General features: G+C 63.7%; 101 protein-coding genes, 2 other RNA genes and 5 pseudogenes (1 of these 108 only partly in view). 69 read left to right on the top strand and 39 right to left on the bottom strand.

The annotated features are described in order from the left end of the window. Positions 1-241: the start of a TetR family transcriptional regulator C-terminal domain-containing protein gene (locus LB545_RS20800; protein WP_140557473.1), read on the bottom strand. Its footprint begins 395 nt before the window's first position; only the first 241 of its 636 coding nucleotides appear in the window; it begins with the start codon at positions 239-241; the stop codon falls past the left edge of the window. Positions 242-468: 227 nt separating this feature from the next. Between LB545_RS20800 and LB545_RS20795 the strand changes: the two genes are divergently transcribed. From LB545_RS20795 to hydA, 4 genes are all read left to right on the top strand, one after another. Further along, entirely contained in the window at positions 469-1,797 is a 1,329-nt protein-coding gene (locus tag LB545_RS20795; protein ID WP_140521238.1) for an aspartate aminotransferase family protein, read from the top strand. Positions 1,798-1,909: 112 nt separating this feature from the next. After that, complete coding sequence (locus LB545_RS20790) at positions 1,910-2,350, top strand: endonuclease domain-containing protein (protein WP_140495124.1); 441 nt, start codon at positions 1,910-1,912, stop codon at positions 2,348-2,350. Beyond that, the gene (locus tag LB545_RS20785) at positions 2,351-3,601 is read left to right on the top strand and encodes a Zn-dependent hydrolase (RefSeq protein WP_224705757.1); all 1,251 of its coding nucleotides are present in this window, start codon (positions 2,351-2,353) and stop codon (positions 3,599-3,601) included. A 64-nt stretch (positions 3,602-3,665) separates the two neighbouring features. Beyond that, on the top strand, positions 3,666-5,117 hold the full coding sequence (gene hydA / locus LB545_RS20780; RefSeq protein WP_140557476.1) for a dihydropyrimidinase: 1,452 nt from the start codon (positions 3,666-3,668) through the stop codon (positions 5,115-5,117). Positions 5,118-5,445: 328 nt separating this feature from the next. Here hydA and LB545_RS20775 read toward each other — a convergent pair whose 3' ends face one another. Further along, a complete protein-coding gene (locus LB545_RS20775) occupies positions 5,446-5,850 on the bottom strand; it encodes a cupin domain-containing protein (protein ID WP_140495129.1) in 405 nt (134 codons plus the stop codon). A 130-nt stretch (positions 5,851-5,980) separates the two neighbouring features. Here LB545_RS20775 and LB545_RS20770 point away from each other — a divergent pair, with 130 nt between their 5' ends. The 5 genes and pseudogenes from LB545_RS20770 to LB545_RS20750 all read left to right on the top strand — a co-directional run bounded on the left by LB545_RS20770 (position 5,981) and on the right by LB545_RS20750 (position 10,812). Next, a complete protein-coding gene (locus LB545_RS20770) occupies positions 5,981-6,772 on the top strand; it encodes an ABC transporter ATP-binding protein (protein WP_140516662.1) in 792 nt (263 codons plus the stop codon). Between the two features lie 367 nt (positions 6,773-7,139). Continuing rightward, entirely contained in the window at positions 7,140-8,018 is an 879-nt protein-coding gene (locus LB545_RS20765; protein WP_140557479.1) for an ABC transporter permease, read from the top strand. Continuing rightward, the gene (locus LB545_RS20760; protein WP_140580026.1) at positions 8,015-9,169 is read left to right on the top strand and encodes an ABC transporter permease; all 1,155 of its coding nucleotides are present in this window, start codon (positions 8,015-8,017) and stop codon (positions 9,167-9,169) included. Before LB545_RS20765 ends, LB545_RS20760 begins: the two co-directional genes overlap by 4 nt. A gap of 37 nt (positions 9,170-9,206) precedes the next feature. After that, complete coding sequence (locus LB545_RS20755; protein ID WP_140495139.1) at positions 9,207-10,178, top strand: ABC transporter substrate-binding protein; 972 nt, start codon at positions 9,207-9,209, stop codon at positions 10,176-10,178. 184 nt (positions 10,179-10,362) lie between these two features. Beyond that, positions 10,363-10,812, top strand: a pseudogene (locus tag LB545_RS20750) (CHRD domain-containing protein). Between the two features lie 87 nt (positions 10,813-10,899). On the opposite strand, the gene LB545_RS20745 reads toward LB545_RS20750, so the two are convergent. The 3 genes from LB545_RS20745 to LB545_RS20735 all read right to left on the bottom strand — a co-directional run bounded on the left by LB545_RS20745 (position 10,900) and on the right by LB545_RS20735 (position 14,731). Beyond that, entirely contained in the window at positions 10,900-12,549 is a 1,650-nt protein-coding gene (locus LB545_RS20745) for a thiamine pyrophosphate-binding protein (RefSeq protein ID WP_140557500.1), read from the bottom strand. Continuing rightward, positions 12,546-13,718, bottom strand: coding sequence for a CaiB/BaiF CoA transferase family protein (locus LB545_RS20740; protein ID WP_140557502.1), 1,173 nt, complete (start codon positions 13,716-13,718; stop codon positions 12,546-12,548). Before LB545_RS20740 ends, LB545_RS20745 begins: the two co-directional genes overlap by 4 nt. 80 nt (positions 13,719-13,798) lie before the next feature. After that, positions 13,799-14,731: an alpha/beta fold hydrolase gene (locus LB545_RS20735; protein ID WP_140559507.1), complete on the bottom strand. Its 933-nt coding sequence runs from the start codon at positions 14,729-14,731 to the stop codon at positions 13,799-13,801. Positions 14,732-14,918: 187 nt separating this feature from the next. Here LB545_RS20735 and LB545_RS20730 point away from each other — a divergent pair, with 187 nt between their 5' ends. From LB545_RS20730 to LB545_RS20715, 4 genes are all read left to right on the top strand, one after another. Next, entirely contained in the window at positions 14,919-15,926 is a 1,008-nt protein-coding gene (locus tag LB545_RS20730) for a ribonuclease T2 family protein (protein ID WP_140557505.1), read from the top strand. Positions 15,927-16,099: 173 nt separating this feature from the next. Further along, entirely contained in the window at positions 16,100-17,749 is a 1,650-nt protein-coding gene (gene ettA, locus LB545_RS20725) for an energy-dependent translational throttle protein EttA (RefSeq protein ID WP_224705755.1), read from the top strand. A gap of 82 nt (positions 17,750-17,831) precedes the next feature. Then, positions 17,832-18,647 (top strand): trans-aconitate 2-methyltransferase, encoded by an 816-nt coding sequence (tam, locus tag LB545_RS20720; protein WP_140559508.1) that lies wholly within the window; start codon positions 17,832-17,834, stop codon positions 18,645-18,647. A gap of 217 nt (positions 18,648-18,864) precedes the next feature. Continuing rightward, positions 18,865-19,986, top strand: a complete 1,122-nt coding sequence (locus LB545_RS20715; protein WP_140559509.1) for a beta-ketoacyl-ACP synthase III — start codon at positions 18,865-18,867, stop codon at positions 19,984-19,986. Positions 19,987-20,001: 15 nt separating this feature from the next. Here the strand turns inward: LB545_RS20715 and LB545_RS20710 are convergent, their stop codons facing one another. Beyond that, complete coding sequence (locus LB545_RS20710) at positions 20,002-20,568, bottom strand: methyltransferase family protein (protein WP_140557515.1); 567 nt, start codon at positions 20,566-20,568, stop codon at positions 20,002-20,004. 180 nt (positions 20,569-20,748) lie between these two features. On the opposite strand from LB545_RS20710, the gene LB545_RS20705 reads away from it, so the two are divergent. Then, positions 20,749-21,375, top strand: coding sequence for an MOSC domain-containing protein (locus LB545_RS20705; RefSeq protein WP_140557517.1), 627 nt, complete (start codon positions 20,749-20,751; stop codon positions 21,373-21,375). 48 nt (positions 21,376-21,423) lie between these two features. Here LB545_RS20705 and LB545_RS20700 read toward each other — a convergent pair whose 3' ends face one another. From LB545_RS20700 to tsaA, 4 genes and pseudogenes are all read right to left on the bottom strand, one after another. Beyond that, positions 21,424-22,263 carry an SDR family oxidoreductase gene (locus LB545_RS20700; RefSeq protein ID WP_140557518.1) on the bottom strand — a complete coding sequence of 280 codons (840 nt, stop codon included), beginning with the start codon at positions 22,261-22,263 and terminating at the stop codon, positions 21,424-21,426. Positions 22,264-22,398: 135 nt separating this feature from the next. Continuing rightward, positions 22,399-23,356, bottom strand: a pseudogene (locus tag LB545_RS20695) (aminotransferase class IV). Positions 23,357-23,487: 131 nt separating this feature from the next. Beyond that, positions 23,488-23,802 carry a DUF2293 domain-containing protein gene (locus LB545_RS20690; protein WP_140495859.1) on the bottom strand — a complete coding sequence of 105 codons (315 nt, stop codon included), beginning with the start codon at positions 23,800-23,802 and terminating at the stop codon, positions 23,488-23,490. Then, a complete protein-coding gene (gene tsaA, locus LB545_RS20685) occupies positions 23,802-24,305 on the bottom strand; it encodes a tRNA (N6-threonylcarbamoyladenosine(37)-N6)-methyltransferase TrmO (RefSeq protein ID WP_224705753.1) in 504 nt (167 codons plus the stop codon). The genes LB545_RS20690 and tsaA overlap by 1 nt, the downstream gene beginning before the upstream one ends. A gap of 197 nt (positions 24,306-24,502) precedes the next feature. Between tsaA and LB545_RS20680 the strand changes: the two genes are divergently transcribed. After that, positions 24,503-25,525 (top strand): ArsR/SmtB family transcription factor, encoded by a 1,023-nt coding sequence (locus LB545_RS20680; protein WP_140495166.1) that lies wholly within the window; start codon positions 24,503-24,505, stop codon positions 25,523-25,525. Next, positions 25,525-26,442 (top strand): methylenetetrahydrofolate reductase [NAD(P)H], encoded by a 918-nt coding sequence (gene metF, locus LB545_RS20675; protein WP_140521221.1) that lies wholly within the window; start codon positions 25,525-25,527, stop codon positions 26,440-26,442. The genes LB545_RS20680 and metF overlap by 1 nt, the downstream gene beginning before the upstream one ends. A gap of 372 nt (positions 26,443-26,814) precedes the next feature. Here the strand turns inward: metF and LB545_RS20670 are convergent, their stop codons facing one another. Continuing rightward, positions 26,815-27,744: a DMT family transporter gene (locus LB545_RS20670; protein ID WP_224705751.1), complete on the bottom strand. Its 930-nt coding sequence runs from the start codon at positions 27,742-27,744 to the stop codon at positions 26,815-26,817. A 207-nt stretch (positions 27,745-27,951) separates the two neighbouring features. On the opposite strand from LB545_RS20670, the gene LB545_RS20665 reads away from it, so the two are divergent. Then, on the top strand, positions 27,952-29,172 hold the full coding sequence (locus tag LB545_RS20665) for an alanine racemase (RefSeq protein WP_140516626.1): 1,221 nt from the start codon (positions 27,952-27,954) through the stop codon (positions 29,170-29,172). A gap of 64 nt (positions 29,173-29,236) precedes the next feature. Here LB545_RS20665 and LB545_RS20660 read toward each other — a convergent pair whose 3' ends face one another. Then, positions 29,237-30,415 carry a lytic murein transglycosylase gene (locus tag LB545_RS20660; protein ID WP_140761227.1) on the bottom strand — a complete coding sequence of 393 codons (1,179 nt, stop codon included), beginning with the start codon at positions 30,413-30,415 and terminating at the stop codon, positions 29,237-29,239. Between the two features lie 186 nt (positions 30,416-30,601). Then, positions 30,602-31,396 carry a GH25 family lysozyme gene (locus tag LB545_RS20655; protein ID WP_140516622.1) on the bottom strand — a complete coding sequence of 265 codons (795 nt, stop codon included), beginning with the start codon at positions 31,394-31,396 and terminating at the stop codon, positions 30,602-30,604. A gap of 316 nt (positions 31,397-31,712) precedes the next feature. On the opposite strand from LB545_RS20655, the gene LB545_RS20650 reads away from it, so the two are divergent. Then, positions 31,713-33,092: a serine hydrolase domain-containing protein gene (locus tag LB545_RS20650; RefSeq protein ID WP_224705749.1), complete on the top strand. Its 1,380-nt coding sequence runs from the start codon at positions 31,713-31,715 to the stop codon at positions 33,090-33,092. 4 nt (positions 33,093-33,096) lie between these two features. Here LB545_RS20650 and LB545_RS20645 read toward each other — a convergent pair whose 3' ends face one another. Together LB545_RS20645 and LB545_RS20640 are read right to left on the bottom strand one after the other, a co-directional pair. Beyond that, positions 33,097-33,762, bottom strand: a complete 666-nt coding sequence (locus LB545_RS20645; RefSeq protein WP_140630900.1) for a class I SAM-dependent methyltransferase — start codon at positions 33,760-33,762, stop codon at positions 33,097-33,099. Beyond that, positions 33,759-35,006, bottom strand: coding sequence for a DUF3419 family protein (locus LB545_RS20640; RefSeq protein WP_224705747.1), 1,248 nt, complete (start codon positions 35,004-35,006; stop codon positions 33,759-33,761). The genes LB545_RS20645 and LB545_RS20640 overlap by 4 nt, the downstream gene beginning before the upstream one ends. Before the next feature lie 235 nt (positions 35,007-35,241). Here LB545_RS20640 and LB545_RS20635 point away from each other — a divergent pair, with 235 nt between their 5' ends. The 5 genes from LB545_RS20635 (at position 35,242) to rnpB (ending at position 38,480) form a co-directional block, all read left to right on the top strand. Beyond that, the gene (locus LB545_RS20635; protein WP_140495184.1) at positions 35,242-35,451 is read left to right on the top strand and encodes a hypothetical protein; all 210 of its coding nucleotides are present in this window, start codon (positions 35,242-35,244) and stop codon (positions 35,449-35,451) included. 154 nt (positions 35,452-35,605) lie between these two features. Beyond that, entirely contained in the window at positions 35,606-36,325 is a 720-nt protein-coding gene (locus LB545_RS20630) for a J domain-containing protein (protein WP_140495186.1), read from the top strand. Next, positions 36,322-37,077: an N-acetylmuramoyl-L-alanine amidase gene (locus LB545_RS20625; protein ID WP_140580018.1), complete on the top strand. Its 756-nt coding sequence runs from the start codon at positions 36,322-36,324 to the stop codon at positions 37,075-37,077. Before LB545_RS20630 ends, LB545_RS20625 begins: the two co-directional genes overlap by 4 nt. 211 nt (positions 37,078-37,288) lie before the next feature. After that, entirely contained in the window at positions 37,289-38,005 is a 717-nt protein-coding gene (locus tag LB545_RS20620) for a lytic transglycosylase domain-containing protein (protein ID WP_140580017.1), read from the top strand. Positions 38,006-38,070: 65 nt separating this feature from the next. Continuing rightward, an RNA gene (gene rnpB, locus LB545_RS20615) (RNase P RNA component class A) lies at positions 38,071-38,480 on the top strand. Positions 38,481-38,647: 167 nt separating this feature from the next. Here rnpB and LB545_RS20610 read toward each other — a convergent pair. Next, positions 38,648-39,763: a cystathionine gamma-lyase gene (locus tag LB545_RS20610; protein WP_224705745.1), complete on the bottom strand. Its 1,116-nt coding sequence runs from the start codon at positions 39,761-39,763 to the stop codon at positions 38,648-38,650. A gap of 408 nt (positions 39,764-40,171) precedes the next feature. On the opposite strand from LB545_RS20610, the gene mraZ reads away from it, so the two are divergent. From mraZ to LB545_RS20495, 23 genes are all read left to right on the top strand, one after another. Beyond that, complete coding sequence (gene mraZ, locus LB545_RS20605) at positions 40,172-40,630, top strand: division/cell wall cluster transcriptional repressor MraZ (RefSeq protein WP_140495198.1); 459 nt, start codon at positions 40,172-40,174, stop codon at positions 40,628-40,630. Then, positions 40,627-41,658, top strand: a complete 1,032-nt coding sequence (gene rsmH, locus LB545_RS20600; protein ID WP_140495200.1) for a 16S rRNA (cytosine(1402)-N(4))-methyltransferase RsmH — start codon at positions 40,627-40,629, stop codon at positions 41,656-41,658. Before mraZ ends, rsmH begins: the two co-directional genes overlap by 4 nt. A 4-nt stretch (positions 41,659-41,662) precedes the next feature. Further along, positions 41,663-42,058 carry a hypothetical protein gene (locus LB545_RS20595; protein ID WP_140495202.1) on the top strand — a complete coding sequence of 132 codons (396 nt, stop codon included), beginning with the start codon at positions 41,663-41,665 and terminating at the stop codon, positions 42,056-42,058. After that, positions 42,055-43,764 carry a peptidoglycan D,D-transpeptidase FtsI family protein gene (locus tag LB545_RS20590; RefSeq protein ID WP_140495205.1) on the top strand — a complete coding sequence of 570 codons (1,710 nt, stop codon included), beginning with the start codon at positions 42,055-42,057 and terminating at the stop codon, positions 43,762-43,764. The genes LB545_RS20595 and LB545_RS20590 overlap by 4 nt, the downstream gene beginning before the upstream one ends. 54 nt (positions 43,765-43,818) lie before the next feature. Further along, positions 43,819-45,273, top strand: coding sequence for a UDP-N-acetylmuramoyl-L-alanyl-D-glutamate--2,6-diaminopimelate ligase (locus LB545_RS20585; RefSeq protein ID WP_140495207.1), 1,455 nt, complete (start codon positions 43,819-43,821; stop codon positions 45,271-45,273). Next, a complete protein-coding gene (locus LB545_RS20580) occupies positions 45,270-46,751 on the top strand; it encodes a UDP-N-acetylmuramoylalanyl-D-glutamyl-2,6-diaminopimelate--D-alanyl-D-alanine ligase (RefSeq protein ID WP_224705744.1) in 1,482 nt (493 codons plus the stop codon). The genes LB545_RS20585 and LB545_RS20580 overlap by 4 nt, the downstream gene beginning before the upstream one ends. Positions 46,752-46,775: 24 nt before the next feature. Further along, complete coding sequence (gene mraY / locus LB545_RS20575; RefSeq protein WP_140495211.1) at positions 46,776-47,858, top strand: phospho-N-acetylmuramoyl-pentapeptide-transferase; 1,083 nt, start codon at positions 46,776-46,778, stop codon at positions 47,856-47,858. A gap of 9 nt (positions 47,859-47,867) precedes the next feature. Further along, positions 47,868-49,268 carry a UDP-N-acetylmuramoyl-L-alanine--D-glutamate ligase gene (gene murD, locus LB545_RS20570; protein WP_140495213.1) on the top strand — a complete coding sequence of 467 codons (1,401 nt, stop codon included), beginning with the start codon at positions 47,868-47,870 and terminating at the stop codon, positions 49,266-49,268. Next, positions 49,268-50,419, top strand: a complete 1,152-nt coding sequence (gene ftsW / locus LB545_RS20565; RefSeq protein WP_140516599.1) for a putative lipid II flippase FtsW — start codon at positions 49,268-49,270, stop codon at positions 50,417-50,419. Before murD ends, ftsW begins: the two co-directional genes overlap by 1 nt. A 1-nt stretch (position 50,420) precedes the next feature. Next, positions 50,421-51,548, top strand: a complete 1,128-nt coding sequence (murG, locus tag LB545_RS20560) for an undecaprenyldiphospho-muramoylpentapeptide beta-N-acetylglucosaminyltransferase (RefSeq protein ID WP_140559522.1) — start codon at positions 50,421-50,423, stop codon at positions 51,546-51,548. Beyond that, complete coding sequence (gene murC / locus LB545_RS20555; protein ID WP_140495219.1) at positions 51,545-52,945, top strand: UDP-N-acetylmuramate--L-alanine ligase; 1,401 nt, start codon at positions 51,545-51,547, stop codon at positions 52,943-52,945. Before murG ends, murC begins: the two co-directional genes overlap by 4 nt. Beyond that, positions 52,942-53,907: a UDP-N-acetylmuramate dehydrogenase gene (gene murB, locus LB545_RS20550; protein ID WP_140557539.1), complete on the top strand. Its 966-nt coding sequence runs from the start codon at positions 52,942-52,944 to the stop codon at positions 53,905-53,907. The genes murC and murB overlap by 4 nt, the downstream gene beginning before the upstream one ends. Positions 53,908-54,207: 300 nt before the next feature. Then, the gene (locus tag LB545_RS20545; RefSeq protein ID WP_224705743.1) at positions 54,208-55,134 is read left to right on the top strand and encodes a D-alanine--D-alanine ligase; all 927 of its coding nucleotides are present in this window, start codon (positions 54,208-54,210) and stop codon (positions 55,132-55,134) included. Then, positions 55,122-56,063, top strand: a complete 942-nt coding sequence (locus LB545_RS20540) for a cell division protein FtsQ/DivIB (RefSeq protein WP_224705742.1) — start codon at positions 55,122-55,124, stop codon at positions 56,061-56,063. The genes LB545_RS20545 and LB545_RS20540 overlap by 13 nt, the downstream gene beginning before the upstream one ends. Next, complete coding sequence (gene ftsA / locus LB545_RS20535; RefSeq protein WP_140495227.1) at positions 56,060-57,367, top strand: cell division protein FtsA; 1,308 nt, start codon at positions 56,060-56,062, stop codon at positions 57,365-57,367. The genes LB545_RS20540 and ftsA overlap by 4 nt, the downstream gene beginning before the upstream one ends. 66 nt (positions 57,368-57,433) lie before the next feature. Continuing rightward, a complete protein-coding gene (ftsZ, locus tag LB545_RS20530) occupies positions 57,434-59,116 on the top strand; it encodes a cell division protein FtsZ (protein ID WP_224705741.1) in 1,683 nt (560 codons plus the stop codon). Positions 59,117-59,397: 281 nt separating this feature from the next. Next, positions 59,398-60,348 (top strand): UDP-3-O-acyl-N-acetylglucosamine deacetylase, encoded by a 951-nt coding sequence (gene lpxC / locus LB545_RS20525; RefSeq protein ID WP_140495231.1) that lies wholly within the window; start codon positions 59,398-59,400, stop codon positions 60,346-60,348. Positions 60,349-60,610: 262 nt separating this feature from the next. Next, a complete protein-coding gene (locus LB545_RS20520; RefSeq protein ID WP_140495233.1) occupies positions 60,611-61,480 on the top strand; it encodes an outer membrane protein assembly factor BamD in 870 nt (289 codons plus the stop codon). 13 nt (positions 61,481-61,493) lie between these two features. Further along, positions 61,494-63,167: a DNA repair protein RecN gene (gene recN / locus LB545_RS20515; protein WP_224705740.1), complete on the top strand. Its 1,674-nt coding sequence runs from the start codon at positions 61,494-61,496 to the stop codon at positions 63,165-63,167. A gap of 211 nt (positions 63,168-63,378) precedes the next feature. After that, positions 63,379-65,583: an NAD-dependent DNA ligase LigA gene (gene ligA, locus LB545_RS20510; RefSeq protein WP_140521206.1), complete on the top strand. Its 2,205-nt coding sequence runs from the start codon at positions 63,379-63,381 to the stop codon at positions 65,581-65,583. After that, entirely contained in the window at positions 65,583-66,275 is a 693-nt protein-coding gene (locus tag LB545_RS20505; RefSeq protein WP_140495860.1) for a DUF2461 domain-containing protein, read from the top strand. Before ligA ends, LB545_RS20505 begins: the two co-directional genes overlap by 1 nt. Before the next feature lie 104 nt (positions 66,276-66,379). Continuing rightward, a complete protein-coding gene (locus LB545_RS20500; protein ID WP_224705738.1) occupies positions 66,380-67,108 on the top strand; it encodes an AzlC family ABC transporter permease in 729 nt (242 codons plus the stop codon). Next, on the top strand, positions 67,105-67,401 hold the full coding sequence (locus LB545_RS20495) for an AzlD family protein (protein WP_140495242.1): 297 nt from the start codon (positions 67,105-67,107) through the stop codon (positions 67,399-67,401). Before LB545_RS20500 ends, LB545_RS20495 begins: the two co-directional genes overlap by 4 nt. 46 nt (positions 67,402-67,447) lie before the next feature. Here LB545_RS20495 and LB545_RS20490 read toward each other — a convergent pair whose 3' ends face one another. The 3 genes from LB545_RS20490 to LB545_RS20480 form a co-directional block, all read right to left on the bottom strand. Further along, positions 67,448-69,292 carry an aminopeptidase P family protein gene (locus tag LB545_RS20490; RefSeq protein WP_140559530.1) on the bottom strand — a complete coding sequence of 615 codons (1,845 nt, stop codon included), beginning with the start codon at positions 69,290-69,292 and terminating at the stop codon, positions 67,448-67,450. An 86-nt stretch (positions 69,293-69,378) separates the two neighbouring features. Next, positions 69,379-70,251, bottom strand: coding sequence for a 50S ribosomal protein L11 methyltransferase (locus tag LB545_RS20485; RefSeq protein WP_140557545.1), 873 nt, complete (start codon positions 70,249-70,251; stop codon positions 69,379-69,381). 9 nt (positions 70,252-70,260) lie between these two features. After that, a complete protein-coding gene (locus LB545_RS20480; RefSeq protein ID WP_140495247.1) occupies positions 70,261-70,839 on the bottom strand; it encodes an SCO family protein in 579 nt (192 codons plus the stop codon). Positions 70,840-71,059: 220 nt separating this feature from the next. On the opposite strand from LB545_RS20480, the gene LB545_RS20475 reads away from it, so the two are divergent. The 3 genes from LB545_RS20475 (at position 71,060) to LB545_RS20465 (ending at position 73,064) form a co-directional block, all read left to right on the top strand. Beyond that, positions 71,060-71,563, top strand: coding sequence for a CreA family protein (locus tag LB545_RS20475; protein ID WP_140630936.1), 504 nt, complete (start codon positions 71,060-71,062; stop codon positions 71,561-71,563). 85 nt (positions 71,564-71,648) lie between these two features. After that, positions 71,649-72,290, top strand: a complete 642-nt coding sequence (locus tag LB545_RS20470; protein ID WP_140670172.1) for a DapH/DapD/GlmU-related protein — start codon at positions 71,649-71,651, stop codon at positions 72,288-72,290. A 333-nt stretch (positions 72,291-72,623) separates the two neighbouring features. Continuing rightward, the gene (locus LB545_RS20465; RefSeq protein WP_181165307.1) at positions 72,624-73,064 is read left to right on the top strand and encodes a low affinity iron permease family protein; all 441 of its coding nucleotides are present in this window, start codon (positions 72,624-72,626) and stop codon (positions 73,062-73,064) included. A 79-nt stretch (positions 73,065-73,143) separates the two neighbouring features. On the opposite strand, the gene LB545_RS20460 is transcribed toward LB545_RS20465, so the two are convergent. After that, entirely contained in the window at positions 73,144-74,010 is an 867-nt protein-coding gene (locus LB545_RS20460; protein ID WP_140516569.1) for an SDR family NAD(P)-dependent oxidoreductase, read from the bottom strand. Between the two features lie 158 nt (positions 74,011-74,168). Here LB545_RS20460 and LB545_RS20455 point away from each other — a divergent pair, with 158 nt between their 5' ends. Beyond that, on the top strand, positions 74,169-74,450 hold the full coding sequence (locus LB545_RS20455; protein WP_140521198.1) for a hypothetical protein: 282 nt from the start codon (positions 74,169-74,171) through the stop codon (positions 74,448-74,450). A gap of 4 nt (positions 74,451-74,454) precedes the next feature. On the opposite strand, the gene LB545_RS20450 is transcribed toward LB545_RS20455, so the two are convergent. Continuing rightward, the gene (locus LB545_RS20450; protein ID WP_140675377.1) at positions 74,455-75,030 is read right to left on the bottom strand and encodes a TMEM175 family protein; all 576 of its coding nucleotides are present in this window, start codon (positions 75,028-75,030) and stop codon (positions 74,455-74,457) included. A 237-nt stretch (positions 75,031-75,267) separates the two neighbouring features. On the opposite strand from LB545_RS20450, the gene LB545_RS20445 reads away from it, so the two are divergent. Both LB545_RS20445 and LB545_RS20440 read left to right on the top strand, forming a co-directional pair. After that, positions 75,268-75,672 (top strand): SH3 domain-containing protein, encoded by a 405-nt coding sequence (locus tag LB545_RS20445; RefSeq protein ID WP_140495260.1) that lies wholly within the window; start codon positions 75,268-75,270, stop codon positions 75,670-75,672. A 197-nt stretch (positions 75,673-75,869) separates the two neighbouring features. Then, a complete protein-coding gene (locus LB545_RS20440) occupies positions 75,870-77,078 on the top strand; it encodes an MFS transporter (RefSeq protein WP_140675374.1) in 1,209 nt (402 codons plus the stop codon). 12 nt (positions 77,079-77,090) lie between these two features. Here the strand turns inward: LB545_RS20440 and LB545_RS20435 are convergent, their stop codons facing one another. Further along, on the bottom strand, positions 77,091-78,563 hold the full coding sequence (locus tag LB545_RS20435) for an MATE family efflux transporter (protein WP_224705737.1): 1,473 nt from the start codon (positions 78,561-78,563) through the stop codon (positions 77,091-77,093). A 166-nt stretch (positions 78,564-78,729) separates the two neighbouring features. Beyond that, entirely contained in the window at positions 78,730-80,220 is a 1,491-nt protein-coding gene (locus LB545_RS20430; RefSeq protein WP_140495266.1) for an esterase-like activity of phytase family protein, read from the bottom strand. A 312-nt stretch (positions 80,221-80,532) separates the two neighbouring features. Here LB545_RS20430 and LB545_RS20425 point away from each other — a divergent pair. The 3 genes and pseudogenes from LB545_RS20425 to LB545_RS20415 all read left to right on the top strand — a co-directional run. Further along, positions 80,533-80,964: pseudogene (locus LB545_RS20425) on the top strand (NAD(P)/FAD-dependent oxidoreductase); the annotation flags it as partial. After that, positions 80,964-81,956 (top strand): annotated as a pseudogene (locus LB545_RS20420) (trimethylamine methyltransferase family protein); the annotation flags it as partial. The pseudogenes LB545_RS20425 and LB545_RS20420, both read left to right, overlap by 1 nt. A 123-nt stretch (positions 81,957-82,079) precedes the next feature. Continuing rightward, positions 82,080-82,394, top strand: coding sequence for a hypothetical protein (locus LB545_RS20415; protein ID WP_140567336.1), 315 nt, complete (start codon positions 82,080-82,082; stop codon positions 82,392-82,394). A gap of 184 nt (positions 82,395-82,578) precedes the next feature. Here the strand turns inward: LB545_RS20415 and LB545_RS20410 are convergent, their stop codons facing one another. Further along, the gene (locus tag LB545_RS20410) at positions 82,579-85,263 is read right to left on the bottom strand and encodes an ATP-dependent helicase (protein WP_224705735.1); all 2,685 of its coding nucleotides are present in this window, start codon (positions 85,261-85,263) and stop codon (positions 82,579-82,581) included. A gap of 182 nt (positions 85,264-85,445) precedes the next feature. Between LB545_RS20410 and LB545_RS20405 the strand changes: the two genes are divergently transcribed. Continuing rightward, positions 85,446-87,761 (top strand): glucose/quinate/shikimate family membrane-bound PQQ-dependent dehydrogenase, encoded by a 2,316-nt coding sequence (locus LB545_RS20405; protein ID WP_224705734.1) that lies wholly within the window; start codon positions 85,446-85,448, stop codon positions 87,759-87,761. Positions 87,762-87,791: 30 nt separating this feature from the next. On the opposite strand, the gene LB545_RS20400 is transcribed toward LB545_RS20405, so the two are convergent. Beyond that, a complete protein-coding gene (locus LB545_RS20400; RefSeq protein WP_140495278.1) occupies positions 87,792-88,226 on the bottom strand; it encodes a hypothetical protein in 435 nt (144 codons plus the stop codon). 403 nt (positions 88,227-88,629) lie between these two features. Between LB545_RS20400 and LB545_RS20395 the strand changes: the two genes are divergently transcribed. Next, the gene (locus LB545_RS20395) at positions 88,630-89,526 is read left to right on the top strand and encodes a dienelactone hydrolase family protein (protein WP_224705733.1); all 897 of its coding nucleotides are present in this window, start codon (positions 88,630-88,632) and stop codon (positions 89,524-89,526) included. An 8-nt stretch (positions 89,527-89,534) separates the two neighbouring features. Here LB545_RS20395 and LB545_RS20390 read toward each other — a convergent pair whose 3' ends face one another. Next, positions 89,535-90,434, bottom strand: coding sequence for an EamA family transporter (locus LB545_RS20390; protein ID WP_224705732.1), 900 nt, complete (start codon positions 90,432-90,434; stop codon positions 89,535-89,537). Between the two features lie 89 nt (positions 90,435-90,523). On the opposite strand from LB545_RS20390, the gene LB545_RS20385 reads away from it, so the two are divergent. After that, positions 90,524-91,003 (top strand): Lrp/AsnC family transcriptional regulator, encoded by a 480-nt coding sequence (locus LB545_RS20385; protein ID WP_140495284.1) that lies wholly within the window; start codon positions 90,524-90,526, stop codon positions 91,001-91,003. Positions 91,004-91,054: 51 nt separating this feature from the next. On the opposite strand, the gene LB545_RS20380 is transcribed toward LB545_RS20385, so the two are convergent. Both LB545_RS20380 and LB545_RS20375 read right to left on the bottom strand, forming a co-directional pair. After that, positions 91,055-91,252, bottom strand: a complete 198-nt coding sequence (locus LB545_RS20380) for a hypothetical protein (RefSeq protein WP_140495286.1) — start codon at positions 91,250-91,252, stop codon at positions 91,055-91,057. Between the two features lie 147 nt (positions 91,253-91,399). Continuing rightward, the gene (locus LB545_RS20375; protein ID WP_140495288.1) at positions 91,400-91,885 is read right to left on the bottom strand and encodes a thioesterase family protein; all 486 of its coding nucleotides are present in this window, start codon (positions 91,883-91,885) and stop codon (positions 91,400-91,402) included. 215 nt (positions 91,886-92,100) lie between these two features. Here LB545_RS20375 and LB545_RS20370 point away from each other — a divergent pair, with 215 nt between their 5' ends. Together LB545_RS20370 and LB545_RS20365 are read left to right on the top strand one after the other, a co-directional pair. After that, a complete protein-coding gene (locus tag LB545_RS20370; RefSeq protein WP_140521185.1) occupies positions 92,101-93,516 on the top strand; it encodes an FAD-binding oxidoreductase in 1,416 nt (471 codons plus the stop codon). Positions 93,517-93,615: 99 nt separating this feature from the next. After that, on the top strand, positions 93,616-94,137 hold the full coding sequence (locus LB545_RS20365; protein ID WP_140495292.1) for a hypothetical protein: 522 nt from the start codon (positions 93,616-93,618) through the stop codon (positions 94,135-94,137). Positions 94,138-94,249: 112 nt separating this feature from the next. On the opposite strand, the pseudogene LB545_RS20360 reads toward LB545_RS20365, so the two are convergent. Further along, positions 94,250-95,232, bottom strand: a pseudogene (locus tag LB545_RS20360) (Dyp-type peroxidase). A 224-nt stretch (positions 95,233-95,456) separates the two neighbouring features. On the opposite strand from LB545_RS20360, the gene LB545_RS20355 reads away from it, so the two are divergent. Beyond that, entirely contained in the window at positions 95,457-99,326 is a 3,870-nt protein-coding gene (locus tag LB545_RS20355; RefSeq protein ID WP_224705731.1) for an AsmA family protein, read from the top strand. A gap of 86 nt (positions 99,327-99,412) precedes the next feature. On the opposite strand, the gene LB545_RS20350 is transcribed toward LB545_RS20355, so the two are convergent. The 4 genes from LB545_RS20350 to LB545_RS20335 form a co-directional block, all read right to left on the bottom strand. Further along, entirely contained in the window at positions 99,413-100,300 is an 888-nt protein-coding gene (locus LB545_RS20350; RefSeq protein WP_140495298.1) for a sigma-70 family RNA polymerase sigma factor, read from the bottom strand. Between the two features lie 33 nt (positions 100,301-100,333). Further along, on the bottom strand, positions 100,334-100,639 hold the full coding sequence (locus LB545_RS20345) for a hypothetical protein (protein WP_140495300.1): 306 nt from the start codon (positions 100,637-100,639) through the stop codon (positions 100,334-100,336). A gap of 267 nt (positions 100,640-100,906) precedes the next feature. Next, complete coding sequence (locus tag LB545_RS20340) at positions 100,907-101,152, bottom strand: DUF982 domain-containing protein (protein WP_140495302.1); 246 nt, start codon at positions 101,150-101,152, stop codon at positions 100,907-100,909. Between the two features lie 14 nt (positions 101,153-101,166). Continuing rightward, the gene (locus tag LB545_RS20335; protein ID WP_140516535.1) at positions 101,167-101,637 is read right to left on the bottom strand and encodes a MarR family winged helix-turn-helix transcriptional regulator; all 471 of its coding nucleotides are present in this window, start codon (positions 101,635-101,637) and stop codon (positions 101,167-101,169) included. 148 nt (positions 101,638-101,785) lie between these two features. Between LB545_RS20335 and LB545_RS20330 the strand changes: the two genes are divergently transcribed. Then, entirely contained in the window at positions 101,786-103,579 is a 1,794-nt protein-coding gene (locus LB545_RS20330) for a chloride channel protein (protein ID WP_224705730.1), read from the top strand. Between the two features lie 12 nt (positions 103,580-103,591). Here the strand turns inward: LB545_RS20330 and LB545_RS20325 are convergent, their stop codons facing one another. The 4 genes from LB545_RS20325 to LB545_RS20310 all read right to left on the bottom strand — a co-directional run bounded on the left by LB545_RS20325 (position 103,592) and on the right by LB545_RS20310 (position 105,405). Beyond that, the gene (locus tag LB545_RS20325; protein ID WP_224705729.1) at positions 103,592-103,813 is read right to left on the bottom strand and encodes a ribbon-helix-helix domain-containing protein; all 222 of its coding nucleotides are present in this window, start codon (positions 103,811-103,813) and stop codon (positions 103,592-103,594) included. A gap of 7 nt (positions 103,814-103,820) precedes the next feature. Further along, entirely contained in the window at positions 103,821-104,018 is a 198-nt protein-coding gene (locus LB545_RS20320; protein ID WP_140495310.1) for a DUF4169 family protein, read from the bottom strand. Between the two features lie 18 nt (positions 104,019-104,036). Next, positions 104,037-104,570, bottom strand: coding sequence for an SspB family protein (locus LB545_RS20315; RefSeq protein ID WP_140495312.1), 534 nt, complete (start codon positions 104,568-104,570; stop codon positions 104,037-104,039). A gap of 145 nt (positions 104,571-104,715) precedes the next feature. Continuing rightward, positions 104,716-105,405 carry a TetR/AcrR family transcriptional regulator gene (locus LB545_RS20310; RefSeq protein WP_140495314.1) on the bottom strand — a complete coding sequence of 230 codons (690 nt, stop codon included), beginning with the start codon at positions 105,403-105,405 and terminating at the stop codon, positions 104,716-104,718. A gap of 186 nt (positions 105,406-105,591) precedes the next feature. On the opposite strand from LB545_RS20310, the gene LB545_RS20305 reads away from it, so the two are divergent. Next, positions 105,592-106,797, top strand: a complete 1,206-nt coding sequence (locus tag LB545_RS20305) for a multidrug effflux MFS transporter (RefSeq protein WP_140664691.1) — start codon at positions 105,592-105,594, stop codon at positions 106,795-106,797. Between the two features lie 64 nt (positions 106,798-106,861). On the opposite strand, the gene LB545_RS20300 is transcribed toward LB545_RS20305, so the two are convergent. Together LB545_RS20300 and ssrA are read right to left on the bottom strand one after the other, a co-directional pair. Further along, a complete protein-coding gene (locus LB545_RS20300; protein ID WP_140664688.1) occupies positions 106,862-107,413 on the bottom strand; it encodes an AAA family ATPase in 552 nt (183 codons plus the stop codon). A 115-nt stretch (positions 107,414-107,528) separates the two neighbouring features. Next, positions 107,529-107,889: a transfer-messenger RNA gene (gene ssrA, locus LB545_RS20295) on the bottom strand. 168 nt (positions 107,890-108,057) lie between these two features. On the opposite strand from ssrA, the gene LB545_RS20290 reads away from it, so the two are divergent. The 6 genes from LB545_RS20290 to LB545_RS20265 all read left to right on the top strand — a co-directional run bounded on the left by LB545_RS20290 (position 108,058) and on the right by LB545_RS20265 (position 113,256). Beyond that, entirely contained in the window at positions 108,058-108,369 is a 312-nt protein-coding gene (locus LB545_RS20290) for a DUF2853 family protein (protein WP_140495320.1), read from the top strand. Between the two features lie 303 nt (positions 108,370-108,672). Beyond that, the gene (locus tag LB545_RS20285) at positions 108,673-109,467 is read left to right on the top strand and encodes a thymidylate synthase (protein ID WP_140521267.1); all 795 of its coding nucleotides are present in this window, start codon (positions 108,673-108,675) and stop codon (positions 109,465-109,467) included. Between the two features lie 731 nt (positions 109,468-110,198). Then, on the top strand, positions 110,199-110,993 hold the full coding sequence (gene modA / locus LB545_RS20280) for a molybdate ABC transporter substrate-binding protein (protein ID WP_140559667.1): 795 nt from the start codon (positions 110,199-110,201) through the stop codon (positions 110,991-110,993). A 15-nt stretch (positions 110,994-111,008) separates the two neighbouring features. After that, positions 111,009-111,713 (top strand): molybdate ABC transporter permease subunit, encoded by a 705-nt coding sequence (gene modB / locus LB545_RS20275; protein WP_140495324.1) that lies wholly within the window; start codon positions 111,009-111,011, stop codon positions 111,711-111,713. Continuing rightward, positions 111,710-112,822, top strand: a complete 1,113-nt coding sequence (gene modC / locus LB545_RS20270; protein ID WP_140664685.1) for a molybdenum ABC transporter ATP-binding protein — start codon at positions 111,710-111,712, stop codon at positions 112,820-112,822. Before modB ends, modC begins: the two co-directional genes overlap by 4 nt. A gap of 92 nt (positions 112,823-112,914) precedes the next feature. Further along, complete coding sequence (locus LB545_RS20265; protein WP_140495328.1) at positions 112,915-113,256, top strand: winged helix-turn-helix domain-containing protein; 342 nt, start codon at positions 112,915-112,917, stop codon at positions 113,254-113,256. Positions 113,257-113,307 lie beyond the last annotated feature (51 nt).

Genomic DNA, 113,307 nt, shown 5'->3' with positions numbered 1-113,307 from the left:
CCCTGAGCGGCGCCAGCCATGTGTCGAGCAGGCGCTGCATCAGCGTCTCGTGAATGTCTTCCTTGCGGCGAAAGTAATAGAGCAGGTTGGGCTTCGACATCCCAGCGGCTTCGGCGATCTGGTCGATGGTCGAGCCGCGGAAGCCATTGGTGGAGAACACCTCGAGCGCGGCTTCGAGAATGAGTTCGCGCTTCTCCTGCTGGATGCGGGTGCGGCGAGGGGCTTCCGTGCTGGTGTTCACCGTTGCGCGCCCTCGTGTTGAAAGCGGTCTGGCCCAATTCTCTGGACCAGTTTTTCCCCGGCCTGTGGAACGCACTTCAGGAGCCGCATTTCCGCTAGTAATCCCTTGACCGCCGACAGGGCGGTGCTAACGTTTGTCCAATCGGTCAAAAATTTGCGTAGCACGAAAGCGCGGCAAAGACCAAGCGTTGGACGTACCGAAACAGGTTACAAGGGGAAGTCTTGGTCATGTCCAACCGGCTGAAAGTCACGCCGAACGATCTCAGTGCATTCTGGATGCCGTTCACGGCAAACCGGCAGTTCAAGCAGGCGCCGCGCATGTTCGTGTCCGCCAAGGACATGCACTACACGACCAGCGATGGCCGCAAGGTGCTGGACGGCACCGCCGGCCTCTGGTGCGTCAATGCCGGCCATTGCCGGCCCAAGATCACCGAGGCGATCCAGCAGCAGGCCGCCGAGCTCGACTACGCTCCGGCCTTCCAGATGGGCCACCCGATCGTGTTCGAACTGGCCAACCGCCTGGTCGACGTCGCGCCGAAGGGCATGGATCACGTGTTCTTCACCAATTCCGGTTCGGAATCGGTCGAGACCGCATTGAAGATGGCGATCGCCTATCACCGCGTGAAGGGCGAGGGCTCGCGCACCCGTCTGATCGGACGCGAGCGCGGCTATCACGGCGTCAATTTCGGGGGCATCTCGGTCGGCGGCATCGTCACCAACCGCAAGATGTTCGGCACGCTGCTCGGCGGCGTCGACCATATGCCGCACACCCACCTGCCGGAGAAGAACGCCTTCTCCAAGGGCGTGCCGGAACATGGCGCGGAGCTTGCCAACGAGCTGGAGCGCATCGTTGCGCTCCATGACGCCTCGACCATCGCGGCCGTCATCGTCGAGCCGGTCGCTGGCTCCACCGGCGTCATCCTGCCGCCCAAGGGCTATTTGCAGAAGCTGCGCGAAATCTGCACCAAGCACGGCATCCTGTTGATCTTCGACGAGGTCATCACCGGTTTCGGCCGTCTTGGCGCGCCGTTCGCGGCCGATTATTTCGGCGTCACGCCTGATATCATGACCACCGCCAAGGGCGTTTCCAACGGCGTCATCCCGATGGGCGCGGTGTTCGTGAAGAAGGAAATCCACGACGCCTTCATGACCGGCCCCGAGCACATGATCGAGTTCTTCCACGGCTACACCTATTCGGGCAATCCGATCGCCTGCGCCGCGGCGCTCGGCACGCTCGACACCTACAAGGAAGAGGGCCTGCTCACCCGCGGCGAGGAACTGGCGCCCTATTGGGAAGACGCGCTGCATTCGCTGAAGGGCGAGCCGCATGTCATCGATATCAGGAACATCGGCCTGATCGGTGCGATCGAGCTGGCGCCGATTGCCGGCAGCCCGACCAAGCGGGCCTTCTCGGCCTTCGTCAAGGCGTTCGAGCGCGGCGCGCTGATCCGCACCACCGGCGACATCATCGCGCTGTCGCCGCCGCTGATCATCACCAAGGGCCAGATCAACGAACTGATCGATCATGTGCGTGAGGTACTGAGGTCGATCGATTGAAGAACTGGGCGCGGATATCCCTCCCCCTCGAGGGGAGGGTGGCCGCGAAGCGGTCGGGTGGGGTCGGTGCGACGGGGTGCCGACCTGATCTGTTGCCGCGAGGCTGCCGTTGATGCCCCGCACTCGCGTGAGCTACGAAATGCGCCAAAAGGCGCGCGCGCTTCGAGTTCACGCAACCAGGGGTGAATCCTTGCTCTGGTATGAACTGCGCGAGCTGAAATCGGCCGGCATCAAGTTTCGTCGTCAGTGTCCGATCGGGCCTTATATCGTTGACTTTGCCTGCCTCGCCGTGAAGCTGATCGTTGAAGTTGATGGCGATCTGCACGAACACGAGAAGGGCAAGCGGCATGATGCCGTTCGTGATGCCTATCTGCGCTCGCTCGGCTTTGATGTCTTTCGCGTCGATGAGCCCGATGTCATAAACAACCCTTGGCATGTTGCGCAGGTGGTCAAAGGGAAGGTCGAGCGCATGTCCGGCGACCCCACCCGACCGCTTCGCGGCCACCCTCCCCTCAAGGGGGAGGGGAACGCCACGCAATTGGAGAGGTTTTGAATGGCCGCACCCGGCGAGAATCTGCGAATCAATTCAGACCGTTTGTGGGATTCCATCATGGAGATGGCGAAGATCGGCCCCGGCATTGCCGGTGGCAACAATCGCCAGACCGTGACCGACGAGGACGGCGAGGGCCGGCATCTGTTCAAGCGCTGGTGCGATGCCGCCGGGCTCGAAATGGGCGTCGACGAGATGGGCACCATGTTTGCCAGGCGCGAAGGCGCCGACCCCAGCCTGCCGCCGGTCTATGTCGGCAGCCATCTCGACACGCAGCCGACCGGCGGCAAGTATGACGGCGTGCTCGGCGTGCTCGGCGGCTTGGAAGTCGTGCGCTCGCTCAATGATCTCGGCATCAAGACCAAACATCCGATCGTGGTCACGAACTGGACCAACGAGGAGGGCTCGCGTTTTGCCCCGGCGATGATGGCGTCCGGCGTGTTCGCCGGTGTGCTCGACCAGGCCGACGTCTACGAGCATACGGACAAGAACGGCAAGAAATTCGGCGAGGAACTGGAGCGTATCGGCTGGAAGGGCACGGAGAAGGTCGGCGATCGCAAGATCCACGCCTTTTTCGAACTGCATATCGAGCAAGGGCCTATCCTCGAGGACGAAGGCATCGACATCGGCGTCGTCACCCATGGACAGGGGCTGAAATGGCTGCAGGTGACGCTGACCGGCAAGGAGGCGCATACCGGCTCGACGCCGATGCCCAAGCGCCGCAATGCCGGGCTCGGCATGGCGCGCGTGATCGAACTGGTGCACGAGATTGCCATGGACTACCAGCCGGACGCCGTCGGCGCGGTCGGCCACATGGAAGTCTATCCGAACTCGCGCAACATCATCGCCGGGCGCACGGTCTTCACCATCGACATCCGCTCGCCGGAGAAGGAAGTGCTCGACGCCATGGATGGGCGCATCCGCGAAGGCATCGACACGATATGCGAGGCGCTCGACATCCAGTACAAGATCGAGCAGGTCGGCCATTTCGATCCGGTCACCTTTGACAAGGGCTGCGTCAAGGCGATCCGTGATGCCGCCGACCGGCTCGGCTACACGCACCGCAACATCGTCTCGGGCGCGGGCCACGACGCCTGCTGGATCAACCGCGTCGCGCCGACCGCCATGGTGATGTGCCCCTGCGTCGACGGTCTCAGCCACAACGAGGCCGAGGAGATCTCCAAGGAATGGGCGGCGGCAGGAGCCGACGTGCTGTTCCATGCCGTGGTGGAGACAGCGGTCATCGTGGAGTAAGCTGGAAAGCTGGATTTCCAAACGCTGCTCGCAAGAAGCGCGAAGGAACAAGGGAACGAGAAAAATGACCAAAGTCATCAGAAACGGCACCATCGTTACCGCCGACCGCACATGGAAGGCCGACGTGCTGATGCAGCACGGCAAGATCGTCGCCATTGGCTCCGACCTACACGGCGACCATGAGTTCGACGCCACCGGCTGTTATGTCATGCCAGGTGGTATCGATCCGCATACTCATCTCGAAATGCCGTTCATGGGCACCTATTCGGCCGACGATTTCGAGTCCGGCACGCGCGCGGCACTAGCCGGCGGCACGACGATGGTGGTCGATTTCTGCCTGCCGTCGCCGCAGCAGTCGCTGCTCGAGGCCTTGCAGATGTGGGACAACAAGACCTCGAAGGCGTCCTGCGATTATTCCTTCCACATGGCGATCACCTGGTGGGGCAAGCAGGTGTTCGACGAGATGGCCACCGTCGTCGACAAGGGCATCACCTCGTTCAAGCATTTCATGGCCTACAAGGGCGCGCTGATGGTGGACGACGACGAGATGTATGCGTCGTTCCAGCGCTGCGCCGAGCTCGGCGCGCTGCCGCTGGTGCATGCCGAGAATGGCGACGTGGTTGCGGCGCTCTCGCAGAAGTTGCTTGCCGCCGGCAACAATGGCCCGGAGGGGCACGCCTATTCGCGCCCGCCGGAAGTGGAAGGCGAGGCGACCAACCGCGCCATCATGATTGCCGACATGGCCGGCGTGCCGCTCTACGTCGTGCATGTTTCCTGCGAGCAGGCGCACGAGGCCATCCGCCGGGCGCGTCAGAAAGGCATGCGGGTGTTCGGCGAGCCACTGATCCAGCACCTGACGCTGGACGAGAGTGAGTATTTCGACAAGGACTGGGACCATGCGGCGCGCCGCGTGATGAGCCCGCCCTTCCGCAACAAACTACACCAGGATTCGCTGTGGGCCGGCCTGCAGGCGGGATCGTTGCAGGTGGTGGCGACCGACCACTGCGCCTTCACCACGGACCAGAAGCGCTTCGGCGTCGGCAATTTCACCAAGATCCCGAACGGCACGGGCGGCCTCGAGGATCGCATGCCGGTGCTGTGGACCAGGGGCGTCAACACCGGGCGGCTGACGATGAACGAATTCGTCGCCGTAACCTCGACCAACATCGCCAAGATCCTCAACATGTACCCGAAAAAGGGCGCCATTGTCGAAGGCGCGGATGCCGACATCATCGTGTGGGACCCCAAGCGCAAGAAGACGATTTCTTCGAAGAAGCAGCAGTCGGTCATCGACTACAATGTCTTCGAAGGCGTCGAAGTGACCGGCTTGCCGCGCTTTGTCTTCTCGCGTGGCGAATTGTCGATCGAGGAGACCGAGGTGAAGGCCAAGCCTGGCCATGGCCAGTTCGTCGGCCGCGAGCCGAACGCGGCGGTCAACCGGGCACTGTCGACCTGGAAGGAGATCACCGCGCCGCGCAAGGTGGAGCGGACAGGCATTCCGGCGACTGGGGTTTGAGTTTGCGCAGCTCGAAAAGCGCCAAGAAACTGATGATCGCCGACAAGGACGGCACCGTCTGCGGGGAAGTTTCCCGGTGCCGATGATTGCCGAAGTTGGTGCTGCCCCTCATCCGCCTGCCGGCGCCTTCTCCCCGTATAGGGACGGGGAGAAGGGAACTGAACGCAATCTTGGCGCCCTTTCCGGCAACGCTGGAAATTGGCGAAATCCTTCGCGAAATCGTCCTTCTCCCCGTCCCGATACGTGGAGAAGTGCCCGGCAGGGCGATGAGGGGCAGCGCAAACCTCAAGCAATTGGCCGATGGGCGCCTAGCCCCGCAAGGCCGGCTTCAGGCGACCAATGCATCCAGTTCCGGCAGCAGGACGACGCTTTCCTGCTCTTTGGGATCGGTGCGGGCAATGACGGCCGAAGACGGGGCCCCACTCAGATTGGCGGGCAGATGCGGCACGCCGGCCGGAATGTAGAAGAGGTCGCCGGCTTTGGCGACGATGTGGTTCTCAAGCCGGTCGCCGTACCAGGTATGGACCTCGCCGGAGAGCACGTAGATCGCCGTTTCATGGTTCTCATGCAGATGCGCCTTAGCGCGGGCGCCGGGCGGCATGGTGAGCACATGCATGCAGATACCAGATGAGCCGACCGACTCGGTGGCGATACCGGCGAAATAGGTCAATCCCTGCTTGCCTTCATAAGAGCTTTCAGGGCGGATAAGATGGCAAGTGGGTTGAGGCGACATCGGGGAAACTCCGGGCGTCGAATGAGTGGAACAAGACCAATGGGACTGGGCGAGTGGAAAACAACATCGCGATAGAAGCAATCGGAATCGGGCCGGCACTAAAGGGGCAGGAACAGGCAGGCCGCGGCCGATGACGGGGATTTCGCCAGCCGTCGTCGCGGCAAGCAAGCTTGGCCTGACCTTTCAGACCAATGACGGGCCGGTACAGGCGCTGTCCAATGTCGACCTGACCATCGGCAAGGGTGAGTTCGTTTCCTTCATCGGGCCGTCGGGCTGCGGCAAGACGACCTTGCTGCGGGTCATCGCCGATCTTGAGAAGCCGACCTCGGGGACCATTTCGGTCAACGGCATGACAGCAGAACAGGCGCGCGAGAAACGCGCCTACGGCTATGTCTTCCAGGCCGCCGCCCTGTTTCCCTGGCGCACCATCGAGCGCAACGTCGCGCTGCCGCTGGAGATCATGGGTCTGTCCGGGGCGGAGCAGGGAGAGCGGATCAGGCGCACGCTCGATCTCGTCAACCTTTCCGGCTTCGAGAAGAAGTATCCTTGGCAGCTTTCCGGCGGCATGCAGCAGCGCGCCTCGATCGCTCGCGCGCTCGCCTTCGATGCCGACCTTCTGTTGATGGACGAGCCGTTCGGCGCGCTGGACGAGATCGTGCGCGACCATCTCAACGAGCAATTGCTGCAATTGTGGGCGCGCACCAACAAGACCATCTGCTTCGTCACGCACTCCATTCCCGAGGCGGTGTATTTATCGACGCGCATCGTCGTCATGTCGCCGCGCCCGGGCCGCGTCAGCGACGTCATCGAATCGACGCTGCCGAAGGAGCGGCCACTCGATATCCGCGAGACGCCGGAGTTCCTGGCGATCGCCGCACGGGTGCGAGACGGCTTAAGGGCAGGGCACAGCTATGATGATTGAGCGGGGGCAGGATGGACTCGCGGCAGCGCCCCGAAAGGCGCCTCCACCTCACGAAGGAGCGGCCACCTACGCCTTCGTCATTCTAGGGCGGAGTAGCCGCGAAGCGGCATACGTAGACCCTAGGATCCATGCCGTGACGCCTGCCGAAAGGCGCAAACAGTCGAGAATATTCGGCAGGCTAAGCGGCGCGGAGGGAGCCATATTCCGAATGGTCGCGGAGCGGAGAGGTAACGGCATGGATTCTAGGGTCTGCGCCGCGTCGCTTCGCTCCTTGCTTCGCCCTAGGATGACGAAGGCAAGGGCCCCCGACCTCCGCTTCGCTCCGGCCACCCTCTCCCCGGTGGGGAGAGGAGAAGGGCGGCGCTAGATGGACACCTTCCGCTCAAAGGTCATCCCGGTAACCTCCATCCTCGCCGGCGTGGTCGTACTCTGGTACGTCTTCGCCGTCATACTCAACACGCCGTTCCAGCGCGATCTCGACCAACGTGCCAACGAAACGCCCGGCACCGTCGAGTTCATCGGCAAGACGCTCTCGCAGCCGAAGCCGACGCTGCCGGCGCCGGACCAGGTGGCGGTGAACTTTTTCGAGAACACGTTCCTGCGCAACGTCACTTCGAACCGCAGCCTGGTCTACAATGCCTGGGTGACGCTGTCCTCGACGCTGCTGGGCTTTGCCTTCGGCACGGCGCTCGGCATCATCATCGCGGTGGGCATCGTACATGTGGCGACGCTCGACCGCAGCCTGATGCCATGGATCATCGCCTCGCAGACCATCCCGATCCTGGCGGTGGCGCCGATGATCATCGTGGTGCTGGCGGCGATCGGCATCACCGGCCTGATCCCGAAGGCGATGATTTCGACCTATCTGTCGTTCTTCCCGGTGACGGTTGGCATGGTGAAAGGCCTGCGCTCGCCCGAGATCATGCATCTCGACCTGATGCACACCTACAATGCCAGCCGTGCACAGACCTTCTGGAAGCTGCGCGTGCCGGCCTCGGTGCCGTTCCTGTTCACCTCGATGAAGGTGGCGGTGGCGGCCAGTCTGGTCGGCGCCATTGTCGGCGAACTGCCGACGGGCGCCGTCGCCGGCATCGGCGCCAAGCTGCTCGCTGGCGCCTATTACAGCCAGTCCATCGACATCTGGTCGGCGCTTGTCGCGGGCTCGATCGTGGCCGCGCTGCTGGTCATGGTGGTCGGCATTGCCGGGCGCCTCGTCGACCGCGCCATGGGCGGGAGGCCGGCATGAACCGGCTGAAGCCTTCCTGGCAGGCTGTGCTGGCCATCGTGCTGTGCCTGATGGCGGTCGCACTCGGCGCCATGTCGAAGCCGGAAGCGGCGGCGCTAGCGGACCCGACAACCAGCGCCAACTATCCCTATCTCGGAACGAAGGGCCTGATGTTTGGCCTTGCCATGCTGACGGCCCTGGTCTCGATGATCAGGATTTCGCGCTTTGTGGAAGCGGTCGTACTGTTCGTCGGCGCCCACCTCGTCGCCTGGCTGCTGATCTCAGGTATCGCTGGTTTCGAAGGCACGGCACTGGCGCCGTATTTCGTGCTGCTCACGGCCGCCTGGCTGCTTGGCTGGCGCTGCGTCGCGGTGCTATCGGGACTGCACCCCACCGCAAGCTGGATGCGCACGGCGCTGCGCCTGATCATCCCCGCCATCTTCGGCGCCTGGATCCTGATCATCTGGGAAGCGGTGACGCGTGGCGCCGGCATCCCGTTCATCCTGTTGCCGCCGCCGAGCGCCATCGGCGCGCGCATCGCCAGTTCGCTGCCGATCCTTGGCGCCGATGTCCGGCAGACCATCTTCAAGGCTGTTATCTTCGGCTATATCGTGGGCAGCGGCGCCGGCTTTGTCACGGCCATTCTCGCCGACCGGGTGCCGTTCCTGCGGCGCGGCCTGCTGCCCATCGGCAACATGGTCTCGGCGCTGCCGATCATCGGCGTGGCGCCGATCATGGTGATGTGGTTCGGCTTCGACTGGCAGTCCAAGGCGGCTGTCGTCATCATCATGACCTTCTTCCCGATGCTGGTGAACACCGTCGCCGGTCTGGCCGCGTCCGGCCATATGGAGCGCGACCTGATGCGCACCTATGCGTCGGGCTACTGGCCGACGCTTATCAAGCTCAGGCTGCCGGCCGCCGCTCCCTTCATCTTCAACGCGCTGAAGATCAACTCGACGCTGGCGCTGATCGGCGCCATCGTCGCCGAGTTCTTCGGCACGCCCGTCGTCGGCATGGGCTTCCGCATCTCGACCGAAGTCGGACGGATGAACATCGACATGGTCTGGGCCGAAATCGCAGTTGCAGCCCTTGCGGGTTCGGTCTTTTATGGTGTGGTCGCTCTTGTCGAAAGAGCCGTCACGTTTTGGCATCCCTCTGTCCGTGGTGGATAGGGGCGGTGGGTTTGGGCACTAACTCCAGAGGGAAAAAATGAAAAGACTGATTGTTCCTGTACTGGCCGGCGCGATGTCGCTGGCCGCGTTCCAGGCAATGGCCGCCGACAAGGTGACGTTGCAGCTGAAATGGGTCACGCAGGCCCAGTTTGCCGGCTATTACGTCGCCAAGGCGAAGGGCTTCTACGAGGCCGAGGGTCTCGACGTCGACATCAAGCCGGGCGGTCCCGACATTGCGCCCGAGCAGGTGATCGCCGGCGGCGGCGCCGATGTCATCGTCGACTGGATGGGCGGCGCGCTGGCAGCCCGCGAAAAGGGCGTGCCGCTGGTCAACATCGCCCAGCCGTTCAAGAAGGCCGGCATGGAACTGGTCTGTCCGAAAGACGGCCCGATCAAGACCGAAGCCGACTTCAAGGGCCACACGCTCGGCGTCTGGTTCTTCGGCAACGAATATCCGTTCTACGCCTGGATGAACAAGCTTGGCCTCAAGACCGATGGCGGCCCGGACGGCGTCACCGTTCTCAAGCAGAGCTTTGACGTGCAGCCGCTGATTCAGAAGCAGGCGGATTGCATCTCGGTCATGACCTACAATGAATATTGGCAGCTGATCGACGCCGGCTACAAGCCGGAGCAACTCACCGTGTTCAACTACTCGGCGATGGGCAACGACCTGCTCGAGGACGGGCTTTATGCCTCGGAGGACAAGCTCAAGGATCCGGCCTTCGAGGACAAGATGGTGCGTTTCGTGCGCGCCTCGATGAAGGGTTGGAAATACGCCGTCGACAACAATGACGAAGCGGCGGAGATCGTCATGGATGGTGGCGGCCAGGACGAGAATCACCAGAAGCGTATGATGAGCGAAGTCGCCAAGCTCATCGACAATGCCGACGGCAAGCTCGACCCGGCGACCTATGAGCGTACCGCCAAGGCGTTGCTCGACCAGAAGATCATCACCAAGGAGCCGAAGGGCGCCTATACCACCGCGATCACCGACAAGGCGATCAAGTAGGCCTCAAAGCGGCCTCGTGACGGGGCTTGATGGACGATGTTGGAGGGGCGGGCGACCGCCCCTTTTTCATGCGGCCAAATCACAAAAGCGTGTGCCTGGATACATTGGGGCGGCCGAGCGTTGCGTCGGAGGCATGCGCGTGCGGGGAGCCACGGCGGATGCTACAGCCAATCGGAGGTTCTTCATGCGCACACAGACCGTCTTGCCGACGCTTTCGGCGCTGGCCATTTCGACCGCTTTCCTGTTCGCGTCGCCGGCCCTGGCCGACATGATGAAGTTCAAGGCGACGCTCGATGGCAGCCAGCAGAGCCCACCCGTTACCACCAAGGGCAAGGGAACCGCCACATTCACCTTTGACACCGCCAAGAAGAAACTCAGTTGGAACGTCAAATACTCCGGCCTCAGCGGGCCGGCGACGGCCGCACATATTCATGGCCCGGCCGCGAAGGGGGAAAATGCGGACCCCGTAATCCCGTTCAAAAAACTCAAGAGCCCGATCAAGGGATCGGCGACATTGACCGATACGCAGGTGACCGATCTGGAAGCCGGCAAATATTAAATCAACATACACACCGCGGCCAACAAGGACGGCGAGATCCGCGGTCAGATCGAAAAGGCGGCGGCGTCGATGTAACGCGACGTCGCTCGGGGCGCGCGCCCGTATTTGCTTGCGAAAGCTTTGCGGGACAGCGCCGCCCTTTCTCCTGCCGGAAACCGACTTTCAGGCCTTGTCTCTTATCTGCGTCATCGTTCGGGTCGGGGTGATTGCCTCCGGATCGAGCCGGATTTCGACGATTGCCGGCTTGCCGCTGGCGCGAGCACGCTCGAAGGCAGGGGCGAAGTCGGCGGTTTTCTCCACCGTTTCGCCATGGCCACCATAGGCACGCGCCAGGGCGGCGAAGTCCGGATTCTTGAGGTCCGTGGCCACCACCCGCCCGGGGTATTCACGCTCCTGGTGCATGCGGATGGTGCCGTAGATGCCATTATTGACGACGATGACGATGATCGGCAACCCGTATTGTACGGCGGTGGCGAATTCCTGCCCGTTCATCAGGAAGCAGCCGTCGCCGGCGAAAGCGACTACGGTGCGATCCGGATAAAGCGCCTTGGCCGCTACCGCCGCCGGCGTTCCGTAACCCATCGAGCCTGAGGTCGGCGCGCCCTGTGTGGCAAAGCGGCGGAAGCGATGGAAGCGGTGCACCCACGTGGCGTAGTTGCCGGCGCCGTTGGTCAGGATGGCATCGTCGGGCAGCACCGTTTCGAGATAGGTCATGATCGGCCCCATCTGGACGGCGCCCGGACCGCTTTCCGGTGGGGTCGACCAGTCGAGATAAGCGGCATGGAGCTTTGCCGTCTCCGCCGCCCAGCCCGGCGATGCCGGTCCCTTCCGTTTGGCGAAGGCGCGCACGAAGGCGGCGGGCGAGGCATTTATCGCCAGCGTTGGACGGTAGACGCGGCCTAGTTCGCCGGCATCGGGGTGGACATGGACCAGCGTCTGGTCAGGGTAGGGGCTCTTCAGCAGCGTATAGTCCGAGGACGGCATCTCGCCCATGCGGCCGCCGATCAGCAGCACCAGATCGGCCTGCTTGATTGCTGTCGCCAGCTTCGGGTTGATGCCGATGCCGACATCGCCGGCATAGTTCGGGTGCAGATGATCGAACAGCATCTGGCGGCGGAAGGAGCAGCCGACCGGTAGCGACCACGCCTCGGCGATGCGGGTGATTTCCTGAACAGCCTGGAAATCCCAACGTGTGCCGCCCAGGATCGCGATCGGTCGTTTGGCGGCATTGAGCAGCGCCTCGAACCGGTCGAGTTCGGCTTCGGCGGGGCTGGTCTCGACCGGGGTGTAGGCGATCGCGGCCGGTGCATCGACGACACTGGTCAGCATGTCTTCCGGCAGCGAGATGACGACGGGACCTGGGCGTCCGGAGGTCGCCACGGCAAAGGCGCGGGTGACGAATTCGGGAATACGCGACGCATCGTCGATCTCTACCACCCATTTTGCGATGTCGCCAAAGAACCTGACATAGTCCACTTCCTGGAAGGCCTCGCGCTGCTTGGCGTGGCTGGCGACCTGGCCGATGAACAGGATCACGGGAACCGAATCCTGCATGGCGATATGGATGCCGGCGGAGGCATTGGTGGCGCCGGGGCCGCGGGTGACGAAGCAGATACCGGGTTTGCCGGTCAGGCGGCCTTGGCAGTCGGCCATCATGGCGGCGCCACCCTCCTGGCGGCAGACGATGGTGCGGATCGCCGAATCGTGCAGCGCGTCGAGCACCGCGAGGTAGGATTCGCCTGGCACGCAGAAGATACGGTCGGTGCCGTTGGCCTCGAGCGCGTCGACGATCAATTGTCCGCCGGTTTTCATTTTGCTCTCTCCAGTTCGGCAAGGATTTCGTCAGTATGTTCGCCCAGGCGGGGCGAGGGGCGCTCATAGACGAGCGGTGTTTGGGACATGATCATCGGTGCGCGAACCGAGGGCAGAAGATTGCCATGGCCGTCGTCGAGATCGAGCCGCATGCCGCGCGCGATCGCCTGCGGGTCGGCGAACATCTGTCCGATCGTGTTGATCGGGCTCGCCGGCACGCTGGCCGCTTCCAGCTTGGCCAGCAGCGGGTCGCGATCCTTGGTCTTCAGCGCCTCGACGATCCGCTCGCGTAGCGCCGCCCGGTTGGCGACGCGGGCCGGATTGGTGGCGAAATCGGGATTGCCGGGCAATTCGTCCAGCCCGACCACCGCGCAGAACCTGGCGAACTGGCCGTCATTGCCGACCGCCAGGATGATGTGACCGTCCCGGACCGGCAGCACCTCGTAGGGCGCGATGTTCATATGCGCGTTGCCCATCTGCACAGGCGACTTGCCGGAGACGAGATAGTTGAGGTTCTGATTGCCGAGCGCCGAGATTTGGGTGTCGAACAATGCCATGTCGATGTGCTGGCCTTCGCCGGTTTTTTCGGCGTGGCGAAGGGCCGCCTGGATGGCGATGACGGAATAGAGGCCAGTGAAGATGTCGGAGATGGCGACGCCGGCCTTCTGCGGCTCGCGTCCCGCCTCGCCGGTGATCGACATCATGCCGGCCATGCCCTGGATGATGAAATCGTAGCCGGCGCGCGGCGCGTAAGGACCGTCCTGGCCGAAGCCGGTGATCGAGCAATAAACGAGGCGCGGATTGATCTTGTGCAGGCTCTCGTGGTCGAGCCCGTATTTCTTCAAGCCGCCAAGCTTGAAGTTTTCGATCAGCACGTCAGACGTTGCCACCAGCCGGCGCACGGTTTCGGCGCCCTCCGGTGTCGAAAAATCGATGGCGATGGAGCGCTTGCCGCGATTGCAGGAATGGTAATAGGCGGCCGACAGGTTCTCGCCATCCTTGCCCATTACGAAGGGCGGGCCCCATTTGCGGGTGTCGTCGCCGCCGTCAGGGCTTTCGACCTTGATGACGTCGGCGCCGAGATCAGCAAGCAACTGCCCGGCCCAAGGCCCGGCAAGGATGCGGGCGAGTTCGACGACGCGGACGCCTTTCAGCGGGGGCTCAGCCATAAATCACCAGAATTGGTCGGAACCAAAGCCTCTATCAACAGAGATTGCCGCTGTCACGGCTCTTGCAATGGGCCAACGCTTCATCGCGTCAGGATCGTCTCGGCCCATGCCGCGAAATCGTCCATGACGATGTCGCGATTCACCTCGTTCAGGCTTTCGTGGCGGGTCTCGCTGTAAACCTTTGAAACGAGATTCGAAAAGCCCATTTTGCGCATGCGTCCGGCAAGCTGGATGATCCCTTTGCCATAATCCGAGGCAGGGTCTTTTTCGCCCCCCACGACGCTGACGGACAGGTCGCGCCGAACGCCGGCAAAAGCTGCGTCCCTGCCGCCATTGAGCGCCATCTGGACGACATCGCGCCACATCGACACTGAGGCGTCCCAGCCGCATAGCGGGTCGGCGATGTATTTGTCGACCTCGGCCCCGTCGCGTGACAGCCAGTCGAACAAGGTCCGGTGGTTGGGCACCGCCTTGCCCCAGGCCTGGAAGGTGAGCTTCGGCAGCAGGCGCGATGGGACGTCCGAGCCGAGCCGCATCCTTTCCCATGCAAGGATGCCGAGCGCCACCTGCCCGAGCAGGCCAGCTGAAAAATTGCCATTCCAGATGGCGGCGGCGTGAACGCGGTTCGAATGGGCCAGGAGAAAGTTCAGCGCCACGGACGCGCCCATCGAATGGCCGAACAGGATGACGGGCAGGCCCGGCTGCTCCCTGGCGATGAGATCATGGATGGCGCCGACATCGGCGATGACCTTGGCGGGGCCGTCCTCATGCGCGAACCTGCCCAGCGGTGCGTCGGGCGCCTTCGTTGCGCCATGGCCGCGATGATCGTGAACATAGACGCTAAAGCCGCGCGCGCCCAGGAAATCGGCAAAACGATCATAGCGCGCCGCATGTTCTGCCAGACCGTGATTGATCTGGATGACGGCGCGCGGATGGCCGTCGGCCTGCCGGACCAGAAGATTGAGGTCGGCGCCGGTCGGCGAACGGACCATGCGCTGCTGGCTGAATGACATTCAGTGATTTCCACCCTGGCCCGCCTCGGTGGCGCCGGCCTTGTTTGCGCCGGGGCCGGTTCAGCGTCAATCCGCCATTCCGGATTTCTCGCGATGATGTTTCTTGCATCTGGCCGGTGGAATATCGCAATTCTGACATGGAGACAGCTTCAGTCTGTCGCCCACCTTTTTCATCCAGGGATTCCCCATGCGCATTGCTGTTGTTTTCGGATTGGCCATGTTGGCGGCATCGTTAACGGGTGCGGCCCATGCCGACGTCAGGATGAGTGGCACCTTCGTTGCCGACGCCTCCTGTCCGGCGACGCAAGCCATCAAGAACGGCAAGAATCCCGGCAATGTCTCGACTGATGCCGGACAGAGCTATCAACTGCTGGCGGGCAACAAGGATGCGCCGACGCACTATCTCATTCTGGTGCCGGGCGCAGATCCGGATCGGCGCTGGGTGAAGGTCAGTTGCGGACATCTCTCCGGCAGCAGCGCAGCAACGCTGCCGGCGACCCCCGGCGGGCAGGGCAAGCCGGCGGCGTCGGGAAAACCCGAATATGTCTTCGCGCTGAGCTGGCAGCCGGCTTTTTGCGAGACCAAGTCCAGCAAGAGCGAATGCAAGGCACAAAACCCGAATGAATTCGATGCCAGCAACTTCACCTTGCACGGCCTGTGGCCGCAGCCGAACGGGAACTTCTATTGCCAGGTACCGGCCAGCGACAAGGCCAACGACAGTCCGGCGCACTGGAAGGATCTTCCGCCTGTCAATTTGGACGCCGGCACGCGCGCGGAACTCGACAAGGTTATGCCGGGCACCGCTTCGCAGTTGGAGCGGCATGAATGGATCAAGCACGGCACCTGCTACGGCAAGAACCAGCAGGAGTATTTTTCCGACGCACTCGGCCTGATGCGCGCGGTGAACGGCTCAGCGGTGCGCGATCTCTTCGCCAAGAACATCGGCGGCAAGCTGACGGCGGACCAGATCCGCGGCGCCTTCGACCAGGCTTTTGGCGCCGGCGCCGGCGATCGCGTGCGCGTCTCCTGTGTCATCGATCCGTCGAGCGGCCGGCGGCTGATCGGAGAGTTGACGCTTGGCCTTGCCGGTCCGATCGGCCCAAACAGCTCGCTCAAGGACCTGCTGCTGGCCTCGGTGCCGACCAACAAGGCCGGTTGCCCGACCGGAACCGTCGACGCAATCGGGTTCCAGTAGGTCCTGAGCTCATTCCAGCCGGCAGGCAGGCCGGGGCGCCAACGCCCGTTGTTGTGCGGCCTGTGATCGGTTCGATGCGGCGAAAGCGATTGCCGTTCGGCTCCGCATCGCCTACATAGCGGCCAACCTCCATTCAGATCGACAAATCAGTCAGTTTTTCAGGGAAAGCGCGCGTGGCACGCCAGTTCATCTATCACATATCAGGCCTGTCAAAGGCCTACGGCACCAAGAAGGTGCTCGATAACGTTCATCTGTCCTTCTACCCGGACGCCAAGATCGGCATTCTCGGTCCTAACGGTTCGGGTAAGTCGACCATCCTGCGCATCATGGCCGGGCTCGACAAGGAGTTCCAGGGCGAGGCGTGGCTGGCCGAAGGCGCCACGGTCGGCTACCTGGCGCAGGAGCCGCAGCTCGACAACAGCAAGACCGTGCGTGAAAACGTCATGGACGGCGTCGGCAGGAAGACCGCCATCATCGAGCGCTACAACGAATTGATGATGAACTATTCCGACGAGACGGCAGACGAGTCGGCCAAGCTCCAGGACGAGATGGATCGGCTCAACCTTTGGGACCTCGAGCAGCAGGTCGAGATGGCGATGGACGCGCTGCAGTGCCCGCCGGCCGGTTCCGAGGTGACCAATCTGTCGGGCGGCGAGCGCCGCCGCGTGGCGCTGTGCCGGCTGCTCCTGGAACAGCCCGACCTGCTTTTGCTCGACGAGCCGACCAACCATCTCGACGCCGAGACCACGGCGTGGCTCGAAAAGCACCTGCGCGACTATCCGGGCTCGGTGCTGATCATCACCCACGACCGCTACTTCCTCGACAATGTCACGGGATGGATTCTCGAGCTCGATCGCGGCCGTGGCATCCCTTACGAGGGCAACTACACCAAATATCTCGACGCCAAGGCCAAACGCCTGATCCAGGAAGGCCGCGAGGACGACGCCCGCCAGAAGTCGATCTGGCGCGAGCGCGAGTGGATCCAATCCTCGCCGAAGGCGCGCCAGACCAAGTCCAAGGCCCGTATCAAGGCCTATGAGGAACTGGTCGAGCAGTCGCAGAATCGCAAGCCGACCGACACGCAGATCGTCATTCCGTCGGGCGAGCGCCTCGGCAATGTCGTCATCGAGGTTGAAGGGCTCACCAAGGGCTTCGGCGATGAGCTTTTGATCGAGGACCTGTCGTTCAGGCTGCCGCCGGGCGGCATTGTCGGCGTCATCGGCCCGAACGGCGCTGGCAAGACGACGCTGTTCAAGACCTTCACTGGCCAGGAAAAGCCTGATGCGGGGTCGATCCGCATCGGCGAGACGGTCAAGCTCGGCTATGTCGACCAGAGCCGTGACGCGCTGGACCCGAACAAGACGGTGTGGGAAGAAATCTCCGGTGGCGCCGAAGTCATCAAGCTTGGCAAGCACGAGGTCAACAGCCGCGCCTATTGCTCGTCCTTCAACTTCCGTGGCGGCGATCAGCAGCAGAAGGTCGGCAACCTTTCGGGCGGCCAACGCAACCGAGTGCATCTGGCCAAGATGCTCAAAGGCGGCGGCAATGTGCTTTTGCTCGACGAACCGACCAACGACCTCGACACCGAGACGCTGAGCGCGCTCGAAGACGCGCTGGAAGCCTATGCCGGCTGCGCTGTCATCATCAGCCACGACCGCATGTTCCTCGATCGCATGGCGACCCACATGCTCGCCTTCGAGGGCGACGCGCATGTCGAATGGTTCGAAGGCAATTTCGAGGAGTATGAGAAGGACAAGGTTCGCCGCCTGGGCGCGGAGGCGGCGGCCCCGCACCGCATGACGCATAAGAGGCTGACGCGGTAAGGGCCGTTATTGCAGTGGCGGTTCCGGGTCGGCGACGACGGGATCGTCATCCAATTGGGATAGCCGGCTTGTCGCGCCGGTCATGGAAGGTGGCAACCGCCGCGAGGTCTTACCGTTGAACAGCCCAGCAAAGCCCGATTGGTCCGCCGCCCAATATTTGAAGTTCGAGGACGAGCGCACGCGTCCTGCGCGCGACTTGGTGGCGCAGGTGCCGGTCGACTTCCCCCGCAGGGTTGTCGACATAGGCTGCGGGCCGGGCAATTCGACGGAGCTTCTGGTCGCGCGCTGGCCGGATGCACAGGTGAGCGGCTTCGACACGTCTCCCGACATGATCGAGAAGGCTAGGGCACGCCTGCCCAATGTCAGCTTCGACCTTGCCGATGCCTCGACATGGGCGCCGGCTCAACCGGTCGATGTGATCTTCGCCAATGCCGTGTTCCAGTGGCTGCCGGAACATCCTGATGTCTTCCAGCGGCTGATGGGGTTTCTTGCGCCCGGCGGCGCGCTCGCCGTGCAGATGCCAGACAATATGGGCGAGGATTCCCACAGGCTGATGCGCGAGACCGCCGCCGAAATGCCGTTCGCAGCCAAGCTGAAAGGGGCGGCGCGCGCGCCGCTGCCGCCGGTGTCGTTCTATTATGATCTGTTGTCGCCACTCTCGGACCGGCTCGACATCTGGCACACGGTCTATAACCATCCGCTGGCCGACGCCGGGGCGATCGTGGAATGGGTGAAGTCGACGGGCTTGAAGCCTTTTGTCGACCCGCTCGATGCGGACGAGAAGATGCTGTTCCTCGAAAGCTACACGGCCAGGATCGCCAAGGCCTATAACAAGACCGCAAATGGCAAGGTGCTGTTGCGTTTCCCGCGCATTTTCATTGTCGCCAAGCGGGCTTGAACGACAACGTCGATGAGGAGCCGGGGCAGTTCGTGTGCAGCCGCGACGGTGCATGCTGGAACAACTCACAGACTAACACCAAACTGTGCGCATGGTGAGGGGACGTGGGAACCGGTTTAAGCTGGCATAAACCGGCTCAATGCGACAAGGGTTGCGCCGGGCCTCCCTTACGCCCACATCAAAGCCCCTGAACGCCTGCGGATGGGACGGACTGGACATGCATCGCGTCATCATCAGCGGTATCGGCGTCGAAATCCCCGAGCCAGAGATCAGCAATGAGGAACTGGTCGCCAGTTTCAACAGCTGGGTCGACACGGAAAACGCGCGCCGGTCGGGCACGGACCAGCCGCTGCTGCAGAAATCGGACAGCGACTTCATCGTCCACGCCTCGGGCGTGCGCAGCCGTCATGTGATCGAGCGCGAAGGCATACTCGACCCGACCCGTATGGCGCCGCGCATTCCCGCACGGCCGGACGATGCGCTGTCGCTGGAGGCCGAGTTCGGCATCGCTTCGGCCCGCAAGGCGCTTGACCATGCCGGGTTGCTGCCCTCCGATATCGACCTAGTGATCTGCTCGGCCTCGCACCACCAGCGGCCCTATCCTGCGATCGCCATCGAGATGCAGCAGGCCCTGGGCACCAAGGGGGCGGGCTTCGACATGGGGCTCGGCTGTTCCTCTGCCGCGGCAGCATTGCACATGGCGGTCAATCTCGTGCGTGCGGGCGCCCACAAGCGCATCCTAGTGACGACGCCCGAGATCATCACCGGCCATCTCAATTTCCGCGACCGGCAGACGCATTTCATCTTCGGCGACGCCTCGGTGTCGATGGTGGTCGAAGGGCTGGCACTCGGCGAGAAACGGCCGGGACGTTTCGAAGTGCTCGACACGCGCATCTGGACGCAGATGTCGAACAACATCCGCACCAATCTCGGCTACCACACCCGCACCGCACAGGACGATCCCTACAGGATCGATCTGGAGGGCAATCTGATCAAGCAGGTCGGCAACAAGGTGTTCAAGGAAGTCACCGTCGCTGGGCACAAATTCATCGTGGAGTTCCTGGCCGAGCACGGCCTGACGCCGCAGGCGGTGCGACGCTTCTGGCTGCACCAGGCCAATGCGCGCATGAACGCCATGATCCTGAAACTCTCATTCGGCCACGAGGTCGATCATGACCGCGCGCCCATGGTGCTGGAGCGTCTCGGCAACACGGCGGGCGCCGGCGCCATCGTCGCGCTGTCGGAGAACCATGCCGACATGAAGGCGGGCGACTTCGGGCTGATCTGCGCTTTCGGCGCGGGGTATTCGATCGGCGGCGCGCTGCTGCGGATGCTGTAGGACGCGCTTGCCGCTTCAGGCCGGCGAAAAGGGAACGAGCATCGGCACGCGGCGCGCGTAATCGTCATAGGCGGGCCCAAGCTCGCCGCGCAGGAAACTTTCCTCCAGCCTCGCCTTGATGACGATCCCGACAAGCAGCAGGGCGGCGCCCGCGACGCCCCATACCGTGCCCTTGACGGCCATGGTGGCGAGGACCGAAAGCAGCAGGCCGGTATAGATCGGATGACGGACAAGCGCGTAAGGGCCGGTGTCGATGATGCGATGATCGGCCTTGGCCGTTACCGTGCTGGACCACAGCCGGCCGAGATGCAGGCGGGCCCACCATGCACAGGCGATGCCGATGGCGATCAGGGCGACGCAAATCCAGGCTTGGGTGAGCGTCGGCGTCCAGAGCCGAAGCCGACCCACATAGCCGTGCGCCGGAACGAACAGCAGGACGGTACCGGCGAGCCAGAGAACCCGATATCGCGCCTCCGCCCTGAAATCCGCCCGCTTGCGCACGGGATCGGCCCATGATGCGGCAAGGATCCACGATACCAGCCAGAACAACCAGAGCGCGGCAACGGCGTGTCCCACCTGCATGACCCGAACCTCCTCCCGATCTGGCGCCATCGTCTATGCCCGCGGCGCGGCGGCAATGCGGCGCGCTGAGGACGGCAACGGCGTTTCCGGTAAGAAAGTCGTGATCGGCATCAAACGGCGTGATCGGATCATCAGCGCTTTCGACTGGACCGCGTTGCGGAGGGCCTCTAGACGAGACTGATGCAGGAAACCAACCTCGACCTTTTTCCGGCGGACCTGACGGTCGACATCGTGCCGGGCCGCAAGCTGGCGGCAAGAGCGGCGGCGCTCTATGCCGCTCCGTTCGACCATTTCGAAACCAAGGCGGTCGAGGAATTGCAGTTGGGCTTCGACGGCATAGCGGGCGATTTTCATGCCGGGATAACGCGACGCTCCGGCGGGCGCGAACCCTGGTATCAGCGCGGCACCGAGATGCGCAACGAGAGACAATTGTCGCTGGTGTCGGCGGACGAACTCGCGCTGGTCGCCGAACGCATGGGCCTCAAGGAGATCAAGCCTGAGTGGATCGGCGCCAATTTGCTGATCGAAGGGATACCGCATCTTTCGATGCTGCCATCCGGCTCGCTGCTGTTCTTCAAGGGCGGCGTGACGGTCAAGATCGATGCCCAGAACAAGCCATGCCGCGTCGCCGGACACTCGATCTCCGAGCATGTCCGGGCGGCGGACCGCGACGCCACCGCGCTGCTCTTCCCGAAAGCCGCCAAGCGGCTGCGGGGCCTTGTCGCCTGGGTCGAGAAGCCCGGCGTCGTCAGGTCCGGCGAGGAAATCTCCGTGCGGGTGCCCGAGCAGTGGATTTATCGCGCCTGACGAGGCAGCCACGCCGCCGCTCGAAACGGCGTGGGCTGAGTGATCCGACTAGGCGTTGCGGTTCTTGTTGGCGCCTTGCGCCATGACCGAGACGTGGTCCCACTTTTCCCACGTGGCGATGCGATTGGCGTATTCCTGTTTGATCATCGGCAGCCCGCCGTCGCCAAAGAATACCCTGAGAGGCGGCTCGGCCGCGTCGACGATGGCCAGCATCGCCGGTCCGGTGGCCTCGGGATCGCCGGCCACGGCGCGACTGCGGCGCTCCGCCATGGCGGCGCGGACGGGCGCATAAGCGTCAAGCGCTTTCGAGACCTTTGCAGACGGACCGGCCCAGTCGGTGGAGAAGCCGCCGGGCTCGACCAGCGTGACATGGATGCCGAACTCGGCGACCTCGAGGCTCAGCGACTGGCTGAAAGCTTCCAGCGCCCATTTCGAGGCGTGGTAGAGGCCAAGCGAGGCGAAGGCATTGACGCCGCCGATCGAAGAGATCTGGATGATGTGGCCGGAGCGCTGCGCCCGCATGATCGGCAAGGCGGCCTGGGTGACCCACAGCGCGCCGAACACATTGGTTTCGATCTGGTCGCGGGCTTCCTGCTCGCTGACCTCCTCGATGGCGCCGAAATGGCCATAGCCGGCATTGTTGACGACGACGTCGAGCCGGCCAAAGCGCTTGTGCGCCCCGGTGATTGCGGCATCGACGGCTTTCTTGTCGGTGACGTCGAGCTTTATCGCCGCGATGTTGTCGCCATACTTCTCGACGAGATCGGCGAGTGTGCCGGCATCGCGGGCGGTTGCCGCGACGCGGTCGCCGCGAGCGAGCGCGGCCTCGGCCCAGACCCGGCCAAAACCTTTCGACGATCCGGTGATGAACCAAACCTTGTTTGTCATGATGAAGTCCTTGCCCGTGCAAGCTGGAATTTTTTCAGAGATAAGTGGAGGCCTCTCCGCTTTGTGCCATATACGGTGCGTCCCGCGACTTTCCAGAGGCGGTGGCGGAATTATTTGGACGGGAGCGGCGACCGGTCAGGGGTAGCGTACAGCGCTCGACCAAGGCCGGATCCTTATGCTTGTCCCAATAGAGCGCCATCAGTCGGCCGGTAATCGCGCCGGGCCTGCCGTCCGCGACTGGGCTGCCGTCGATCATCGTGACCGGCATGATGCCGCCGGCGGTAGAGGTGATGAAGACCTCGTCGGCCTCGCGCAATGCCGCGACACTGACGTCCGCCGGGGTGGCGAAGAGGCCTTCCAGCGCACAGAGATCGAAGACAGTGCGGCGGGTTATGCCGGGTAGCACGCCGATCGCCGGCGTCGAGAGCTTGTTGTCCTTGATACAGAAGACGTTGAAGCCCGGACCTTCGGCGACATTGCCATTGAAGTCGAGAATGAGCGCTGTCTCGGCGCCGCGGTCATAGGCATCGTAAAGGCCGTGCACCAGGTCGAGCCAGTGGTAGTTCTTGATCGCCGGGTCGATCGAGGCCGGCGGAATGCGCACCTTGTCGCTGATGGCGACATTGAGGCCGCGCTGTAACTGCTCGGGATTGGCGACCGAGCCGAACGGCACGGCAAACGCCATGAAGCGGTTGATCGCCTGGCGCGGATCGCGGCTGAAAATAGGGGAAGCGCCGCGCGTGCACAGCATTTCGACATAGGCGGCGCTGTGTCCCGACAGTGCCACGCAATTGTGCAGGATCTCCGTCACGCCATCGCGGTCGAACGGGATCGTCATGCGCAATTTCTCCAGTCCGCCGAAGAAGCGGTCGAGATGCAGGTCAAGCCGGAAGAAGCAGCCGTTCCAGACATGCACCGTGTCGTAAGTGGCATCGGAATGCAGGAATCCCCAATCCAGCACCGAGATCTTGGCCTGCGACATCGGCAGGTACTGGCCGTCGAGGAAGGCGATGCCGTCGGGATAAGCATGCGGGTCGACGTGGCGGTCGCTCACCACAGGCAGCGGCCGTGTATCCTGTGCGGTCTGGCTCATCGGCACCTCCTTGCATCACAGGCTATCGGTGTCAGGCAGAGGGCATAGAGCCAGTCATCCGGCGTCGTTCGTCCTCGAAGTGAAAAGCTGCCAGCCATGCTACCGAGCGCCGTGCCGGACCGGCAACAGCTTCAATCATCCTCGTCGTCGGCGTCGAGCAGGCGGGTGGCGCGCCAGCGGGTAAGTACGACATTGGTCTGCTCGATGACGAAGAAACGCGCCGAGTCGCGGTCATAACCTTCGGCGAGCAGCTTTTCGTAGTCGGTATGGGCGTGGCGGATATGGGCAACCGTCGCCAGCCACACGGCAATGGTCGGCGGCAAGGTCTTCATGTGGACGGAGCCGGCATCCGCTCGGATCTTCTCCATATCGGCATAGGGCGCCAGCGGCAGAAGCGCGGTCAACGCCTTGGCGACGGCGCGCCGACGGCCGGTCGGCGCCTTCATCATTCGTCGCGCCCTTCGATGGTCGCCTCGGCAAAGGCATCGGTCGATGCGAAATAGGGTTTTATGTCGACCACCGGGGTGCCGTCGAGCACGTCGATGGCGTCGATCTCGATGCGCCCGGTGGCGAGGTCGAGCGCAACCAGTTTCGCCACATGCAGGCCGATCGGGTTCGGTCGGGCAGGGGAGCGCAGGCCGAATACGCCTTTTGCTTCAGCCGCATGGCGCGGTTTCTGCACGATCAGAGTCCGCGGCGCGTGGTGGAGCCACGACAGGATGACGAGATGGCTGGTGCGCTCCAGCCCTTGCAGGCCGGCGCGGTAGGGCGGGTCGATCGTCAGTGCTGCCGGCTGCCCGGTCTCGCGCGCCGCGCGCATGTTCTTGGGGCAGGTTTCGCGCGTCGTCCATGGTGAGGCGATACGGCCGATGAAGACGACGCCGCCATCCGCCGGCATCAGCGCCGGATCGATCTCGAGCCTTTTTTCACCCTCCCGCACCTCAAACATCTCACGCCGCCCGGTGATTTTATCCATCTTTTTGTTGACGCATGTCTTGCCCTGAAACCGCTACACATTTTTAGGCGCGACATGCACCGAGAAATCACGCCTGCGGCATTTTCTTGTCCGGAAGCGACATAGCGCTTGCAAGGCTGTGAAAATCGACATAAACATATGTTTATATCTTTTTCAAAGAGAATACGCTGATGCATGTCGCGCTCGACACCATGGTGGACACATTGAAGGCGGCGGCCGAATCGAGCCGCTTGCGCATACTGGCGCTGCTGTCGCGCGGTGATCTCACCGTGTCCGATCTTACCGAGATTCTCGGCCAGTCGCAGCCGCGCGTGTCACGCCACCTGAAGCTGCTCCTGGAGGCCGGGCTGATCGGTCGTTACCAGGAGGGGTCGTGGGCCTTCTTCCGGCTGTCGGATACGGATTCCGCGCGCGACTTCGTGCTGCGGCTGGTCGCCGGCATTCGCGGCGCCGATCCGCAGGTCGAGCGCGATCTCGAGCGGCTGGCCTCGGTCAAGCGCAAGCGGCAGGACCGCGCGGCGGAGTATTTTTCGCAGAACGCGGCAAGCTGGGACCATATCCGCTCCCTGCACGTGCCTGACCGTGCGGTCGAGGCAGCCCTCATGAAGCTCGTCGGCAAGCGGCCGTTCCAGTCGATGCTCGATCTCGGCACCGGCACCGGACGCCTCTTGGAGATATTCTCGCCGCTCTACCGGCGCGGCATCGGCATCGACATGTCGCGCGAGATGCTGACCGTCGCGCGCGCCAACCTCGACAAGGCCGGCGTCTCCAATGCTCAGGTGCGGCAGGGCGACATCTTCTCGCCGCCGGTCGAGCGCGACGCCTTCGATCTCGTCACCATCCATCAGGTGCTGCATTATCTCGATGATCCTGCGCGCGCCATCCATGAGGCGGCGCGGCTGCTGCGCCCTTCCGGACGGCTGGTGATCGTCGATTTCGCGCCGCATACCCTGGAATTCCTGCGCGACGAGCACGCGCATATGCGCCTCGGCTTTTCCGACCGGCAGATCGGCGAGTGGTTCTCCGAAGCGGGCCTTGATCTCGAAGATGCCCAGGAGTTCGAGCCGCGCGGCGGCACCGAGGCCAGGCTCACGGTCAAGCTCTGGCTTGGCCGCGACCGGCGCCTGCTGATCGCCGATCCTGCCAATGACAGCCAGCAGACCAAAGTGAGTTCGATAGGGGAAATCGCCTGATGAACCAGTTCCGCTTTTCCCGCCGCCCCGACATTGGCGACAAGGTCAGGGTTTCCTTCGAATTCTTCCCGCCAAAGTCGGATGAGATGGAGGCGAGGCTGTGGGACACGGTCACCCGACTGGAACCGCTGAAGCCGAAATTCGTCTCGGTGACCTATGGCGCCGGCGGTTCGACTCGGGAGCGCACGGCACGCACCGTAGGCCGCATCCTGAAGGAGACCAGCCTGACGCCGGCAGCGCACATGACCTGCGTCGACGCCCCGCGCCCTCAGGTCGATGCGGTGATCCAGGAATTCGCCGAGATGGGTGTGAAGCGGTTCGTCGCCCTGCGCGGTGATCCGGCCGCGGGCGTCGGCACCGCCTATCGTCCGCACCCGGACGGCTATGCCAATGGCGCCGAGCTGGTCGGTGCGCTGAAGAGCGCCGGCGATTTCGACATCTCGGTCTCGGCCTATCCGGAAAAGCATCCGGAAAGCCCCGACTTCGCCACCGACATCGACATGCTGAAGCGCAAGGTCGATAATGGCGCGACGCGGGCGATCACCCAGTTCTTCTTCGACAACGATCTCTACGAGCGCTATGTCGAGCGCGCGCGTCGAGCCGGCATCTACATTCCGATCGTGCCGGGCATCCTGCCGGTGCACAATTTCACCCAGGTCGCCAATTTCTCGGCACGTTGCGGCGCGCTGGTGCCGGCATGGCTGGCCGAACGTTTCGACGGCCTGCAGAATGATCCGCAGACGCATGCGTTGGTCGCGTCGGCGGTGGCGGCCGAGCAGGTGCTGGACCTGGTCGAGCGGGGCGTGGGCGATTTCCACTTCTATACGATGAACCGGGCCGACCTCGTCTTTGCCGTCTGCCACATGATCGGCATCCGCTCGCATGAGGCGGAAGTGGCTGGCTCCGCAGCCGCCTGAACCGGGCTTGAGTTGCAGAAAGGCCGGGTAAAAACCCGGCCTTTCAAACTGGTTGATTATTGGGTGCTGGTCTTCCCCGTTTTTGGCGGGTTCAGGGAAGAACGCCTATAATGAGGGCGCCGATGAATGCAAACGCAGCACAGATCATCAATGCGTTGATTGGCCTCGTAAGTCCCATGACATAGCCTCCTCTTAAAGAGCTATGGCCGGAGTCTAGGGTCATTTGTGCCACAGGCAAGCGGAAAATGTGCTGCATTGCGACGCGATTGTGGAGTTTGCGACCTCGTTTTCGCCGTTAGGCGTTGAAACTTCTAGGCAAAAACCAGATACGAACCTGTGAATAAATTATGGCGGCTTCGTGTCGTTGGCATGTCATGGCAGCGCTACCCTGCGGATGAACAGGCGCCCGTCTATGGTCACCAGGCCGAGACCGATCAGCATCATGCCGCCGATTTCGAACAATTCCAGCCGCTCGCCGAGGAACAGGAAACCGAGCAGCATGGCACTCACCGGCACGATCAGCGTCACCAGGGAGGCGTTGGTGGCGCCGGCCGAGGCGACGAGGTTGAAATAGAGGATATAGGCGAAGGCGGTGGACAGCAGCGCCAGCGCCAGCACCGCCGCCCAGACCGGCGGCGAGGCCGAGAACAGGCCCGCGGGACCGTGCGCAAGCAGCACCACCGGGATCATGATGATGGTCGAGGCGGTCAGCTGCCCGGTGGCAATGACCGGCGAGGGCACGCCCTTGAAGCGACGGGCGACCATCAGTGCGACGCCGTAGGACAACGATGCTCCGATCAGCGCGAATTTGGCCCAGACCGGGCCGCCGAGGCCGGCAACCAGGCCGGGGCCGATCATCACAGCCGTGCCGGCGACGCCAAGCGCAATGCCGGCCAGCTTGTTCCAGGAGAGCTTCTCGTCCGATGTCAGGGCGTTGGCGAGGATCAGCGTCCAGAACGGCGTGGTCGCATTGAGCACCGAGGCGACGCCGGCGCCAAGCTCAGTCTGGCCGGCGAAGATCAGCGAAAAAGGCACGACGTTGTTGGTGAAGGCCAGCAGGAAGAACAGTCCTGCATGAGGAAGGGCAAGGCGGAAGGATGGGCCGCGCAGGAAGAGATAGAGCTGTAAAGCGAGTGCCGCGATGGCGACGCGAAACAATACCAGCACCAGCGGGTGAAGCTCCGCCGCGGCAATGCGGGCGAAGAAAAAGGAGCCGCCCCAGATCGCGCCGAGCAGCAGAAGCTGCGCCCAGTCCTTGAGCGCCATCGGTCCGCGCGGTGCTGATGTCGCGGCTATTGCCATGTGATGCGTCCTCCCCGGACGGCCGAATGCAGGCAGCCAGACAGAAGCCATATCGGGTTCGCAGGCAAGAACCACCCGAAACCTGCCCGATGGCCTGTCTCCCCTGACAAGCCTAGCGCCCTGCCGCCAGGCGCAAGAGACACAGAATTGTTTTCATTGGCCGCTAGCTTGGATTAATTGTGCGCAGGCTAGGTCAAGGATTCGTCCATGCAGCGATTCGAGAATGCCCGCGAGGCGGCACTGGCGCTTCGCCCGGACGATCCGGTCTACTGCTTCCGCCCGCAGGTGCTGAAGGCCGATGCCTTGCAGTTCATGGGCATGTTCCCCGGCAAGACGGCCTATGCGGTCAAGACCAATGGCGAGCAGATCGTGCTGAAGACGCTGGTCGAGGCCGGTGTCTCCGCCTTCGACGTGGCCTCGCCCGGCGAGTTCGCCGCCGTGCGCGCGGTCTCGGCCGATGCCGAGATGCTCTACATGCATCCCGTCAAGGCGCAGTCGGACATCAAGCTGGCGCTGGAGAAATACGGCATCCGCGTCATTGCGCTCGACCACGAAGACGAGATCACCAAACTGACGCGGGTGGTCAGGGCACTCGACATTGACCCGGGCGCAATCAGCGTGTTCGTTCGAGTGCAGACCAAGGGCCATGCGGCCTACGAGCTGTCGAAGAAGTTCGGCGCCGGCCCGGCCTATGCGGTCGAGCTCGCCGAACGGCTGAACCGCACCGGCTACAAGGTCGGCCTGTGCTTCCATGTCGGCAGCCAGATCGAGGACCCCGACACCTACGAAAGGGCATTGGCTTCCGCCGACTGGGTGCGCAACCGGCTGACCTTCGACCTGGCCGGTCTCGATGTCGGCGGCGGTTTTCCGGCCGAATACGGGCATGATCCCAACCGCAAGCAAGTCGCGATGCCGTCGCTCGGCCAGATCATGTCGCGGCTTTCTGGAGACCTCAAGGAATACCAGTTCGACCAGATGCCGCTGGTGGCCGAGCCCGGCCGGGTGATCGTGGCGCGCTGCCTGTCGCTGATCGTGCGGGTGCTGTTGCGCAAGGGCAAGCGGCTCTACATCAATGACGGCATCTGGGCGTCGCTATCGGATTCATGGACCGGCAAGATCACGCTGCCGGCACGCTTCATTCCCGATCCGGCGATCCGCACGCGCAATGGCGACGAGAAGACCATCGTGCCGTTCAAGGTCTGCGGCGCGACCTGCGATTCCGTCGACATATTGTCGCGGCCGTTCTGGCTGCCGGAAACTGTCGACACCGGCGACTGGATCGAGATCGGCCACATCGGCGCCTATTCGCTGTCGCTGAGAACCCGTTTCAACGGCTTCTATCCCGACACTTTCGTCGAGGTGGCGACGTCCTTCGACGAGGGCGATGCACCGGTGGGTTTGGCGAGTCTGGAGACGATGGCGGATTAAGTAGTGAGTGGTGAGTAGTGAAATGGGTCCGTCACTATTCCCTACTCACAGCTTCATTCCCTATTCACAGCTTCGCTAAAAGCTCCGGCGTCGGCCAGCCGTCCACGGGCAGTCCCAGCCGCGTCTGCTCCTTGCGGATTGCTTCGCGGGTGTTGGTGCCCAGGATCCCGTCGACCGTGCCAACATCGTAGCCCTTGGCTTCCAGCTTGGTCTGCAAAGCCTTCATCTGCTCGTTGTTGAGGCCTGGTTCAGGATTGCGCGGGTCGATCGGTGGCGCGCCGGCAAGCCGCGCGGCAAGATTGGCCGCGGTCAGCGCGTAGGTGAAGGACTGGTTCCATTCGAGATAGACGTCGAAATTGTCGTAGGTGAGGAAGGCCGGGCCCTTGCGGCCCATGGGCAGCGCCAGCCCGGCCTTCAGGCCCTTGTCGACCAGCGGCGAGCCGTCGGGATTGGTGACGCCCCACTGCGCCCATTGCGTCAGCGGCAATTTGTTGGTGCGGCCCGTCTGGTCCCAAGGCATCTCGTCGGGCACGCGCACTTCCTGGATCCAGGGCTCGTCGCGCTTCCAGCCGCGCGACAGCACCTTGTTGGCCGTGGTCATAATCACGTCCGGCACGCTGCCCCGCAGGTCGATCTTGCCGTCACCGTCGCCATCGACGCCGCGGGCAAGATAATCCGAAGGCAGGATCTGCGTCTGGCCGATCTCGCCAGCCCAGGCGCCGTTGACGTCGGCCGGCAGCACGCCATGGTCGATCAATTCCAGTAACGGCACCAGCTGCTGCCGGAACAGTTGCGGGCGGCGGCAATCATGGGAAAGCGTCACCAGCGCGCTGAGCGTATGGAAATCGCCCTGCACGGCGCCGAAATCGGTCTCCAGCGCCCAGAAAGCGGTGATGACCGGCGCCTGGACGCCGAACTGCTGGTCGGCGCGGGCGAAGATATCGGCATATTTCTTCATGTTCGCCGCGCCCTGCTTCAGCCGGTAGGCCGAGATCATCCGGTTGGAGAACTCGATGAAGGTCTGGGTGAAGACGCCCTGCGCACGGTCGCGCGCCAGGGCCCTCTCGTCGAAGCTGGCATCCTCGAGCGCTTCGAGGCCGACAGGGCCGACACCCGCCGCCTTGGCTTCCGCTGCCACGCCCTGCTTCCAGGTTTCGAAGTCGCCGCCACATTCCTGCGCCATCGCCGGCAAGGCCGTGGCGCACAGGAACAGCACCGCGAGGGCTTGGGGACGCAGTCGCATAGACTTCCTTTCGACATTCAGGATTCCCGGGCGGCCTTGCTGTCCATCTGGATGCGCGTCGCCCCGGAATACCGGCGGTTGCACTCTTGGCCGCCGGCCGTGTCGAAAGCAGGCGGCAGGCCCGGTGTCAACGGGTGTTCTGCAGCAACCCTTCCTCCGGGCGGCTTGGCACCCGTTGACACGGTGTCAACGGGTGTTCTGCCTCAACCATTTGTCCCAGGCGGCTTGGCTGCCGTTGAAGACGTTTATATCGGACTTGCCGATCATGCCGGGAACGATGCCGGTTCCCGTATACTGCCAGAAGGTGAAGGGGTGGCTGCCATATTTCTGACGCGGGTGGCCGGCGACGGAGCGTAGCCAGTAGGGATAACCGCGGAAGGTCGACAGCTCGTTGTCTTCAAAGAAGTCTACCGACGTGTAGATGATCGGCTTCTTGCCGTAATGCCGCTCGACGATTTCGAGGAAGGTGGTCATCTCCGCGCGCACGGTGGCCGGGTCGGGGCGCAGCCTGCAGGTCGGCGATTTCGGGTTCCATTCCATGTCCAGCACCGGCGGCATGGCCGAACGGTCGACGGGGACGTTGCGGATGAACCAGCGCGCCTGTACCGCCGCCGGAGTGCAGAAATAGAAGAAATGATAGGCGGCACGAGGAACGCCGGCGGCTTTGGTGCGCGCCCAATGCTCGTTGAAATAATCATCGAAACGGTCGCCGCCCTCCGTCGCCTTGATGAAAGCGAAGGAAATACCGCTGGCCTTGGCGGTCGGCCAGTCGACCGAGGTCTGGTATTTTGAGACGTCGGTGCCGTGAACTGCGTAATTCCAGGGCGCGCCGCTGTCCCATTCATGCGGCTTGGAATCGGCGAAGCGGGGCGCGCGCACCGCAACCGAAGGGGTGCTGGATGGCGACAGTGGCGACAGATCCTCCACGGTCGAGCATGCGCCGAGCAGCGTCAGCATGAAAAGGGCCGCAAGACGGCGCATCACAACTCCCGAGCCGGTTGCAGCCGGTCGCTGATGGGTCTGTGCACTGATGGCCGGCGCTTGGTCTGGCCCCCGCCGGACGATCGCCCCACAGCATCGCCCGGTATATCGCCAAAACGCGCATTGTTTCGGCGCGCTTTGATTTTGTTTCCTGCCGTGATCCCAAAAACGCGGCGCGCTGTTGGGCGACATGCACCTGTGATCGCCGATCATGGTTGATATCTGGTTGACGACGCTCGACAAGGCCCATGATTTTGCGGAAGCAATGGCGGCAAATCGATGACATGGATCGAGCCTGGATTCGGGGGCGGGAAAGATGCGGATCATTGCCAAGATCGTCAAACGGCTGCTCGGCCTGGTGGTGCTGGCGGTCGTGGCGCTGTTTGGGTGGCTTTATTTCGCGCCGCCCGAACTGATCCGGGTCGGCTCGGGCTATTCGGCAAAGATCGTCTGCTCGAACGTTTTCGTCGCCGGGCGCGATGCCAACGAGGTGCTTGCCGTCGATGTGCAGGCGCCCGGTCATCCCTTGCTCAAGCTGATGCGGGTCTCGGTCGACAAGAACCGGGGCACAGTCTCCGCCGGCCTGCTTGGCTTCCTCGGCAAGAGCATCGCGGTTTTCCGCGACGGGCTGGGCTGCGCCTCGGTCCCGGATGGCGATGTCGGCAAGGCGCGGCGCACGGCGATCCATGTCGAACCCTCGGCGACAAGACAGGACGCGCTGTGGCCGGAAGGCGAGCGGGTCGAAGCCTCGCAGAACCCGGAGGTGGTGAAGATCGTCGACGATGCCGCCATGACCGGCGCCGGCATGCGCGCCGTGGTGGTGGTCAAGAACGGCCGCGTCGTCGCGGAACGCTATGGCGAGGGCTTTTCCGCCCGGACGCCGTTGCTCGGCTGGTCAATGACCAAGACGGTCAATGCCGCCATAGTCGGCACGCTGGTCAAGAACGGCAAGATGGCGATGACCAACCAGGGCCTTTTCGCGCCGTGGAAGGCCGATGGCCGCGCCGCGATCAGCCTTGCCGACATGATGGCGATGTCGAGCGGGCTGGAATTCAACGAAGACTATGGCGACGTCGCCGACGTGACGCGCATGCTCTATCTCGAACCCGACATGGCGGGCTTTGCCGAAGCCAAGCCGCTCACGGGCGAGGTGGGCAAGGTGTTCTCCTATTCGAGCGGAACGGCGGTGATGCTGTCGCGGCTCTGGCAGGATGCGGTCGGCGACAAGGCCAAGGCGTTGACGTGGCCGCGCACCGCGCTGTTCGAGCCGCTGGGCATACACAGCGCCGTGCTCGAGACCGACGAACAGGGCACGTTCGTCGGCTCATCCTATCTCTACGCCACCGCCCATGACTGGGCCCGCTTCGGCCAGTTCCTGCTGCAGGGCGGGGTCTGGAACGGCAACCAGATACTGCCGGCCGGTTTCGTCGACTGGATGCGCGAACCTGCGTCGGCCTCGAAAGTCTACAGCAAGGGGCAATTGTGGATCGAGGCGCCGGGCGACGAGGAAAACCCCGGTGCCGGCGTGGCGGCGGGCCTGCCCAAGGACACCTATTGGATGGAGGGGCATGATGGGCAGACCGTCGCCATCATTCCATCCGAGCAATTAGTGGTGGTGCGGCTCGGCCTGACGCCGGCCAAGCTGGGCTACAGGCCGCAGACCATGGTCGGGGCATTGGTGAAGGCGCTGCGCTAACCAATCAGCTGCTCGGCCGGACCACCGCCAGCCAGGCGTAGCCGCGATAAAGTGTGCGGAAACGGAAGGTTGCGCCGATTTTTCGCGATTCCGATTCCAGCACCTCGCGCAACATTTCACGGGGCGTGACGTGGAATTTTCTGAGCCAGCCGCGAAGCAGGGTCCGAAACCAGTCCGGCAGGCCTTCCTGCTGGCCGAAGTCGACGATGTGCAGGGAACCGCCCGGAGCGAGCGTTGCCAGCGCGGCGGAGACCGTCTTTTCCCAGCCTGCGATCATCGACAATGAATAGGACACGAAGACACGGTCGAAGCTGTCGCGGCCGAACAGCGCCTTTGCGTCGAACTCCGTGGCGTCGCCCCTTGCCAGCATGACGCGATCGGACAGGCCTTCGCGGGCAATCGCGGTGCCCGCGGTCTCCAGCATCTCTGCCGAAATGTCGAGGCCATAGAAGCGCGCGCCGGGAAAGCTGCGGGCGGCGAGGATGATGTTCCGCCCGGTGCCGCAGCCGAGCTCCAGCACCGTGCCGCCCGGCGGAACGTCCAGCCCTGATATCAGCCGGTCGCGGCCGAGCAGATAATATTTGCGGGTCAGGTCGTAGATGTGACGCTGCCAGCGGTAGACACCGTCCATCAGTTCGGCGTGATTGGTCGGCAGCTCGGTAGTGCTCATGAGGCGCGCTTCACGTACAGATGAAAGCCGCCATAGATTGCCGAGCGGTCGCGGGTGGAGAATTCGCGCGAGGCATCGCTCTCGTAGCTCCACTGGTCGAGCAGGGAAGCGGAGACGCGGCCCGGCAGCAGACTTGGCTCGGCCGCAGTGCGGAAGATGACACGCGCGCCGGCGGAGGCGGTGCGGGTGATTTCCGACCACAGCGCATTGAGCTGGTCGTCGGTCATCCAGTCCTGCGCGTCGAGCAGGATGAAACGGTCGACGGAACCCGCGTCCTTGCCTACCAGGAATTCGATCAGATTGGCATGATGAATGGCGACGCGGTCTACATTGCCGCGAATGGCCTCATAGTTCTGCCTTTCAAGATAGGCGGGCAGGGCGGCTTCGCCGGGTTGGGGGTAGCGCCTGGCAAAGGCTTGCCAAGCGAAATAGTTGTTTTTCAATGGAAAATCGCAGGCGAGCTTTTCCAGCCGGGCTTTCAGCACACTGGCCATGGTACCGTCGCCGGACGTGATGAGAGAGTCATATTGCGCCGGCGGGATGCCGAGGCCGAACAGCGAGGCCTTGCGCGAGGTCGCCCATTTCAAAAGCGGCTTTTCGAACACCGGGGCCAGTTCCTGGTGGAAGAAGCGGCGCTGCTCGCCAATGTTCCTGGCCTGCATGATGCCGGCGGGGTCGACGCCGAAGAATTTAGCCGTGCGGTGGCCCATGGCGATGAACAGGCCAAGCAGGCCGGTCTGGTAGAAATTGCGGTCGAAGACGGCGATGCGCCTGATGCCGCGCCAGTTGCGGCGCTCCCAATAGTGGCGGCTGACCGGATCGAGATGCGGCGCGATGAAGCGGTCGTAAGCCTGAGAATTGTGGTTGTTGCCGGCGGCACCGAAGAAGCGAAACAGGTCGCCCTGCGAAGGCAGGTGGCGCACCGCCTCCAGCTTCATGCGGTTCAGGGCTATGTGAGCGGCATTGAGATCGACGGCGTCGATCCTGGCCGGCGACCGGGTGAGATAGGCCAGGATATTGCAACCGCCGGAGGCAATAGTGACGACGCGGTGGCCTTCGCCAAGCTGCATTGCGTCCATGTCGACATCGGGATCTTCCCAGATCTGCGGATAGACCAGGCCCGAAAACAGGAAGGCGAACAGCCGTTCGGAAATTCCTGCCTTCGACAGGGGGCGGTTCTGGTAGACGGCTTTTCCAACTTCCTTGCCACGGCGAAAGATCAGATCTGCGGAAACGTCCGTCATGGCAAGGTGATTCCCCATTTGCTTTGCCGCAAGCGGGTAACGCCCGGCTATGACAGGTGGATGACAGCGATCCGCACAGGGGAGCGCAAAGCTGTTTCACCCCCGGGGAGGCGCAAGGGGAGGATGCGAGCGATGTTACATGCGGAAACGCATCGTTACGAAACCCATGGCTGAGTGATGCATTTCCTTCTCGACCGTTCACTGCAACGTGAGCGTGTGTTGAAGGAGAGATATCATGAAAAAACTCATTCTTGCGTCGGTGTCCGCGCTTGCGCTGCTCGGCGTCGCTGCGTGCAGCGACAGCGGCACGGGGACGGATAACACCACCACCCAGAGCACCAATCCGCCGGCCGAGCAGCCAATGAAACCTGCGGCGCCGGCGGATAATTCGACCAAGCCTGCCGAGCCGGCTCCGGCAACGCCCGCTCCTGCGCCCGCGCAGTAGTCCATTGGTACCTGTGTTCTGGCGAGGGCCGGCGTCTTGCCGGCCCTTCGCCCAGGCGGGTAGTGGTTCCGACACGAGATCGATTGTCGTCGGAGGTATGATGCCGGCCGTTATTGGCTTGATAGCGGGGACCGGTTGGCTCTAAGAAGCGGCCATGTCGATTTGGGACCGCCTCGGCGACTTCATCACGCGGATTTCGTCCTCAGCCTCGTCGGGCGTCGCCGACGTGGTCGAAGCCGTGCGCACCGTTTTTTCCGGCGATGCGGATTTGCGCCGTCGCGTCGCTTTCTCGGTGGCGATGATTGCGCTCTCGGCCAAGATGGCCAAGGCCGACGGGGTCGTCACCCAGGACGAGATACGCGCCTTCCAGGAAATATTCGAGGTGCCGCCAAAGGAGACGCGCAACGTGGCGCGACTCTACGATCTGGCCAAACGTGACGTTGCCGGCTTCGAGACCTATGCCGAGCGCATGGCGCAGCTTTGTGGCTCCGGCCATTCGAACTGCATGATGCTGGAGGATATACTCGACGGCCTGTTCCACATCGCCAAGGCCGACGGGCTGATCCATGAGCGTGAAGGCCAATTCCTGCACCGCATCGCCGAAATCTTCCGCATAGACGAGGTGCACTACGAGGCGATCCTTGCCAGGCACGTCAATCTTGGTGCGGCCGACCCCTATGTCGTGCTCGGCATCGAGCGCGGCAAGCCGTTCGAGGAGGTCAGGAAACGCTACCGCAAGCTGGTTTCCGACAATCATCCGGACCGGCTGATCGCGCGTGGCCTGCCGCAGGAATTCATCAAGATCGCGACGACGAGGCTCGCGGCGATCAACACCGCCTATGAGATGATCGAGCGGGGCCTGCGGCACGCATGAGCGGCTTCCTGCCCGACGAGCCGAGCGCCGAGGTCAGGGTATCGCCGAATTTCGGGCCACGGCGCGAGACGCTGAAGCCCGACATGATCGTGCTGCACTATACCGGCATGCCGACAGGCGCCGGGGCCGAGGCGTGGCTGTGCGACCCGGCCAGCGAAGTCTCCTCGCACTATCTGGTGCATGAGAACGGCCATATCGTGCAGATGGTCCGGGAAAGCGACCGCGCCTGGCACGCTGGGAAGAGTTCGTGGTTCGGACGCACCGACATCAACTCCTGTTCCGTCGGCATCGAGATCGTCAACCCGGGGCATTCATTGGGTTATCCCGGTTTTCCCAAGCGACAGATCGATGCGGTGATCGGCTTGTGTGCCGGAATTGCCAGCCGGCATGCGATTGCCCCCCAGCGGGTGCTGGCGCACTCCGACGTGGCGCCGGGGCGCAAGATCGATCCGGGCGAGAAGTTTCCCTGGCGGGTCCTGTTCGAGGCCGGTATCGGCCACCTCGTGGCGGCGGCACCGGTCAGGCGGGGCGCCGTGCTGAAGGCCGGCGACGCCGGCGCCGATGTCGAGGCGATGCAATCGATGCTGGCGCTCTACGGCTATGGAGTCGAAATATCGGGTGTTTTCGACCAGCAGACGCGGGTCGTGGTCGAGGCTTTCCAGCGTCATTTCCGGCCACGCCGGATCGATGGAGTGGCGGACGGATCGACGATGCGCACGCTTCAACGGCTGCTCGCTTCCCACCCAACTTGACCCTGGGTCAGGATGCCGTCCAAGTAATGCTTTTCCGACATTAAGTTACAAACTGTCACTTAAAGTGACTTGCCCCGCCTTCATTGCGCGCAATTCGGGCTTCAAAGGGCGATCCGTACAGCTTGTCGGATGTCTAACCCCCCGGATGATCCGACATTAATCAAGCAATGCCGCGCGGAAATCTTCGCGCGTTCAGACAGAACAGGATCACATGCAGAAATTGACCGTTGTAACGGCAGCTCTTGCTGCCGGCGTAATGACTTTTGCCTTCGGGGCGGCGAGCGCCGCGCCGCTGAGCCCACGGGCCGATCAGGGGCTCGTCGCAGCGACCGCCAAGGGCAAGGCCATTTCGGCCAAAAGCAGCAAGGATGTGAGGGCGGCGAAGCGGTCTTCCGCGAAAGTGGAGAAGGCGAGCTGGACCAAGGCCAAGAAGCCGAGCACAAAACAGAAGACCAGGCGAGGCCGCAAGGCCGTTGATAAAACGACGACGGCATCGATCGGGATCAAGGAAGCAGTGGCCTCGACGGCAGCGGTGGCCAGTGGCGATCAGTATTCGGCCATCGTGGCGCGTTACGCCGCAAGCTATGGCGTGCCGGCGTCGCTCGCTCACGCCGTGATCAAGATCGAGAGCAACTATCGGCCGAACCTCGTCGGCGGCGCCGGCGAAATCGGCTTGATGCAGATCAAGCCGGCGACGGCGCGGATGATGGGCTATAGCGGCTCGGCCAATGGGCTCTTCAATCCGGACACCAACATCAAATACGGCATGAAGTATCTTGCCATGGCGCGGGATCTCGGCGGCGGCACGACGTGCGGCACGATCCTGAAATACAATGCCGGCCACGGCGCCACCCGAATGAACCCGGTCTCGGCCGCCTATTGCAGCAAGGTCAAGGTGCAACTGGCGGCTGTCGGGTCGCCGGCGTGACAAGAACCGGTCGTAACCGGCTTTTTTGGTTGCGTTTTGTGGCGTGAACCCCTTTATACGCCTGGCCAGCTGGCCGGGCGGCCGCACCAGCAAAAGCCGAAAGGCCGCGGGTGAGGAAAGTCCGGGCTCCATGGAGACACGGTGCCGGCTAATGGCCGGCGGGGGCGACCCCAGGGAAAGTGCCACAGAAAGCAAACCGCCACGACTTGGCTTTGCCGGGTCGGGGCAAGGGTGAAAGGGTGGAGTAAGAGCCCACCGCGCGACTGGCAACAGGAGCGGCACGGTAAACCCCACCGGGAGCAAGACCGAATAGGGGCGGTGCGAGGGGAAACCCTCGAGGGCTGTTTCCGGCTCACCGTCCGGGTAGGTTGCGTGAGGCGCATGGCAATATGCGCCCAAGATGAATGGCCGCCACGTTCTCGCGCCGCAAGGGGCGAGGGCCATACAGAACCCGGCTTATAGGCCAGCTGGCAGTTTTAAGCTACCCGAGAAAGTTCTTTGAGATCAGCAGGTTGCGCCCTCCGGCGCGCCTGTCGATTCAGGTCTTTTGATTGGTCGCCGGTGGACGCGATCGAAATTCTTCGCGTGCTGCACGGTCATCGCAATATCGAAGCCGAGGACCTTGGATCATAACCGATCCGGTCAGCCGCCGATCCTGTCCAGCGACGCCTCTATCGCCTTCCAGAGCTCTTCCACCGGCTCACAGCCTACAGAAAGGCGAACGAAGCCGGGCGATACCGCATCGCCGCGCTTCGAACGCCGCTCGGCGGAGGTGTGGACGCCGCCGAAGGATGTCGCGGCCTGCATCAATTCGCAGTTGTTGATGAAATCCTCGGCCTTCTGCTCCGAAGCGAGTTCGAAGGAAACAAGGAAGCCGAAGCGTTCCATCTGGGCACGGGCAAGATTGTGCGAAGGATCGCCTTCCAGGCCGGGATAGCGCAGGCCCGTGATCGCCGGGTGACCTTGCAGGCGCCGCGCGATCACTTCCGCCGAGGAGCACATGCGGTCGAAGCGCACATCGAGCGTTTCGAGGCCACGATGCACAAGCCACGCTTCGAACGGCCCTGGAATGCCGCCGGACGTTTCGCGCCAATCCGTCACCGCGGCGATGATGTCGGCGTTGCGGCTCGCGACATGGCCGAACAGCACGTCGGAGTGGCCGTTGGGCGCCTTAGTGTCCGCGGCGATGACAATATCCGCGCCATGGTCGAGCGGGCGCTGGCCGAAAGGCGTCATGGTCGTATTATCAACGACAAGCAGTGCGCCCGCTTTGTGTGCGGCCGCGGCCACCGCCGCGATATCGCATATGTCCAGCCCCGGATTAGCGGGCGTCTCTACGAAAGTGAGACGATAGCCTTCGAAACCGCCATCGAGGAAGGTCGAGGTTGGCCTCACATCGTAGGCGATGCCGAGTGGTTTCAAGAAGCGTTCGGCCAGTGCCCTTGTCGTGTGATAGCCATCCGAAGGCAGAAGAATGCGGTCGCCGGTCTTGAGGACAGCGAAAAATGCCGCCGAAATCGCCGCCATTCCGGAAGGAAAAGCGACGCAGGGCGCGTCTTCCAGATGCGCCAGCATATGTTCTACCGCATCCCAGGTCGGATTGCTGAAACGGCCATACTGGTTGAAACCGGTGGCGTCGCCAGGCGCGTGAAAGATGGCAGCCATGGTGAGTGGCAGGGGGATGGAATCGCCGACGGCAAGTGCGTTGCGACGGAGGTGGGCAAGAGCCGCGGCGCGCGACCGTGCTGTTTCAGACATCGACATTCCAACCCTCTTGGTGACCCTGGACGTGTGGTGAGACGCTATGCCCGGCAACAGCTCGCGACAAGGCGCGTCCGGTTGGGCCAAGCGGCTCTAAACGCTTCGTTAGGCTTAATGATCCATAAAGACGAGACGTGTTTTCAAAGCCGCTTCCATCGGTCGCGACGGCATGTTGTGAAGCCTGTTCCCGTTGACGCCCATAACACCCCATGATATCCCATATCGATACCAAAGCCTTCGTTCCGCGTCAGAGTGAAGCGTACGCCAATCGGGCAGCCGCGGCGGCTGCGCGTTTGCCGGTTTTCGCCCCTGTCACGGAGGCGGGTTCAGGGCAGGGAACGCGTAGCGGTGGCGCGTGCAACACGACGAAGAGGGGTGCGGCGGCGCAAGCGGCCGTGACGTGTGATGGACCGGTTTCTGTCGAACACGGTGAGCAGGATCGATGCGAAGGGGCGGGTGTCCGTTCCTGCGCATTTTCGCGCCGTCGTTCAGAAACGCGGCTATTCGGATCTCTACGCGCTGCGTTGCCTGGATCTGCCGGCCATGGATGTCGGCGGGCCCGACCTGCTCGACCGCTACGAGCAGCGCATCGCGCTCGAGGATCCGTTCCAGCAGACGGCGGACGACATGTCGTTCTTTTGCCATGGCGACGGAACATTCCTGAAGCTGGACCAGGATGGTCGCATCACGATCAGCGACTTCATCCGCGAACATGCCGGCCTTTCGGCGGAAGTAGCCTTTGTCGGGCGCGGCAATTTCTTTCAGATCTGGGAGCCGGGACGGCTTGCGGCCTACGGAGCGCAGGCGCGGGCCCGGCTTTTGCAGCTTCGGCAGGGGACGAAGCCTGGGGAGCGACCGGAATGACGGTGGGCCACGGCGATGATATCAACGCCGTTGGCGGACCGGCCCGCCACATTCCGGTCCTCCTTGCCGAAGTGTTGCAGGCGCTCTCGCCAGCGGAAGGGGACGTCATCGTCGACGGCACGTTCGGCGCCGGCGGCTACACCAAGGCCATCCTGGCGGCCGGCGCGTCCGTGGTTGCCATTGATCGCGATCCGGATGCCATAGCGGCTGGTCGCAATCTCGAAGCCCAATCAGGCGGCCGCCTGCGATTGGTGCAGGCGCCATTCTCGATGCTGGACCAGCATGTCGAAAGTGCCGACGGCGTCGTGCTCGACATCGGCGTTTCCTCGATGCAGCTCGACCAGGCGGAGCGCGGGTTTTCGTTCCGCGTCGATGGGCCTCTCGACATGCGCATGGCGCAGGCGGGCCTCAGCGCCGCAGATGTCGTCAACAACTTCAAGCCGGGCGATCTTGCCCGCATCTTCGGCTTCCTCGGGGAGGAGCGCCACGCCGGGCGCATCGCGCGCATGATCGAAGCGCGTCGCGAAAAGCGTCCGTTCGAGCGCACGCTGGAGCTTGCCGACGCCATCGAGACGCATATCGGCCGGGCGCCGAAGGACAAGATCCATCCCGCCACCCGCGTCTTTCAGGCGCTGCGCATCTTCGTCAATGACGAGCTCGGTGAGTTGGCCAAGGCGCTGTTCGCCGCCGAGCGGGCGCTGAAGCCGGGCGGACGACTTGCCGTGGTGACATTCCATTCGCTGGAGGACCGCATCGTCAAGCGCTTCATTGCCGATCGCTCCGACGCCGCGAGCGGCTCGCGCCACATGCCGGAGGCACGGGCACGCAGTGCCACCTTCAGCAAGTCCGGCGGCGGCGTGACGCCGGGTGAGGCCGAGACTGCGGCCAATCCGCGCGCCCGCTCGGCAAGGCTGCGCGCCGCCATCCGCACCGATGCGCCGGCGCGTGCCGGCGATTTTTCGATTTTCGGCCTTCCAAAACTTCCCGGCCCAAAACTTCCCGGCATCGAGCGGCCGGGGGAGAGGTAAGCACGTGTTTCGTTCCAGCGACATCGTCCTCATCGCCGTCATGGTCTCGGCGGCGGCCCTGACCTACAAAACCAAGCGCGAGGCCGAGGACCAATTGGCTGCAGTGCAGAAGATCCATGCTGAGATACGCTACGAGGAGGACACGATCGACCTGCTCAAGGCCGACTGGAGCCTGCTCACCCAGCCATCGCGGCTACAGAAGCTCGCCGAGCTCTACAAGTCGCAGCTTGAACTGGAGCCGGTCAGCGCGCACCAGATCGTCGGCCTCGGCGACCTGCCAGCCAAAACCCTCGACATCCAGGACATCCTGAACGGGCGCCAAGGCGGCATGGCAGACAATTCCGGCAACACACCCTCGGACGGCAAGGATCCCATCGTGACCGGAGGCATCGCCCAATGATCGGCAAACTGCTGAAACGTCGCCCCAGGGCCAGCGAAGACGGTTCAATCGTGGTCGATGGCGCCCGCAAGGCGACCGGAGGCAAGGGCAAGGCGCGCATCGTCATGACGATGGCGGTGTTCTTCGGTATCTTCTCGATCATTTCCGGGCGGCTTGTCTATCTCGGCTTCCAGACCCCCGACATGTCGGGCGGCCCGCAGAGCCGGGTGACGGCCTCGCGACCCGACATTGTCGACCGCAACGGCGAGGTGCTGGCGACGGACATCAAGACGGCATCGCTGTTTGCAGAGCCGCGCCGCATCGTCGACGCCGACGAGGCGATCGAAAAGCTGTCGACGGTGCTGCCGGAGATCGATTACGAGCAGACCTACCATAAGCTGAAGAGCGGCGCCGGCTTCGTCTGGCTGCAGCGGCAGCTGACGCCCAAGCAGCAGGCCGACATCATGCAGCTCGGCATTCCCGGTTTCGGCTTCCGCACCGAGAAGCGCCGTTTCTACCCCAGTGGTGAAACCTCGTCCTACATTGTCGGCCTGACCAATATCGACAATCAAGGCATCTCCGGCATGGAGAAATATATCGACGAGCAGGGCCTGAGCGATCTGCAGGCGTCGGGCCTGGCGGTGGCGAAGGATCTCAAGCCGGTGAAGCTCTCGATCGATCTGCGCGTCCAGCATGTGGTGCGCGACGAGATTGCCGCCGGCCTGGAGCGCTATCGCGCCATGGGCGCGGGCGCCGTCGTGCTCAACGTCAAGACCGGCGAAGTGGTGGCCATGGCCTCGGTGCCGGATTTTGATCCGAACAATCCCTACAATGCACAAGACAAGGACCGGCTGAACCGGATGTCGGCGGGGCTCTATGAGATGGGCTCGACCTTCAAGAGCTTCACATCGGCCATGGCGCTCGATTCCGGCAAGGCGACGATGGCGAGCCGCTTCGACGCTTCGCATCCAATCCGGGTCGGCCATCAGGCCATTCACGATTTCCACGGCAAGAACCGCGTGCTGTCGTTGCCGGAGGTGTTCCTCTATTCATCCAACATCGGGTCGGCCAGGGAGGCCGAACTGGTCGGCATCGAGGCGCACCGCGAATTCCTGCATCGTCTTGGCATCTTGGACAAGATGCAGACCGAACTGCCGGAAGTCGCCCGTCCGACTGAACCGAAGGTCTGGAAACAGGTCAACTCGTTCACCATCGCCTTCGGTCATGGCGTGTCGACGACACCGTTGCAGGCGGCTGTCGGCTGCGCGGCGCTGATCAATGGCGGATATCTGATGGAGCCGACATTCCTGGTCCGCAGCCAGCAGGACGCGATGGCGGCGGCCAAGAAAGTGGTAGCCGACAAAACGGTCGAGGGCATGCGCTATCTCTACATGCTCAACGCCGAGAAGGGCTCGGCCAGAAATGCCAGGGTCCCCGGCTACCGCGTTGGCGGCAAGACCGGAACAGCCGAGAAGGTCATCAATGGCCGCTACTCGAAGGAGTTGAATTTCAATACGTTCGTCGCCGCATTCCCGATGGACGATCCGCAATATCTCGTGTTTACGATTGCCGATGCTCCGCACCCGGAAAAGCCGGGCATGACGGACGTCGCGGCCGCGAATGCCGGGGTCATGGCCGGCAATATCATCAGGCGTTCCGCGGCCATGCTTGGCGTGAAGCCAGATTTCAGCCATGAAAATGGTGCAACGCTGGTTTCCTATCAATGATTCTTAGGGCGCGCCGGCAACTGCGCGCTATTTTGTTGCGGTGAACGGAACTCGATGAAGCTCAAAAATCTAACCGGTATCCTGCCAGTCGAAGGAACAGCTTCCGTCGATCTGGAGGTTACCGGCATCTCTTCGGATTCCCGCCAGGTTAAACCCGGCGTCGTCTTTTTCGCGCTCGCTGGAAGCAAGGCGGATGGCGCCGTCTATGCCGCGGAGGCCGCCGCACGAGGGGCTGCCGCGATCGTCGCGGGCAAGGACAGCGCCCTTGGGGGACTGCCGGTTCCCGTGTTGACCGTCGATGACCCGCGCCTGGCGCTGGCCCTGAGCGCGGCCCGTTATTTCGGCAAACAGCCGCAGACGATGGTGGCCGTCACCGGCACCAGCGGCAAGACCTCGGTCGCCGCTTTCGTCAGGCAGATCTGGGAGCAGGCCGGCTTTGCCGCGGCCTCGATCGGCACCACCGGCGTGGTGGCGCCGGGCCGCAACGATTATGGCTCGCTGACGACGCCAGATCCCGTCGCCTTGCATCAGCTGTTGCTTGAACTGGCGGACGCCGGCGTCACCCATGCCTCCATGGAGGCCTCCAGCCATGGTCTCGACCAGCGCCGTCTCGACGGCGTCAGGCTGGCCGCCGGCGGCTTCACCAATCTCGGCCGCGACCACATGGACTACCATCCGACGGTCGAGGACTATCACCGGGCCAAGCTGCGTCTGTTTGATGCGCTGCTGCCGAAGGGCGCGCCGGCCGTGATCTTCGCCGACGATCCGTGGTCGGCGCCAACCATCCAGGCGGCGAAGGCCGCAAGGCTCGACGTGCTGACGGTCGGCCGCCACGGCGATTTCCTGACGCTGAAGCGGGTCGAGCATGAGCGCCACCGCCAGCGTGCCGAGGTCGAGGCCGACGGGATGCTCTACGAGATCGACCTGCCGCTGGCCGGCGATTTCCAGATAGCCAACGCGCTGGTTTCGGCCGGGCTTGCCATCTCCACGGGAACGCCAGTCGCCAAGGCCTTGAAGGCGTTGGAAAAACTCAAGGGCGCACCCGGCCGGCTCGACCTTGTCGGGACGACTGCAAACGGCGCGCCGGTCTATGTCGATTATGCGCATAAGCCGGACGCGCTGGAAAACGTGCTTGCCTCGGTGCGCCCGTTCACCACCGGCCGGGTCATCGTCGTGTTCGGCTGCGGCGGCGACCGCGATCGCGGTAAGCGGCCGATCATGGGCGAGATCGCGACGCGGCTCGCCGACGTCGTCATCGTCACCGACGATAATCCGCGCTCGGAAGTGCCGGAGACGATCCGGGCCGCGATCCTTGTCGCCGCTCCCGGCGCGATTGAGATCGGTGACCGGCGCGCGGCGATCCACGAGGCCGTCGCCATGTTGCATGCCGGGGACACGCTGATCGTGGCCGGTAAGGGTCATGAGGAAGGCCAGACGATCGGCACCGAGACCCTGCATTTCTCCGACCACGAAGAAGTCCGTGCCGCGCTGCTGGAGCGTGCCGCATGAATTTGCTGTGGACATCCGAGACGCTGGTCGCCGCCATGGACGGACGACCGATCGGGCCGATGCCGGACGGCATATCGGGCATTTCGATCGACAGCCGCAGCCTTCAGCCGGGCGACGCCTTCTTCGCCATCAAGGGCGAGGCGATGGACGGCCATGATTTCGCGACCGCCGCCATCAAGGCCGGAGCCGGGGTGCTGGTCGTGGCCGAAGGCAAGCTGCCGTCGCTTGGCCGGCTGACGGCGCCGATGATCGTCGTCGAGGACGTGCTGGTGGCACTGGAAAAGCTCGGTGTCGCATCGCGGGACCGTTCCCGGGCCAAGATCATCGCGGTGACCGGTTCGGCGGGCAAGACGACCACCAAGGAAGCGCTGCGCCACGTGCTGTCGGCGGTCGGCAAGGTGCATGCCTCGGCGCAGTCGTTCAACAACCATTGGGGCGTGCCGCTCACCTTGGCGCGCATGCCGGCCGATTGCGACTATGCCGTGTTCGAGATCGGCATGAACCATCCCGACGAGATCAGGCCGCTGGTCAAGATGGTAAGGCCGCATGTCGCCATCGTCACCATGATCGCGGCGGCGCATCTCGGCTTCTTCCGCAATCTGGACGAGATCGCCAAGGCGAAGGCCGAGATTTTCGAAGGGCTGGAACCTGGCGGCGCGGCGATCCTCAACCGCGACGACGCGCGTTTCAAGCTTCTCGACAAGATGGCGCACGCCGCCGGCGTCGAGCATGTCTATGGGTTCGGCGAGCACGCGCGCTCAACCTTCAGACTGGTCAAATGCGAGGTCCATGCCGATCATTCCGACATTGCCGCCAGGATCGGCGGTCACGAGGTGACGGCTCGCATCGGCGCGCCCGGCCGCCACATGGTGCAGAACATTCTGGCGGTCCTCGGCGCGGCCCGTCTGGTCGGCGCCGATCTCGACAAGGTTGCCCTGGCGCTGGCCGATCTCTCGGCCGAGCGCGGCCGCGGCAAACGCTATGTGCTGCGTCATCCCGGTGGCTCGACTTCGAGCCATCCCGGCGGCCCGACTTCAAGCCACCCCGGTGGACCGATCACGCTGATCGACGAAAGCTACAACGCCAACCCCGCCTCGATGGCGGCCGCCATGGCGCTGCTCAACGCGACGCCGGTGACGGGCGAAGGCCGCCGCATCGCCGTGCTGGGCGATATGCTGGAGCTAGGCGAGTATTCGGCCAAGCTGCATGCTGCACTTGCCGGTCTCATCGTCGGCACCGGCACACAGACCGTCTTTCTCGGGGGGCCGGAGATGCGGGCGCTGGCGGAAGCGCTGCCGGGCGAGATCAGGACGGAATACCGCGCCGGCGCCGAAGAATTGAAGCCGGTGCTGCTTGCCGCGCTGAGGCCAGGCGACGTGGTGATGATCAAATCGTCGAAGGGCATCGGCTTTGCAAAGCTGGTCGATGCGTTGCTGGGCAAGTTCCCGGCTGAAACGACAATCGGCAAACAGACCTAGGGTCAAGTCGGGGACGAAAAGCGCATGTTCACACTGCTCGTCGATTTCGCGGACAAGATCTCGGTCTTCAATGTCTTCCGCTACATCACCTTCCGTACCGGCGGGGCGCTGATCACCTCGGCGCTGATTGTCTTCATCTTCGGGCCGACCATCATCAATTCGCTCAGGTTGCGCCAGGGCAAGGGCCAACCGATCCGCGCCGACGGGCCACAGACCCATTTCAAGAAGGCCGGCACGCCGACCATGGGCGGACTGATGATCCTGTCCGGCATCATCGGCTCATCGTTGCTATGGGCGAACCTGTCGAGCATCTATGTCTGGGTGGTGTTGCTGGTGACGCTGGGCTTCGGCTCGATCGGCTTCTACGACGACTATCTGAAGGTGACGAAACAGTCGCATCTCGGCTTTTCCGGCAAAGCACGGCTGGCGCTCGAATTCGTCATCGCCGGCATCGCCGCCTGGGCGATCATGCATAATGGCCAGGCGCCGTTCTCCTCGTCGCTGACATTCCCCTTCGCCAAGGAATTCCTGATTAATCTCGGCTGGTTCTTCGTCCCGTTCTCCTGCTTCGTCATCGTGGGGGCGGGCAATGCGGTGAACCTCACCGACGGCCTGGATGGCCTGGCGATCGTACCGATCATGATCGCGGCGGCGTCCTTCGGCGTCATTGCCTATCTCTCCGGCAATGCGGTGTTCGCCGAGTATCTGCAGATCCATTTCGTGCCCGGCACCGGCGAACTGGCTGTTGTGCTAGGCGCGGTCATCGGCGCCGGCCTCGGCTTTCTCTGGTTCAACGCGCCGCCGGCGGCGATCTTCATGGGCGACACCGGCTCGCTGGCCATGGGCGGGCTGATCGGCACCGTTGCGGTCGCCACCAAGCACGAGATCGTGCTGGTCATCGTCGGCGGGCTGTTCGTGGTCGAGATCCTGTCCGTCATCATCCAGGTCGGCTACTTCAAGATGACCGGCAAGCGTGTGTTCCTAATGGCGCCGATCCATCACCACTTCGAAAAGCTCGGCTGGACCGAAAGCCAGGTGGTGATCCGCTTCTGGATCATCGCCGTCATCCTGGCGCTGGTCGGCCTTTCCACCCTCAAGCTCAGATAGGCGCGCCCCGTGATTCCCGCCGCATCCTTCGCAGGCAAGCGTGTTTCGCTCTTCGGGCTCGGCGGCTCGGGGATCGCGACCGCGCACGCGCTGATCGAGGGCGGGGCTGAGGTTCTGGCCTGGGACGACAATCCCGACAGTGTCGCCAAGGCGGCAGCCGCCGGGATTGCAACCGGCGACCTGCACACAGCCGACTGGGCGACGTTCTCCGCTTTCGTGCTGTCGCCCGGCGTGCCGCTGACGCATCCCAAACCGCACTGGACGGTGGAACTGGCGCGCGGTTCGGGTGTCGAGATCATCGGCGACGTCGAGCTTTTCTGCCGCGAGCGGACGCTCGGCGCGCCAGCTGCCCCGTTCATCGCCATCACCGGCACCAACGGCAAGTCGACGACCACGGCGCTGACGGCGCATATATTGAAGGCTTCCGGCCGCGATACGCAGATGGGCGGCAATATCGGCCGCGCCGTGATGACACTCGATCCGCCGCAACCCGACCGGCACTATGTCGTCGAATGCTCGTCCTACCAGATCGACCTCGCACCATCGATCAATCCGACGGCCGGCATCCTGCTCAATTTGACGCCGGATCACCTCGACCGTCACGGCACCATGCAGCATTACGCTTCGATCAAGGAGCGGCTGGTTGCCGGCAGCGAGACCGCGATCGTCGGCATCGACGATTCCTGGTGTGCGCAGATTGCCGAACGGCTGGAGCGGGCGGGGCGGCACGTCATCCGCATTTCGAAGCGGCTGCCGCTGACCGACGGCTATTTCGCCGATGGCACCAATTTGATGGAAGCGGTGCATGGCCGCTACAGCCGGGTCGCCTTCCTCGAAGGCATCGGCTCGCTGCGCGGGCAGCACAATGCGCAAAACGCGCTTGCCGCGGTGGCCGCCTGCCTCAAGGTCGGGCTCGACCTCGGCGAGATCCAGTCCGGACTGGAAAGCTTTCCGGGCCTGGCGCATCGCATGGAGCAGGTCGGCCGCAAGGACCACGTGCTGTTCGTCAACGATTCCAAGGCGACCAACGCCGATGCGGCGGCACCCGCCCTGTCGAGCTTTTCACGCATCTACTGGATCGCCGGCGGCCTGCCCAAGGAAGGCGGCATCGAGCCGCTGCGCGGCTTCTTCCCGCGTATCGCCAAGGCCTATCTGATCGGCGAGGCAGCGCCGGCCTTTTCGGCGACGCTGGGCGAGGCGGTGCCGTATGAGATATCGGGCACGCTTGCAGCCGCGGTCGAGCATGCCGCGCATGATGCGGCCAAGGACGATGGCGGCGAGGCGGTGGTGCTGTTGTCGCCGGCCTGCGCCAGTTTCGACCAGTTCAAGAATTTCGAGGTCCGCGGCGAAGCCTTCAGGCAAGCTGCGAATGCTATCGAGGGCGTCAAACCCATCGGAGGGGCACGATAATGCAGAGCCGTCTCGACAAAAGCCCGGTTGCGACCTGGTGGTGGACCATCGATCGCTGGTTCCTGGCGGCGTTCCTGTCGCTGATGGGGCTGGGCATAGTTTTGTCCTTCGCCGCAAGTCCCGCGGTCGCCGAACGCATCGGCCTCGACAGTTTCCATTTCGCGACCAGGCAGATCATCTTCACCGTGCCGGCGCTCGGCGTGATGCTGGCGGTGTCCTTCCTCGATTCCAGAGAAATCCGGCGCATGGCGCTGATCATGCTGTGCCTGATGCTGGTGCTGATGGTGGCGGTGCTCTACATCGGCGTCGAGGTGAAAGGCGCGCGGCGCTGGGTGTCGCTTGCCGGCCTGTCGATCCAGCCCTCGGAGTTTTTGAAACCCGCCTTTGTCATCATGTGCGCCTGGCTGTTCGCCGAACACAAGCGCCAGCCCGACATTCCGGGCAATCTCTTCGCCATGTTGCTCTTGGTGCTGGTCGTATCGCTGCTGGTGGCGCAGCCGGACCTCGGCCAGACCATGCTGACGACCGGCACCTGGGGCATCATGTTCTTCATGGCGGGGCTGCCATGGCTGTGGATCGTCGTGCTCGGAGCGGCCGGCGTCGGCGGCGTCTTTGCCGCCTATACGGTATTTCCGCACGTCGCCCTGCGTATCGACAAGTTCCTCACTGGCGAAGGCGACACGTTCCAGGTCGATATGGGCCGCGACGCATTGATCAATGGCGGCTGGTTCGGCGTCGGGCCGGGCGAGGGCACCGTCAAGCGGGTCATCCCCGACAGCCATGCCGATTTCGTCTTTTCGGTCGCGGGCGAGGAATTCGGATTGATCATGTGTTTCTTCATCATGTCCATCTTCGCCTTCATCGTGCTGCGCGGCCTCAACACGGCGCTGAAGGAGCATGACGATTTCACCCGCTATGCGGTCGGCGGCCTCGTCACCGTGTTCGGCCTGCAGGCAGTCATCAACATGTGCGTCAACCTGCAGCTGGTGCCGGCCAAGGGCATGACGCTGCCGTTCATCTCCTATGGCGGCTCTTCGCAGATTGCCATCGCCATCTCGATGGGAATGGTGCTGGCGCTGACGCGCAAGCGACCGGAAAAGCGCAAGCAGGTGGGCTTTGCCTTGCCACAGCGCGCCATGCCGGCGGAGTGACATGGCCAGAGGCGTTATCCTTCTCTCGGCGGGCGGAACCGGCGGACATCTGTTTCCGGCCGAGGCACTGGCGCATGAGTTGAACGCGCGTGGCTGGACGGTGCATCTGGCGACCGACGACCGCGCTGAGCGCTTTGCCGGCCACTTCCCGGCCGCCGCCATCCACCCGATCCAGTCCGCGACGCTGGGCTCCAAAAATCCTGTTGCCCTGCTTGGCGCTTTCTGGAAAATCTGGCGCGGCGTGCGCCAGGCGTCCGCCATCATCGGCAGGATCAAGCCCGATACCGTGGTCGGCTTTGGCGGCTATCCGACCTTGCCGCCGCTCTACGCCGCGACGCGGCGCAAGGTGCCGACGCTGATCCACGAGCAGAACGCGGTGATGGGACGCGCCAACCGGGCGCTGGCCAGCCGCGTCGATGCGATTGCCGGTGGCTTCCTGCCCCAAGACGAAAGCGCCGTCGGCGCCAAGACGGTGACGACAGGCAATCCGGTTCGCCCACAGGTGCTCGAAGCCGCAAAGACCGCCTACGTCGCCTCGGCCGGAGATGATCCCTTCCGCCTGCTGGTGTTCGGCGGCAGCCAGGGCGCGCAGTTCTTCTCCGATGCGGTGCCGGCGGCCGTCGCCTTGCTCCCCGACGCCCTGCGCAAGCGGCTGGTGATCACGCAGCAGGCTCGGGCCGATGATGTCGGGCGGGTGAAGGCCGCCTATGCAGCGCTTGGCGTCGGTGTCGAGGTCTCGCCCTTCTTCAGCGATATGGCGGCGCGCATAGCGGCCGCACAGCTGGTGATGTCGCGCTCCGGCGCGTCGACCGTCTCGGAAATCGCCGTCATCGGGCGACCGGCGCTGCTGGTGCCCTATCCCTATGCGCTCGATCACGACCAGGCCGCGAACGCAGCCGCTCTTGCGGCCGCCGGCGGTGGCGAGGTGGAGCCGCAATCCTCACTTTCGCCCGAGCGCATCGCGGCGTTGATCGGCGCCCTGATGGCCGAGCCCGAACGGCTCACGGCAATGGCTGCCGCGGCGAAGTCGGTCGGCAAACCGGATGCCGCACGGTTGCTCGCCGATCTCACAGAGGCTATTGCGTCCCGCAAAACCGTTTCGGATTTTAAGAAGGGAACGCACGCATGAAGATGCCGCAGACCATAGGCCTCGTGCATTTCATCGGCATTGGCGGCATCGGCATGAGCGGCATCGCCGAAGTGCTGCACAATCTCGGCTACAAGGTGCAGGGGTCCGACCAGGCCGACAGCGCCAACGTGCAGCGGCTGCGCGACAAGGGGATCGAGTGCTTTGTCGGCCACAGGGAAGAAAACCTCGGCGATGCCGAAGTGGTGGTTGTCTCGACGGCTATCAAGAAATCCAACCCCGAACTGAAGGCGGCACGGGAGAAATTGCTGCCGATCGTGCGCCGCGCCGAAATGCTGGCCGAACTGATGCGCTTCCGCCAGGCAGTGGCGATCGGCGGCACGCACGGCAAGACGACGACGACCTCGATGGTAGCGACGCTGCTCGAAGCCGGCGGGCTCGACCCGACCGTCATCAATGGCGGCATCATCAACGCCTATGGCACCAATGCGCGCATGGGGGACGGCGAGTGGATGGTGGTCGAAGCCGACGAGAGCGACGGGACCTTCCTCAAGCTGCCGGCCGATATCGCCGTCGTCACCAATATCGATCCCGAACATCTCGATCACTACGGCAGTTTCGAGAAGGTGCGCGAAGCCTTCCGCCAGTTCGTCGAGAACGTGCCGTTCTACGGCTTCGGCGTCATGTGCACCGACCACCCGGAGGTGCAGGCGCTGGTCGGCCGAATCGAGGATCGCCGCGTCATCACCTATGGCGAGAACGCGCAGGCCGACGTGCGCTTCACCAACCATCGCATGGCCGGCGCGACCTCGGAATTCGACGTGGTGATCCGCGACCGCAAGGGACGCGGCCAGACGACGATATCGGATCTGCGCCTGCCGATGCCCGGCCGCCACAACGTTTCCAATGCGACGGCGGCGATCGCGGTGGCGCATGAGCTCGGCCTGTCGGCCGAGGCGATCAAGAAAGGCCTGTCGTCCTTCGCCGGCGTCAAGCGTCGCTTCACCCAAACCGGCTCCTGGAATGGCGTCGAAGTGTTCGACGATTACGGCCACCATCCGGTCGAGATCGCTGCGGTGCTGAAAGCCGCGCGCAGCGCCACCAAGGGCCGCGTCATCGCCATTGCCCAGCCGCACCGTTTTACCCGGCTGCATGATCTGTTCAATGAATTCTCCGCCTGCTTCAACGACGCCGACACGGTGATGGTGGCGCCGGTCTACGCCGCCGGCGAGGAGCCGATCGAAGGCGTGACCTCGGATGCGCTGGTGTCGCGCATCCGGGCCGGCGGCCATCGCGACGCGCGCTACATCGAGGGTCCGGAAGCAATAGCGCCTGTTGTCCGTGATCTGGCCAGGCCCGGCGACTTCGTCGTCTTCCTCGGCGCCGGCAACATCACGCAATGGGCCTATGCGCTGCCCAAGGAGCTGGCCGTCTCATGATGCAGGGCCAGGCGCTGATCGACAGACTTGGCGGCCGGCTTGCCGGCCTGCGCGGCCGCATCACGCCGAATGCCGAGATGGACAAGATCACCTGGTTCCGCGCCGGAGGACTGGCCGAGGCGCTCTTTCAGCCAGCGGACGAGGCGGATCTCGCTGCTTTCCTGAAAGCGGTTCCCGAAGAGATACCGCTGACCATAGTCGGCGTCGGCTCGAACTTGCTTGTGCGCGATGGGGGTATTCCGGGTTTCGTGATAAGGCTGTCGGCCAAGGGGTTCGGTGAAACCGAAATTGTTTCGCCGGCATCGATCAAGGCTGGCGCGGCCACGCCCGACAAGCGCATCGCCGCGGTGGCGCTGGAAGCCGGCATCGGCGGCTTCCATTTCTACCACGGCATACCGGGCGCCATCGGCGGGGCGCTGAGGATGAACGCCGGCGCCAATGGCGTCGAGACGCGCGAGCGCGTCGTCGAGGTGCGTGCGCTCGACCGCAAAGGCAACGTCCAGACGCTGAGCAATGCCGATATGGGCTATGCCTACCGGCACTCGTCGGCACCGTCCGGGCTGATCTTCACCTCGGCGATTTTCGAGGGCTTTGCCGAGGACAAGGCAGTGATCAAGGCGGCGATGGACGCGGTGCAGAACCATCGCGAGACGGTGCAGCCGATCCGCGAGAAGACCGGTGGCTCGACCTTCAAGAATCCTGAAGGCACCTCAGCCTGGAAAGAGATCGACAAGGCAGGGTGCCGCGGCCTGCTGATCGGCGGCGCGCAGATGTCGCCCATGCACTGCAATTTCATGATCAACACCGGGACAGCGACCGGCTACGAACTCGAATATCTCGGCGAAACAGTGCGCACGCGGGTGCTCGAACATTCCGGCATCCGACTTCACTGGGAGATCAAGCGCATCGGGGACTTCCGCCCCGGACACGCCGTGCAGGAGTTTCTTGGGCAGCTGCTCTAGCCATCGTTGAAGTTCATGTGATGCATGAACTTCAACGGGTCAGGAATGACCGCGCGACCGTTGCTCCAAAGACTCAACAGCACGGTTTTCGCCTCCATTTTCTCAGAAAGTGAATCTCTCGGAATCATAAGCACTTGCCAGTGAATCAACTCTCTGATTCTCTGCTCCAAAGCGTTTCCTGATTTGAGTCGTTCGACGCGTTTCCCGCGTTTTCCGTCTGGGGGCAACCTGCCGGGAGACTCGGACTCAATGTTGCGGAAATCTTGGTTTTTGATCCGCCGTGAGAGGGGATGACGGGGAATGAAAAACAAGCATGTGGCCGTCCTGCTGGGTGGTTTCTCGTCCGAGCGGCCCGTGTCCCTGTCTTCGGGGAAGGCCTGTGCCGATGTGCTTGAGACGGAAGGCTATCAAGTCACGCGCGTCGACGTTGGGCGCGACGTCGGCTCCGTGCTTGCCGATCTCAGGCCCGATGTCGCCTTCAATGCGCTGCATGGTCCTTTTGGCGAGGACGGCACCATTCAGGGCATTCTCGAATATCTCGGCATTCCCTACACCCATTCCGGCGTGCTCGCCTCGGCCCTTGCGATGAACAAGGAGCAGTCGAAGAAAGTCGTGAAATTGGCCGGCGTTCCCGTCGCCGAATCGAAGGTCGCCAATCGCTTCGCCATTCAGAACAACCATCCGATGAAGCCGCCTTATGTGGTGAAGCCGGTCAATGAGGGGTCAAGCTTCGGCGTCGTGATCGTGCATGAGGGGCAGTCGCATCCGCCGCAGGTCATCGGCTCGTCCGAGTGGAAATATGGCGATGCCGTCATGGTCGAGCGCTACATCCATGGGCGCGAGCTGACCTGTGCCGTCATGGGCGACGTGGCGCTTGGCGTCTGCGAAATCATCCCGACGGGCCATTCGTTCTATGATTACGATTCAAAATATGTCGCGGGCGGATCAAAACACGAATGCCCCGCAAAAGTTTCACCGAATATTTACCAAAAAATACGGACACTGGCGCTCAAGGCTCACCAAGCTGTCGGCTGTCGGGGCGTTTCCCGGTCGGACTTCCGTTATGACGATCGTCACTCCGAAAATGGCGAGGTTGTATGGCTCGAGGTCAATACTCAGCCGGGCATGACGCCGACGTCTCTGGTGCCTGAAATCGCCGCCCAGGCAGGGCATTCGTTCGGCGATCTGTTGAGTTGGATGGTGGAGGACGCTTCGTGTCTGCGTTGAAGTGGGGGCAGGGCAAGGGGAAGGGCGCGGCCGGGCCGGCGCTGTTCAGCCTGCCATTGTCGTTCGACCATTTCGTGCTGCCGCGCGTGCTTCGCCGCCCGGTGCGTATCCTGGCGCGTCTGGGCGAGGGCGAATTCCAGGCGCCGCGCTTCTCCGCCGCGATCGTGTCGGCAGTGCTCATTGCTTCGAGCGGCGCCTATGGCGCCTATCTCGGCGGTCATGCCGACGGCATCGTCCAGAGCATCACCGCCCGGACCGGCTTTGCCGTCGACCAGGTCAAGGTGGTCGGCAATCGCCAGACGTCCGAGATCGATATTCTCGACAGGCTCGAGCTCGATGGTTGGACGTCGCTGATCGGCTTCGATGCCGAGGCGGCGCGGGAACGCATCGCCACCTTGCCCTGGATCGAGGTCGCCGCGGTGCGCAAGGTCTATCCGCACACGTTGGAGGTGCGCGTCGAGGAGCGTCAGGCGTTCGCACTTTGGCAGCAGGGCAGCGATCTCTCCGTCATCGAAAAAGACGGTGCCGTTATCGCGCCGTTCTCGGGTGGCAAGCAGGTGCTGCTGCCATTGCTGATCGGAGCCGGCGCGCCGGCCAAGGCGCCGGAATTCCTGGCGAAGATCGAAAAATACCCGGATCTCGCGACCCGCATCAGGGGCTATGTCCGTGTCGGCGATCGGCGCTGGGACCTGAAGCTCGACAACGGCATCACTGTCAAGCTTCCCGAGGATGGCGAGGATCAGGCACTCGCCGAACTCGTCGGCATGGACCATGACAAGGGGCTGTTGTCGCGCGACATCGCTGCCGTCGACATGCGGCTGTCCGACCGGCTGGTCGTGCAACTGACGCCGGAGGCGGTGACCCAGCGCGAAGCCGCGCTCAACGAGAAACCAAAGGCGCTGAAGCGCAAGCCGGAGACGAAGATATGAGCTGGCTTGGCGGTTCAAGCGATGCCTCGTCGCGCCGCTCCGGCACCTTGACGGTACTGGATGTCGGTTCGAACAAGGTCTGCTGCATGGTGGCGAAGCTGAAGCCATGCGATGACGGCAAGCTGCTGCGCGGACGCTCGCACCGCATCCAGGTGATCGGCATCGGACACCAGAAGTCGCAGGGCGTCAAATCGGGCGTCGTCATTGATCTCGACCGTGCCGAACACGCCATTCGTCTCTCCGTCGACGCCGCCGAGCGCATGGCCGGGCTGACGGTCGATTCGCTGATCGTGAACATGACCGCCGGCCGGCTGAAGAGCGAAGCTTTCTCGGCAACCATCAATCTCGGCGGCCATGAGGCCGACGAGGCCGACATCAAGCGGGTGCTCGGTGCCGGCGCCAAGCAGGCGCTGAAGACCGAGCGCGAGGTGGTCCATTCGCTCCCCGTCGGCTTCTCGCTCGACGCTGAGCGCGGCGTGCGCGATCCGCGCGGCATGGTCGGCGACACGCTTGGCGTCGACATGCATGTGCTGACCGGCGACGCCGCTCCGATGCGCAACCTGGAGCTCTCCATCAACCGCTCGCATCTTTCGGTCGAGCGCATGGTGGCGACGCCCTATGCCAGCGGGCTGGCGGCATTGGTCGACGACGAGCTGGAACTGGGCGCCGCCTGCATCGATATGGGCGGCGGCACGACGACGATCTCGGTGTTTTCGGAAGGCAAGTTCGTCCATGGCGACGCCATCGCCATCGGCGGCAACCACGTCACGCTGGACATGGCCAAGGGACTGTCCACCTCGCTCGATGCCGCCGAACGGCTGAAGGTGATGCACGGTTCGGCGTTGCCCGGCAGCGCCGATGACCGCGACCTGGTCTCGATCCAGCCGATCGGCGACGAGGGCGAAGTGCCGCTCCAGATTCCGCGCTCCGTCATGACGCGTATCGTGCGCGCCCGCATCGACGAGACGCTCGAGCTTTTGCGCGACCGGCTGAACAAGTCCGGCTACGGCAATGCGGTGGGCAAGCGCGTGGTGCTGACCGGCGGCGCCAGCCAGCTTGCCGGCCTGCCGGAAGCGGCGCGCCGCATCCTGGGGCGCAATGTGCGCATCGGCCGCCCGCTCGGCGTGGCGGGCCTGCCCGAAGCGGCGAAGGGGCCGGCCTTCTCGGCGGCCGTCGGCTTGTTGATCTATCCGCAGATGGCGAGCTTCGAGAGCCATCCGGCGAAAGGAATTTCCGGTCTCAGGATGACCGGAACGGGCGGAAAACTGCATCGCATGAGTCAGTGGTTGAGAGACAGTTTCTAATTGACGGGGACAGCCCCATAAGTGGCCGCGGCGGCGAAGCGGCAGGAAAGGCAAAGGACGGAGACAATGACCATCAATCTGCAAAAGCCGGACATCACCGAGCTTAAGCCACGCATCACCGTGTTCGGCGTCGGCGGCGGCGGCGGCAACGCCGTCAACAACATGATCACCGCCGGTCTGCGCGGCGTCGAGTTCGTTGTCGCCAACACCGACGCGCAGGCGCTGACCATGTCGAAAGCCGACCGGCTGATCCAGCTCGGCGCGCATGTCACCGAGGGGCTGGGTGCCGGATCCCAGCCTGAAGTGGGCCGCGCGGCAGCGGAAGAATGCATCGACGAGATCATCGATCACCTGTCCAACACCCATATGTGCTTCGTCACCGCGGGCATGGGCGGCGGCACGGGCACGGGAGCGGCGCCGGTCGTGGCGCGCGCCGCCCGCGAGAAGGGCATCCTCACTGTCGGCGTCGTCACCAAGCCGTTCCATTTCGAAGGCCAGCGCCGCATGAAGACGGCGGATTTCGGCATCGAGGAGCTGCAGAAATGCGTCGACACGCTGATCGTCATCCCTAACCAGAACCTGTTCCGGCTGGCCAATGACAAGACCACCTTCGCCGACGCGTTCGCCATGGCTGACCAGGTTCTCTATTCGGGTGTAGCCTGCATCACCGACCTGATGGTCAAGGAGGGCCTGATCAATCTCGACTTCGCCGACGTTCGTTCGGTGATGCGCGAGATGGGCAAGGCGATGATGGGCACCGGTGAGGCCTCGGGCGAGGGCCGCGCGATGGCGGCCGCGGAAGCCGCGATCGCCAACCCGCTGCTCGACGAGACCTCGATGAAGGGCGCCAAGGGCCTGCTGATCTCGATCACCGGCGGCCGCGACCTGACGCTGTTCGAAGTCGACGAAGCGGCGACCCGCATCCGCGAGGAGGTCGATCAGGACGCCAACATCATCCTGGGCGCTACTTTCGACGAGGAGCTCGAAGGCGTCATCCGCGTCTCGGTTGTGGCCACCGGCATCGACAAGTCGGCGGCCGAAATCGCCGCCGCGCCGATCTCGATCCGCACCGCGCCGCAGAAGCCGGCCGCCCGCCCGGCCGTTGCCGCGGCGGAAAGCCGCCCCGCGCCGGTCCAGCAGGCTGCGTTCGAGCCGCGCGCCGCCGATCCGGTCGCGGAAGCGATCCAACTGGCCGAAGCAAACGCCGCGGCGATGGCACAAGCCCGTCCGGCGCCAATTGCCCATGCGGATGATTTCCGTCCGCAGAGCAAGATCTTCCAGGCTCCGCCGACGCAGCCGCAACCGATGGTGCAGCCCGTGGTCCAGCAGATGCAGCCGGCGCCTCAGCCGCGCGAGATCCTGCGCGAAGTCCAGCAGCCGGTCGCGATGGCTCCCCAGCGCATGCCGCGCGTCGAGGACTTTCCGCCTGTCGTGAAGGCCGAGGTCGACGCCAAGAGCCGCCCGGCCGACCATGAGAACAGCGGACCGATGGGGCTCTTGAAGCGTCTGACCAACGGCCTGACGCGCCGCGAGGAAGAGCCTGCACGCCTGCAGCCGGCGCAGCCGCGCGAGCCCAAGCTGCGTCAGGCCGCACCGGAAGTGCGCCGTCTGGCAAGCCAGGACGCGCAGCTCTACGTGCCTCGTCGCGGCCAGCTCGACGACCAAGGCCGCCTGACGCCGCAGGCCAGGGCGACTCAGGAGGACGACCAGCTGGAAATTCCGGCGTTCCTGCGTCGCCAGGCCAACTGAGCGGTTAACGGGCTGTAACAATTGTTAACAGGCAAGCAAGGAATTGCTTGCCTGTTAACGTTTAAAAGAATGCAATTCAAGCACTTAAGAGGCTATCCATACGTCGGTTGCGGTTACAAAGAGTAAGAAACCGTGATTTGGACTATCCCTGACGGGACATTATCTTCATTGCCTACCGTCGTCGGTTTGCCGGGATTTCGGGGGAAGTGACCTGGCCTGCCGATTTTTACAAGAGAGCCGCGCCCTCGGGCTGGAGAAGCGGACCTAGGCATTTCGGGCTTATGGGGATTGTCTTGCACGACTATCAGACGACAGTGAAGACGCGCGCGTCGCTTACGGGCACCGGCGTTCACAGCGGCAAGGAAGTTTCCATCAGCTTTCTCCCGGCGGATGCCGACACCGGCATCGTTTTCCAGCTTTTTAGTGAGAACGGGCAAGGTCGCGAGTTCCGCGCCCTGTTTTCCGAGATCGGCGCAACCGACCTGTGCACCATGCTCGGTGATCCCTCTGGCGAGCACATCGCCACGGTCGAGCACATCATGGCGGCGCTGTTCGGGCTCGGCATCGACAATGTCATCATCGAGATCGACGGCCATGAGGTCCCTATCCTCGACGGCAGCGCCATGGCGTTCGTCGAGGCCATAGACCAGGCCGGCATCGAAACGCTGTCGGTCAAGCGGCGCTACATCCGGATCGTCAAGCCGGTCCGCATCGAGAACGGCGCCTCCTGGGCTGAGTTCAGGCCCTATGACGGCACCCGCTTCGAGGTCGAGATCGATTTCGAAAGCCCGGCGATCGGCCGGCAGCTGTTCGCGTCCGACATCAATGCGGACATTTTCCGCCGCGACATCGCGCGCGCCCGCACCTTCGGCTTCATGAAGGACGTCGAGCGGCTGTGGGCCGCCGGCTATGCGCTGGGATCCTCGCTTGAGAATTCGCTGGTCATCGGTGACGACAACCGCGTCATCAACATGGGCGGCTTGCGCTACCCCAACGAGTTCGTACGCCATAAGACGCTGGACGCCATGGGCGACCTGGCACTGGCCGGGGCCCGCTTCATCGGCTGCTTCCGCTCCTATCGTGGCGGCCATAGGCTGAATGCGGCCGCCTTGCGGCGCGTGCTGTCGGACCGTACCGCGTTCGAGATCGTCGAAACGACCCGCCGCGAGCGCGGCCGTGCGGCCGAGATGAGCGCCGTCAACGCGCCTCTCTATGCGCCCTGGATGATCTGAGTCGCCGCCACTTTCCGGATACCATCGCAGCTCGCTGGTGTTGCATGAATGCATCATTTGCCGGCGAAATCGCAGGGATGCTCCGGCGCGGCCCGGCCGCCACAAAAATGTTCGATTGCCTAGACATAGCGTTGCCGGGCAAGGCGGTTATGGTTTATGGCTGCTGCCGTCGATAGTGCATGTCGCCTGGAAGTGGGGACCAGTTTTGGGGAAACGATATGCAACAGGCACTGAAATAACGCCGAAAGGGCGCAATCCAATCATGTTCTTCAAGCGAGTCGGTCAATTGAAAGCGCCGCAGCGGTCCGTTTTCCTGGCGCTTTCGGTGGTTGTTCCATCGCTCTTCCTGTCTGCTTGCATGTCGTCGGAAAAAGATATCGACCTGTCGACCTATGTCGACCAGACCGAACCGGCCGACGTTCTCTACAACCAAGGGCTCGCCAATCTGAATGCCGGACGCCTCGACGAGGCGAGCAAGAAGTTCGACGCGGTCGACCGCCAGCATCCTTATTCGGAGTGGGCCCGCAAATCGATGGTGATGGGCGCGTTCGCCGACTATCGCAAGGGCAGCTACGACGAAGCGATCTCGTCGGCCAAGCGTTATCTGACGCTGTATCCGTCAACGGATGACGCGGCTTATGCGCAGTACATTATCGGCCTTAGCTACTACCGCCAGATCAAGGACGTGACGCAGGATCAGAAGGAAGCGCGCCAGACCGTGCAGACCATGCAGGATCTCGTGACGCGCTGGCCTAATTCAGAATATGTCGATGACGCCAAGGAAAAGATCCGCTTCGCCAACGACCAGCTCGCCGGCAAGGAGATGCAGATCGGCCGCTATTATCTCGAACGCCGCGAATACATCGCCGCGGTCAAGCGTTTCCGCAATGTGGTCGAGAATTATTCCAACACCCGCCACGTCGAGGAGGCGCTGGCGCGCCTGACCGAGAGCTATTATGCGATGGGCCTGACTTCGGAGGCGCAGACCGCCGCCGCCGTTCTCGGCACCAATTATCCCGACAGCCCATGGTACAAGGATTCCTACAAGCTCCTGCAGAGCAACGGGCTTGCGCCGCGCGAGAATGCCGGCTCGTGGATATCCAAGGCCGGGAAACTGATCACCGGCGCCTGATGCAGGCGTAACGATGCTTTCTAGGCTGTCGATCCGCGATATCGTCCTGATCGAGAAGCTGGATATTGACTTCCAGCCCGGTCTCTCGGTGCTGACGGGCGAGACCGGCGCCGGAAAATCCATCCTGCTCGACGCTCTGTCCTTGGCGCTTGGCGCTCGCGGTGACGCTTCCCTGGTGCGCCACGGCGCGGCACAGGGCCAGGTGATTGCCGTGTTCGACGTGCCGCCCAACCATCCGGTGCGCGCGCTGCTCGCCGAGAACGCCATCGAGGACGACGGCGACATCATCCTGCGCCGCTTGCAGACGGCAGACGGTCGCACCCGCGTCTTCGTCAACGACCAGCCGTCCAGTGTGACGCTGATGCGCGACGTCGGCCGCGCGCTGGTCGAGATCCACGGCCAGCACGACGAACGCGCCCTTGTCGATCCCGGCGCGCATCGCGACGTGCTCGACGCCTTCGGCGGCCATCTCGGCGCCGTCCGGTCGACGGGCGAGGCCTGGCGGCACTGGCGTGCCTGCGAGCAGGAGCTTTCGCGCCATCGTGCCAAGGTGGCGGCGGCGGCGCGCGAAGCGGACTACCTGCGCGCAGCGGTCACGGAGCTGACCAAGCTCGATCCGCAGCCGGGTGAGGAGACGGAGCTTGCCGACTTGCGCGCCCACATGATGCGGGCCGAGAAGATCGCCTCCGAAATCCACGACGCGCAGGACGTGCTTTCGGGTCCATCCTCGCCCTTGCCGCAACTGGCCAGCCTGCTCAGGCGGTTGCAGCGCAAGGCCGGCGAGGCCCCCGGGCTGCTCGACGAAGTGGTCAAGTCGCTGGATGAGGCGATGCTGTCGCTCGACGCGGCGCAGTCGGGTGTCGAGGCGGCTTTGCGCGCCACCGAATATGATCCACAGCGGCTGGAAAAGGCGGAAGAGCGATTGTTTTCGCTGCGCGCGGCATCGCGCAAGCACAGCGTTGCCGTCGATGATTTGGCGCAATTGCGCGACACGATGGTTGCCGATCTTGCCGATCTCGATGCCGGCGAGGAGCGCCTTCATGGGCTGGAAAAGCAGGCGGCCGCAGCGCGCGAAGCCTATGATATCGCCGCCGCGCAGTTGTCCTCGCTTCGCCATGCCGCGGCGGTCGGGCTGACCAAGGCGGTGATGGCCGAACTGCCGGCGCTTAAGCTCGAACGCGCCGCCTTCATCGTCGAGATGAAGAGCGAGGCCGAGAGCCGCATGGAAGAGGGCATCGACCAGATCGAGTTCTGGGTGCGCACCAATCCCGGCACCCGGCCCGGGCCGATGATGAAGGTTGCTTCCGGCGGCGAGCTTTCGCGCTTCCTGCTGGCGCTGAAGGTGGCGCTGGCCGACCGGGGCTCGGCGCCAACGCTGGTCTTCGATGAAATCGACACAGGGGTGGGCGGCGCCGTCGCGGATGCCATCGGCCAGCGGCTGGCAAGATTGTCCAGGCGCGTGCAGGTGCTCTCGGTCACCCATGCGCCGCAGGTGGCGGCCCGCGCGGCGACGCACTTCCTGATCTCCAAGTCCGGCAGCACCGACAAGGTCGCGACCGGCATCGCCGAAATGGACCGGGCGGCGCGCCAGGAAGAGATCGCGCGCATGCTGGCCGGCGCCACCATCACCGACGAAGCGCGCGCGGCCGCCGAGAGATTGCTGCGGGAGAATACGGCGGCTGCCTGAAAGCTCGTTTCCCGTGAAGGCGAGTCAGGATATGGCTGCATCCTGCTGTTCAGGAATGATTTTTTCGCAGGCCGGCTCCCTCCTGCCAAATCCTGATTTATAGTGGCGCCCAACCAAAGTGCGCTGCGCCTTGGTTATTGTTTTGTGCATGTCGTTGCCCCAAAATCGCACCATATTTTGGGCGGCGTGCATTGGTCAGGGAAGCCGTGCGATGTCTGAAAGACCAGTCGATTCACTCAGTGAGAGCGAAGCCGAAGCGGAGCTGAAGCGCCTGGCGCAGGAGATCGCGGAGCACGACCGCCGCTACCATACCGAGGACGCGCCTGTTATCACCGACGCCGCCTATGATGCGCTGACCCGGCGCAACTTCGCCATCGAGCAGCGCTTTCCCGCCCTGGTGCGCGAGGATTCGCCATCGCGCAGGGTCGGTGCCGCGCCGGCGGAAGGCTTTGCCAAGGTGCGCCATGCCGTGCCCATGCTCAGCCTCGCCAAGGCCTATACCGACGAGGACGTCGCAGATTTCATCGAACGCGGCCGGCGCTTCTTCGACCGCGACAAGGATCTCGACATCGCCTTCACGGCCGAACCGAAGATCGACGGCCTGTCGGCCTCGCTGCGTTACGAGAACGGCGTGTTCGTGCAGGGCGCAACGCGCGGCGATGGCGCTGTCGGCGAAGACATCACCGCCAATCTGAGGACCATCGCCGATATTCCCGGCAGGCTGAAAGGCTCGGGCTGGCCCGAAATCATCGAGATACGCGGCGAGGTCTACATGACCTATGCGGAATTCGAGGCGCTGAAGCAACGCTCGGCGGCCGCCGGCGGCCAGGACTATGTCAATCCGCGCAATACGGCGGCTGGGTCGCTGCGCCAGAAGGATCCATCGGTCACCGCCAGCCGGAACCTCAAATTCTTTGCCTATGCCTGGGGCTACACGACAGCCGACCCCGCTCCGACACAATACGATTCGGTGCAGAAATTCGCGGAATGGGGCTTCAAAGTCAGCCCGCTGATGGTGCGGGCGAGGTCGGTCGGCGAGCTGATCGCGCATTATCACCGCATCGAGGAACAGCGTTCTTCCTTGGGCTACGACATCGACGGCGTCGTCTACAAGGTCGACCAACTGGAGTTGCAGCGCCGGTGGGGCTTCGTCACCGGCGAACCGCGCTGGGCCATCGCGCACAAATTTCCGGCCGAACAGGCGATGACGACCGTGCAGAAGATCGATATCCAGGTCGGGCGCACCGGCACGCTGGCGCCGGTAGCGAGGCTTGCGCCCGTGACAGTCGGGGGCGTCGTGGTCGAGAACGTCACGCTGCACAACGAAGACTATATCAAGGGTTTCGACAGCAACGGCCAGCCGATCCGCGACGGCATCGACGTGCGCATCGGCGACACCGTGGTGATCCAGCGGGCAGGGGATGTCATCCCGCAGATCGTCAGTGTCGTCGTCGACAAGCGTCCGCCGGATGCCGTGCCTTACGAATTCCCACATACTTGCCCGATCTGCGGCTCGCCGGCGACGCGCGAAATCAACGAGAAGACCGGCAAGGAGGATTCCCGCAGGCGTTGCACGGGCGAACTGATCTGCCCCGCGCAAGCCGTGGAAGGGCTGCGCCACTTCGTGTCGCGCGGGGCCATGGATATCGAGGGACTAGGCGCGGAAAACATCGACCTGTTCTTCAATGCGGGCCTGGTCAAGACGGCCGCCGACATCTTCACGCTCAGGGATCGGCGTCCCGCCGTCACCAAGGCGCTGGCCGAGCGGCGCGAGGAGCAGGCGAGGCAGCGCGAGGCGGCGTCGGGCAAGACGCGCAAGAACGTGCGCAGCGTCGAGGACCGCAACTATGAAGGGTTGGACAAGCTCTTTGCGGCGATCGATTCGCGCCGCGAACCCGAGCTCGACCGCTTCATCTTTGCGCTTGGGATCCGCCATATCGGCGAAACGACGGCGGCCGTGCTTGCCCGGACGTTTTCGACAATCGAGGAACTGATCCGCGTCGGCAAGGAGACCGCGGCGGCTGACGATCCGCATAGTGTCTTCCCGTCGATCAACGGCATCGGCGATACGGTGATCAACGCGCTGGCCGATTTCTTCGGCAATGAGCGCAATGACGACGTGCTTGAGGCGTTGCTTAAACAGGTCAGGCCGAAGCCGTATGTCGTCACCGTCTCGGCCGACAGCGTGGTCGCGGGCAAGACCGTCGTGTTCACGGGCTCGCTGGAAAAGATGACGCGTTCCGAAGCCAAGGCGATGGCCGAACGGCTGGGCGCGAAGGTGGCGGGCTCGGTTTCGGCCAAGACCGATCTGGTGGTGGCGGGGCCCGGCGCCGGCTCGAAACTCAAGCTTGCCAGTGAACTCGGCATCGAGGTCATAGACGAGGACGCGTGGCTGCAGCGGATCGGCAAGGCATGATGTCAGGCGAATTCAAGGGGTTCGGCCAGAAGGCTATTCCGTTCCTGAAGGCACTTGATTTCCACCAGAGTCGCGAGTGGTTCGTAGAGAATCGCGACCTGTTCGAACAGGAATTGCGCGATCCGCTGGGCGATCTGGTGGAGACGCTCACACGCCGTTTCGGCGAGGCCGGGCTCGGCCTCAAGGGCGACCGCAAGAAATCACTGTTCCGGATCAACCGGGACGTGCGCTTCGCCAAGGACAAGCGGCCTTACAACCGGCATCTGTCGGCGATCCTGTCGCCCGACGGCACCAAGATGGAGCAGGGCGTGTTCTATGTCCACGTCGGGCTGGAACGCTGCTTCGCCGACATTGCCTGGTGGCAGCCCGCCCCGGAACTGTTGCTCGCCATGCGCAAGGCCATCGCGGCAAGGCCCGACAGGTTCCGCGCCCTGGTGGCCGCCTTGAAGAAGAATGGTCTTGAGTTCGAGACGGAGGGCCGCATGAAGCGCACGCCGCGGGGCTTCGAGCATGTCGGTGATTCCGATCTGGCCGAGGCCATCCGCAACCGTCATTTCTACGTCCAGCATGTCATCGATCCGGCGGGGATCCACACGGCGGCGCTGGTCGACGAGCTGGTCGATTTCACCATGCGCGCCAAGCCGCTGCTCGATTGGGGGAGGGCGATCGAGGGCAAGGTGGCGCAGGGCTAGGATTGGTCCTGGCAATCATTTCCGCTGATTGTTGGGCTCAACCGAATTCGTGTGACAAGGCGGGCCACGCTACCTAGATCAGGCCATTCTCCTGGGAGTTATCCATGGTGTCGGATGCAATTTCCGAGAACGGCGCAAAGAGCGATTTCTGGCAAGGCGTGCGGCTTTCCATGCCGGTCGTTGTGGCGTCGGCGCCGTTCGGGGTGCTGTTCGGGGCGCTGGCCATCGACAATGGCTTCTCGGTGTTCGAAGCCTTCCTGATGAGTGCGATGATTTTCGGCGGCGCCAGCCAGATGGTCGGCATCGAGCTGTTCGGCCAGCATGTCGCGCCGTGGCTGATCGTGCTGTCAATCTTCGCCGTCAATTTTCGCCACGTGCTCTATTCCGCCGGTATCGGCCGGCGCATAGCGCACTGGCCCGTGGTCAGCCAAGCGCTCGGCTTCTTCATCCTCACCGATCCGCAATTCGCCGTCGCCGAGGCGAGGGCGCAGTCCGGCGAGACGGTTGGCTTCGCCTGGTATCTCGGGCTCGGCCTGCCGGTCTATGTATTCTGGGTGATCGAAAGCGCGCTCGGCGCGGTGTTCGGCAAGCTTGTCCCCGACACGCATGCGCTGGGCATCGATTTCCTGCTGCCGATCTATTTCCTTGGCCTGGTGATGGGCTTCCGCAAGCGGCCGTTGTGGCTGCCGGTGGTCGTCGCCAGTGCTTGCGCCTCGATCGTCGCCTACAAGACGGTAGGTTCACCCTGGCACGTCTCGATCGGCGCCATCGCCGGCGTGCTGCTGGCCGTCATCCTGCCGCCCCACCACTCAGGCGTGAAGGCACGGCCATGAGCACGACGTTCTGGATCATCATCGCCGGCGCAATCGCCACATATCTTACGCGGATCGGCGGGCATCTGGTCATCTCGCGCTTCGACAACATCCATCCGCGCGTCGAGGCCGGCCTGAACGCGGTGCCGGCGGCGGTGCTGACGACATTGGTGGCGCCGGAACTGTTGAATGCCGGACCGGCGGAATGGGCGGCATTGGTTGTCACCGCTGTGGTTTCGCTGCGCGGCGGGCTGATGGCGATGTTTTTGGCTGGTGCGGCGATGCTGATCCTCGCGCGGCAGTTCGTGGGATAGAGTTCCGGGCGCGATCGTTCGAACGCTGGCGCCACCTTAGACGCACTCAAATCTTAGCGTCATGCGGTAAGGGCGCCGTTGCCTTTTCCAGCCAGGCCAGCGTCTCGCCGTCGAGCATCGGGCCGATCTCGGCCAGCACGCGGGCGTGGTAGGTGTCGAGCCAATGCAGCTCGTCGCGGGTCAACAAATCCGAGCGCACCAGCCTGACATCGATCGGCGCCAGGGTCAGCGTCTCGAAACCGTGCATGGCGATGTCGCCGCCGTCGATCTGCTCGGCCGGCGTCACCAGGATGAGGTTCTCGATGCGGATGCCGTAAGAACCTTCCTTGTAATAGCCCGGCTCGTTGGACAGCATCATGCCTTCGAGCAGCTTTTCGGTGCCCGTGCGGGCGATGCGTTGCGGGCCTTCGTGCACCGCCAGATAAGAGCCGACGCCATGGCCGGTGCCGTGGGCGAAGTCGCAGCCGTGCTTCCACAGCGCCATGCGGGCGACGGCGTCGATTTCCGAGCCGCGCGTGCCGGCGGGGAAACGCAGCGTGGAAATGCCGATCATGCCTTTCAGCACGAGCGTGAAGCGTTCGCGCATTTCCTCGGTCGGCTGGCCGATCGGCACGGTGCGGGTGATGTCGGTGGTGCCGTCCTGATATTGGGCGCCGGAATCGAGCAGGAACAGCTCGCCGGCCTGGAGCTTGCGGCTGGTGGCGCGTGAGACGCGGTAGTGCATGATGGCGCCATTCGGGCCGGCGCCCGAAATGGTGTCGAAGGAGACGTCGCGCAGCGGCATTTGCGTTTCCTCGCCGGTCTGCCGGCGCGTCTCTTCCAGCCGGGTGACGACCGCGATCTCGTCGAGCGAGCCGGGCTTCTGGCGGTCGAGCCAGCACAAAAGCTTCGCCACCGCCGCGCCATCGCGCCGATGCGCGGCGCGCGAGCCGTTGATCTCGGCCTGGTTCTTGGTGGCGCGCGGGATGCGGGCCGGGTCGGGAGCGGCAATCACCTCGCCGCCATTGTCCTCGACCAGCATGCGCAGCCTGTCGGCGGCCAAAACGGGGTCTAGCGCGATTTTCGCGCCGCTCTTGGCCAGCGCCACGACCGCTGCCTCGAATTCACCGGGCTCATGGGGCTCGGCAAGCTGGGTGAGATACGCCGCAACCTGGCGCGAGAATTTTCGGCTGTCCATGAATAGCCGGTGCCGTCCGTCGGCGGCGAGGACAGCAAAGCCGAGCGCCAGCGGCGTGTGCGGTACGTCGCCGCCACGGATGTTGAAGGCCCAGGCGATCGAGGAGGGATCCGTCAGCACCGCATGGGTGGCGCCCTCCTTGCCGATCGCCGCCGCCAGCCGCGCCAGCTTGTCCTTGGCGAGCTCGCCGGCAAAACCGATGGGATGGAGTTCGATGGGAGCGACCGGTGGTTCCGGCTGATCCTTCCAGATTATGTCGATCGGGTTCGTCTCGAGCGGCACCAGCACAGCGCCGGTCTTTTCGGCCGAGGCCCGCAGCGCCTTGACCTCGCCGATCGTGTGCAGCCAGGGGTCGAAGCCGAGCCGCGCGCCCTTGCCGAGGTTATCCTTGAGCCAATTTGCAGGCGGATTGTCGACCAGGCTCTCGATCGAGAAGATACCGAGATCAACCTCGCCGCGCACCTGCAGCGTGTAGCGTCCGTCGACGAAGATGAAGGCGCGGTCGCGCAGGATGATGGCAACGCCGGCGGAGCCGCTGAAGCCGGTCAGCCATTTCAGCCGCGCCGAGCGGTCGGCGACATATTCGCCCTGATGCTCGTCGGCGCGGGGAACGACAAATCCATCCAGGCCGTTTTCCGCCAGCCATTGGCGCAGCAGCGCCACGCGCGGTCTGCCGACGGCCGGATTGCCAGCGGAATCAAAGGTCTGGAACATGGTGGCGTCTCCCTCGATAGTGCCCGACCGTAGCGCATGGAGCTGGAAACCGGAATCGATTTTCAGCAGGGCCAGACGGGGCTGCGTCACCGTTTGAGATGGATCGTCACCCAGCCTTCGCGGTGCAGCGTTCTGACATGGCGAAAACTCTGGCCGACATAGGCGGAGATCACCGCGTCGCGCTGCCGGTCGAGAATGCCTGACAGCACCAGCGAGCCGCCGAGGCTGATGTGTCGCGCCATTTCCGGAGCAAGCCGCATCAGCGGCCGCGCCAATATGTTGGCGATGATCAGGTCGAAAGGCGCACGCCTGGCAAAGATCGGATGGTGGAATCCGGGCGCGGTCACCGTCTCCACCAGCGCCTTTACGTGGTTGAGCCGTGCATTGGCGGCGGCAACGCTTACCGCCACCGGATCGATGTCGGTCGCAAGCACGGGAATATGGAAGAGCTTGGCCACAGCGATGGCCAGCACCGCGCTGCCGGTGCCGAGATCGAGCGCGTTGCGCGGCCGCTCGCGCCGCGTCACCTTTTCCAGCATTTCCAGGCATCCGGCGGTGGTGCCGTGGTGGCCGGTGCCGAAGGCCAGCCCCGCTTCGATCTCGATGGCAAGCTCGCCACTGTGGCGTTTGCGGCGATCATGCGCGCCATGCACGAAGAAACGGCCGGCACGCACCGGTTTCAGCCCTTCCAGCGAGCGCGCCACCCAGTCGATATCGGGCAAGGTCTCGCGCTCGACCGGCCTGGACAGGGCTAGCCCTGCCAGAATGTCCTTCACCCGCGCCTCGACCGCATCCACATCGCCGTCGGCATAGAGAGAGACTTCATGAATGTCCGCGTCCTCATCGACCTCCAGCACGGCTATCGGCAAGCCTTCGTCCTCAAAGGCGGCATCGAGGGCGGCGAAAATTCTGGTGGATTCGATCTTGCCGGCGGTGAAATGGAGCCGCGTCTGGGTCATGGATTCGCATCAGCCCTTGGCCGCGAGGCGTTTGAGCTTTTCCACCGCGGTGTCGGCGCTTTCGCCATAGGCGATCGTGCCGGCGAAATCGCCCTTGCCGTTGAGCAGCAGCACCGAGGCGGTATGGTCCATCGTGTAGTCGCCGTCGCCGGTGTCGACCTTCTTCCAGTAGATGCCGAAGGACTTCGCCATGGCGTGGACTTTGTCCGGGTCGCCCGATATGCCGGTGATGCGGTCAGAGAAATTGCTGACATAGGCGTTCATGACCGCGGGGGTGTCGCGCTCCGGATCGACCGAGACGAAATAGGCATGCAGGTTCTTGCCATCGTCACCAAGCGTCTTCAGCCAGCCGGACAGTTCGAACAGCGTGGTCGGGCAGACCTCTGGGCAATGGGTGAAGCCGAAGAAGACGACGCTGGGGTGGCCCCGGAAGGCGGCTTCGGTGATCGGCGCGCCTTTCTGGTCGACCAGCGTAAAGGCGGCACCGAAAGGCTCGCCGCCATAGTGGCCGCGATACCAGTCGAAGGTCAGCCAGCCTATGCCGGCCGCCATCAGGACGAGAATGCCGACCAGTATTGAGCGCATCATCAGTAGGATTCCGTCTTGTAATTTCATCGGCATGCCGGCCATGGCCAGGCAGCCCTTGGTTCGGCGAACAGTCTTAGCGGTTCGACCGGGTACACGCAAAGGTGCCGCGTTGACGCAACCGGCCGTGACCTATCCCGGCGTTTTGATCGGGACCGGCGGCTTGCAATGCAATGTCCTTCGCCCCACCTGAGACCGGCAAACTCGAACCTCGGAGGCTATCTTGCAACGACTGATTGGGCGAAATCTGATCGGCGGCGCTCTGGCCGCGTGCCTTGTCCTTGGCGCCGGTGCCGCAGTCGCCGATGAAGTCGGCAAGGTCGGCGTCGACTGGCTCGGCAACGACATCATCGTCGAAGCGATCAAGGACCCGAAGGTGGACGGCGTCACCTGCCACGTGTCCTATTTCGACCGCGGCATCATCGACCGCCTGCACAAGGGCAATTGGTTCGAGGATCCTTCCGATTCCTCGATTTCGTGCCGCCAGACCGGTCCGATCACCATCGGCGACATCGACATGAGCGAAGGCGGCGAGGAGGTGTTCAAGCAAGGCATCAGCCTGATCTGGAAGAAGCAGGTGGTGAACCGCATCTACGACAAGGCCAACGAGACGCTGATCTACCTCTCGCATTCGCGCCAGGTGCAGAACGGCTCGGCCAAAATGTCGGTCACCACCGTGCCACTCTACGGCCAGAACGTGGTGTGGACCAAGGGCAAACCGAAATAGATGGATCCGTTTTTCCGTGCAATTGACCCGACCGACAATTGCTCCCGACTTGCGGGAGCTATTGCCCTGACGTAAAGCCGCCCGTATGGACCGTTCCGAAAATCTCGTGCTGAAAGATCCTGAGCCGCGTATCCATCCGACGGCGGAGCTGAAAGCATGCAAGCTCGGCCGCTACGCCTCGATCGGCGAGCGGGTGGTGCTGCGCGAAGTGAGCGTCGGCGATTTTTCCTATTTCGACCGGCACGCCGAGGCGATCTACACGAACATCGGCAAATTCTGCTCGATTGCCGCCAACAGCCGCATCAATGCGCTGGATCATCCGATCGAGCGGCTGACCCAGCACAAGGTCAGCTACCGGCCCAACGAATATTTCCGCTGGCTGGGCGTCGATGCCGCATTCCGCGAACGGCGCCAGGCGAAGGCCGTGAGCATCGGCCATGACGTGTGGATCGGCCACGGCGCCGTCATCATGCCCGGCCTCACCATCGGCAATGGCGCCGTCATCGGTGCCAATGCCGTCGTCACGCATGACGTGCCGCCCTATACGATCGTCGCCGGGGTGCCGGCCAAGCCGCTTCGGCCGCGTTTCGCAGCCGATGTCGCGGCGCGGATCGAGGCTCTCGCCTGGTGGGACTGGCCGGTCGAAAAGCTCGCCAGCGCCGTTCCCGACATGCAGGCCATGACCATCGAGACCTTCCTGGACCGCTGGGAAAATCACGCCGCGTGAGTGACGCCGGCGCGGCTGAAGAGCACGCGCATTTGCGCCAAAGGCGCGCTTCAGGGAACCACTGTGCGAGCGCTCCGGACTGAACCCCTTCCGTCATGCGGGGGTGGCGCAACGGAAGGGGCTGGAGGTAAACCGCTGTGAAGCGGAAGGAACAGGCCTGTTTTGCCTGCACCGTTACTGTGACACCAAACCGATAAAGTGTGTTGTCCTTCCGATTCCCTTGATGCGTGCATTCGATTGCGGCGGTTGTATTTCTTTCCGATGGGAACCCGATATGGCCGCCGGTTGTTCCTTCCGGCGTACCGCACGGCGCGGCGCTGTTTGAGGGACCCCATGATCGAGAAGCTCTTCACCAAAATCGCCAACCGGGTAGCCCACCTTGCGGGGCTGTCGCCGACATTCGCACTCTGCTGCCTGATCGTCATCATCTGGGCAGTAAGCGGCCCACTCTTCGCCTTCTCGGACACTTGGCAACTGGTGATCAACACCGGGACGACGATCATCACCTTCCTGATGGTGTTTCTCATCCAAAACACCCAGAATCGAGACGGCGCGGCAATCCAGGCCAAACTGGACGAGTTGATCCGGGTCAGCGAAGCCAAGAACACCTTCATCGGTATCGAGCATCTGACCGAAGCCGAGGTCCAGGAGATCCGTGCCAAATGCGAGCGGGCAGCGAAGCGGCATGACGAGAAAATCGCGGCCGTAGCTGCCAAGAAAGCCGTGGCGTCAAAGAGCAAACCGAAAAAGCAGGTGGCTCGAAGCACCGGCTGAAACCGGTTAACCCCCAAGGGTTCCGTCGTTGCTCGAATGCGACCCGATCCGAACACCGGCTCTCATTTTTCGGACATGCTCATTGCTTCATGAATGCCGCGAAGGCATCCTTGTGGTCGGGGTGCCAGCGCGACAGAGCAGGGCGGTTTTCGATGATGTCGCCGATCGCCCAGGCCATGCGTTTCTCATCCAGCGGACGCGTCACCTCGTTGTCAGGGCACAGGATGTAGAAGTCGCGCTTTGTCAGGGATTCCAGCATGAAATCAATGACCTGTTCGCCGGTCCAGGCGCCGGCCGGCTTCTCGGTCGCACCCTCGGTCAGGCCGGTATAGGTGAAGCCCGGGATCAGCAGATGCGCCGACAGATGGGCACCCGGTTCGTTGCGCAGGGCATGCGCCAGTCCCTCGGTAAAGGTCTTCACGCCGGCCTTGGAGACGTTGTAGGCAAGGTTTCCAGGCGGCGTGGTGATGCCTTGCTTGGAGCCGGTGTTGACGATCAGACCCGGCTGGCGGGCTCCCAGCATGCGGGGCACGAAGGCTTCGACGCCATGCACGACACCCCAGAAATTGATGTCCAGCAGCTGCTTCCAAGCGTCGCGGTTCTCCCACGGCTTGCCCGGGTTGTTGCCGACACCAGCATTGTTCATCAGCAGCGACACATTGCCGAAGGCGCCAAAGGCTCTTTCGGCGAGACGATCCACGTCTTGTGCCTTCGAAACGTCGGCGGCGACGGCCAGCACGGCATCGTCGCCGGCGATCGCGGAAACAACACGGGCCGCATCCTCAAGACGCGGGCCGGCGATATCGGCGAGCACGATCTTCATGCCCATGAGAGCCAGCCGCTTCGCGGCCGCAAGACCAATGCCGCTGGCAGCACCGGTAATGACGGCGGCATTGCCCGAACCAAGCGCGGGCAAAGCGGTCTGGAGTTCTGCGTCGGTCAGCATGGGCGGCGGATTCCTTCTTGCGATGGCGCCGAACTTAGCGCCGGAGCGGGCTGGCGCAAGCCTCCACGCGCCTGGCTGCGCTTCAGCAGCCTGCTGGGGCGGGTTGACCGGTCCAGCCGAGACTGCGCATGGTGCCTCGCAAAAAGGAGATTTCCCGATTGATGGACTGGATCGAAATCCTGAAGCAGCAGACCACCATTGGCGATCAGATGAGCCGCGAAGTGCCGCAGATGCTGGCAAACCCCGAGATCAACGAAGCACAGGTGAAGACGCTGTTTTCCGCCTTGGAAAAACAGGCGGATTTCGTCGAGAAGCTGCGCATGGCGCTGGAAAAGTTCGGCCATGACTTTGCGGTCATCAAGGCGGCGGAACGGCTGGAAGAGCGCTACGCCGATCTTGCCGCGTCGGTGGCCGAGAAGCTGAAAGCGATGCGCGAATAGATCCCTATTTTTCGATCACGCGTGCGAAACGCCGGTCCGGCACAAGCCAGACCAGGGCAACCAGTACATAGATCGCGACGCCGATCCACTGGCTAATGAAGGTCAGCGGGATGGCGCAGAGATAGGCGACAAGCGAGATCTTGCCCTTGCGGTCGTTGCCGATCGCTTTGGCAAAGGCCGTATCGTTGCCGTGCAATCGGTGAAGCGTCACGACGAGAATGAAGTAGGCGATGGCGCACAGCGCAAGATCGGCGCCGTAGACGGCGACCGGCACCGGCGCGAAATGGTTTTCGCCCATGAAGGCCGTCGTCACCGGCATCAGCGACAGCCAGAACAGGAGATTGAGGTTCGCCCACAACACGCGGCCGTCGACCCGCTGCACGGTGTGGAACATATTGTGCAAATTGTTCCAGTAAAGGCCGACGTTGATGAAGGACAGCACGTAGCTGAAGAAGATCGGCCATAGCGGCAGCAAGGCCGAGAGATCCTCGCCATGCGGCACCTTCAGTTCAAGCACCATGATGGTGATGATGATGGCCACGACGCCGTCGGTGAATGCCTCGACCCTGCCTTTGCCCATGATTTGCGCCCTATGTCCGGTGTCGATCGTTGAAGATGGTAAATCGTTAGCTGATGTTGTCAGGCCGATAAACGCCATCCGGGGAATTTCTCAACTATATCAGGGGAAACTCTCCCGCCAGGCCGGCTCGCGGCAATGGTTTGCTGTGGCAAATTGTTGACTTTTCTTGCCACAGTCCTCCATCGAAGACAGGCTCGGCTGAACCACATACGGCCGAGCGATCGAATGGAGTGACGGATGAGATTTCGATTTCTGCTCTGCCTCGCGACCATTCTGGCCGCCATCCTCGGCACGTCGGCCGCCGCGTTCGCCTACAGCGCCCACACCACCACCAACCTCAACGTGCGCTCCGGGCCCGGGTCGGGATATGCCAAGGTGGGGACGCTGCCAGCCGGCTACAGGGTGAACGTCACCGGCTGCCAACCGGGTTGGTGCAGAATCCATGGCGGCGGCTTCAGCGGCTGGGCCAGTTCCGGCTATCTCTCGCGGGCCCATGTCGTTCGCCCGCCGGTGATCATCGTGCGCCCGCCGCATGGTCCGCCGCACTGGCAGCATCGGCCGCACCGTCCTCCGCACCATCGCCCACCGCACAAACCGCGTCCCGGGAAGTGCAAGATCGCACCAGGTTTCTCCTGCAAATAACGGATTGCAGCGGGGTCACACGACAGGATGTCGTGACGGATCGGAACCATCGGCTCCGACACGAGCCTGTTCAGCCAACGGGTTTCCCGGTCCAGACAACGTCCGTCATGCTGTCAGGAGCCCGCCGGCCGGCCGGAACGTCGGGAGTAAGGGCGCGTTAAGGTCGCGATCCCTGAAACTGATGAAGAGGTTTGGCCATGGCCATTCGTGACTTGGCGCATACGCGCAACGAAGCAGGCGGCGAGGCTCTCGCAATCCCGGTGGTCGCCACAATGATCGCCGTTCTGTTTGCCGGCAGCACGGTGCTGACGCCGCTGTACATCATCTACAAGCAGCAATTCGGCTTTTCACAGATCACGCTGACGCTGGTCTACGCGGTCTATGTCGTCGGCAATCTCGGCGCCCTGCTGATGTTGGGCGGCGCGTCGGATGTCGTTGGGCGCCGGCCTGCCGCTCTCGCGGCCATGATCGTCGCCGTCGCCAGCGCGCTTGTCTTTCTGTTCGCCAACAATGTCGTTCTGCTCGATGTGGCGCGCGTCCTGAGCGGGCTTGGCATCGGTGTCGGCGCGGGGACCGGAACGGCATGGATCGCCGAGCTTCTCCCCGGCGCTGACAAGGCGCGCGCCAGCGTCATTGCCACCAGCACCAATTTCCTGGGCCTCGGTTTCGGCGCACTCGTCTCGGGACTGTTGGCGCAGTATGAACCGTGGCCCTTGCGCCTGGTCTTCATCGTTTATCTGGCGGCGCTTGTGATCGTCTCCATCCTGGTCTGGCGTACACGCGAAACGGTGGCGGAGCCTGGCGGCCTCGGGCAGATTTCCATGCGGCCGCACTTTGCCGTGCCGGATGAAATCCGCGCGCGCTTCGTCGCGCCGGCGGTGACCGGTTTCGGCGCCATGGCGCTGGTCGGCTTCTATGCCGCGGTGGCGCCAAGCATCCTGGCGCAGCAACTGCATGAGACGAACCATGCTGTCGCCGGTGCGCTGTTCTTCGAATTGGCGATCGTCACCGCGCTCAGCATCGTAGCGCTGAAGCAAATGCGGAGCGGCAAGGCCATGCTGACCGCGCTGGCGTTGATGATTCCCAGCATCCTCATGGTGGTGGCGGCGCAGATGCTGGCGTCGATGGCGCTGATGATCGCCGCCACCGCCTGCTGCGGCGTGACGGCCGCACTCGGCTATCGTGGTAGCCTGCAGGTGGTGAACGAGATCGCACCGGAGGATCGCCGCGCCGAAGTGGTATCCAGCTTCTTCATTTGCTGCTTTATCGGCAATGCCTTGCCCGTCATCGGTATTGGCATCATCTCGACCTATGCCAGCCCCATCGCGGCCAGCCTGGCGTTCGCCGGCATGATCATCGTGTTTGCGCTGGTCGCGCTGGGCTTTGGGTTGAAAAACAGGCCTTGAGAGCGGCCAGCTTCAGCCGTTCGGCGTCTCTGGGGAAAAATGCGCGCGCTGGCGCGGCACGCCGAGCCCGGTGTCGGGCGGCTCGCCGGCGGCCGGCCGGTTCTCGATCATGTGCAGGGTGCGCCAGCCGCCGAGACGGTAGTAGGCCGCGGCCAGCAGCAGGGAGGTGATCGAGCCGGCCGGGAAACTCCACCACAGCGCTTCCTCGCCGATCACATCCCGCATGAAATAGGCAAAGCCGGTGCGCACGACCAGCACCGAGATCACCAGGATGACCAGCGGCGGCATCACGGCGCCCGTGGCGCGCACGGTGGCGAACAGCACGATGGTGACGCCGAACAGGATGAACGACCAGGACGCGACGTTGTTGATGTGAGCGGCGATGTCTATCGCCGCGCTGTCGCGGCTCAGGAACAGGCTGAGGATCGAGCGATCGAAGACCCATAGAAGTGCCACGAGAGCACCGGTCAGCACCAGGTTGAAGCCGACGCCTGACGCTGCGATGCGGCTGATGCGGTCCCAGCGGCCGGCGCCGACGTTCTGCGCCGCCATCGAGGACACGGCCGCGCCGATGGCGAGCGCGGGCATCTGGATGTAGGTCCATAACTGCGCGGCGATGCCGTAGGCGGCGGCCACCTGCGAACCGTAGGAATTGACGATGCCCATCACCGTCAGGGCCGCGGCCGAAATCACGATCATCTGCAAACCCATCGGAACGCCCTTGAAGACGACGACGCGCAGCAAGGCGGGGTCCGGCCGCAGAAGCGCCAGATTGGCGCCGGCCAGACGCAGCGGGTGCTTGCGGACATAGAGCACGATCAGGATAGCGATAACGCTCACCGTCTGGCCCACAAGCGTCGAGGTTGCCGAGCCGGCGATGCCGAGCTCGGGGAACGGCCCGATGCCGCGGATGAGCAGCGGGTTCAAGATGATGTCGAGCACGACGGCGAGCGCCATAAAAAAGAACGGCGTGCGCGAATCGCCGGCGCCGCGCAGCACCGTCATGACAAAGGACAGAAGGTTCATCATCGGCACGGCGACGAAGATGATGCGCAAATAGGAGCGCGCCAGCGGCAAGGCGTCGGGCGGTGTGCCGAGCGCGCCCAGAATGGCGTCTACCCAGATCCAGCCGCAGACGGCGAACAGCACCGAGACGAAGAAGAAGAAGGTGGCGCTGGTGCCGACGATGCGGCGCGCCTCGAGTAGGTCGCGGGCGCCGACCGATTGCGCCACCAGTATGGTGGCCGCCATGCCGATGCCGAACACCGTGCCGAGGATGAGGAACAGCACCAGATTGGCATTGGAGGTGGCGGTGAGCGCGGATTCGCCGAGGAAGCGGCCGACCCAGACGGCGTTGACCGAGCCGTTGAGCGATTGCAGCACGTTGGAGCCGAGCACCGGCAGGGCGAACAGCAGGAGCGTGCGCGGAATGGGGCCGCTGGTCAGGTCACCGGTGCGCCGGCGCGCGGGCATCTTTTCATCCATGGCGGCAATCCGGCAAAGCTGGTTCTTTTGAGTCCGGCACGCAGGATACCGCAGGCCCGACCGGGATGCACCCTGGAGAAAGGAGCGATGGCGGGTAAGGCACGCCGTCGTGCATCCGATCATGCTTGTCGGGCCGGAGGCCCGCCTGGCGCCTCCGGCAAGATGCTTACTTCCTGGCGAGGCCGGGAAGCGTGACCTGAAAGACAAGGAACATGGTGTCGACATCGGCGCCGTCCTCGGCCTTGTAGGGCGCGCCGACCTGGAAACCGTCCTGGGCGAGGAAATCGTTGTCGTTGGCGACGAACAGGAAATAGTCGTCGGGCAGCTTCGGATCGAGCACGCTCGCCAGCGACATCGCTTCCCACTTTTCCGAGAGGTTGTCCTTGTCATTGGGCGCGCCATTGTGCAGGCCGAAGCGGGCAAGCTCGGCCTTGTCGTTGATGTCGATGAACGGCGTCAGCCTTGCCGGCGTCCCCGACGGATCGAGCACGCCCTTGGGCGCCACCGGCTTGTCGGCGGCATCGAAGGGACCGCCGGCGATGTCGGTCGCGCCGGAAAGGTCGACAATGTCGATCTTGCGATACAGCGACTCTTCGCCCTTCAGGCCCTGGCCATTGCCGCTGTCGCGCGCCAGCATCAGGAAAGCCGTGTCCGACAGCGCCACGATCTCGCTTTGCGCAGCCACCTTGGTCTTGCCCTTGGCGTCCTTGAACACCGGCAGCGGCACGACATATTCATGTGCCAGCTTGAGATGGGCAAGATCGGAGGCGTCATAGACCAGCGCCCTGGTGTTCTGGCGCGTCGAGGCCGAATCGCCGCCGTCCTGCCGGGTCGCCGACTGCAAAACCGCGATCACGAACTTGCCGTCCGGCGTCATTGCCATGCCTTCGAGGCCCTGATTGTTCTGGCGGCCGGTTTCGGGATCCTTTGGGTCGGGTTCGGCAGCACCTGGGCCCGGATTGTCGGAAGCAAAGTTGGCCGTGCCGTGGCGCATCGGCACGAGCGCGGCCGGAGGCTGGGTCGCCGACATCAGACGGCCGTCGGCGGAGAAGCGGTAGATGTCGGGACCGTATTCGTCGGAGACGAGCATGGTGCCGTCGGGCAGCCGCACGATCGCCTCGTTGTCGAGCGCGAGCTTGCCATTGTCGGCCTGCGGCAGGACAGGCATGTCGCCGGCGGCGGGACGCACGCCGTTCAGCGGGTCGAGACCGCTGGCGTCGGCGCCCTTGTCGTCGGTCAGGAGCATGGTGTCGGCGAGCGTCGCCTTGACGCCGGTCTGCTCCTGGCCGGCCGCGGGCGCGGCACCTGGCGCCACCGGGGCGAACTCGATGTTGATCGTGTTGAGGCGCGGCCGGTAGTCGGTGGTACCGACGACGTTATAACCGCGGTCGGGCAGCAGCCACAGCGAGCCTCTGTAGGTGCCGGCATCATGCGTCCAGCCCGCGGTGTCGATCGACATGCCGGAGCCGGAGCCGAAGGTCTCGCCGAACCTGTCGCGCTGGCCGGCCGGGATGCGGCCAACCCCCACCAGCCCCTTGTTGACGAAACTGGCGCCGCCGACGCTGGCCGAGCTGTCGGCGAAGGCGGGCAGCGAAACGGCCGAGGCCGCCAGCGCGGCGACCAGCAGCCGCAACGAGAATGAGCGTAGATGCGTCATGGATATCCCCTTGATAACAAAGCGCCGGGACGGCGGAATTCTGAGGTTGCCTGGCGGCGGCGAGGCTGCCGCCCTGGAGGGCCGCTTGTGCCCTCGGCAAGCGGTCTAAGGCGCGAACATGATGCTTGCATGACAGTTGGTGACGCATTCGCGTCGGCCCGCCGCGACGCTGCTGGGGAAGTGCGGCCGCGCCAAAAAATCGATCGTTCCGACACAGGTTCGACAGCGTCCAGGAGCTGTTCGTAGTACTAGACACTCATGTACAGTACGTATATGGTTCCGGTTTCGAACAGTCCGTGGAGGAGGGAAGCCTTGAAGTCTCACTACCGCGCAGTCGTCATCGGGGGAGGAGTGGTGGGCGCTTCGGTGCTCTATCACCTGGCGCGGTTCGGCTGGTCGGATGTGGCGCTGATCGAGCGCGCCGAACTGACGGCGGGGTCGACTTGGCATGCGGCGGCGGGGTTCCACGCGCTCAATGCCGACCCCAATGTCGCCGCGCTGCAGGATTACACCATCAACCTTTACCGCGAGATCGAGGCCGAATCCGGCCAGGACGTCGGGCTGCACATGACTGGCGGCGTCAACATAGCCAGCGATCCGGCGCGCTGGGAGTGGCTGAAATCGGCCTGGGCGGTATTCCAGTCGGTCGACATCGAGACCGCCCGGCTGGTGACGCCTGACGAGATCAAGGCAATCTGCCCGATCGTCGACGTCACCGGCGTGCTTGGCGGCCTCTACGATTCCGGGCGCAACTGACCCTGTCGGACAAGCTTCCCTTCATCTTCGCGCGCGGCACCCCGCAGGTCGACGATAGTTTCGACATGATCAGGTTGGCGCGCGGGCTGTCCGAGGACGAGTTCCGCTCGGGCGCCCATTGCTACACCGTCATCAACACCAATTCGCCGCGCCAGCTCGACATCCCGATGGCGCAAGGCATCATCGACTTCGCCAGGGCGGGCCAGGTCCTGATCATCACGCCCTTCTGCCTGGCGGGTGCGATGGCCCCGATCACGGTGGCCGGCGCGCTGACGCTGCAGCATGCCGAGGCGCTGGCCGGGTTGACGCTGGCGCAGATCGTGCGGCCGGGCGCTCCTGTCGTCTACGGCTCCTTCTCCTCCAATGTCGACATGAAATCGGGCGCGCCGGCCTTCGGCACGCCGGAGCATATCAAGGCGACGCTCGGAGCCGGCCAACTGGCGCGCTTCACCGGCCTGCCGTGGCGTTCGGGCGGCGGCAGCGCGGCCAACATCTCCGATGCGCAGGCGGCGCATGAGACGCAGTTTGCGCTGTGGGGCTCGGTACTGGCAGGCGCCACCGTGTGCATCCATGCCGCCGGCTGGCTGGAGGGGGGGCTGAGCGTTTCCTTCGAAAAGCTGGTCACCGACATCGAGGCGTTGCAGACGGTGGCTGAACTGTGCGCCGCCACGCCCGGCGACGACGATGCCATCGGCTTCGAGGCGATCGCCGAAGTGCAGCCCGGCGGCCATTTCTTCTCGGCAGGTCACACCATGGCGCGCTACCGCACCGCTTTCTACGAGCCGCTGGTGGCCGACTGGTCGAATTTCGGCAACTGGACGCAGGCCGGTTCCAAGACCGCAACCGAACGCGCCACCGGTATCTGGAAGCGCATCCTCGCCGATTTCGAGCCGCCGGCGACGGCCATTGCCACGTCGGCTGTGCTCGATGATTTCATCGCGCGTCGCACCGAACAGGGCGGGGCGGCGCCGGTGTCGTGAGATAGCCTGTTCCTCTCATCGTCCTGAATTGTGGGTGCGATCCGGAACCTGCTGCACCTCTCATGCATTCATGGCACGGCCGGTGCCTGCTCGCATTGCGAGCCATTGAGGGAGGACGACCACATGGGTTTCGACCAGTACCACGAACCGCCCGAAGAATTGTCGCAGGAGGTGCGAACCTTCGCCCGCATGATCACCTCGCTGATCGAGGAAGCGGAAGCGATCTCCTGGTATGAACAGCGCATGTCGGTGGAGAAGGACCCGCAGGCCCGCGCCATCATGAAGAACGCGCAAGGCGAGGAGTTCAAGCATTTCGGCATGGACCTCGAATTCCTGCTGCGTCGGAAGCAGGACTGGCGCGCGGAACTGAAGGAAATCCTGTTTACGACGGGAGATATCGTCAAGGCCGGCGAGGCGGGCGAGAAGAAGGTGGATTGAGCGGTCCGGCCCGGGTGACTACCGAAAGTTCCGTTCACTTCGGACGTCCACGCTATTGGAATTCATTCCAATCAATTTTGGCTGTGAAATCGCAAATATAATAGGGTCAAAATCTACTTCGATTTTCACAAGAAAACCTCAGGATTTTGACCAGCTCCTTACCCGAGCCAGTGTCCATTTTTTCTCACACAGCCGCGACAAACCCATCCAGCACGCGTTTCTGGCCGGCCTTGTCGAAGTCGATGGTCAGCTTGTTGCCCTCGATGGCCGCGATGTTGCCGTTGCCGAATTTCTGATGGAAGACGCGGTCGCCGACGTTGAAGGGGGACGGCGTGTCGGCGACGGATTTGGCGACCAGTTCGCCGTCGATGGTGCGGCCCTTGATGCTCGTGCGGCCGGCGCCGTAGCCGCTGTCGGTCTCGCCATAGCCGATGCGCTCGATCTGGTGGCCGGAGCGCGAGCCCCAGTTGCGATCGGTCGCTTCGGTGCGGTTCTGCTGCGCCCGCTGCCAGCCCGGCGTGGCGTAGCTGTTGGAGAAGGCGCCGGATTTTTCGGCGCCGACATTGTCGAAGCGCGAGGCGCCATAGGGGTTCTGGCGGCCGCCCCGGCCGGAAGCGAACGAGCCGCCGCCATAGGAATTGCCGTAGCCGCCATAGGAGTTGCCGCTTTCGGCGACTTCGACATGGGTTTCAGGCAGTTCATCGAGGAAGCGGGAGGGAATCGTCGATTGCCACAGGCCGTGGATGCGGCGGTTGGAGACGAACCAGATGTGCAGGTTCTTCTTGGCACGGGTCACGCCGACATAGGCCAGCCGGCGCTCCTCCTCCAGGCCGGAACGGCCGCCTTCGTCCAGCGCGCGCTGGTGCGGGAACAGGCCTTCCTCCCAGCCCGGGAGAAAAACGGTCTCGAATTCGAGGCCTTTGGCCGAATGCAGCGTCATGATGTTGACGGCGTCGAGTTCGGCGTTCTGCTCGGCGTCCATGACCAGAGCGACATGTTCGAGGAAGGAGCGCAGCGATTCATACTCCTCCATGGAGCGGATCAGCTCCTTGAGGTTCTCCAGCCGGCCGGGCGCTTCGACCGAACGGTCGTTCTTCCACATGTCGGTGTAGCCGCTCTCTTCCAGGATGGTCTCGGCCAGTTCGGTGTGCGGCGTGGTTTCCAGCGCCTTCTGCCAGCGTTCGAAATTGGCCGCGACCTCGCGCAATGCGGCGCGCGGTTTGGGCTTCAATTCATCGCTCTCGGCGAGCTTGGCGGCGGCTTCCAGCATCGGTACGCGCAGCGCGCGGGCCGTGTCGTGGATCTGGCGGATGGTGGTTTCGCCGAGGCCGCGCTTGGGCACATTGACGATGCGCTCGAAGGCGAGATCGTCGGCGCCTTGCGCGACGACGCGGAAGAAGGCAAGCGCGTCGCGGATCTCCATGCGCTCATAGAAGCGCGGGCCGCCAATGACGCGGTAGTTGAGACCGAGCGTGACGAAGCGGTCCTCGAACTCGCGCATCTGGAAGGACGCCCGCACCAGGATCGCCATGTCGTTGAGATTGTGCTTCTGGCGCTGATAAGCCTCGATGGTCTCGCCGACAGCGCGTGCTTCCTCCTCGGAATCCCAGGCGGCGTGGACGTTGACCTTGCCGTCCTCGGGATCGTCGCGATCGGTGAACAGCGTCTTGCCGAAGCGGCCTTCATTGTGGGCGATGAGGTGCGAAGCGGCGCCGAGGATATGCGCGGTGGAACGATAATTGCGCTCCAGCCGGATGATGGTGGCGCCGGGAAAATCCTTGTCGAAGCGCAGGATGTTGTCGACCTCCGCGCCGCGCCAGCCATAGATCGACTGGTCGTCGTCGCCGACGCAGCAGATGTTTACTTTGTTTTCGCTCACGGGCTGTTCCGCGCCTGCCGGCGCGGGCCCGCCCCCTCTTTTCTGCGCGCCTTCGGCGTCGCGGGAGGGGCCTCGCAAAGGCTCGGACGCCCGGTCGGGCTTGCGGCCTTCGGCCGAATGCAAATCCGTAGACGTCGCGCTACGCCCGCTATTTGGCCGCTGCGCCAGGAGCCGCAGCCACATGTATTGCGCGGTGTTGGTGTCCTGGTACTCGTCGACCAGGATGTATCTGAACCGCTTGTGATACTCCTTCAGCACGTCCGGATTGGCGCGGAAGATGCGGATCGGGTGGCAGAGCAGATCGCCGAAATCGCAGGCGTTCAGCGTCTGCAGGCGCTCCTGATAGGCCTTGTAGAGCTCGCGGCCCTTGCCGTTGGCGAAACTGCGCGCATCGCCCTCGGCGATATCGGCCGGGCCTTGCCCCTTGTTCTTCCAGCCGTCGATCATCTGCGCGAACTGCTTGGCCGGCCAGCGCTTGTCGTCAAGGCCCTCGGCCTGGATCAATTGCTTGATCAGCCGCACGACGTCGTCGGTGTCGAGGATGGTGAAGTCGGATTTCAGCCCGGCAAGCTCGGCGTGCCTGCGCAAGAGCTTGACGCCGATCGAGTGGAAGGTGCCGAGCCAGGGCATGCCCTCGACATTGCCTTCGCCGATCAGGATGCCTATGCGCTGCTTCATCTCGCGCGCGGCCTTGTTGGTGAAGGTCACGGCCAGGATCTGCGAGGGAAAGGCTTTTCCGGTCGCCAGGATGTGGGCGATGCGGGTGGTCAAGACGCGCGTCTTGCCGGTGCCGGCGCCGGCCAGCACCAGAACGGGACCTTCGGTGGTTTCCACCGCCAGCCGCTGCTCGGGGTTCAACCCCTTGAGATAGTCGGGCGCGTTGTTGTGGCCGCTGCGGGCAGCCATGGCGCGCGCGGCGATGCCCGACGGGGCGGTGGGCCGCGCATCGGGTTCATCGAAAAAGGGCATGTCTTCGGAAAAGCCGGACATCGCCCCCGAATGTAGTGATTCGGTGGAGAAAGACCAGAACTGTCTACGTTTTGTTCCACTCCTGATTGTTTCCGGCCTGCTTGACAGGCAGGGCGGGTGAGGGAAAGCTGCGCAAAGGGCAGGGAGGGGATCCTGTTGCCCACGGCCGCCTCGAGGCGCGCAACAGTCGAAGGAGTATCATCTTGGCTGTCACCATCACCTCCCTCATCCTCTTCCTCATCGGCCTCGCGCTTGGCGCCGGCGGCATCTGGTTGGCTTCACTGGGAGGCAGCTGGTACTACATCATATCAGGCATCGCCTTCCTCATCGCAGCATGGCTGCTCTACCGGCGCAGATCCACCGCGCTCTGGCTCTACGCCGCGATCGTGCTGGGCACGCTTGCCTGGGCGGTCTGGGAAATCGGCTTCGACTGGTGGGAACTCGGGCCGCGCGGCGGCATCATCGTGCTCGGCGCGTTGTGGCTGCTGACGCCGTGGGCGAGGCGGGGCCTTGTTGGTCCCGATGGCCGCGCGCCGCTCATTCTCGCCGTTTTGGCGTCGCTGGCGGTCGCCGGCTATTCAATGACGACCGATCCCAAGGATATTGCCGGCAATCTCGACACCGACAAGGTGACCCCGGCGGCCGATCTCGGCGGCGACATACCTGCCGGCGAATGGCACTTCTACGGCCGTACGCCCTATGGCCAGCGCTATTCGCCGCTCGACCAGATCACGCCGGAGAACGTCGCCAACCTGCAGCCGGCCTGGACTTATCGCACCGGCGACGTGAAAGGTCCCGACGATGTCGGCGAGACCACCTATCAGGTGACGCCGCTGAAGATCGCCGATACGCTCTACATCTGCACGCCGCACAATTTCGCCATCGCCATCGACGCCGCCACGGGCAAGGAGAAGTGGCGCTACGATCCCCAGGTCAAGCTCGACAAGGACCGCCAGCACCAGACCTGCCGCGGCGTCTCCTACTACGCCGACGCCAAGATCGGTGCCGGGCAGCCTTGCGCCGCGCGTGTCTACCTGCCGACTTCGGACGCGCGGCTGATCGCGCTCGACGCCGCCAACGGTCAGGTCTGTCCGTCCTTTGCCGAAGGCGGCACGCTGAACCTTCTGACCGGCATGCCTTATCCCAAGTCCGGCTATTACTATTCGACCTCGGCGCCGCTGATATCGGGCGGCAAGATCATCGTCGGCGGCGCGGTCAACGACAATTATTCCACGCAGGAGCCGTCCGGCGTCATCCGCGCCTTCGATGCCTCCACGGGCGCGCTGATCTGGAACTGGGATTCCGGCAATCCCGACCAGACCACGCCGCTGGCGGCAGGCCAGACCTACACCGCCAATTCGCCCAACATGTGGTCGACGCCGAGTGCCGACGAAAAGCTCGGCCTGCTCTACATACCGCTCGGCAACCAGACGCCGGACCAGCTCGGCGCCGGCCGCAGCGCCAACGTCGAGAAATTCTCCTCCTCGATCACCGCGCTCGACCTCAATACGGGGCAATTGAAATGGGTGCGCCAGACCGTGCACCATGACCTGTGGGACATGGACGTGCCGGCGCAGCCGAGCCTTGTCGACATCACCAAGGCCGACGGCACGGTCGTGCCGGCGCTGGTGGGGCCGACCAAGCAGGGCTACCTCTACGTGCTCGACCGGCGCACCGGCGAGCCGGTCATCCCGGTCAAGGAAGTGCCGGCGCCCGGCGGCGCCATCGAAGGCGACCACACATCGCCCACGCAGCCGGTGTCGGACCTTTCCTTCAATCCGCCGCCGCTGACCGATGCCGACATGTGGGGCATCACCATGTTCGACCAGCTGGCGTGCCGGATTGCGTTGCACAGGCTGCGCTACGAGGGCCGCTACACGCCGCCATCGCTGCAGGGCACGCTGGTCTATCCCGGCAATTTCGGCGTCTTCAACTGGGGCGGCGTGGCGGTCGATCCGGTCCGGCAGGTGCTGTTCGGCATGCCGACCTATCTCGCCTTCACCTCCAGGCTTGTGCCCCGCGCGGACGTGCCGCCACCAGGCGACGCCAAGGGCAGCGAGCAGGGGCTGAACCGAAATGACGGCGCTCCTTATGCGGTGGTGATGGGACCGTTCCTGTCGCCGCTCGGCATTCCGTGCCAGGCGCCGCCATGGGGCTATGTCGCCGGAGCCGACCTCAGGACCGGACAGATCGTTTACAAGCACAGGAACGGCACGGTCTACGACATGACGCCGCTGCCTTTGCCGCTGAAGGTCGGCGTGCCCGGCATTGGCGGGCCGATGATCACCGCCGGCGGGGTGGCTTTCCTCGGCGCCGCGGTCGACGACTACCTGCGCGCCTACGACCTGACCTCAGGCAGGCAGCTCTGGCAGGCGCGCCTGCCAGCCGGCGGGCAATCGACGCCGATGACCTATACGGTGGCTGACGGGCGCCAGTTCGTGGTCATCGTCGCCGGCGGCCATGGCTCGGTCGGCACCAAGCCCGGCGATTATGTAATGGCATACGCACTGCCGAAGTAAGGAACGGGTTCGGTCCCGCAGGATCGCGCCCTAGCTGATTCCGAGATGGCTCTTCAGGCTTGGCACCGAGCCGAGCACTTCATTGGTGAGGTCCGGCCCGGCGGCGGCTTCGGCCTGTTGGATCAGCGTGGCGCCAGCCTGCCTGATCTGCGCCATGTCGAGGCCGGAGGCCTTGAGCGCGGCGACGCCGTTGATCAGTGCGCCGGCCTTTTCGCCGAGAACACCGCCCAGCGCGCCTTGCAACGAGGACAGCAGGCCGCCACCGCCGGCCGCGCCGGCGGCCATGACGTCGTATTGGCGGGCGAGATCGTCGGCGCCGGGAATCTTGGCGAAGAAACCCGAGACGTTGGTGCCTTCCGCCTCGTGCTCCAGCACCGAGAAGATGGTGCCGACGACTTTCTCGGTCGTTGCCTGGTCGAGGCCCGCCTTTTGCGAGACGGTGTTGACAATATCCTGGACGTTCATGGTCTCACCTCAAATTTGGGAATTTCGGGTCCGTGCAGTGGTCCCGGCCGATGCGAAGCTCGATCATCGACCGCCTGCCTGCGTCCACAAGCCGGAAGCGTAATGCCTGAGCGGCAGCCAGGGCAAGGACGAACGCGCTAGTGAGGATAGGCATGATCATCGGCGGGTGTCCTTCTGGTCGGGACGGGATGGGACGGGCATCGGTAGCACGCAGCTTCCCTTACCATTGTGGCAGTGCCGGCAGGATTTATCGGCGATGACCAAAAAGTGATGGAGCGGGCGCCGGCGTTGCCGGCTTCACTGGCTGCGGCCGATGCTTGCCGCTGCGCTCATCCAGGCTGGACCGGGCCAGCCGCGTCCCTATCTAGCTCCGGTGTTGAAGCCTGAAGCCGAGGAATGCGCCATGACCAAAGCAGCCGCCAGACCAGCAAAGCTTGGGATCACCCAGGCGATGATCGACGCCTATGACGAATACACGCATCTGACACTCGATCGCCGCCGCTTCATGGAGCAACTGACCCGGCTTGCGGGATCCGGGGCGGCGGCCGCGGCGATCGCGCCGATGCTGGCTGCCAACTCCGCCCAGGCGGCCATCGTCGCCGAGAACGATCCCCGCGTGAAAGGCCAGGACATCGCCTATCCCGGCGCCGGCGGCGAGATGAAGGGCTATCTTGTCAAGCCGGCGGACCAGGCGGGCAAGCTCGGCACCGTCATCGTCATCCACGAAAACAGGGGGCTCAACCCGCATATACGCGACGTCGCCCGGCGCGTGGCGCTGGAGGGCTTCGTGGCGCTCGCTCCGGATTTCCTGTCGCCGCTCGGCGGCACGCCCGCCGACGAGGACAAGGCGCGCGACATGTTCACCAAGCTGGATCCGGCGCAGACCGTCGCGAATGGCGTCGCGACGGTGGCTTTCCTCAAAGCCGACAAGGACGGCAACGGCAAGGTCGGTGTCGTCGGTTTCTGCTGGGGCGGCGGCACGGCCAACATGCTCGCCGTGAGCGCGCCTGATCTGGCGGCAAGTGTCGCCTATTACGGCATGCAGCCGAAGGCCGCGAACGTTTCCAAGATAAAGGCGGCGCTGCTGCTGCACTATGCCGGATTGGACGAACGGACCAATGCCGGCATCGACGCCTTCAAGAAGGAACTCGATGCCGCGCATGTCGAATACACGGTCTATGTCTATGAAGGCGCCAATCACGCCTTCAACAATGACACTTCGGCAGCGCGCTATGACAAGAAGGCGGCTGATCTCGCCTGGGGCCGGACCGTCGCCTTCCTGAAGGAGAAACTGGCTTAGCGCAGGATCTACTGCCTGCTCGCAGGCCTATGCAAGGCGACCCCGGCCACCACCAGCGCAATACCGATGCAGTCGCTGATGCCGGGGATCTGGCGCAGCACGAGAATGCCGATCAGCGTCGCGGTGACTGGCAGCAGCGACAGCATCAGCGCGAAGCTCGACCGCGGCAGCCGCGTCATGGCGAGCTGGTCGCAGATATAGGGGATGACCGAGGAGCAGATGCCGACGCCGATGGCCGCCAGCAGCAGCGGCGCGGAGAAAAAGGCGGGCAACGCGTCGGTGAGGCCGATCGGCAGCACGACCAGGAAGGCCACGGCCATCGCGGCGCCGAGCCCGGCAATGCCGCCGCCGGCGCCTGAAGCGGCGACGCGGTGGCCAAGCACGATATAGCCCACAAACAGCGCGCCGTTGAGGAAGGCCCAGAACAGGCCGATAGGATCGCTGGACCATTTGACGTCGATCAGCAGCAAGGTGCCGGCCACGGCGACGGCAAGGGCAGCGAGATTGCGCGCGCTTCGGAGACCGACCAGCGCGACGCCGATGGTGCCGACGAATTCGATCGCGGCCACCAGCGAAATCGGCAGGCGGTCGAGCGCCAGATAGAAGGAGCAGTTCATCACTGCCAGACAGACGCCGAAGGCGAGCAGCAGCAGCCGTGTCGACCGATCGGCCTGGGCGAAGGTTCGCCACGGACGCGTCAGCGGCGCGAAGATCAACGCGGCGGTGGCGATGCGCAGCCAGGCCATGCCAAGCACGCTGATCTGCGCAAACAAAAGCACGGCGAAGGCAGGGCCGAGATAGTGGAACACGGCGCTGACGCAGAACCAGACATGCGGCGGCAGCGATGTCGGCAGGCTGGTAAAGGCCGCACCTGTGGGCGAGGTTTGGACTTGCGTCCGATCGTTCATCGGATCAGTATCGCAGGTATTTTTTCCGTCTGATATGGGCAGTGGTCGTTCAGGGACCTCGGTCGCTTTCCGGATGCAAGGAGTTTTTGATGAAGCGCCTTCGAAACGAAAATCTCGACCTCGACGCGGTCGATCTGAAGATACTGCGCCTGCTGGAAAAAGATGCGCGCGCCAGCACGGCCGAGCTGGCGCGCGCCGTCGGCCTGTCGGCGCCGAGCGTGTCCGAGCGCATCAAGCAGCTTCAGGAGAGCGGCGTCATCGAAGCCTATTGCGTGCGGATCAATCCGGCGGCGCTTGGCCTGAACCTGTCGGCATGGCTGCGCATCCGGCCGGTGCCGGGGCAGCTCGCCGTCGTGGCCGAGATCATCCGCGACCTGCCCGAGATCGCGCAATGCGACCGGGTAACCGGCGAGGACTGTTTCATCGCGCTGGCGCATGTCGGCTCAATGGCCGAACTCGAACGGGTGATCGACCGCATCATTCCCTACGCGATGACCAACACGGCCATCATCCAGTCATCGCCGGTGGTGGCGCGCTCGCCGCTGGCGGCGATCAGGCGACAGGGTTGAGGTCAAACCCCTGGAATGTCGTCAACGGAAGTGGCCGCTCTACCCGCAGCGTCAGGCGTGGCCGCGCTTCATGCGGGCCTGCTTAAGGATGACGCGCCAGCGGATCATGTCGAAGGGGATCGGCTCATTGTTGTTGGCGATGTGGAAGATCTCGTTGTTGACGTTCTTCAGCGAGCGCCAGAAATCATAGTCGGTAATGCGCGGATCGGCGGCGAGCCTGTCCACCTCGACTTTGATATCGGTTTTCATGCACGTCCCCCGAATCGGCTATGCCCCGCCGCCCGTGTCGCTACTTCGATGCGGATCGTTTTCGAACGGCCCGCTGAGTCGCGCAACGGTCCAATCGGCTTGTTCCCGTTAAAACCTCGGTAAGGTTAACGCGGGCCCCGGGCGGGTTCAAGCCGTCTTGCGTTTGATGCCGATCGAGCGGCCTGCGCGTTCGGGCATCGGCAAGGCTGCGTGAGCGGCGCGCATCGCTTCGATCTTGGCCAGCACGTCGGCGGGAAAGGGGGCTACCTTGGGCCCGGACATGTCGACATGCAGTGCAAGCTGCTCGGACGTCGCGGCGAGCCAGCCGTCGGCATGGCGGATTTCCTGGTAGAACCGCAGCCGCTTCTCGTCATGGTCGATGAGCTGGAAGGAGACCGTGACCTTGTGGTCGAGATGCAGTTCCTGCACGTAGCAGACATGGACTTCGGCGGTGTAGATGGTGAGGCGACGGTTCTTGACATAGTCCAGCCCCATGCCCATCGCCTCGAAGGCTTCATCCGAACAGCGGTCGAACAGGACGTTGTAGTAGGCCATGTTGAGATGGCCGTTATAATCGATCCAGTCCTTCTCGATAGCCATTGGCTGAGAAACAAAAGGGGCGGGGATCGGCATGGCAACTTCCTTGTTCTGGTGCTGGACAGAGCGTGGTTGTAAGAGCGGTTCATCGTTCCACGGAAACGTCGGACCGCCTCTTTGATACAATTCCCCAGGGAAAGCGCTAGGCGCTTTTCCCGGGAAAACCGCTTCACACTTTTCCTGGAATTGCGTTAGGCATCATCCATAAATGCATGACAAGCATGGACACTGGTCCATTCGCGGAGGAATTCATGGCCCTGAGCGACCTCAATCCGGTCGAGCGCAACGAAGAAGGCATCGCCGCCGTGCTCGGCATCCTCAAGCAGCGGTTTGGCGAGCGCTTTCAGACCGGCCAGGCGGTTCGCTCCCAGCATGCGCATACGACAACCTACATCCCGACGCAGGCACCGGACGGCGTCGTCTTCCCGGAAACGACCGCCGAGGTACAGGAGATCGTGCGCGCCTGCGCCGCGCACCGCGTGCCGGTGATCGCCTTCGGCGTCGGCTCGTCGCTCGAAGGCCACACCAACGCGCCGGGCGGCGGCATCTCGGTCGACACTTCGCGGATGAACCGGATCCTATCGGTCAATCCGCAGGATCTCGACTGCACGGTCGAGCCCGGGGTGACTCGCGAGGATCTCAACCGGCATCTGCGCGACACCGGCCTGTTTTTTCCAATCGATCCCGGCGCCAATGCCTCGCTGGGCGGCATGGCTGCGACACGGGCCTCAGGCACCAACGCGGTGCGCTACGGCACGATGCGCGAGAACGTGCTGTCGCTGACGGCCGTCATGGCCGATGGCGAGGCGGTGACCACTGGCAAGCGGGCAAAAAAAAGCTCGGCCGGCTACGACCTGACACGGCTGCTGGTCGGCTCGGAAGGCACGCTCGGCATCATCACCTCGCTGACCTTGAGGCTGCAAGGGATTCCGCAGGCGATTTCCGGTGGTGTCTGCCCGTTTCCGAGCGTCGAAGCGGCTTGCAACGCCGTCATCGCGACGATCCAGATGGGCATTCCGGTGGCGCGCATCGAACTGGTCAACGCGCTGCAGATGCGGGCGATGAAGACATATTCCAAGCTCGACTATCCCGAAAGCCCGTGCCTGTTCGTCGAATTCCATGGCAGTGATGCCGGCGTTGCCGAGCAGGCCGAGACCTTCGGCATGATCGCCGAGGAGAATGGCGGCGGACCGTTCCTGTGGACCAGTGTCGCCGAGGAGCGCACCAAACTTTGGAAGGCCAGACATGACGCCTATTGGTCGTCGCTGACGCTGCGGCCAGGCGCCAAGGGCCTGTCGACCGACGTCTGCGTTCCGATCTCGCGTTTTGCCGAATGCGTCACCGAAACCGAGGCCGATATCGCCGAAATGGGGCTTGTCGCGCCGATCGTCGGCCATGCCGGCGACGGCAATTTCCACGTCCTGGTGCTGATGGACGTGAACGACCCGAAGGAAATCGCGCTGTCGGAAAAGTTCGTGGCGCGGCTCAACATGCGGGCCATCGCCATGGAGGGCACCTGCACCGGCGAGCACGGCATCGGCCAAGGCAAGATTGGCTTCCTGCGCCATGAGCTCGGCCACGGCGTCGACATCATGCGCACGATCAAGCAGGCGCTCGATCCGCTCGATATCATGAACCCGGGCAAGATCCTGCCGGCTGCCGAGTAGACGCCGTCATCGGCTCGTCTTGACCCCACCTCCAATCGGGCCGAGACTCCGTGTGCTGAAGGCCCAGAAGACGGGCAACCCAAGCGGAGGAGTGGTGTCATGGCGATTTCACGCAAGGAAGAAGCGCGCGCGCTGAGTGCCGACGAACACGAGCTGGTGGAAAAATCGCACCATCCGGCGGTCCAGGACCTTTCTGACGCCGATCTGTCCGGCCTCGTCAAACGCCTTCGGGAGCGGCGCGACAAGGCGCAGACCGAGGCGCATCGACGCCGGCGCGAAATCCGGGGCAAGGGCACACCGAAAGGGGCTGTCGCTTCAAAGGCCGATGGCGGCTCTCAGTTGAAGCTTGCGATGCTGGCGACGGCCATGCGGCGGTTGAATGGCGAGGCCGAACGGCGCCGCCAGTTGACGGCGCGCGTCTCATTGGTCGACAGCGCGCGCAAGGCGCTGGCCCTGAAGCAGAAAGCGCCGACGGATGGTCCAGCGTTCAACGCGCGCACTGCGCACAAGGGCATGCGAGCGGTGGCAAACCAGAGGACGCCGAATCTGGTTCGGCCGGCTGAGCTCGGCCGACAACGCAAAGCGGCCAAGGTGGCGCAGGCAAAGCGCGACGCGCGTTGAATTCGCACTGATGACGCCGATGATCGCGTGCTGATCTCCGCAGCACGCCGAAGCACGACAAACGCTTCTCCGCCGGCACGTGGTCGGTAGGCCGCTTTGCTGTGTGCGTCGTTTACCGAGTGGCCAACTTCTCTGGCGCTGCCTCGGCAAGCACCTGCAGCATCGGCCGTGTCGGTGCGAAGAATGTCGTGCCGGTGTGAGGGGTGGAGAAATCAAGCAGCCGGTCGTAGGCGCCGGGCGGGTCGCCGACATACATGCGCTGCAGCATCTTCTCGATCACCCAGAGATATCTCGAATAGCCGATGAAGTAGGTGCCGAATTCCCGTTGCCCCGGCCGGCCGAACGGCATGTTGTCGCGCAATATGTCATGTTCGGTGCCGTCGGCATCCTCGATGGTGGCGAGCGACTTGTGCGATTTGCGCGGCGCTTCGTCATCATCGATTTCGATGTTGTCGATCTTGGTTCGGCCGATGATCGCCTCCTGCACGGGCGTGGGGATTCGCGCCCACGCTTGGAGATCGTGCAGGTATTTTTGAACGACGACATAGCTGCCGCCGGCAAAATCGGGATCTTCGTCGCCAACGAGCGCCGAGGCGGGCAGATCGAGGCCGGTGGGGTTGGCTGTGCCGTCGACGAAACCGAGCAGGTCGCGGGCATCGAAATAACGAAACCCCGAGACTTCGTCGACGACGGTCACGCCGGCACCAAGCCTGTCCAGCAGGATACGCTCGAACTCGAAGCACATGTCTGGCCGCTCGGAGCGGATATGGAAGAGAGGTCGCCCGGCGTCGTGGGCGCGGCGTGAACCGCACCCTTGATCGGCGTGAACCGCTTCAACTCCGCCGGCCGCCGGCCGGGGTTGAGCCGGTTCCATAGATCGTGGCCGATGCCGGCGATGCAGGACAGGCGGCCGCCGAGGTCGCGGAACCCGACAGTCTTGACCAGGTCGTCAAGGTCGCCGAGTACGGAACAAACCTTTCCGAGAACCGCCTGTTCATCGGCTATGGTGACGACAAGGAAAATCGCTGATTGCGAAAGCGGCGCGTCGACGCTCTGCGCATCGATCGGCACACGGTCCCAGTTCTTCCCCGACATCCCCAATTCTCCGCTTTTCCAGGATTGTTTCAGACGATCCCGGATCGGAAAACGCCGCGACCGGAACAGGGCGAGGACGCCCAAAGCAAGGTATCGCGATCAAGAGCGACCGCGCAACATCGAACGCCGTCCATGGTTGTCGCCGACGACGATCGAATTGCCTCTTTATCGACACGCGGATGCAGGTAGAGTGCGGCTGATTTCAACCAAACCGTTCGGAACTGATGCTCGCACGCCTGTTCGTGATCTTTGGTGGCCTGTTCGTGCTGGTGCTGTGCGCGGCGCTGGTGGGGCCGTATTTTGTCGACTGGTCCGGCTATCGGGCGCAGTTCGAGCGCGAAGCGAGCGCCATTCTCGGCCGCAAGGTGACCGTGCAGGGCGACGCCACGGCGCGCTTGTTGCCGTTTCCGTCGGTAACCTTCTCCAATGTCGCCGTTGCCGGCGGCCCCGCCGGCCAGCCGGCGATGACCGTCGAGACGTTTTCGATGGATGCGGAACTGGCGCCGTTCCTGCGTGGCGAGGTGCTGATTTTCGACATGCGGCTGGTGCGGCCGAAAGCGACGATCGACATCGCCGCCAATGGCACCGTCGACTGGGCGATGCGGCCGTCCTCGCCCTTCAACCTCAACCAGATCTCGATCGAGAAGCTGACGGTGACGGAAGGGCAGATCGAGCTGCGTCATGCCGCCGGCGGACGCAGCCACACCATGTCCGAGATCAATTCGACCATTTCGGCCAAATCGCTGGCGGGCCCGTGGCGCATGGATGGCACGTTGAGGTTCGACGGCCTGCGCACGACGGTTGCCGCCACTACCGGCAAGGCCGAAGCCAACGGCCAGATGCGGTTTCGGCTCAAGGCCGATCCCGACGCGTATCCGCTGGTCATCGAAACCGACGGCAATGCCGGCATCGTCAACGGCGCCGCCATCTACTCCGGACAGTTCAAGATTTCCGGCGCCGATAAGAACTCAGCCCAGTTGCGGGGCACCGATGGCGAGACGGTGAAGGTCGGCACCGGCAAGTCCAATCCCGGCTTTCGGGTTAACGGCAAGTTCGCGCTCGATCACCAGAAGCTCGGCATCGATGAATTCCGCTTCGAGACCGGACCCCTCGACAATCCCTATACCGCCGACGGCAAGGCCTCGATCGATCTCGGCCAGAAGCCGAGCTTCGCCATCGAGGCCAATGGCGCGCAGGTGCAGTTCGACGAGGCCGTGGGTGCGGCAGGCGCCGGCCTGACACTGGATCAGCGCATTGCCGGACTGGAACAGGCTTTGCTCGACCTGCCCAAGCCGACCATTCCCGGAACGGTCGAGGTCAGGTTGCCGGCCGTGGTGGCCGGTGACACCACGGTTCGCGACGTTCATCTTTCCGCCGAGCCGGTCGATGGCGGCTGGTCGGTGAAATCGCTCGCCGCGACACTGCCCGGCCGCGCCACGCTGGAGGCCGACGGCCTGCTCAGCGTCGAGAACCATTTCGGCTTCACCGGTTCGCTGCTGCTGGCGGTGGCGCAGCCTTCCGGCTTCGCTGCCTGGTTGTCCAAGGACGTCGACGAGGCGATCCGGCGTCTGCCCGCCGCCGGCTTCCGGGCTAAAGTCGATCTCTCCGAAAAGCGCCAGGCCTTCAGCGATCTCGAACTGGTCCTGGGCAAAGCGATGTTTTCCGGCCGCATCGATTCCAGCCAGCCCGACGACGCCAGGCCCTCGGTGCTGATGCGGCTGGAAGGCGGCGATCTCGATGTCGACGGGCTAGCGGCCTTCGCTTCGATCTTCATCAGTGACAAGGGCGCCAACCGATTTGCCGACCGCGACCTCGATTTCCAGATCAAGGCGGGACCGGTCAGTGCCGGAGGCTTGACCGCCGACACGGTCGACACCGCGCTCAGGCTGCGCGACGGGCTGCTTGAGATCGACCGGCTGTCGGTGGGCGGGCTGGCTGGCGCGTCGATCAGCGCCACAGGCCGGATCAAGGATTTCCCAGCGAGCCCGACCGGCAAGCTTGACGCCTCCGTGGTCGCCGTCGACCTGAAGCCGCTGATAGACGTGGCGGCGCAGCACTATGCCGACAATGCCGTGCTCAAGGGACTGGCAAGCCGCGCCGCTGCTTATCCCGACCTGTTCCAGGACTCGCGCGTCGATCTTGTGGTGAGTGCTGCCGACAATGGCGACGGCACAACAGGGCTTGCTGTGAGCGGGCAAGGCAAGGCCGGCGGATCGTCCTTTTCCGCCTCGCTGTCGGGGAAGGGAGCGGTCGACAAGCTTCTTGAAGCGCCTGTGGCGCTGACCTTCAATGCCAGGAACCCCGACGCCACAGCGCTGCTGGCACTTTACGGCTTGCCGGCACTGCCGCTCGGCATGCTCGGCGAGGCAAGCACCGACATCCAGGCCAAGGGCACGCTGGGCGGCGGCCTGGCGACGAGCTTCAGCCTTGCCGGCAACGACTTCAACGCCGGTTTCGACGGCACCGTAGCCGACACGCCGCAAGGTCCGGTCGCGAAGGGCAAGGTCAGCCTCGATACGGCCGACATCGAGCCCTGGCTGATGACATCGGGCATAGGCCTGCCGGGCATGGGGACAGGCACGTCGACGTCGCTCACCGCGCAGGCCGATTACGGCAACGGCCTACTGGTGCTCTCCGGCCTCAACGCCGCCATCAACGAATCTGCGGTGTCGGGTGACGTGAACATCGACGTCAAGGAGGGGATTGACGGCAAAGATGGCGTGCCGCATCTGGCCGGCTCGCTGGCGCTCGACGAACTTGATCTCGACCCGATGGCGGTGGCGCTGTTCGGCGATTCCGCGTTCACGGACAAGAGCGGAGACAACAACGGCGGTGTGTGGCCGTCGGCCCCGTTCAGCCAGAAATCCAGCCTTCCATTCACGGCCGATCTCGACTTGACCACGGCTTCCCTTGCCGCAGGGCCATTCGCGACCGCCTATGACGCGGCCTTGTCGCTGAAGCTCGACCAGGAAGGCATCCGCGTGTCCGATCTCAAGGCGAAATTCCTTGGCGGTGCGCTGACCGGCCTGTTCGAATTGAAAAACAATGACGGCACTGGGCTTTTCACCGGCCAGATGAAGCTCGCGGACGCCGATCTGCCAGCCTTGCTGCCGGATGCCGGCATCGGCGGCAAGGGGGATGTCTCCGCGGCGTTTTCGACAAGTGGCAAATCGGTCGACGCGATGGTTGCCGCTCTGTCGGGTTCGGGCACGGCGGCGCTGAAGGGCGTCACGGTCGCCGGCGTCAATCCCAATGCGTTCAGCACCTTCCTCGCCAAGGCGGACGCGATCGGCCGCGATATCGATGCAGCCAAGACCGCCGGCTTCGCGCCCGCTATCGCGGCAGATGGCAGTTTCGCGGCAAAGGATACCGACATCGCCTTCACCATTGCAGGTGGCACGCTGCGAGCGCCGCCGATCAGCCTCGAAAATCCTTCGGCGACCTTGTCCGCCGACATCACGGCGGACCTCAATGCCGATACGGTCTCCGCCAAGGGCGCGGTCACCTACCGGCCCGGCGACGAAGCGCTCGTCGGTTCCGAACCGGCGATGAATTTCAGCGTCGAGGGGCCGTTCGGCGCCGTCAAACGGCAGTTCGACAGCGAACCGCTGGCGCAGTTCCTGACCCAGCGCGCGCTCGAGAAGGAGCAGCAGCGGGTCGAGGCGATGCAGGCCGCGTTGCTGGAGAAGCAGCGGCTGCGGCGCGAAGTGCGTTACTACGCTGCGTTGCAGGACCAGCGCGACAAGGCGGCCGAGGAGCAGCGACAGCGGGAGGAGGCGGCGCGGCTGAAGGCCGAGGCCGACGCCAAGGCGAAAGCCGAGGCGGAAGCTCAGGCGCAGGCCGAAGCAGAGGCCAGGGCCAAGGCGGATGCCGAGGCAAAAGTCAAAGCCGAGGCGGATGCCAAGGCAAAGGCCGAGGAGGCGATGCGGACCTCCTCGCAGGAGAAGGCAAGGCTGGAAGCAGAGCGCAAGGGCGCCGAGCAGACGCCGAACCCGGAACCGGCGGCACCGCCGGTGGCCAATGACAATCCGCCTCCGGCCAAACCGCAGTTCAATCCGTCTACGATCGACAATTTGCTGAAGTCTTTGCAGTAGGGCAGTAGGGCAGTAGGGCAGTAGGGCAGTAGGGCAGTAGGGCAGTAGGGCAGTAGGGCAGTAGGCAGGGGATTTCCCTCGATCGTTCAAATAACGAGCAGTTCGGCGCTGTCGGCGACGTAGCGGGCGTGACGAAAATCGCGGATGGCGGCAAGCTTGCCCTCCTGCCAGACCAGCAGGATGAAATAGGCTGGTCGCGCAGCCGGATCGTTGCCGTCGTGAACGAGGACCACCGGCCTGTCCTCGACGAATCCCGGCACGAAACGCCAATCGCGGAGGCGGGAATAGTTGTGGAAATAGGTGGCCACTTCCTTGGGTCCGGTAAACCGCGTCCTGGCCACCAGCTCCAGGCGAACTTCATCGGCGAGCATGTCGCGCACGGCGTCGAAATCACGGGCGTTGAAGCGATCGATATAGGCTTCGAGCAACAGGCGTTCGGAGACGCCCAACCTGGGAACCGGCCGATCCTCGGGCTCGGCGGCGAGCTGGCGCAAGCGGCCGCGGCCACGATGCAGCGCCGCCTTGACGGCCGGGACGTTGGTGTCCAGCGCGGCGCTGATCTCTTGCAGCGAATAACCCAGAACGTCCATCATGATGACGCTGCTGCGCTGCGCGACGGGCAGGCGCATGAAGGTGTGCAGGCCGGCGGCAGCGGCCTGACGGTCGAAGGTGGCGTTGGCCGGGTCGACGATCATGTCCGGATCCTCATCGGAAAAGACCTTTTCGCGGGCTCGCCGGCGCAGAAAATCGAGTGCCGTGTTGTGCGCGATGCGGAACAGCCAGCCCTCCGGATTTGCGATCTGGCCGGCGTTCGGCAAAGCCTCGAACGCCTTGGCCAGCGCTTCCTGCAACACGTCCTCGCCGTCGAAGACGGAACCCGTCATGCGCGCGCAATAGCGGTGCAGCTTTGGGCGCAAGTCCCCAAGCAGGCGTTCGATGAGCGCGCGGTGCTCGCCAGGAATGAGGATGTTCATACGCCCGCCGTTCTCCACATCGCTTGACCGCGCCTAGTGGTCCAGCATCCGGTAACTGCCCACTACCGTCATCGCCTCGCGATGCGGAGGCTCGATGCAGCGATCCCTGATGCCGTTCTGAAAAGTCGCGAATGCCGCTAGCCCCGGAAGGGTGCCGGCCTGCTCCTCGGTTGCCGCCTCGACCAGATGGAAGAAGGTACCGTCGCCGGACCGCCATGTCATGTAGCGAAACCCTTCGGGCGATTTATCCCGCAATTCCTGGAACACGGCCTTGACCAGCCGCTCGTTCTCGTCGACCAGCTCCGGTTTGGTCCTGTAACGTATCAAATGGTGTTTCATCTTGTCTGTTCCTTTGTCGGCCCTGCACCTTGCAGGTCGCTCATGTCCGAGACGAAGCGGCGGAGCCAAAGGATTCGGGGTTTCCGGAATTTTTTTATGCGGCCCCTTATGTCCCATCTTCCCGATGGTAGCCGGGCTTCGCAAAAGTTGAATGGACGACGGCGCGTTGCTGACGGCTGTCGCGATCTCATCGTGCGCTCACCGTCGATCGAGGACGGTATGTCGGGCCTGTGGTTGGGCCAACAACGCCCAGGCCATGCGCGGCAGTTATTCGACCAGAATGCGCGCTTCCCTCGCGGCTTCGACAAAAGCATCCCTGGCGGTATCGGCCGATACGCCGCCGTTCATGGCCTGTCGGCACGCCCGCAGCGCAGCCTTATGCTTGATGCTTCCCGCATCGCGCCAGTGATTGGTAAGAAGGTCGAGAGCTTGTTCGGCATTGGACAGATTTCGAACGTCGCCAGTAACGCCTGTGGAAACCGGGACTGCCTTGGAAAACCAGATGTTGTACATGGCATAGCCTCCATTCAGCTAGGTTGCGAAACTTGTCTCTGGAGCGTGTCGCGGTCCTTTCGGGCGAGCACGCTCCTCAGCATGGGTTCGATGCGCGAAAGCTCGTCGAGATGCACGGCCGACAAGTCGGCGAGGCAGGCATCGGCCCGCTCGGTCAGTTGCAGCAGCACCTTGCGCTGGTCGTCCTTGTCCTGATCCCTGACGATCAGCCCGGCCTCGCACAGGCGGTTGACCAGTTCGACGGCGCTATGATGACGGATGCGCAAGCGTTCGGCGAGGTCGCCGATGGCTACCGGGCCTCCGCCCGGAAAACCCTTGATGGCGAGCAGTGCCTGATGCTGGCGCGATGTCAGACCGGCGTCTTCGGCCTGTAGCTGGCTGAATTCCAGGAAGCGGCGGATCAGATAGCGGAACTCCGACAGCCGCTGGTAGTCGGCCTGGCTGATGGCGGGGCGGGGTTTTTGCGGATGCGACATATCAGACATGTGTTGTCATTCCGGCCAAAGCTCAAACGATTTCGGGCCAGGCCCGCTTGAATATTTATATCGTATTACGATACATAGCCGCCGGCAAAGCCGTTTTGACGGTTTGCCGATCCTCCAACAGCGACACGCCACGGAAAGCAGGCAGGCAATGAAGACCGAACAGGGCAGTCCCGGACATCTGCGCGATTTCACCACCGACGCCAGGGTGTTGCTGATCGCTGGCATCGCGGTGGTGGTGGCGACGGCCGCGCTGTTTGCCGGCATCATCCTGCTGAAATTGATCCGGCTCGCCACCAACGTCGCCTATTTCGGTCAATTCACGCTCGCCGATCTGAAACTGGAGGACACGCCGCTTGGATATGCCGCCGTCGCCGTGCCGGTGATCGGCGCACTCATCATCGGCCTGATGGCGCGCTACGGCAGCGAGAAGATCCGTGGCCACGGCATTCCAGAAGCGATCGAAGCGATCCTGCTCGGGCGCTCGCGGCTGGACGCCAAGGTCGCGGTGCTGAAGCCGCTGTCGTCGGCGATCTCGATCGGCTCCGGTGGACCGTTCGGCGCCGAGGGCCCAATCATCATGACCGGCGGCGCCATCGGCTCGCTGATCGCGCAGATGCTGCCGGTCAGCGACAATGAGCGCAAGACGCTGCTGGTGGCGGGCGCCGCCGCGGGCATGACCACCGTGTTCGGAACGCCGATCGCCGCCATCATGCTGGCGGTGGAACTGCTTCTGTTCGAGTGGACGCCGCGCAGCTTCATTCCGGTGGCGGTGGCTGCCATCGTGGCGGAGGTCGAGCGCACCATGCTGCACATGCCGGGACCGATCTTTCCGTTTCAGGGCGGCATGGCGATTTCCTTTGCCGGTCTTGGCGGCTGGGTCCTGATCGGCGTTGCCGCCGGCCTCCTGTCTGCCTTGCTGACGCAGATGGTCTATGCCTGCGAGGACGGTTTCCAGAAGCTGCCGATCCACTGGATGTGGTGGCCGATGCTCGGCGGCCTCGTCGTCGGCATTGGCGGCTTGATCGAGCCGCAGGCGCTCGGCGTCGGCTACGACAACATATCCAGCATGCTGGACGGCCGTACGATCGCAACGGCGGCACTCCTGTTGTTGGTGGTGAAAGCCGTCATCTGGTCCGTGGCGTTGGGCTCGGGAACGTCGGGCGGCGTGCTGGCGCCACTGCTGATCATGGGCGGCGCGATGGGCGCGGTGCTCGCCGGCTTCCTGCCGGCGGCCGATCCCGGCTTCTGGGCGCTGCTGGCGATGGCGGCGACCATGGGTGGCACGATGCGCGCGCCGCTGACGGCGACCTTCTTCGCGGTCGAATTGACCGGCAACACGCATGTGCTGGTGCCGCTGATCGCGGCCTGCGCCGCCGCCCATGCGGTGACGGTGCTTTTGATGAAACGTTCCATCCTGACCGAGAAGATCGCCAGGCGAGGGCATCATCTGGTGCGCGAATACCGGGTCGATCCGTTCGCGCTGACCAGGGTGCATGAAGTGATGACCACGCAGGTTCAGAGCGTGCCGGCGACGATGACGCTGCATGGTGCGGCGGCATTCCTGACCGCGCCGGAGACGCGTCATCCGAGCTTCCCGGTCATTGACGGCAACAGGCAGGTGCTCGGACTCATCGATCCACCGGCGATCCTGCGCTGGCGGCGTGCCGGCAAGCACCGGACGACGACGCTCGGCGAATTACTGGCCGGCAGCAAGGTGACGCTTGCCTATCCCGATGAATATCTGGAAGGCCTGTCGGACAAGCTCCTGATGGCCAACGTGTCGCATCTGCCGGTCGTGGCACGCGACGACGGAACGCTGGTCGGTTACGTCGGCTGGAAGGACCTGATGCGCGTCAGATCCAGGAAACAGGCGGAAGAGCGCGATCGCACGGCCCTGCTGGGGTTCGGCACCCGCCGCGGGAAACAGGAAGGCGCTGCCTGACGGCGTCCGGCATCAGGCGCGGCCGTGCTTCGCCCAGGCCAGTACATGGATCCGGAGCGCCGAGGACAGATTGGTGTCACGCGGCCGGTTTTCGTCGACTTCCGCGACCAGCGCGGCAAGGGTCAGATTGCGCGCGGCGGCGATGGCGACAAGGTCGTCAAAAAACGGCTTTTCGAGCGAATAGCTGGTGCGGTGGCCACGGATCGTCACCGAGCGTTTTTCGACCGGGCTCACCTGGAGCTCATTTGGGGTCCGGATCGGGCGACGGTTGACGCCGATGGCCCGCGACGAAGAACTCGGCCTTTTCGGCAACCAGGCGGTCGCGTTCCTTCTCTGCCCCGGAGCGGCCGTACAGGGCGCGGTTCTGGCTGGCAGTGCGTTCCTTCTCCAGCCTTGCCTTCTGCTTGCGAGCCTGGCGCAGATTGACGATGTCGGCCATGACGCGCGACCCGAAGGCTTATTTCTTGCGGAAGGCGTCGAGCGAGACGACTTCGGCGCCCTTGGCGGCATCGGCATCGGCCGCCTTCTTCTCGGGTTCGGCGGCCTTCTTCTCCGCCTTCGGCTTTTTCTCGGAGACGATGGCGAGCGGTTCGGACGCCGGCTGGGAAGCTGGTTCGTCATCTGACTGGCCTTCGGTCTTGACGTCGAATTCGAGTTCGAAGTTAACCGACGGATCGTAGAAGCCGCGCACCGCCGAGAACGGGATTTCGAGTTTTTCCGGCACGTCCGAGAAGGAGAGCCCGACCTCGAAACCGGTCTCGGTGACCTTCAGGTCCCAATACTGGAACTGGATGACGATGGTCATCTGCTCCGGATAGCGCTCGCGCAGCCGCGAAGACACGCGCACGCCCGGCGCGCCGGTCAGGAAGGTGATGAAGAAATGATGGTTGCCGGGGAGGCCGGTGCGCGCGACCTCGGCCAGGACCTTGCGCATGACGCCGCGCAACGCCTCCTGGGCCAGAATGTCATAGCGGATGTGGTCGTCGGCCATGTGGCGGTCGGGTTCCGTTGAATCGTCCGCATAGCTGTAATCAAGCTTGAGCGCGGCGTAAACCGCATATAGACCGCCGCCGCGAGGAAGCGAGGACGATTGCCGAGATTTGATCGCGGAAGCCGGCTTGCGTCACCCGCAAATGTCACGCGTTGGCAAGCGCGGCGTGTTTCTTGACGCTGGTCGGGGAGGGGCGCTTGCCGAAAGCGCGCAGGAAGGTGCGCACGCCATTTGTCGCCGATTGCACGACCTCGTCCTCGGCCGGGGTGCCGCCGAGCATGAAGGTCGTCTGCAATTCAGCATTGACGAGGCCGAGGAACTGCCGCGCCGCGACGTCGGGGTCGTCGATCGCGAGGTAACCGCCATAGGCAAGGCGGGCGAAGCGGGCGGCGATTGCCGGCCATGTCCTGCCAGGACCCTGTTCGCGCCATTCGGCGAACAGTTCGGGGTAGCGCTCGCCTTCGGTCTGGATCAGCTTGCGCAGGAATTTTCCGTCGCGGTTGCAGATGCAGTTCTGGTTCAGGCGCACGGCAAAGCCGATCAGATCCGCTTCCAGATCCCTCGGCTGGTCCGGGAACGTGGCGATGGTGGCGAAGATGCCGGCATTGCAGCGCTCGGTGAGATCGCGGACTACGGCGATGAAGAGCTTTTCCTTGTCGCCATGGTGGTTGTAGACGGTCTGGCGCGAGACACCCGCCTCGGCGGCGATCAGGTCGATATTGGCGCCGGCAAAGCCCTCGCGGCAGAACACGGAAGCGGCTGCGTCGACCACCGAGATGCGCTTGGCCTCGTGGCTGCGTGGCGGGAAACTGTCAGGAGAAACACCCGGTCTCATGAAAATCTATATAGAGGTGATTGACGATTTAGACAAGACTGTCTAAATTTGTGGACACACTATAAGGGGTTCACCTCTGGACAGGCGAACAATTCGCTCTCGGAGAGTCGGAATCCCACGGGATCGAACGTCCTGGGGTCAGACGTCGCCTTGCGGCGGCAACCAGATTCGAAAGAAGCCAACATCATGAGTCCCAAATTCCTCCGCATCGCGGTCGTGCTCGGCCTGTTGTCCGCCATCGGGCCCTTCGCCATCGATATGTATCTGCCCGCATTGCCCTCGATCGGCGCGGATCTCAACGCCGGCACCGCAGCCGTGCAGATGAGCCTTTTGATCTTCTTCCTGTCGATGGGCTTCGGCCAGATCGTCGTCGGGCCGATCTCCGATATGGTCGGACGCAAGCTGCCGCTCTATGGCGGTCTTGCGCTGTTCATGGTCGGCGGCGTCGGTTCGGCATTGGCGCCGACCATCGAATGGCTGATCGCCTTCCGTTTCCTGCAGGGCCTTGGCGCCAGCGCCGGCATGGCCATTCCGCGCGCGATCGTGCGCGACCTGCACACTGGCAACGAAGCCGCCAAGCTGATGTCGTTGCTGATGCTGGTGTTCTCGGTATCGCCGATCCTGGCGCCGCTGACCGGCAGCCAGATCATCGAGAGTTTCGGCTGGCGCGCCGTGTTCTGGACCGTCACGGCCGCAGCGGTGCTAGCAACCATCCTGCTCGCGACCTCGCTCAAGGAGACGCGGCCGGCTGAAGAACGCGCCGGTTCTTCCTTTGGCACCGCCCTTTCAGGCTACCGTTTCCTGATGGGGGACCGCAATTTCCTCGGCCTGGTGGCGATCGCGGGCTTCGGCATTGCGAGCTTCTTCGTCTATCTGTCGAGCTCGTCCTTCATCCTGATCGACCATTACGGCCTGTCGCCTTCGGTCTATAGCGTGTTCTTCTCGATCAATGCCGTCGCCTTCATCGGCATGTCGCAGCTCACCGGCCTGCTTTCCGAGCGTTTCGGGCTCAAGCGGGTGGTGTGGGTAGCGGTGACCGGCTACGCCACGACGATGGTGGCACTGTTCGCTATCATGGCTTCCGGCGTGGACCGGCTGGATGTGATGGCGGCGCTGCTGTTCGTCGGCTATGGCTTCCTCGGCCTGGTCATTCCGACCACCTCGGTATTGGCCATGGAGGAGCATGGCGAGATCGCCGGCACGGCTTCGGCGCTGATGGGCACGCTGCACTTCGCCATCGGTGCGCTCGCCATGGGTGTCGCGGGCATCTTTTTCGACGGCACGCCGTTGCCGATGGTCGCCGGCATCACGCTCTGCGCGGTGATCTCCTTCACCCTGGCCAAGATCACGCTCGGCCGTTCGCGCGAGGCCGTCGAAGCGCCGGCGGAGTAGGCAATCGCTAATAAATTGAAAGAGGCCGGGAAATTGAAAGAGGCCGGGGCGATCCCGGCCTTTTTCATGCCAATCCCGTTTCGTCCAGCATGAAGCGCAGCCGTGTCTCGACAGGCGCCAGGGGCAGCCGTACCAGTTCATAACCGAGTTCGGCATAGACGCCGACCAGCGCGTGACAGGTACACTCGGCTTCGTCGAGCGTTTGCTTGCGTTCTTCATCCTGCGTGAAGATTTCGGGCCAAGGCGGGGCAACGAAGACACGAGGGTTGTAGCGGCAACGCTTCGCTGCGATGCCGACGTGATCGGGCACCGGCAGACCGCTGAGGCGGAGATAGCCCAGCGTGTCGGGCACGCCACGATCGAGGAAGACCGGTCCTTCCTGTTCGATCGCGGCTTGGTACGAGCGCATCTCCCAGGACAGCATCAATTCGGCAAACAATGCGCGATCGCTCCAAGGCAAAGCGGAGCCGCCAATGGCGGACTGGTCGCGAATGATGCCGCGTCCGGCCTCGACCGAGGTGGCGAACCCTGCACGGCGCAAGGCTTCGATCAGTGTGGTCTTGCCGGAGCCCGGACCGCCGGTCACCACGAAGAATCGGTCGGAATTGTTTTGCATTTTTTACCCATGTCGAAGGAGGCACGCGGCTCCACTGCGTCGCCTCCCATGGGCCGAACGAAGTCTAGCCGGCGCGAGCGTGCCGTTGCGCGTGATGCCGATGAAAAAGGGGAGAAGTGGAGGTTTCTGTTGCCAGGTACCTCCGAACCCCGCCTAGAAGTGCGAACCCCTAGGGCTTGATTTGAAGCTATCGCACTGCATTAAGCAGCGAGACGTGCTTCCGCATAGTTGTCGTTGGCAACTATAAGTTTAGCCCGATGACGGTGGTACAATGCCGGGCAAAAGTACGATCTTTACACCTTCGTCGATCCTATTTCGCCCCCAGCAAAAGCCGCTCCGTCTTCCAGAGCGGTTTTTGGTGGAGGCGCCGGGTACCGCCCCCGGGTCCGAACGGCTTATTTCATCGCCAGTTTATCGCCATAGTCGGTCAAGCCGACGAAGCGAATATAAGGGTCCGTCGCCAGAAATGAAAGACCGCAATGGTGCTTTGTCCCTGTGTCAAAATGCGACGCGGCAGGGTTGACTTGGGAACGGTCTCAACCGAAGCTTTGCCGCGGTGAGGAGTTACCGACCGAGCGCACGAGTTGCGGAGCGCGCCACAGCCCTCATCGACCGGATCCGTGGCGCCGACGAGGGGAATTTTGATGGCCGACTATCTTGCAGACGTGAAGAAATACGACGCCGCCGCGAGTGCGGAAATTGTCGAGAAGATCGTCAAGCATCTGGGCATCGCGCTCAGGAACCGCGACTCCTCGCTGGTGTCCTGCACCGATCCCAAAGAACTCGAGCGCGTCCGGGAAAACTGGGTCGGCAAGAAGCTCGGCGTCGCCGATGCGGCGAAGGCAGATGCTGCGATCGAGAAGACCTGCAAGGCGATGGCCGCAGACAACACCAAGAATCGAGTGACTTTTTACTACCTCGTTGCCAAGGACCTGGGAAAGCTCGGTTCGCTCTGAGAATTCCGTGCTCGCGCGGCTGCTGAAGCGCGCCGCTGGTTTGTAACGGGCACGGCTTGTGCTGCCCCTCATCTGGCTGCCGCCATCTTCTCCCCGTATAGAGACGGGGAGAGGAATGCTGTCACCGATGGTTTCGCCAATTGCCGGCGTTGCAAGACGGACACCGAGGCTGCGGCCAGTTTGCTTGGATGTCGGCGCAGACGCCGAAACAGTGATGAGGCAAGCGTCGCCTGCGCCGTTTTGATGTGTTCGGCCGCCTGTCTAGCAGCTATAATGCTCGCACAATCGAATCGAGCCGAACCGATGCGCCAGTATCTCGACCTTCTGCAGCACGTGCTGGATCATGGCGCCGACCGCGGCGACCGCACGGGCACGGGCACGCGCTCCGTGTTCGGCTACCAGATGCGCTTCGATCTGGCGCGCGGCTTTCCCGTCACCACCACCAAGAAGCTGCACCTGAAATCGATCATTCATGAGCTTTTGTGGTTCCTGGCCGGCGAAACCAATATCAAATATCTGACCGACCATGGCGTTTCCATCTGGGACGAATGGGCTGACGAGAATGGCGACCTTGGCCCCGTCTATGGCAAGCAGTGGCGTTCCTGGCCGGACGGCCATGGCGGGTCGATCGATCAGATAAACAATCTTGTGAAAGAGATACGCCGCAATCCTCAATCGCGGCGGCTGATCGTTTCGGCCTGGAATCCGGCCGAGGTGGAGGCGATGGCGTTGCCGCCATGCCATTGCCTGTTCCAGTTCTACGTCTCGGAAGGCCGGCTTTCCTGCCAGCTTTACCAGCGTTCCGGCGACATCTTCCTCGGCGTGCCGTTCAACATCGCCTCCTACGCCCTGCTGACGCTGATGGTGGCGCAGGTGACCGGCCTGAAGCCCGGTGATTTCGTCCATACGCTCGGCGACGCGCATCTTTATTCGAACCATTTCGAGCAGGCGCGCGAGCAACTTCGGCGCACGCCAAGAACGCTGCCGACCATGTGGATCAACCCTGAAGTGAAGGATCTCTTCGCCTTCCGCTTCGAGGATTTCCGGCTGGAAAACTATGTCGCCGACGCGACGATCAAGGCGCCGATCGCGGTCTGAACCGCCGGCGCAACCTTGCCGACCTGACGTCTCGAGGCCGTGGCGATGGTGGTGCCTCGCCGGTACGTCGTTTTGATATCTTTTCGACAAGATCGGTCGACCTTACCCTCAGGCCAGGAGATTTCCGGGGGAGGCGTCCATGCGACTGTCAGCAGCGGTATTTGCGCTCGTCTTTGTCTTCGCTTTCAATGCCCACGCATTTGCCGAGTGCGGGTGTGAATGCATCAACAACAGCATGAAGCCGTTCTGCGACGATCCAGCTGCGAAGCTGCCAAACTGTCCCCGCGCGACTTGCAAGCCCGCTGACGCAAAGGGGAATGACCTTCCCGCAAGCGCCATATCAAGCGAGACGCGGTATGTCTGCAAAGTGCGGATGGTGAAGACGCCGGAAGGCTCGTTTCGACACACACTTATCTGCATTTAGACATTGTCTCGCCTCTCCCAATAGATCACGGCGGCGACAGCTATGTCGCCCAAAAGTGACCGCAGTTTTGGGGGAACGACGCGCTTTAGAAGATTTCAGCCTTGGTTCCGTCGAGGGCAACGGGCGCCGATTTTCTTGTGACGTCTTCGTCTGCCTTTCGCTGTATCCGTGCTGGTCTATCGCAGGTCGCGATGACGCCGCGCATTCAATGGCGACGCTGGGCGAAAAATCTTTCCTTGTTATATTCATCCGGATATATCGGATGGCAGGCTTCGAGCAGGCCGGATGCCAACTCAGGGAGAGCTTCATGACGCGCAACGGTTTTGCAGTGGCGGCGGTCGCCATTGGTGGCTTCGCGGCGGCGTGGACGGCAGCAGTGCCGGCGGCGCGCGCGCAAGACGAGGTCGTGGTGTTTGCGGCCGCCAGCCTCAAGGACGCGCTCGACGCGGTCAACAAGGCCTGCGCGGCAGATGTCGGCGAAGCGGCGACCATCTCCTACGCGGCGAGTTCGGCGCTCGCCAAGCAGATCGAAAGCGGCGCGCCGGCGGACGTCTTCATCTCGGCCGATCTCGACTGGATGAAGTATCTTTCCGACAGGAAGCTGACCAAGCCCGATACCGAAGTGAAGCTGCTCGGCAACCAGATCGTGCTGGTGGCGCCGAAGGATTCGGGCGTTGAAGCCAAGATCGAAAAGGGTTTTGATCTGGCCAGACTGGTCGGCGACGGCAAGCTCGCCATGGGCGACCTCAAGGCTGTGCCGGCTGGCAAATACGGCAAGGCCGCGCTTGAATCGCTCGGCGTCTGGTCCTCGGTCGAGGGCAAGGTGGCGCAGGCCGAGAATGTGCGTGCGGCGCTCAAGCTGGTCTCGACGGGCGAAGCGACTCTCGGCATCGTCTACGCCACGGACGCGCATGCCGAAAAGGGCGTCAAGGTGGTTGGTGTTTTCCCCGAGGATTCACATCCGCCGATCATCTATCCGGTTGCCCAAACGGCTGATTCGAAGGACAAGGACACGCCTGCCTTCCTGAAGTGCCTGCGGACGGCAAAGGCATCGGATCTATTCAAGGAGCAGGGTTTCACGGTCCTTGCGCCCGTCAACTAGGATAGCCACCTGCGCATGAACTGGCTGCTGGACCTCACTCCCGACGAATGGAATGCGGTCCGGCTGTCCATCAAGGTGGCGACAGTGGCGATGATCGCCAGCCTGCCGCCGGGCATAGCGATAGCGCTGCTCCTGGCGCGCGGCCGCTTCTGGGGCAAGACGCTGCTCAACGGGCTGGTGCATCTGCCGCTGATCCTGCCGCCCGTGGTGACCGGCTATCTCCTGCTTCTGACCTTCGGCAAGCGCGGGCCGGCCGGCGCATTCCTGGCCGAGCATTTCGGCATCGTTTTTTCCTTTCGCTGGACGGGTGCGGCTCTTGCCTGCGGCGTCATGGGTTTTCCGCTGATGGTGCGGGCGATCCGATTGTCGATCGAGGCCGTCGACCGCAAGATGGAGGCGGCGGCCGGAACGCTCGGCGCCAGCCCGCCATGGGTGTTCGGCACCATCACCTTGCCGCTGATCTTGCCTGGGCTGATCGCCGGTGCCATCCTCTCCTTCGCCAAGGCGATGGGCGAGTTCGGAGCGACGATCACCTTCGTCTCCAACATCCCGAACGAGACGCAGACGCTGCCGTCGGCAATCTACACGTTCACCCAGGTGCCGGGCGGCGATGCCGGCGCGCTTCGGCTGACGCTGATCTCGATCGTCATCTCGATGGCCGCCCTGGTGGCCTCGGAAGTGCTGGCGCGGCGCGTCGGCCGGCGGATGGACATCGAATGACGGTCCTTGTCGACATCCGCCATCGGCTCGGCGATTTCCCGCTCGACATCCGCTTCGAGAGCGCCGGGCGGCTGACGGCGCTGTTCGGGCCCTCTGGCTCGGGCAAGACGACGCTGATCAATATGATTGCCGGGTTGATCCGGCCCGATCAGGGACGCATCGAGATCGATGGGCGTGTGCTGGTCGACACCGCCAAGGGCATTTTCGTGCCGAAGCACAGGCGCCGGATCGGCATGGTGTTCCAGGACGCGCGTCTGTTTCCGCATATGAGCGTGGCGAGCAATTTGCGCTACGGCCGCTGGTTCACGCCGGCGGCGGAGCGTTATGCCGAGATCGACGCCGTCGTCGAATTGCTCGGCATCGAGCCGCTGCTGGCGCGGCGGCCGGCAAAGCTCTCGGGCGGCGAGAGGCAGCGCGTCGCGATCGGCCGGGCGCTGCTCGCCAGCCCCCGGCTGTTGCTGATGGACGAGCCGCTGGCCTCGCTCGACGAGGCGCGCAAGGCCGAAATCCTGCCCTATGTCGAGCGCCTGCGCGACGAGACCAAGATCCCGATCGTCTATGTCAGCCATTCGATCGCCGAGGTGGCGCGGCTGGCGAGCGACGTGGTGATGCTGGCGCGAGGCAAGCTTGCCGCCAGCGGCCCGACCACGGCTGTCATGCAAAGGCTGGACCTTCTGCCGGCGGAGGAGCGCGGCGAGGGCGGCGCGGTGCTGGACGCCAGCGTACTGCAGCATGACGAGGTTTTCGGCATGACGGTGCTTGGCTCGAACGCCGGCGAGATACGCGTGCCCAAGCTGGCGGCGACGGTGGGCGCGCCGGTGCGCATACGCATCCGCGCGCGCGACGTCATGATCGCCACCGAACGGCCGTCTGGTCTCAGCGCGCTCAACATCCTGGCCGGCACGATCGTCGCGATCAGACCGGGCGAGGGGCCGACGGTCGAGATCGGTATCGACTGCAACGGCGCGACCGTGCTGGCACGGGTCACCGAACAGTCGCGGCAGGTTCTGAAGCTGCGGCTCGGCGGACAGGTCTTCGCCGTGATCAAGACGGTGAGTTTCGACCAGGCAAACACCGGGGGCGGGCTCCCCGCGGAGGCGGACGGCTGAGACGGCGAGCGGGTCTCTGCGCTATATCGATTTGGAATAGCGAGGCGGCCAGGGACGCTCTAACATGGCGGGCGTGATCGCGGAGGAAGACAATGCCGTCGCTGAGCTTGCGGATAAATCTCGACCCCGACGGGCGCATCGGGCCGGGCAAGATCGAATTGCTGGAGCAGATCGCCGCCTTCGGTTCGATCTCGGCCGCCGCGCGCGGCATGGAGATGTCCTACAAGCATGCGTGGGACCTGGTCGAGGACATGAACCGGGTGTTCGGCAAGCCGCTGGTGGCCGCGCAGACCGGCGGCCGCAAGGGCGGCGGCGCACAATTGACGGCGGTGGGCCTGGCCGTGGTCAGCCGTTTCCGCGCCATCGAACGCGCGGCGGCTTCGGCCGCCGCGACGCATATGGAGGCGTTGCAGGCGGAGATTGAGGAGGGGTAGGGCAGTAGGGCAGTAGGGCAGTAGGGCAGTAGGGCAGTAGGGCAGTAGGGC

Source organism: Mesorhizobium sp. BR1-1-6, assembly GCF_020165355.1.
Taxonomy (GTDB): Bacteria; Pseudomonadota; Alphaproteobacteria; order Rhizobiales; family Rhizobiaceae; genus Mesorhizobium.
The sequence above is the reverse complement of the archived record's forward strand: the minus strand, read 5'-3'. Positions and strand labels throughout refer to the sequence as shown.

Coding starts and splice junctions, on each gene's coding strand:
- LB545_RS20795 (WP_140521238.1), top strand. CDS start 469: ATGTCCAACCGGCTGAAAGTCACGCCGAACGATCTCAGTGCATTCTGG.
- LB545_RS20790 (WP_140495124.1), top strand. CDS start 1,910: ATGCCCCGCACTCGCGTGAGCTACGAAATGCGCCAAAAGGCGCGCGCG.
- LB545_RS20785 (WP_224705757.1), top strand. CDS start 2,351: ATGGCCGCACCCGGCGAGAATCTGCGAATCAATTCAGACCGTTTGTGG.
- hydA (WP_140557476.1), top strand. CDS start 3,666: ATGACCAAAGTCATCAGAAACGGCACCATCGTTACCGCCGACCGCACA.
- LB545_RS20775 (WP_140495129.1), bottom strand. CDS start 5,850: ATGTCGCCTCAACCCACTTGCCATCTTATCCGCCCTGAAAGCTCTTAT.
- LB545_RS20770 (WP_140516662.1), top strand. CDS start 5,981: ATGACGGGGATTTCGCCAGCCGTCGTCGCGGCAAGCAAGCTTGGCCTG.
- LB545_RS20765 (WP_140557479.1), top strand. CDS start 7,140: ATGGACACCTTCCGCTCAAAGGTCATCCCGGTAACCTCCATCCTCGCC.
- LB545_RS20760 (WP_140580026.1), top strand. CDS start 8,015: ATGAACCGGCTGAAGCCTTCCTGGCAGGCTGTGCTGGCCATCGTGCTG.
- LB545_RS20755 (WP_140495139.1), top strand. CDS start 9,207: ATGAAAAGACTGATTGTTCCTGTACTGGCCGGCGCGATGTCGCTGGCC.
- LB545_RS20745 (WP_140557500.1), bottom strand. CDS start 12,549: ATGAAAACCGGCGGACAATTGATCGTCGACGCGCTCGAGGCCAACGGC.
- LB545_RS20740 (WP_140557502.1), bottom strand. CDS start 13,718: ATGGCTGAGCCCCCGCTGAAAGGCGTCCGCGTCGTCGAACTCGCCCGC.
- LB545_RS20735 (WP_140559507.1), bottom strand. CDS start 14,731: ATGTCATTCAGCCAGCAGCGCATGGTCCGTTCGCCGACCGGCGCCGAC.
- LB545_RS20730 (WP_140557505.1), top strand. CDS start 14,919: ATGCGCATTGCTGTTGTTTTCGGATTGGCCATGTTGGCGGCATCGTTA.
- tam (WP_140559508.1), top strand. CDS start 17,832: ATGGAAGGTGGCAACCGCCGCGAGGTCTTACCGTTGAACAGCCCAGCA.
- LB545_RS20715 (WP_140559509.1), top strand. CDS start 18,865: ATGCATCGCGTCATCATCAGCGGTATCGGCGTCGAAATCCCCGAGCCA.
- LB545_RS20710 (WP_140557515.1), bottom strand. CDS start 20,568: ATGCAGGTGGGACACGCCGTTGCCGCGCTCTGGTTGTTCTGGCTGGTA.
- LB545_RS20705 (WP_140557517.1), top strand. CDS start 20,749: ATGCAGGAAACCAACCTCGACCTTTTTCCGGCGGACCTGACGGTCGAC.
- LB545_RS20700 (WP_140557518.1), bottom strand. CDS start 22,263: ATGACAAACAAGGTTTGGTTCATCACCGGATCGTCGAAAGGTTTTGGC.
- LB545_RS20690 (WP_140495859.1), bottom strand. CDS start 23,802: ATGAAGGCGCCGACCGGCCGTCGGCGCGCCGTCGCCAAGGCGTTGACC.
- tsaA (WP_224705753.1), bottom strand. CDS start 24,305: ATGTTTGAGGTGCGGGAGGGTGAAAAAAGGCTCGAGATCGATCCGGCG.
- LB545_RS20680 (WP_140495166.1), top strand. CDS start 24,503: ATGCATGTCGCGCTCGACACCATGGTGGACACATTGAAGGCGGCGGCC.
- metF (WP_140521221.1), top strand. CDS start 25,525: ATGAACCAGTTCCGCTTTTCCCGCCGCCCCGACATTGGCGACAAGGTC.
- LB545_RS20670 (WP_224705751.1), bottom strand. CDS start 27,744: ATGGCAATAGCCGCGACATCAGCACCGCGCGGACCGATGGCGCTCAAG.
- LB545_RS20665 (WP_140516626.1), top strand. CDS start 27,952: ATGCAGCGATTCGAGAATGCCCGCGAGGCGGCACTGGCGCTTCGCCCG.
- LB545_RS20660 (WP_140761227.1), bottom strand. CDS start 30,415: ATGCGACTGCGTCCCCAAGCCCTCGCGGTGCTGTTCCTGTGCGCCACG.
- LB545_RS20655 (WP_140516622.1), bottom strand. CDS start 31,396: ATGCGCCGTCTTGCGGCCCTTTTCATGCTGACGCTGCTCGGCGCATGC.
- LB545_RS20650 (WP_224705749.1), top strand. CDS start 31,713: ATGCGGATCATTGCCAAGATCGTCAAACGGCTGCTCGGCCTGGTGGTG.
- LB545_RS20645 (WP_140630900.1), bottom strand. CDS start 33,762: ATGAGCACTACCGAGCTGCCGACCAATCACGCCGAACTGATGGACGGT.
- LB545_RS20640 (WP_224705747.1), bottom strand. CDS start 35,006: ATGACGGACGTTTCCGCAGATCTGATCTTTCGCCGTGGCAAGGAAGTT.
- LB545_RS20635 (WP_140495184.1), top strand. CDS start 35,242: ATGAAAAAACTCATTCTTGCGTCGGTGTCCGCGCTTGCGCTGCTCGGC.
- LB545_RS20630 (WP_140495186.1), top strand. CDS start 35,606: ATGTCGATTTGGGACCGCCTCGGCGACTTCATCACGCGGATTTCGTCC.
- LB545_RS20625 (WP_140580018.1), top strand. CDS start 36,322: ATGAGCGGCTTCCTGCCCGACGAGCCGAGCGCCGAGGTCAGGGTATCG.
- LB545_RS20620 (WP_140580017.1), top strand. CDS start 37,289: ATGCAGAAATTGACCGTTGTAACGGCAGCTCTTGCTGCCGGCGTAATG.
- LB545_RS20610 (WP_224705745.1), bottom strand. CDS start 39,763: ATGTCTGAAACAGCACGGTCGCGCGCCGCGGCTCTTGCCCACCTCCGT.
- mraZ (WP_140495198.1), top strand. CDS start 40,172: ATGGACCGGTTTCTGTCGAACACGGTGAGCAGGATCGATGCGAAGGGG.
- rsmH (WP_140495200.1), top strand. CDS start 40,627: ATGACGGTGGGCCACGGCGATGATATCAACGCCGTTGGCGGACCGGCC.
- LB545_RS20590 (WP_140495205.1), top strand. CDS start 42,055: ATGATCGGCAAACTGCTGAAACGTCGCCCCAGGGCCAGCGAAGACGGT.
- LB545_RS20585 (WP_140495207.1), top strand. CDS start 43,819: ATGAAGCTCAAAAATCTAACCGGTATCCTGCCAGTCGAAGGAACAGCT.
- LB545_RS20580 (WP_224705744.1), top strand. CDS start 45,270: ATGAATTTGCTGTGGACATCCGAGACGCTGGTCGCCGCCATGGACGGA.
- mraY (WP_140495211.1), top strand. CDS start 46,776: ATGTTCACACTGCTCGTCGATTTCGCGGACAAGATCTCGGTCTTCAAT.
- ftsW (WP_140516599.1), top strand. CDS start 49,268: ATGCAGAGCCGTCTCGACAAAAGCCCGGTTGCGACCTGGTGGTGGACC.
- murG (WP_140559522.1), top strand. CDS start 50,421: ATGGCCAGAGGCGTTATCCTTCTCTCGGCGGGCGGAACCGGCGGACAT.
- murC (WP_140495219.1), top strand. CDS start 51,545: ATGAAGATGCCGCAGACCATAGGCCTCGTGCATTTCATCGGCATTGGC.
- murB (WP_140557539.1), top strand. CDS start 52,942: ATGATGCAGGGCCAGGCGCTGATCGACAGACTTGGCGGCCGGCTTGCC.
- LB545_RS20545 (WP_224705743.1), top strand. CDS start 54,208: ATGAAAAACAAGCATGTGGCCGTCCTGCTGGGTGGTTTCTCGTCCGAG.
- ftsA (WP_140495227.1), top strand. CDS start 56,060: ATGAGCTGGCTTGGCGGTTCAAGCGATGCCTCGTCGCGCCGCTCCGGC.
- ftsZ (WP_224705741.1), top strand. CDS start 57,434: ATGACCATCAATCTGCAAAAGCCGGACATCACCGAGCTTAAGCCACGC.
- lpxC (WP_140495231.1), top strand. CDS start 59,398: ATGGGGATTGTCTTGCACGACTATCAGACGACAGTGAAGACGCGCGCG.
- LB545_RS20520 (WP_140495233.1), top strand. CDS start 60,611: ATGTTCTTCAAGCGAGTCGGTCAATTGAAAGCGCCGCAGCGGTCCGTT.
- recN (WP_224705740.1), top strand. CDS start 61,494: ATGCTTTCTAGGCTGTCGATCCGCGATATCGTCCTGATCGAGAAGCTG.
- ligA (WP_140521206.1), top strand. CDS start 63,379: ATGTCTGAAAGACCAGTCGATTCACTCAGTGAGAGCGAAGCCGAAGCG.
- LB545_RS20505 (WP_140495860.1), top strand. CDS start 65,583: ATGTCAGGCGAATTCAAGGGGTTCGGCCAGAAGGCTATTCCGTTCCTG.
- LB545_RS20500 (WP_224705738.1), top strand. CDS start 66,380: ATGGTGTCGGATGCAATTTCCGAGAACGGCGCAAAGAGCGATTTCTGG.
- LB545_RS20495 (WP_140495242.1), top strand. CDS start 67,105: ATGAGCACGACGTTCTGGATCATCATCGCCGGCGCAATCGCCACATAT.
- LB545_RS20490 (WP_140559530.1), bottom strand. CDS start 69,292: ATGTTCCAGACCTTTGATTCCGCTGGCAATCCGGCCGTCGGCAGACCG.
- LB545_RS20485 (WP_140557545.1), bottom strand. CDS start 70,251: ATGACCCAGACGCGGCTCCATTTCACCGCCGGCAAGATCGAATCCACC.
- LB545_RS20480 (WP_140495247.1), bottom strand. CDS start 70,839: ATGATGCGCTCAATACTGGTCGGCATTCTCGTCCTGATGGCGGCCGGC.
- LB545_RS20470 (WP_140670172.1), top strand. CDS start 71,649: ATGGACCGTTCCGAAAATCTCGTGCTGAAAGATCCTGAGCCGCGTATC.
- LB545_RS20465 (WP_181165307.1), top strand. CDS start 72,624: ATGATCGAGAAGCTCTTCACCAAAATCGCCAACCGGGTAGCCCACCTT.
- LB545_RS20460 (WP_140516569.1), bottom strand. CDS start 74,010: ATGCTGACCGACGCAGAACTCCAGACCGCTTTGCCCGCGCTTGGTTCG.
- LB545_RS20450 (WP_140675377.1), bottom strand. CDS start 75,030: ATGGGCAAAGGCAGGGTCGAGGCATTCACCGACGGCGTCGTGGCCATC.
- LB545_RS20445 (WP_140495260.1), top strand. CDS start 75,268: ATGAGATTTCGATTTCTGCTCTGCCTCGCGACCATTCTGGCCGCCATC.
- LB545_RS20440 (WP_140675374.1), top strand. CDS start 75,870: ATGGCCATTCGTGACTTGGCGCATACGCGCAACGAAGCAGGCGGCGAG.
- LB545_RS20435 (WP_224705737.1), bottom strand. CDS start 78,563: ATGGATGAAAAGATGCCCGCGCGCCGGCGCACCGGTGACCTGACCAGC.
- LB545_RS20430 (WP_140495266.1), bottom strand. CDS start 80,220: ATGACGCATCTACGCTCATTCTCGTTGCGGCTGCTGGTCGCCGCGCTG.
- LB545_RS20415 (WP_140567336.1), top strand. CDS start 82,080: ATGGGTTTCGACCAGTACCACGAACCGCCCGAAGAATTGTCGCAGGAG.
- LB545_RS20410 (WP_224705735.1), bottom strand. CDS start 85,263: ATGTCCGGCTTTTCCGAAGACATGCCCTTTTTCGATGAACCCGATGCG.
- LB545_RS20400 (WP_140495278.1), bottom strand. CDS start 88,226: ATGAACGTCCAGGATATTGTCAACACCGTCTCGCAAAAGGCGGGCCTC.
- LB545_RS20395 (WP_224705733.1), top strand. CDS start 88,630: ATGACCAAAGCAGCCGCCAGACCAGCAAAGCTTGGGATCACCCAGGCG.
- LB545_RS20390 (WP_224705732.1), bottom strand. CDS start 90,434: ATGAACGATCGGACGCAAGTCCAAACCTCGCCCACAGGTGCGGCCTTT.
- LB545_RS20385 (WP_140495284.1), top strand. CDS start 90,524: ATGAAGCGCCTTCGAAACGAAAATCTCGACCTCGACGCGGTCGATCTG.
- LB545_RS20380 (WP_140495286.1), bottom strand. CDS start 91,252: ATGAAAACCGATATCAAAGTCGAGGTGGACAGGCTCGCCGCCGATCCG.
- LB545_RS20375 (WP_140495288.1), bottom strand. CDS start 91,885: ATGCCGATCCCCGCCCCTTTTGTTTCTCAGCCAATGGCTATCGAGAAG.
- LB545_RS20370 (WP_140521185.1), top strand. CDS start 92,101: ATGGCCCTGAGCGACCTCAATCCGGTCGAGCGCAACGAAGAAGGCATC.
- LB545_RS20365 (WP_140495292.1), top strand. CDS start 93,616: ATGGCGATTTCACGCAAGGAAGAAGCGCGCGCGCTGAGTGCCGACGAA.
- LB545_RS20355 (WP_224705731.1), top strand. CDS start 95,457: ATGCTCGCACGCCTGTTCGTGATCTTTGGTGGCCTGTTCGTGCTGGTG.
- LB545_RS20350 (WP_140495298.1), bottom strand. CDS start 100,300: ATGAACATCCTCATTCCTGGCGAGCACCGCGCGCTCATCGAACGCCTG.
- LB545_RS20345 (WP_140495300.1), bottom strand. CDS start 100,639: ATGAAACACCATTTGATACGTTACAGGACCAAACCGGAGCTGGTCGAC.
- LB545_RS20340 (WP_140495302.1), bottom strand. CDS start 101,152: ATGTACAACATCTGGTTTTCCAAGGCAGTCCCGGTTTCCACAGGCGTT.
- LB545_RS20335 (WP_140516535.1), bottom strand. CDS start 101,637: ATGTCTGATATGTCGCATCCGCAAAAACCCCGCCCCGCCATCAGCCAG.
- LB545_RS20330 (WP_224705730.1), top strand. CDS start 101,786: ATGAAGACCGAACAGGGCAGTCCCGGACATCTGCGCGATTTCACCACC.
- LB545_RS20320 (WP_140495310.1), bottom strand. CDS start 104,018: ATGGCCGACATCGTCAATCTGCGCCAGGCTCGCAAGCAGAAGGCAAGG.
- LB545_RS20315 (WP_140495312.1), bottom strand. CDS start 104,570: ATGGCCGACGACCACATCCGCTATGACATTCTGGCCCAGGAGGCGTTG.
- LB545_RS20310 (WP_140495314.1), bottom strand. CDS start 105,405: ATGAGACCGGGTGTTTCTCCTGACAGTTTCCCGCCACGCAGCCACGAG.
- LB545_RS20305 (WP_140664691.1), top strand. CDS start 105,592: ATGAGTCCCAAATTCCTCCGCATCGCGGTCGTGCTCGGCCTGTTGTCC.
- LB545_RS20300 (WP_140664688.1), bottom strand. CDS start 107,413: ATGCAAAACAATTCCGACCGATTCTTCGTGGTGACCGGCGGTCCGGGC.
- LB545_RS20290 (WP_140495320.1), top strand. CDS start 108,058: ATGGCCGACTATCTTGCAGACGTGAAGAAATACGACGCCGCCGCGAGT.
- LB545_RS20285 (WP_140521267.1), top strand. CDS start 108,673: ATGCGCCAGTATCTCGACCTTCTGCAGCACGTGCTGGATCATGGCGCC.
- modA (WP_140559667.1), top strand. CDS start 110,199: ATGACGCGCAACGGTTTTGCAGTGGCGGCGGTCGCCATTGGTGGCTTC.
- modB (WP_140495324.1), top strand. CDS start 111,009: ATGAACTGGCTGCTGGACCTCACTCCCGACGAATGGAATGCGGTCCGG.
- modC (WP_140664685.1), top strand. CDS start 111,710: ATGACGGTCCTTGTCGACATCCGCCATCGGCTCGGCGATTTCCCGCTC.
- LB545_RS20265 (WP_140495328.1), top strand. CDS start 112,915: ATGCCGTCGCTGAGCTTGCGGATAAATCTCGACCCCGACGGGCGCATC.